This window comes from uncultured Barnesiella sp. (assembly GCF_946496565.1).
Classification (GTDB): Bacteria; Bacteroidota; Bacteroidia; order Bacteroidales; family Barnesiellaceae; genus Barnesiella; species Barnesiella merdigallinarum.
Genome location: NZ_CAMMHD010000007.1, coordinates 1 through 114,723 on the forward strand (window position 1 = coordinate 1; position 114,723 = coordinate 114,723).

Genomic DNA, 114,723 nt, shown 5'->3' on the forward strand with positions numbered 1-114,723 from the left:
GCTGGATCTGAGGAAACTCAAGGCCTATAACCAGTTTATCTATCCCTTGGCGATGATACTGAACAGGAAGCTGTAAATCCTGATATGTCCTGATAATAGCGGTAACAGTTGCATAGGATGGCTGTTACCGCTTTGGATTTTATTGGCTGATTTCATTTTCGGCAAGGAATGCAAGATAGTCTGTTACAGCCTTATGGCATCCGGTAAAGTCGGGAGTACGGCGGCCTTTGTATTTCCTGAAACTGACGGTTCCGTTCCGGTCGATTGCTGCCACATGTCGGTTGAATGTCCCTTTGGTTCTGATATGGATGTCAAAGCCGTCCCTTCCTGTGATTTCAAGAAACATTTCTGCCGTTATTTTCTCACCGTTCAGGAATTTCCGTTTGTTTTCGTCGAGTTGTTGATGCCATCGGGATTCTTTCTCCTTTCTTTCCTGTTCTTCTTTTCTTTTCCGTTCCAGACGCTTTTCTTCCTGCCTTTTTGCATACGTCTCACGGGCCTGTACCAAGGGAGTGGAGTCAAGACCGAGGGCATTGAATACATGGACAGACAAGAGGGGGATGATTTTTCCATCCTCCGCATCCTTCAGGATGTTTTCAATCCAGTTCTTGCAATAGGCTGCCGCTTCTTCCCGGTGACCCTCCTTGTCAAGGATTCTGCGTGAATACTGTCCGCAGGAAAAATGGACATCACCAATCTTGCAAATCACGTGGAAACAGTCTTCACTTTCGTTTCCGTATTCGTTTTTTCTTGCCAGCGAGATGAATACATTCTCCGCATACGGCTCAAGTTCCATGTATGGGGCAACGATAGTGTTGCCGTCAAACTTGTATTTCAATACTTTTGTTTTCATATTTCTATTCTGTTTTTCTGTCGGTACATATTTCATCTATTATCTCTTTCTCTTTTCTCTCACCTTTGAGGAAGGCGAACAGCCTTTGGAAAAAGAATGTGTCATGGTCTGTCCCCAGCTGTGAGCTTTCCCTGTTCCGAGTGGCGCATATTGCAAACCGTCCCAGTCCGAGACTGTCCTGTGGCGGTACGATATGGAATGACAGATCTTCCGTACCGTTGATATGAACCCCGCCACGGTAGGTGTAGAAAGCCTTTGCGGCTCTACTGTCCGTATCAATGTCCACCCGGCTGTAGCCGCGGCGTTTCAGTTCTCTGATGATTTCCCTGTTTGTCATAATTGTATCTGTCTGATTGGATTTGAAATGTCCGGGTGTATGCTTCCCGTATTTGAGGATACGCCGTGTTCTGACATCCACTTCCGGTATGCCGTGGCATATTCCTGCCTTTCCCGTTCCAGACTGCTTTCCGTTTCCGGAGTATATCCGAGCAGACGTATGTATCCGCCGTTGCAGCCTGTCAGTTCGCAGCGCATTCCGGCTGCCTCCAGTTTTCCGATGCGTTTCTGTGCCGTCTTCGCACTAGAATATTCCTTGGGCCAGAAATAATGTTCTCCCTGTGAGCCGTAAAAGTCTTCTCCGAGTATCATTTCTCCGATATGTCTCCGGCTCTCGATGAAGCCGAAACGGGCCTTGCCCAGTGCCTGGCGCATTGCCTTGTGTGCCGATCCTTCGGGATGGCGGAACACTTCAGGACTGTCTTTTCCCGTAATCTTCGGCAGTTCCATCCGGTACGGCTGTCTGTAGCTGCCGATTCCGAGCGTAAGGTAGAAGTTGGTGTGGAAATAGTCCGTCATAGGGTCGCTTTCATCGAAATTGTATGACATCACAAAATCCCTGACGTTTGTCATCACCTCCTTGGCCCGGTCTGTCAGACTGTCCGATGCCTGGATGTTGTAGTGGTTGATGTCTCCCTGTACCTTGCCGGATTCTTTTGTAAAAGCCTCGAAGTCCGCTTTCATCAGCCGGACAAGGATTGAGCTGTATCCGTCCCTGCGGACTGAGAAGGTGTATCTCGGATAGGTCTCCTTGAGCCATGCCCTGACCAGTTCCGTGATTTCCGGCGAGGACTGTCCGGTATAGTTACGCCCTTTCCAGCGGTATTCATTGTACACGTACTCGGTGTATTCCCTTGCGGTGGCATCCTGATAGTCGTGTTCATACCCTGTAGCGGCAGAGGAGACACCAGGCCGGTCTTTCCATATCTCGAAAAGTTTCTCAAACTCGGTGTTCAGCTTTTGCATGAGGACAGTGTCACCACCCTTGTCGGGGTGGTGAAGCATTGCCAGTCGGCGGTATTCCTTCTTCAGGTCCGCCAGTGAGTGTATGTTCTGAAAATAAGTCATGATCGTAGATGTTAAAGTCCCGCGAGACGGTTGATGAAATATATCTGCCAGTCCTGGTCGAGTCCGAGGTTGCTGCACGCGATCTCGAAGTCTTCGCTTCTCAGGTCGTTGTCCTCCTGAAGTTCCTGCAGGTTCCTTATCTCGTCGTCCAGGTATTCCTGTGCCTCTTCCTTGCCGCAACTGCATGAGTTGCAGATCAGGTCAATGATGTTCCGTGTCATATCCGTTGCCTTTAGTTGTTTGTCAGGTATATGTCCCGTTTCCCGTCATAGCTTTTGCCGTTCCACCACTCATCGGCGGCATCGGCGAATGTCTGCCCGGAATCGTCTGAAGGGAAGTCGGACGCCTTGAGTCCGGTCAGGTATTCAAGAGCTTCGGTATTGTTGGACTTCCACCATTCCTGCATCTTTTCAAGAAAGGATTGTCTGGAGCAGGTCTCCACATTGTCCGCGCACCGGGAGCACCAGATGTCGTCGTCCACATCACTGTGGTATTCGTTCGTGTTGACGTCCACCCATGCCTGTATCTCAATCTCTGCAGAACCGCAGTCGCTGCATACCCGAATTCTTGAATCGTCAGGGAGCTTGCGTCTGGCCTTGCCGTCATATAGACTGACGGCCCGTTCCACCAGTTTTTCCCGGTAATGGTCCGTCAGTTCCGCATAGAACCGTTCGGAGGCTCCGAATACACCCTTGTCCGTCATCAGACTCCATTTTTCCCAAAAATGTGGGTACATTTCCTTGAAGACTGTCCTGCACTCTTCCTCACTCCAGGCATTCCACATGTAGTAGAAGAAGCTGGACACTGCATTTTCCGCTTGATATTTCATACTTCCGATTTATTTGAGGTTATACATTCTTGCAAAATGGCTGTTCACTTCGGGAATCCTTTTCTTGTAATAGGGCTGGTTGTCCCTGCACCAGTCCGCCAGTTCCTGTTTGTTCCTGAAAGGTTCCCTCCAGCTTTGCCCGCTCATGATCATTTCCACCTGCGGGGTCAGCTCCCTGATGAACGCTCCGACAGTCCATCCTTCCCGGACGTGTCTGTCCATATTGACTTTTGTTGCCATATCGTCTTTCATTTCAAGAGTTCCCGTTTGTATTTTCAAGTTGAAGCCTGACCGCTTCGTACATCTGATTAAGCCAATCTATGTTGCTGGCTCCAAGTTCGAAGGGAGCCTGGCTGCAAACCTCTTCCAGGCTGTCCTTTATTGTTGCCGTTACGGTAAGATGTTTGTCAGTAACCTCAATTCCCGTAACATAACATTCGTATGGATCAGCATTATCGTCGAACCAGATAATCCATACGGGGTCTTCTCCGTTATCGGTAAGTTTGATTTCTTTCAGGCCGTGCGCATCAAGCAGTTGTCTGATGGCCTCGATTATGTCCTTCCGCAGTTCTTCAATCCTGTCTCTGAAACACATGGCCGTGTATCTTACCTTGCCTTTATTGTTCCGTTCCCTGACAGAGAGGATCTGCATGTCGGGGTGAGAGCCGAAATTCCAGTCTGTCACCTCGTCATCATCGCGGGTAGTGTGGATATTGCCTCCCAATACCAGACCGCAGTCTTCCTCTACCATTCTTTCCGCCTCGTCGCGGTCTTCCGCCACGACCTTGTAGGTACCCTCGAAGGCGTACCTTACTCTTACTTCGTACTTTGCCATAATTCTTATGATTTGATTGTTGTTAAATGAATTGTTTATGAAGCGACAAGAGCTATCCTTTCACCGAAGAAGGAGTCGCATACCCCGTACACATGCTTGATGGAGCATTCATATTCTGACCTTTCGTTATCAAGACGGAATCGGAATCCGTGATAGTCCCTGACTTCCAGTTTCAGCCTGACATCCTTTTTGAGTTCCATCTCCAGGAGGCTTCCGCCGCCGTACATGGAGCTAAAGATGCCGCAGCAGTTGCCTTTGGGGATAATGACTTCCCCAAGCGAGAATCCGGCATAATAAAGTTCCTGCAGGTTTACCTTGCCGATATAGGTCAGCAGGTTGGCACCGCAGCAGGAGTTGATGAGTTCCTGGTAGAATTGCTCATAGGATACCTGTTCCTTGCCGTCCCTGTATTTTTTGTCTGGGAAACGGCCGTACACCGAGTAGCCTTTCTCCACCAGCATCTTCTTCACCTTGGCGGGATTGAGGTTCAGCGCGTCTATCATATCCCCGAAATAGGATTCCTTGTACCGGTATCCTTCCTGCGATTCCAGCCAGTTGGAATTGATGCAGTCGTAGTTGGACAGCATCTCGACACGCACGGGGATGTCATCCGTGTTTTTGAGAAGTTCTTTCAGCGTGTCAGAGTTGTTTCTGTCATAGATTTCTTCCCTGATTTCGTCTTCGTGTTCTTCAAAGAACTTGTCCACTTCCTCTTCCTCAAAGCCGTGGAAGCCGGTGCACTCATCCTTCAGCTTTGAGATGATTTCACGGACGCTTTCCCATTCGGCGTCACCGTACCATTCGTCCACTTTCTCCCACAGACTTTCACAGCTCCTTTCTTCCAGACACTTCTGGATGGTGTCACGGCAGTTGTCGAGATTGTCGTTGTAGTCCACCCATACCAGCGTGTAGGACTTGTCCATGAGCGATTTCATGAATTCCATTGTCAGTCTTTCCTGTTCTTCCATTTCTGTTACCTGTGTACGGCAGGATTCTGTTTCCCGTACATGTCGTTTATAAATGAGAAGAGCGACCTTTCGGCCGCTCCCTTGTCATTCGTTCTCTTGCTTGAGCCTTTCATATTTCTCTGTTTCCATTTCCGTCTCGCCGTCGAAGTGGAAATGTGCCGTATGACCGTATCCGGTTTTAGGCTCACCGCCGCATTTGTGCAGGGCGGTATCTATTTCCCAGTCGGTATCACCGATGCCGAGGGATATGTATGTCCCTCTGAGCATACAACCGACCAGCCTCAGTGCGGCATCCTTCCTTTGTTCCCTGCGGAGCCTGTCAAATGCCGCGAGCGCGATTTCCCGGTTGGGTATTTTTACCGTAGTTTCCATATCGTTTCATTTTCAGTTTGCCGTTTCCATGTCTTTTCCGTTGTCTTTCGCTGCCAGGACACCGAAAGGCAGGTCGAGTATCCTGTGGTTGAAACACAGCGTTGAATTGTAGTCCGTGCGTTGCCAGAGCGTGAAGCGGTCTCCAGCGAACGACCATCTGAAATAGCCTGACAGCGAACCGAACAGCGGATTGACGTTCCTGCTTATGAGGAAGCGGTTCACGTCCACGATGTGTCCTGCCGTCAGAATGATGTTCATTATCTCTACGAATGCCAGCTGCGAATACGGGTCGATGGGCATTACAGGTCCTTTGAAGTTGATTTCCATATCTTTTGTCTTTTAGTCATAATTGTCATCAAATATTTCGTACCGGAAAAGAAGCGTATCGCAGTAGCAGCTCGATACACCCGTGTATATCAGGGCGTCTTCTCCTGTGTCTGCGTCTTCTTCCGTTTCCATGACGGTGTCCCCGTACAGGTCGTGGTAATGTGATACCATCATGTGCGGGTCGTCCGTAGTGATGTCATAGCCGTAATGCCTGCTCCAGTTTATGAAAAACTCCGTTTCTTCCTCTTCGAGCCTTTCAAGGGCGTCCCTGATCTCGAAGAAGTTGGGACAGAGCCATTCACGGCTGATCAGCGTGTCCGGGATGTTCTCCCATCTGGGATACCGGTATTCCGGTTCCTTTTCCCCGGGGAACAGGTCGGAACAGGCGCACAGGAACTCACCCATGTCGCTGTAGTCGGACAGGTGCAGCCAGTAGTCCCTGTAATCCTTTATGTCCATGAGATGCTGTGTGGTCACGGCAATCTCTGCATTGTTCAGATCCATATTATTTTTCTTTTTATGTATGTGGAGCCCGGGGGTTCCATTCCACCGACTCCCAAAAGGTGCCGTGTCCCGGCTGTGCAGGGTTTTTCGGGAAAATACCGCAGCCACCGGCGAGGATGATTTTCCCGAAACCCGCCTGCGGCATGACCTTGCTCAGCCGAGTGGGACGCGGACTACCTTTGTCGGTGGGAATGGGACTTCCGGGCATCTCCATACGGTTCATGTTCATTCTGTTATTCGCTGGCTTCCCCAGCTGATGTGTATCTTGCCTTCGCTGTCCTGCGTGCGGACAAGCAGGCTGTCTATGACGGACATCGTGATGTCGAACTCCTCGAAGATCTCGGACTGCTCCTTTACCTCACCCGTCTTGATGAACTCGTTCAGACGCTCCTTGGTCAGCACCAAGGCCATCAGGTTCTGTTCGACCGAGTCTTCATAGGTGACGTAATGGACGTTCTTCATCTCTCTGGAGTCCAGACGGATGAAACGGAAATAGAACTGCTCCATACGTGGGATGTTCCATTGCAGGGATTCCAGTATCACGTCATTGCAGGTAGGTATGTTCACCGAGCTGCTCAGGCTCTGCTGCGTGCATATCAGGATACCGTTGATGGTGGAGTCGAACTCCGTCACGATTTTCTGACGTTTCCTGAAGGCCACGTCTCCCTTGACCACGAATACCGGCCTGTCGGGGAAATGTGCCCGGATATAGCTCTCGTAGAGGTCGAAGGCCGCCAGCGTGGTGCACCCGATGGCCACTTTGCCCGGTATTGTCCTCACGAGCCTTTCGATATAGCGGGTCTTGGAGGGATATTCGTCGCCGTAATATCCCTCTATCAGGTGCGGGACCGAACAGGCCTTGATAAGCAGCTTGATCTGCCTCATGAGTCTCAGCCCCGCATCCTTTTTCGTGTCTCCCGTGCTGTTGTAGTACAGTTCGCAGATGCGGCAGAACTCCTCGATGATGACACGGTACACCTTGTGTTCTCCTTCCGAGGGGCGGACGGTATGCGTACGTACCCGGTATTTCTCTCCCGCAAAATCCCTGAATTTACGGGTGATGACCGTCTTGCCGATAAGTTCGGAAAGCTCGTCCTTGTTGTAGACATCCTGGTTCTGTTTCTCTATGCCGAAAACGGTGGCTTTCCCCGGGCAGTGACAGGCGCGGAAGAGGACGTGTCCCCTGAAGGCGGGAAACGGTGTCCCGTAATCCGGGTTGTTCTCTTCCTCTATTTCGTGGTCCCTGTTCTCGTGGTAGACCTGCGGGCTCCAGCATATCATGTTTACGGAGTTGTTGTAGAGCAGTTCGAACTGGCTGTACAGCTCCGCGATGTTGTTGCGGGTGGTTGTTCCGGTATCGAGGATCTTGTATCTGATTCTTCTGAAGATGCACAGGACGTTCCTTGTGCGCTGTGACGTGGGATTTGTGATTTCGTCCGACTCGTCGAAGACCAGGCACAGTTTCCCGCAAGTGCGTCTGACGAAACGCATCAGACCTTTTTTCAGCTTGCCGAGCATGGAAGTGGAAACGACAAGGAAGGTTCCTTCCGGTACATGGTCGAGGTCTCTGAGGTTTTGTATTGTGCGGAACCGTTCCTTGTTTACAGTCAGGAACGGCACCCAGGTCATATTGGTGGCGATGGCCGGTGCCAGTATGATGACATTCCTTGCTCTCCGGAACTTGAGCAGGTATTTCGCCCGGTGATAGACGGCGGCGGTCTTGCCCGAACCTTGCTGCCAGTTCAGCAGGGCATAGCGTTTCTGCAACACGAGGTTCAGGTCGTGTTTCTGCAAGTCCGTGAATTCGCAGACTTCACCGTCCTTGTTGATGAATGTGGTGCGGTCCAGGTATTCCTTCAGGCCGGCATCTTCCCGCATTTCCGCAAACTGGAGATTCTGGGTCTCGTATTGCCTCTGTTTGCGCCGTATCAGTTTACTGGCGGCACGGATCTGCCGCATGTTCTTTTCTGTGACGTTTTCCGGCATCGGGAGTTCGGCCCTTCCGAGTATGAGGTCGTTGATGCCTGCGGCCTTGTGCGTGACCTTGTCAAGCAGACGCGGGGCATATTGCTTCAGCTTGAAGCCGTAGGATGTCTTCACCAATGCCACTTCCTTGCGCGGCACCACGTTCTGCGAGGTGATGTACCTGCGGATGATGCCGAGAACCTTGCCGGTGGTCAGCTTCTTGCGTTCCCATTCCTTTATCTGTTCCCGGGTGGCATTTTCCGGCGGTTTCTGGTTGCGGAATTTGGACACCAGCGCCTCCGCCTTTTCGACATGCCTGTTCAGCACGGCATGGGCTTTCAGCTCGTACATGTATTTGGCGAGCCTGTACTCGAACTGTTCCAGCTCTTCTTTGTCTATATGGTTGCACTCCCGCATCAGCTGGAGGCGCAGCCGGTGTTTCATTTTCCGCACTTCGGCTATGCGTTTCTTCAGCTCATCCATGCTGACAAACTCTTCCGCGTTGTAGGGCTGCATTTCAATATGGAGGGAACGGCGGAGGAATACCATGATTTTTGTTGCGAAATTCTGCACACCCACCGTAGAGAAGGCTGAATGTTCCAGCCTGGTCTGGCCGATGAAGGAGAAATTCGAGTTGATTTTCGCCACGCGTGTCTTTTCCCAGAACTCGTTCTGCATGAAGGAGAGAGGGACGATGACCATCAGGATTCCGGCAGGGTTGAGCACGTCATAGGCCTTGTCCATGTAGAATTCCTGCGACAGCCTGTAATCAAATTTCAGGTTGAAGGGCGGATTTCCGACAATGATGTCGAAACGCTGTTCGGGATTGTACAGCTGTATGTCGCATTTCTCGATATGAGCTTCCGGGTAGAGGTATCTGGCAACGGCCACCGCCTTGCCGTCAATGTCGAATCCGTAGGCATTGTGCAGGTTGGGCAGATGGTTGAAGAAGTTGCCCATGCCGCAGCACATGTCAAGTACCATTTCCGCCGATGTCGGAGAAAGGGTCTCCACCATGCTCCGGCATATGTCGTGCGGGGTGAAGAACTGTCCCATCTCGAATTCCTTCTTGGCCTCGGCGTATTCATGGTAGCTGGTGAAATCCGACTGCCTGAGGTTGTGCAGTCCTCCGGTTCCCGTGTAGCAGTTGTAGATGCTTTCCTTCGGAACGAGGTCCTTGCCGGAGTCTATGGCGAAAAGGATTTTCTCGTTGATCTCGGCACGCCTGTCCTGAGGAATCTGTTGGGGTATGATGGCATACATGTCTTTTCTTTTTTAATGGTTGGAAACGAAGACACCCCGCAAGGATGTCTTACGGGGTGTCTGAATAAGTATTTCATGAATCACTCTTCTCTGAGTGTGATTTCATCCAGCCGCAGCCTTCTGTAGCAGTTCTCTGCGGCCTGGCTGTCCTTGAAGCGTACGTCGATGCGTCCGTTCTTGTAGAACTTGATCTGTTCTGCGTTGCTCAGGGTGAGGTTGTACCATTCGGTTATATCCACATCGCGTCTGTCAAGGCCGATGACCATACCGCTTGAACCGTTTATCACGTCATCCGCCCCGTATGCGATACCTTCGCAGAAAATGTCCAATTTCCTTCCGCAGTCATACGAGAACTCATATTCCCGGTGGTATTCCAGATGGATGCTGTCCCAGGACACGATGTCAGGGAAAGTTATCTTGTCCTTTTTCAGTTCGGGCTTCACCTTGCTCCAGCGGGAAGGCTGTACCGTTTTCAGGAAACGGGCCAGCAGTTCTTCCTCTGCGGTCTCACGGAAACTTTTTCCGCCGAGGTGTTCAATGACCATGTCCACGTAAGTCTGGTAGACCGGACGGAATCCCATGCGCATGGCCTTCTCGTCGATTACAGGAATGGGGACGTCTACATTGTAGGTCCTGTTGAAATAGGAAATGATGCGATTCGCGAAATTCGCGTTGGCATTGCAGTTGTTGTCCGCAAGCTCGTTGATGAGGTCAAACGGTTTGAATTCGTTGTGGGTATAGTCATCCTCCCCGCTGTTGTTGAAATAGAAATTCCGTATGGAGACCTTACCGTTATCCTCATACTTGAAGCTCTTGATTTCCCGGTACCGTTCCGCTTCTTCCTTGAAGATGGCATACCAACGGTCGATACGGTCAAGCGTCTTGTAGAGCTGGTCCTGCTGTAGCTGGCAATACTGCCTGTCCTGTTCTGTAATCTTGTCCTCGTTCCTTACTTGCACGTTCAGGATACCTGTGAGCAGGTCAGTGTGGCTGCCTGCTGTTCTTGTTGCTGTTGTCTGCATAACTGTATTGTTTTAGAGATTGTCAATTTCGGGTTTGATACGGTAACAGTAGGTGATGTGGCTGTCCATGTCCTTGACCAGCTTGACCTGTTCGGGATAAAAGTTGAGACGCCGTTCCACGGCCTGGACATCTATTTTGTCCCACTCGTGCTGCGGCAGGAACCGGTTCTCATGACGGAAACACCAGAGAACGATATGGTTTTCCTGGTTGCCCTTGAACACGGTCCCTTCATAGTCCTTCAGGAACTGTAGGAAGTCCTCTTCGGTCCTGAAAGCCTTGTCGAAGCCTTGGTACAGGTTACGTGCGTCCGGACCCGTGTTTTTTGTCAGATAATACTGTCTCCAAGTCTCAGTGGTGAAATCGCCGTAGAGAGGGTCAGGTTCGGAATAGGACCATAACGGCACTTTTGCCGTGAATGCGACGGCACCGTTGGCGCACGCACCGCAGTTGCCCCAGTCTTGGAATATCCCTTCCGTCCATCTGACGAACTTCAACTGGAGGGGGTCAATATGGTGGAAGGATCCTCCGCTGACACTTAAACCGATACCGTCATACTCTTCCCATATGAAAGGGATATAGGGGATTTCACAGATGGAAATCAGTCCGTCCGTATTTTTGCGTTTCTCGATGAGGGCGTTGCCGTAATATTTCCCGTATCTGTCCACATAGATGAGTCTGTCACCGACCTGTGGAATCTTTTCAGAGCGTGTCCTTTCTATCAGTTCCACATAACCGTTGGCCATATCCACGTCCTGCTGTGTCAGCCAGTGTTCATGATCGTACAGAATGTTCAGTGGTTTGAGTGTTTCCACCGTGTACTTGTTCTTTGTTGCCTGTAACATAACATTTGATTTTTTGTTAGTCCGGCTTCTGGGGCCGGAGTTCCCATAACTACAGGCTTAAAAAGGTCGTGTTCCGTACATGCAAGACTTCGGGAAAAAATACCGCAAGCCCTCCGGGGCGAGGATGATTTTTTCCACGAACCCGAAGGGCTTGGCCTTGCTTGTACGGGAAGAACACGAATTACCTTTGCCTGTGGTTATGGGGACTCGGCTACGGTATGCTCGTTTTTCCCGATATGTTTTTATTCCGTAAGATTGCAGCCGTTTATATGGCCTTTTCAGAAAGAAATGTTATCTTTGCAGGTGAGATAAAGAGTTATTTGAAAGCATGAGAAATATGGCGGTTCGGAACAGTCCGGCTTTTTCTTATCCATTGCCCGTTCTCGTGCGAGTTTTATCCAATCTGTTGATAGTCAAATAAAACCTACCTGATTACAACAAATATAGCGAAAGATGAGAGCAGAGGCAAATGGAAAACGCAGTTTTCAACATTTGACCATGCGGAGCCGCCTCCTGTATTCTGTAAATATAGTGAAAGGCGAGGAACGAATAAGATAGGAAACCTTATTTTTCTCCGTAATGCCCTTTGAGCGAAACCACAAATACGGTAACGATGTCGTCGTCGATTCGATAAATGAGTCGGGAACCTTTGTCGATGCGTCTGCTCTAAAACCCTTGCAGGTTACCTTTCAGAGCCTCGTCCTGCCCGGTACCGGTTGTGGGGTGCTGTTGCAACTCTTCGAAGAGGGAGACTATTTTCTGGAGTGTTTTCTTTTGCCCCGATTTTTTCCACGCAAGCAAATGTTGTTCGGCTTCGGGAGTAAGTATCAATCGGTAATTCATAACTCTAGGAGTTTCTTTATCTCCTCTGTCGTGCAGGTTCTACCTTTGCCGGCTTTCATTTCGTTTATTCCTCGCTTTACCGATTCCATGTTTTCGGGGTTGTCGAACCACGTGTCGCCCGAGGGTGATGGGTTTTCGCTCACCTCTATGTTTATGCTGTTGGCTTTTGAAATGAGCAGTTGTTCGATATAGGCTTTCAAACTCTTCCCTTGAGCTACGGCCATTATCGACAATTTTTTCAATGTATCCACGGGGAGGTCTATGTTTTTTCTCTTTAATGTAGTCTCCATGTCTTTTCTCCTTTCTGTATGTAGCAAAGATATATCATATATATCATATATACAATATATCGTAGTGTATACAAAAAAACCACCTTCGAGAAAGAAGGTGGTTTTTTGTTGTCCGGGAAGGATTCGAACCCTCACAGGCGGAACCAGAATCCGAAGTGCTACCATTACACCACCGGACAAGCTTTGTTTTTGTTTTGCGACTGCAAAGTTGCAATTTTATTTTTATATGGCCATCATTAGAGGCACAAATTTTCTCGTGTTTAATATTTTTTTACACTTCATCCTCTCAACGGGAGAGCCGATTCGATTACCTGATACGACTCTTTCATCAGCCGGTCGAGGTCATGTCCTTGATTCTTATCGGGATAGATGGGCGGATGTATGGTGAGGATGATTTTTCCCGGTTTGAAGTTGTAGGTGGTGCGGGGCATCACGGCGAAGGCTCCGTCGATGGTGAGGGGTACCACGGGGAGCGAAAACTCTACGGCCAGCTGGAAGGCTCCGCGTTTGAAGGGACGCATGGCACCGGTCCAGGTGCGGGCTCCCTCGGGGAATACGACGAGCGACATGCCGCCCTGCAGGGTGGCTTCGGCCTGTTGCAGGGTCTCTTTCACACCGCTGGGGGTGGAGTTGTCGACAAAGATATGGCCGGCGGCGGCGCAGGCGCTCCCCACGAAGGGGATGTGGCGCAGGCTCTTTTTCATCATCCACTTGAAATTGTGGTTGAGGTAGCCGTAGATGAGAAATATGTCGTAGGCTCCCTGGTGGTTGGCCACGAATACATAGGAGGTATTTTTGTCGATGTTTTCGCGCCCGCGTACTTCGATACGTACCAGCGAGAAGATGCAGAAGAGCCGCGACCAGATGTGGGCGGGGTAGTAGCCCCAGACGTTGCCTTTGCCCAGGCGGCACCCGATGAGGGTGATGATGGCGGTGAGCAGGGTGAGTACGAGCAGGATAGGCATGGCGATGAGCCACTGGTATAGGAATGTAAGGATACGTAACATGGACTGTTTCTTTTTCGTTTGATGTGGTTTGGTTGCAAAGATAGTGTACCCCCGAGGTAGAAACAAATTTTAAGACGATGAATTGATGGCCGGGGTGTGTCGTGTCGGCTCCGGACCAGGTTGTCGGACATAAGAAAAGGCGGCTTTGCGGGCCGCCTTTTCAGGAGTTTGTGCAGACGAGGTTTATTTCGTTTTGGCTTCTACATCGGGGGCAATGAGTTTGTAGCCCTTGCCGTGGATGTTGATGATTTCGATCGACGGGTCGTCTTTGAGGTGTTTACGCAGTTTGGTGATGTAAACATCCATGCTTCGTGCGTTGAAGTAGTTGTCGTCGATCCAGATGGTCTTGAGGGCGAAGTTCCGCTCGAGAATCTCGTTGACGTGAGCGCACAGGAGGCTGAGCAGCTCCGACTCCTTGGTGGTGAGTTTGGTGCTTTTGTCGTCGATGGCGAGAACCTGTTTCTGGGTATCGAAGGTGAAGCGTCCGATCTTGTACATGGTCACCTCTTTGCCCTTCTTGCCCTTTACGCGGCGCAGGATGGCTTCGATACGGAACACGAGCTCTTCCATGCTGAAGGGCTTGGTGATATAGTCGTCGGCACCGATTTTGAAACCTTCGAGGATGTCTTCTTTAAGCGACTTGGCAGTCAAGAATATGATGGGGACTTCGCTGTTTACGGTACGAATCTCTTGGGCCAGTGTGAATCCGTCTTTTTTAGGCATCATCACGTCGAGCACGCACAGGTCATATTTGCCTTTGAGGAATGCCTTGTATCCGCTTTCACCGTCGGAGAAGAGGTCGGCGGCATAGCCTTTGGCTTGCAGATACTCTCTTAACAGCATGCCCAGATTCTCATCATCTTCGCAGAGTAGAATACGCAATCTTTCTTCCATAATCATTTGTTTTTTATTAGTGGTAGTGTAATTATAAATGTCGAACCTTGGTTAATCTCGCTCTCTACGCGGATGTCGCCCTTGAGGTCGGTGATGATTTTGTGGACGTAGGCGAGGCCCAGTCCGAAACCTTTCACGTCGTGGCGGTTGCCGGTAGATACGCGATAGAACTTGTCGAATATCTTTTTCAGGTCTTCCCGTTTGATGCCTATACCGTTGTCGCGAATCGAAATCTCGACCTTGTCGCCGATGGTGCGGGTGCGGATGAAGAGCGAGAGGGGCTCCTCTTCGCGGCGGTATTTCACGGCGTTGTCGAGCAGGTTGAAGATGACGTTGGTAAAGTGCATCTCATCGACCGATACGATGGCATCTTCGGCTTCGAGGTCGGCGTCGATTACGCCGCCATACTTCTCGACCTTCAGTTTGAAGGTGCTCATTACGCTGGTCACGATGTCGTTCACGTCGACGTTGTGCAGTTTCATCAGCGTCTTCTGCCGGTCAAACATCGACATCTGCAGCACCTTCTCGACCTGGAAGCGCAGCCGCTTGGTCTCGTCGTTGATGACGCCCGAGATGTGCTGGAACAGGGCCGGGCTCTTGGCCACCGAGGGGTCGTTGAGCATCTGGGCCGCCAGCGATATGGTCGAGATAGGGGTCTTGAACTCGTGGGTCATGTTGTTGATAAAGTCGTTTTTCATCTCGGTGAGCTTCTTCTGGCGGAAGGCTACGATGATGGTAAACAGGAAGGTTACCAACAGGATGAAGGTGAAGGCAAACGAGGGTATCATGAACTTGACCGAGCTCGATATGTAGTTCCGCTTGGTGGGGAAGTAGACCTTCAGGTAGTTGATACGGGCCGGCGGATCGTTGGGGAAGATGGCCTGGGTGAAGAGGTTCCCTTCGATCTTGGGATCGTACTGGTTGGAACTGTAAAGAATCTTTTCGTTCTTGTTGTAGATGGCAAACTGGAACGGCAGGTTGAGCCCGTTGTTCTCAAACTCCGATTTCAGGTAGGTCTCGAGTTTCTTGATGTCGATACGCTCCATCACGGGCCGCGTGCTGGCCTTGCTGAGCATGTTGAGTATCACCTCGTTGAGCAGTCCCTTCTGGTAGAGGTATTGTCCCTTGCGGGCCTCTTGCATGTTGCGGTAGGTGCTGATGAGGGTGTTGTGGCCCTTGGGCTGCGGAGCTGCCGGGGTGATGATGGTGCTCGTCTGCTCGCGGAAAGAGAAGCTCGCCACCGAACCGTCGGGCGACACGATGGAGAACTGATGGTGCGTAGTGATGTCTTGCTGGTCGTTTCTCTGTTCGTAAGAGGAGAGCATTTTCTTTTCCTCTTCTTCCAGGTACTCGTCCAGATAGCGTTGCGTTTCGTCCAGTTCGAGGCTTGTCGATACCGCATACAGGCTCCGTTTAACGGCTTCGGTAAATTGCTCGTTCCTCATTTTTATCATGTTCTCCATATACATGATTTGTATATAGAGCAACCCGATAAACGTGAGTGCCATAATGATGGCCAGTAGCCAGATTGTTGACTTTTTCATTGCGTTTGCCTCTTTGTTTTTTCCGGTTGAACGGGTGCGGTGCTTGTGTTTTTTACATCATTTGCACAAATTTATTACATAAACACCGAATCCGCTATTTTTGTTTTATTTTATGAAAACCTATAAAAGCTTATTGTTTAACACTTTCCTGCAAATTTAACAAATAAGTGTTTATATGCAAAAAAGCCACTGGGAAAAACCAGTGGCTTTTTAATTATTTAACAAAACGGGGCTTTATTCGTCGGTTTGTTCAGCTTCGTAGGCCTTGAGCAGCTTCTCTTGAACGTCGGAAGGAACGAGTTCGTACGAGGCGAATTTCATCGAGAACGACGAGCGGCCGCCGGTAATCGAGCTGAGTGCGGTCGAGTAGGACGACATCTCTTTCAAGGGTACCTTGGCGGTAATCTTTTCGAAACCCTTTTCGCTGGCCATACCCATGATGATGGCGCGGCGCCCTTGCAGGTCGCTCATCACATCGCCCATGACATCCGACGGGGTGAGCACCTCTACGTCGTAAACGGGCTCGAGAATCTTGGGCCCGGCGTTGCGGAAGGCTTCGCTGAAGGCGTTGCGGCCGGCCAGGCGGAAGGAGATTTCGTTCGAGTCTACCGGGTGCATCTTACCGTCGTAGATACATACACGCACGTCGCGGGCATACGAGCCGGTGAGGGGGCCTTGCTCCATGCGGTCCATCAATCCCTTGACGATGGCCGGGATAAAGCGGGCATCGATGGCACCGCCCACGATACAGTTGCAAACCACCAGCTTGCCGCCCCACTCGAGGTCGATGGTCTGGGTGTCGCGCACGTTCATGCGGTACTCCTGGTTGTTGAACTTGTAGGTGTCGGGAGCCGGCATACCTTCGTAGTAGGGCTCGACGATGAGGTGAACCTCGCCGAACTGTCCGGCACCACCCGACTGTTTCTTGTGGCGGTAGTCGGCACGGGCAGCCTTGGTAATGGTTTCGCGATAGGGGATGCGCGGCTCGATGAATTCGACAGCGAGTTTGTCGTTGTTTTCGATACGCCATTTGAGGGTGCGCAGGTGGAATTCGCCCTGTCCCGAGACGATGGTCTGTTTCAGCTCTTTCGATTGCTCGATTTGCCAGGTGGGGTCCTCTTCGTGCATGCGGGTGAGGATTTCGCTCAGCTTCTCGGCATCGGCCTCGTTGACCGGCTTGATGGCCCGCTGGTATTTGGGAGCCGGGTATTTGATGAAGTCGAAGTGATATTCACAGCCTTTGGCATTGAGGGTGTTGCCCGTGCGCACGTCTTTGAGCTTGACCGAAGCGCCGATGTCGCCGGCCTGGAGTTCTTCGACCGGGGTGCGTATCTGGCCGCACACGCAGAAGAGCTGGGCCAACCGCTCGCGGCCGTCGCCACGATCTACGTTCACGAGGTCGTCGCCCTGATGTACCGTACCCGACATGACTTTGAAGTAGGAGACCTCGCCGATGTGGGGCTCGACTGTTGTCTTGAAGCAGAAGAGGCTCGTGGGGCCGTTGGCGTCGGGGGCTACCTCTTCGCCTGCAGTGTTCACGGGTTTGGGCATCTCCGATACGAAGGGAACCACGTTGCCGAGGAACTCCATCATACGACGCACACCCATGTCGCGCAGGGCGCTCACACAGAATACGGGGTAGATGCTGCGCGTTACCAATCCCTTGCGGATACCTTCGCGCATCTCGTCTTCGGTCAAGGAGCCTTGTTCGAAGAATTTCTCCATCAGGGTCTCGTCGTTTTCGGCAGCGGCTTCGACCAGTTTTTGATTCAGTTCCCGAGCTTTTTCCATTTCGCTTTCGGGAATGTCCGATATGGTGGGCTTGCCGCCTTCGGGCGACCAGCTATACATTTTCATAAGCAGTACGTCGATCATGGCGTTGAACGACGGTCCGCAACTGAGCGGGTATTGCACTTGAACGATTCGGTTGCCGAATGTCTCGCGCATCTGGTGGATTACGTTTTCGTAATCGGCCTTTTCGCCGTCGAGTTGGTTCATGGCGAAAAGAATGGGTTTATTCAGGCTTTCGGCTGTACGGAAGATGTTTTGAGTTCCTACCTCGACACCGTATTGCGAGTCGATGACGATGACTCCCGTATCCGTTACATTGAGGGCGGTGATGGCGCTACCCACGAAGTCGTCGGCTCCCGGGCAGTCGATCACGTTTAGTTTCTTTCCTAAAAATTCGGCATAAAAAACTGTGGAAAATACCGAGTATCCATACTCTTTTTCCACAGGGAAATAGTCCGATACGGTGTTCTTACCTTCGACGGTCCCGCGGCGTTTTATTACACCACACTCGTAGAGCATAGCTTCTGCGAGGGTGGTCTTACCCGAGCCTTTACTTCCCAAGAGGGAGATGTTTTTGATTTCGTGAGATTGGTAAACTTTCATGATATTAAAGTTTTTTGATAAAACAAGAACGCTTGTAGCGCGTTTGAAACAAAGCGTTCGCAAATTAGAAATTATATTCCGAAAAAGCAACGGTGCAAACTATGTTACAAAACATTGTTTGTGAATCGAAGTTTTGTACTTTTGCACCTTGATGGCTGGTATCTATATACATATTCCGTTTTGTACGAGTCGCTGTGTCTATTGCGACTTCTTTTCGTCGACCGACTCGTCGTGGCGCGGGCGCTATGTCGAGGCGGTGTGCCGCGAACTGCAGTTGCGTCGCGACGAGCTGGGGGGAGAGCCGGTGTCGACCGTCTATCTGGGCGGGGGGACACCCTCGACGCTCACGGTGGCCGAGCGGGCCCGACTGTTCGACGCCCTCTCGACGGTGGTCGACTGGGGGGCGTGCAGCGAGGTGACCCTCGAGGCGAATCCCGATGATGTGACTCCCGAGTTTGTCGCGTCGCTGGCCGATACGCCGGTCAACCGCTTGAGTATGGGTGTGCAGAGTTTCTCCGATGCCGACCTGGCCTTCCTGCGCCGGCGCCATACGGCCCGGGGGGCTGTCGAGGCGGTGGAGCTTTGCCAGGCGACCGGCTACGACAACCTCAGCATCGACCTCATCTATGGACTGCCGGGCCAGACCCCCGAGGGATGGCAGGCCAATCTGCAACAGGCGGTATCGCTGGGCGTGCCGCATATCTCGGCTTACAGTCTTATTTATGAGGTGGGCACGGCCCTGTGGCGCATGCGCGAGCGGGGCGAGGTGAAGGAGTGTGACGAGGAGTTGTCGCTGCGGATGTTCGACGAACTGATAGACCGGCTGGCCGCTGCCGGATATGAGCACTACGAGATTTCCAATTTTGCCCGCGACCGGCGGTATGCCCGGCACAATACCTCGTACTGGACCGGGGTGCCCTACCTGGGGCTTGGTGCGGCGGCTCACAGCTACGACGGTCGGGTGCGGCGCATCAATCCCGCTTCGTTGCGCAGGTATGTCGAGGCTGTCGAGTCGGGGCGAACGGCCTGCGACGAGGAGTGCGAGAGCCGCGACAGCCTCTACAACGAGCGTATCCTTACCTCGCTGCGCACCTGCTGGGGTCTCGATTTGGAACGGTTGCGGGCCGACTTCGGCGAGGAGCGTCTGCAATATTGTCTCGAGCAGGCACAGCCGCACTTGCGGGGCGGACGGCTCGCTATCGACAACGGTGTGATGCGTATTACCCGCCAGGGTATCTTCACCTCCGACGATGTGATGAGCGACCTCTTCTGGGTCGATTAAGGGGTGATGTCTCTTTCTCTCTGCTTACAGCTTCAGCTTATAGCCAAATGAAATAAAGGTGTTGAGTTGCTGGGGAGCCGTGCTGATGAGGTGCTCCTCACGCACCTTGCACTCGATGGCGTTTTTGCTGTCGATGCGGTATTCGACTCCGGCGTCGTACCATACCCGGTCGAACTCACCGGCGTGGCTGCCGTTGAGCATGAGGAATATGTCGGCGTGGAAGAAGGGGGTCCAGCGACTGTCGGGGATGGCGTAGCTGAAGAGCAACTTGTTCCGCCACTTGTTCACCGGTTTGCTGGTGCCCACCGTGTAGGTCGACTCAAATCGCGAGCTGAGCGACATGGACCACCGGTTCACCGGGTAGGAGAAGGTAGCCCCCAGGTGGTACCGGTTGCGGTTCTTGTAGGTGCCCGGGGGAGTCTGCTGGTTCATGTAATAGTAGAGCACGTTCAATTTCAAATACTTGGGTATGGCGGTATACGATACCGTGAAGATGGGCATGTAGCGCTCGTAGTATTTGCCCAGAGTCCATACGTTTTGCTGCAGTTGCAGGTTCACCCGGCCGAACTGTTTCGACACGGTGAAGTTCCACAACGAGCCCACCTGACTGTTGTATTCCCGGGCATGGGCCTCCGGGGCGGTGCAGGACAGCAACAGGGCTGCAGTGAGGATTGATTGGTAGAAAAACCGTTTCATGCTTATTCGTGATGATAAGGTTCGTTGTTGAGAATAGTCATGGCCCGGTAGAGTTGTTCGGTGAAGATGAGGCGAATCATCTGGTGCGAATAGGTCATCTTCGAGAGCGAAATCTTTTCGTGAGCCGTCTGGTAGATGCGGTCGGAAAATCCGTAGGGGCCCCCCACGACGAAGACCAGCCGTCTGGCCACGTTGGCCATCTTCTTTTCGAGATAGGCGGCAAACTGCATCGAGGTGAACTCCTTGCCGTGCTCGTCGAGCAGCACGATGTAGTCGCCGGGCTGCAGCGCCTTCAGGATGAGGTCGGCCTCCCGTTCCTTCTGCTGGTCGGTGCTGAGGCTTTTGGTGTTGCGCAGTTCGGGGATGACAATCGTCTCGAACGGCACATAGTGCGCAAGCCGTTTGCTGTACTCCTCGATGCCTGCGACAAAGTACGGTTCCACCGTTTTACCCACGACCAGTAGCGATATTTTCATGCTGTTTTGTAAATTTTCTGCAAAATTACTATAAACAAAGAGTAAAATCAAACTTGTTTTGCTCTTTCCCTTGTGTTATCTTTGCGGTTGTTTAAAAAATATAAAAACAGAAAGATATGAAAACTACCGAGCAGTTGGTCGACGAGTTGATCGACCTGGCATTTGCCGAGGATATAGGCGACGGTGACCACACGACCTTGTGTTGTATACCCGCAACGGCCATGGGAAAATCGAAATTGCTGATTAAGGAGCCCGGCGTATTGGCCGGTGTAGAGGTAGCCCGCGAGATATTCCACCGCTTCGACCCCGAGTTGAAGATGACCGTCTATATCGAGGATGGAGCCGAGGTGAAACCCGGCGATGTGGCTTTTGTAGTCGAGGGGCGTATCCAGTCGCTGTTGCAGACCGAGCGCCTCATGCTCAACGTGATGCAGCGCATGAGCGGTATCGCCACCATGACCCGCCGCTATGTGAAGCGGCTCGAGGGGCTGCACACCCGCATACTCGACACCCGCAAGACCACCCCGGGCATGCGCATGCTTGAGAAGGCTGCCGTGAAGATTGGCGGCGGGGTGAACCACCGCATCGGGCTCTTCGACATGATTCTGTTGAAAGACAACCACGTCGACTTTGCCGGCGGTATCGAGAACGCCATTACTCGTTGTCACGAGTATCTGAAGGAGAAAGGCAAAGACCTGAAGATCGAAATCGAGGTGCGCAATCTCGATGAGCTGCGCGAAGTGATGCGCGTGGGCGGCGTCGATCGCATCATGCTCGACAACTTCTCGCCCGAACTCACCCGCGAGGCGGTGAAAATCGTCGGCGGCAAATATGAAACCGAGTCGTCGGGCGGTATCACCTACGACACCATCCGCGACTATGCCGAGTGTGGCGTCGATTTCATCTCGGTGGGAGCACTCACCCACTCGGTCAAGGGGCTCGACATGAGCTTCAAGGCTTGTTAAGAGAACAATCGTTTTATCAATAGGCGAGGGTGACCCAAAAGTCAAAGACTTTAAAGGGTCATCCTTTTTTGTTTGGATTACGCCAGATGGTCACAATGAGAGAATGAATGCGTGAGAGTGAGTGTGGAGGGGAGAAAAAATTAAGAGGCCGACCCAAAAGAGATTTTGGGCGGTCTCTTTGTTTTCTGCCTTGTGCCGCGCGGTAGGGGATGCGTGGCTCTGCATCCAGGGGGAGGTCCTGCATGTTCCCGGGATAGGACTATGTATTTAGGTATATTTATTATTGAAAATGAGGTAGATATGATTCGTAGCCCTAAAAGTAGGCCCAAAAAGGGCTATGGTATTTTAAGGGTGAATATGGATATTTGCAGAAAAATCAACATTTATTAGTATTCACCTTAAATATTAAAAACTATGTATTGTCAAAAATGTGGAGCTAACCTTGAAGAAGGTTCGGTAGCTTGCCCCAAATGTGGAACACCTACAGGAATCAATAGCGATGTAAAGTCGGGAGCCAGTGAGAAGAGCCGTTTGGTTGCTTTCCTCTTCTGTTTCTTTTTAGGTAGTCTGGGTGCACACCGTTTCTATGTAGGGAAAACGGGAACGGCCATAGCGATGTTGTTCACGCTCGGTGGATTGGGTATCTGGACCTTCATCGACTGGATCATGATTTTGGCCGGTAAGTTCACCGACAAAGAGGGGCGTACCTTGCTGAATTGGTAAGACGAACAGAAATCTGCTTGAACCGTGAGATGTTTGATGGCGTGTCACGGGTAATTTATCCCCAATCTGTAATATAAAGGCAGTAAAGACAAAATCTAAATAACTATTTGTATTAAACAAAATTATCAAATTAAACAAAACTATTATGAAAAAGAGTCTTTTTGTATTTGGACTTGCCGCTATTGTGGCTATGATGGCATCCTGTTCGGGATCTGATGGTTCCAAAATTAAACCCACAGATACTAAATTCCTTTCGGGAACCGTGTCAAAATGTTTGGTTGTAGCAGATCAACCTGCCGAGCTGAGCATCGTAGAAGATGAAGATAGTACTAAGTACATCCGCCTCAAGGTTACCTTGCAGATGGTAAGAAGTGGTCTTAAGAATGTGGACCCCAATGATATTGACTTTGAGGATGTTTATAATGGAGCTGAGATTAATCTTTTAGATGAAAATGAAACAGCTCTTTTCAACTTGGGTGTAAGATACGACGATTGGCTAAAACTGAAGAACCTCCTTACAGGAGATGAGGGGAGTACAGCCGATATAATTTTTGGATGTTCATATAACGAAGCTGAGGACGCTAAAGACTTTGAAAAAGTTACTCAGTTTACTCCTTATGAAGCTGCCAATATAGTTATAGAAAACGAAGATGGCGAGGAGATTGAATGGGATGGCAGTTCTGACTTTTCCAGCGACGCAGCAGTTTCCAGCGATAGCGGTTCAGAAGACTGGGATGCTCTGTTGGATTCCTATGAAGAGTATGTCAATTCGTATGTTTCGATGTTGCAGAAAGCAAGTGCCGGTGATATGTCGGCCATGACCGAGTCTGCCAGCTTCTTACAGAAGTCGCAAGAACTTACCAAAAAGTTGTCGAGTGCTACCAGTGGAATGTCTGTATCTCAGGTAAACCGCTACAATCAGATTAACCAGAAGATGCTTCAGGCTGCACAAAATATGCACTAATCTTTTTGTCCTTCATTAGAGCAGCTAACTTCAACATACAATAACAGCTATTCTTATTCAGGGGGCTGTTGTTCCATGGGTGATATAATTCATGTCACACAAGTCAAGGCGAACTCCAAACTCGGGTTTGGGGTTCGTTTTGTTTGTATATCAGGGTTTCAACTGATTGATGACTCGTATAATCGAGTCGCGTTGTGCGGGAGGTAAGGTGTTGATGGAAGGCAGCGAGGAGCACAGCGAGTCGATGGTGCTATGTTGGCGGGTGTATACCGCAAATGCCACATCGGTCTCTTCGGCCACTGTGCCGTCGGGGTGTGGCGGATATTTCTGCACAATCGATTTCAGGTAGGGCATCGTGAATCTGTAATAGGGACCGGCGTACATGATAGCCATTTCCTTGTATTTCTGTTTTTTTATCTGGGCAATTGCCGGTTCGTAATAGGGGGCGAATTCTTTTTCGAAACGCTTGCGGAGCACTTCCCGGCGTTGCAGCTTTTGGGCGAGTCGGGCCTGCTCGGTCTCCTGGGTATAGGAGGCTACTTTTTCGACAATCTGCTTTTCGGTTTGGATAGAGTCCTGCAGGGTCTGTGCCTTGATTTTATTGGCCGTTTTCTGATATACCGAGTCGATGCCTTGGGTAATGCGTTGCTCGATTTGCATCGTTTCGTTGTGCCGATGGATAAGGGATGCCGTGACCGATGCGGCCACGATGAGCACGGCGGCGACCGATGCAATGATGAGCGGCTGGCGGTCCCGGCGTTTGATCAGGGCACGCAGGGCCTGTATGTTCCGGGGCCGTTCCGACGGGTCTGTCTGGCTGCACCGGCGGGCTATATGCACATATTTGCGGCCTCCGAAAATCAGGTTTATCAGGCGGCCGAGCGTGAAGATGTCGGAGCTCGTCCCGGCCGACCCGGTGCCGTTGAGAATCTCGGGGGCGGTGTATCCGTCGGAGCCGCCGATGTAGCCTTTGTAGGCGCTGTCGGCGCTGGCCGAGAACCCGAAGTCGATGATGTGGGCCGCCTTGTTGCCGTTGACAATGATGTTGTCGGGCTTCAGGTCGTTGTGTATGATGCCGCGGTGGTGCAGGTAGTCCATCCCATCGAGAATGTCGTTGAGCACCGACTTGCGCTCATCCAGAGTGGGATTGGTCGCCACAAATTCGTCGAGCGTCAGGCCGTCGATATACTCCATGACAATGGCCGGCCCCACGGGGGTACTGGGGTTGAACTCCAGGGTGTTGACAATGCAGGGGTGATTCAGGTTACAGGACAGCTCGTATTCCCGGCGAAGAATCTCGAGCAGCATCGAATCGTCGGCAACCGGTGTCTTGAGGATAATATACTTGGTCCCTTTCTGCGCCTTGTAGATGCGGAACATGCGCCCTTCGCTGATTACCCCGAGAATGGTTATGGATGTATCGGTTGGCTCCGTTTCCAGGTATGTAGGCTTGGAATATATCCTCATGATTCGCTATTTGTAGTTCGGGAGTAAATATAGCGATTATAATGAGAGTCTGAAAAATATGGTAATAGAAAATTGGCGGACAGGCAATAATCGGTGAGCGGTGCGATGCCGTTACCGGGTGGTAAACCCGGATTACAGTTTCTCGAGAATGGTCAGCCCGTTGTCGAGGCCCATGGCATATCGCTGGCACAGTTCGCCCCCATGTACCAGATTGTCGACAAAGAGCGGATAGTGTTTCATCAGTATGCTGCACTCGAAGCTGTCGCCGTTTTGCAAGGTGGAGTTTTTGCAGTCGATGGCCTTGAATGTGCGACCGCCCTGAAATTCGATGATGCACACGCGGTTGGGCAGCCACCCGATGCGTAGCCGGTCGCCCGGGGCGAGTTCCTCGACCCGGATGGAGTGATGGCTTTGCAGGATGTCCGATTCGGTTTTGGAGTCCTGTTTCAGATGGCTGCAGAATGCCTCCCAGTGGTTGAACCCGATGTAACGGCATAGCACGTCGAGCGTGCGGGTATAGGTGGTGCTATACCCTTTGATGCACCCCCAGAGGCGGCGCAGGGTGTTGTCGGCCAGATGTTCGTTGGTGACACGTTCAATCTCTGCACCGAAAAGGGTAAAGTCGGATCGGCTCTCTATCTTGTGACCGAAACGCTTTTCTGCAGCTATCTTCAGGGCTGCTATTTGAGGTAAATCTGTTTGTACTGCCATATCAATAGCGAAGATAGATAATAATCTTTACAGAAACCAAACAGATGCAAACAAAGAACCAAAAAGGACCGCGAATTTGCAAAGTTTCTCAAAATGTGGTGGCTGCAGCCGTTTTATTGGGGTGGATGTTTATTGTCTTGGTTATCTGGGTTATCCTTTTGGTCGTATGGCCGGATGGGAGTGGATATTCCCCTTTTTATTGGCCGGTGTGGGTCCTTCTATGTCCGGCTTCGATAGCCGGCCAAAAACGAGAGACTGATTTTGAATTGAGCCGGGGAGGAAGTAATATAAGGAGCGGCAGGGCCCATATACACTTCGAGGCCGCACTCGTTTGCCGGGTACAGCCTCGAAATGAGATTTATTTGTCTTTGTTTTACAGGATTCCTAATTGTTGAGCACCAGGCGGAATACCATATCCTCGGGGCGCTGTTGGGCAAAGTCGCTGTATTGCACATAGAAGGCCACGCTGCCCGGCATGTAGTCGTAGGTATAGGTCTCGGTCCAGAGCATCTCCTGGCCGCTCTGGGCGTCGGTGCTGCCCCGGTGTATGGTGTAGGGCAGGGGGGTGATGACCTCGTCGTTGGTGCCCGGCGATTGTACCAGGTAGCCCAGCACGTAGCCGTTGAGGTAGAGGTCGTCGGTGATGTCGGCATTTTGGAATACATACATGTAGTAGGTGTTGAGCCCGTCTTCGGTGGTGACGAGTTCCCAGTCTTGCGACTTCACGGTGTAGGTGTAGTATTTCCAGTACATGCCTTCGCCCGGTACCCCCTGCGGACCTTGCGGACCCATGGGACCCTCGCAGGAGAACAGAGCTAAACTTATGATAACCAATAATAAAAGCTTTTTCATTGTCTCTTTTCGAATTAACGGTTTGGATAACAGATTGGAACGGAGGCTCTTGCGGGTTGTCGCCGCGTGCCGTACGTGACCGAGACTCCCTGTTCCTTTCGCAAATATAACAAGGAGTTGCAAAAAACAGTTCTGTTTTCGGAGAATTTAATTTTTTTAATGAACCGCGATGGTGCGTGGGGTGTATGCGAGAGGGATAATGTCGTAGACGAGTGTGTCATGTGCGGTTTGCGAACAACTGTTGCACTCTGTGTGTTTTATTAAAAATACCGATTTGTTATAAAATACTTATGTTCATGCCAAGGGTGCCGAATAATTTGTACCTTTGTCGCGGAGAGACAAAGATAGAACGGGGCCTGCAACAGGGCTTTGCTCATCGGGTTCTGTTTTTGTTGGCATAATTGCGAAATTAGGAAAAACTATGACAGATCGTACTTCCCCATTGATTCTCGGTTCCGAGCCTATCGGTAAACTGTTGGTACAGTATTCGGTGCCGGCTATTATCGCGATGACTGTTACATCGCTCTACAACATCATCGACAGTATCTTTATCGGCCATGGAGTAGGGGCGTTGGCTATCGCCGGTCTGGCCATTACCTTCCCGTTGATGAACCTGGTGGTTGCCTTTTGTACGCTGGTGGGTATAGGCGGTGCCACCATCAGCTCCATCTTCCTGGGGCAGGGCGACCAGGTGCGGGCTACCGAGGTAGTGCACAATGTGTTGTTCATGTGCATTGTCAATGCCATCTGCTTCGGTGGGTTGACCTTCCTGTTTCTCGATCCCATTCTGCTCTTCTTCGGTGCCAGTCACGACACGTTGCCCTACGCCCGCGACTTCATGCAGGTGATTCTGCTGGGTACCCCCATTACCTATGTCTTTATCGGTCTCAACAACGTGATGCGGGCCACGGGTTATCCCCGCAAGGCCATGCTCTCGTCGCTGCTTACGGTGGGGTGCAACGTGATATTGGCCCCTATCTTCATCTTCTCGCTGGGTTGGGGCATCCGGGGGGCTGCACTGGCCACGGTAGCTTCGCAAACGGTAGCCATGGTGTGGGTGCTGGTGCACTTTTCCAATAAAAACAGTTTCGTTCACTTCGACCGCCGTTATGCCCGGCTGAAGGCCCGGGTGGTAGGCAAGATTTTCTCGATAGGCATGTCGCCCTTCCTGATGAACGTGTGTGCCTGCGTGGTGGTAATCTTCATCAACAACGCGTTGCAGCGTACGGGCGGCGACCTGGCCATCGGTGCCTACGGTATCGTGAACCGCACGCTCATGCTCTTTGTGATGATTGTGATGGGTATTACCCAGGGCATGCAGCCTATCGTGGGTTACAACTTCGGCGCCAAGCAGTACGACCGGGTGCGCAAGACGTTGCGCTACGGTATTGCGGCCGGCGTATTGGTCACGACGGTGGGGTTTGTGCTGAGCGAGCTTTTCCCTCATGCCATCGTGGCCCTCTTTACTACGAGCGAAGAGTTGGTAGACTTGTCGGTGGTGGGGTTGCGCATCTGTTGTGCGATGTTCCCCTTTGTGGGTTGTCAAATTGTGATTTCCAACTTCTTCCAGTCGATAGGGCGGGCGCCGGTGTCGATATTCCTCTCCCTGTCGCGGCAGTTGCTTTTCCTGCTGCCGTTGCTGCTGATATTGCCCGATTACTGGTCGACCAACGGGGTGTGGTGGAGCATGCCCATATCCGATTTCATTGCATTCGTGATAGCCGTCGTGGTGCTGATGATACACCAGCGGTCTATCCACAGAAAATATCAAAGTGTTCAATCTTAAAAGTAAGGAGCTATGAAAAAGAGATTAACCATTGCGCTGGTTGCGCATGATAACCGCAAAGCCGATATGGTGGAGTGGGTGAAACACAATGCCGAGTTGCTGTCGCACCATCATCTGGTGTGTACGGGTACGACGGGACATTTGGTTAAGGAGGCTTTTGATGAGTTGCATATCCCGGCCGATGTGACCTGCATGAACTCGGGTCCGTTGGGTGGCGATGCGGAAATAGCCGCATTGGTGGTGCGCCATCAGGTCGACTTGGCCATCTTCCTTATCGACGATCTCAACCCGCAACCGCACGAGGCCGATATACAGATGCTGTTGCGTCAGTGTCGGGTGCACAATGTGCCTATTGCCTGCAACCGGTACAGCGCCGATTTGATGATTACGAGCACGCTGTGGGACGATGATACTTATGTACCCAGCGAACCGAAATACATCTATTTCAAACGATAAGAGGTTCTTTGGATATATACGTCAAGCGGGCACGGCCGTTCTCCAGTGAGACGGTGCCGTGCCCGCTTCGTGTATGTGTAGGTGGTTATCCCTCGATTTCGCTCAGTTCGAGCCAGCGCAGGGTCTTCTCGTCGAGCAGGTCGTTGACCTCGGGCAGCCGTTTCGATTTTTCGGTCAGCTCGTCTACCCCGAGGGTGCCGCTGCAGAGGGCGGTCTCGATGCTCTTCTTCTCTTCCTCGAGTGTGGCAATCTCTGTTTCGAGTTGCTCGAGCTCCTTCTTCTCCTTGAACGAGAGCCGCCGCTTGCCGTTCTCGGCAGAGGTCCGTTTTTCGGGGGCCGCCTTTTTGCTCTCCTGGCGGGTGCGTTCGGCCTGTTCGTTGCGGGCCTTCTGCTCCTGGGCTTCGCGCCATTCGCGGTAGTCGGTATAGTTGCCGGGAAAATCCTTTAGTACGCCATTTCCCCGGAATACCAGCAGGTGGTCGACCACCTTGTCCATGAAATAGCGGTCGTGCGAGACGACAATCACACACCCCTTGAAGTTGCGCAGATAGTCTTCGAGCACGTTGAGGGTGACGATGTCGAGGTCGTTGGTGGGCTCGTCGAGCACCAGAAAGTTGGGGTTGCTGATGAGTACCGTGCAGAGGTAGAGTCGCCGCCGCTCGCCGCCGCTCAGTTTGTAGATGTAGTTGTGCTGGGTCTCGGGGGTGAAGAGGAAGTGTTGCAGGAACTGCGAGGCCGAGAGCTTGCGGCCGTCGCCCAGTGAAATCTCCTCGGCGATGTCGCGCACGGCGTCGATTACCTTCATCTGGTCGTTGAACTGCATGCCCTCCTGGCTGTAATAGCCGAACTTGACCGTCTCGCCGATGTCGAACCGCCCGCGGTCGGGCTTCACCTCGCCGATGAGCATCTTGATAAAGGTCGACTTGCCCGTACCGTTATTGCCCACGATACCCATCTTTTCGTAACGGGTGAAGGTGTAGTCGAAGTCCTCGATAATCTTCAGGTCGCCGAAGCTCTTGGTGATACCCTTGGCCTCGAAAATCTTGGAGCCGATGTACGACGATTTCACCTCGAGCCGCACCTGCCCGGCGGCTTTTTCGCGGCGGGCCTTCTCCTGCAGGTCGGCAAAGGCGTCGATGCGGTATTTGGCTTTGGTGCCCCGGGCCTGAGGCTGCCGGCGTATCCACTCCAGTTCGGTACGCATGAGGTTGCGGGCGCGGTCTATCTCGGCATTGTGTATCTCGATGCGCTCCTCGCGCTTTTCGAGGTAGTAGCTGTAATTGCCCTTGTAGCTGTACAGGGTGTGGTCGTCGATTTCGACAATCTGGTTGCACACCCGGTCGAGGAAATAACGGTCGTGAGTGACCATGAGCAGTGTGGTGTTGGAGCGTCGCAGAAACTCCTCGAGCCACTCGGTCATATCGATGTCGAGGTGGTTGGTAGGCTCGTCGAGAATCAGCAGGTCGGGTTCGGTAATAAGCACGTTGGCCAGCGCCAGGCGCTTCAACTGCCCGCCCGAAAGTTCCCGTATCGGTTGGTCGAAGTGGGTAATCTTGAGTTGCGAGAGTATCTGTTTGGCCCGTTGTTCATAGTCCCAGGCCTTGGCATGCTCCATGCGGTCGAGCAGCTCTTGCAGCCGGTCGGGGTCGTTGGCCTGCAGGGCCCGTTCGTAGTCGGCGATGAGGCGCACCGTTTCGTTATCGGATTGGAAGCAGGCTTCGATGACTGTCAGCTCGGGAGCGTACGAGGGCGACTGTTCCAGATAGCCTACCCGCAATCCGTTGCGGCAGGTGATTTGCCCGTTGTCGTAATCCTCCTTCCCGGCCAGTATATTGAGCAGAGTGGTTTTGCCCGCTCCGTTTTTGGCAATGAGTCCCACGCGGTCGCCCTCGCCGATACCCAACGATATGTTTTCGAACAAGATGCGGTCGCCAAACGATTTGGTAAGATTCTCTATCTGTAAGTAACTGATCATAGTCTGATGTTAAACGGACTCAAATTTACGACAAAAGTAGCGATTGGGCAAATGACTCTGTCGGTCGGTGGTGAAAAAGGGGAGGGTGGGGCATGGTCTCGTGTGTTTGGGTTGTGCGGTATGTTTGGTAAAATCGTCATGGAATCCATTCTGTCATTGAGTCTGAAGATAAAAACCGAATGAAAAATCTTTTTTTTGCAAAAAAAATAACGATAAAAATAGTTGCAATTAAGAATAAAGTCCTATCTTTGCAAAGTTTGATTGTGCTCAGTGACGCAATCGTCGTGAGTGCTACCAATCTTGTTATCCTATCTATCTACCTGAAACACAAAAAAAACACACACAACGCCGACATTATCCGTTATTGCAAGACTGTTAAGCATTTGGTCGGAAGTGCAAGGTCTTGCGGGAAATCCTTCTCGCCTTTATCTTTTTTCATGGGAACAGTAAAAATCAGCGGGGAAATAGACAAAAGAATATTTTTCCGTTCACTACCAGACTCTCATAAGAATAATAAATGGATAGTTTTAAGTTTCTCCTCTATGTCGCATCGGCAATAGAGGAGAGGTGCCACGCCGCGAGGGGGTGAAAAAAGGAATGAAAAAGGAGGCTGACAGGGAATACATTAAAACTCCTCCCCCTGTGTTCTCCGTAAGGAGAATATAGGGGAGGTGTCACGCAGTGACGGAGGGGTTGAATACACTCATATAAAAACTTTATTTCCACTTTTTCAACCCCTCTCCTCGGGGCTATCCCCTCGGTTTCTCCCCTATATCACTGTCGTGCCACAGGGGAGAAATGAAGATAGTTCTCCTGCCCTTTGGATTGCCGGTAGTAGTGGATAGATTCCTCTTCCTCTGCTTGGCGATAGCCGAGAAAGGGGAGGTGTCACGTAGTGACGGAGGGGTTGAAAATCTCTCGGTCACAGTATCTCTCAACCCCCTCGCCTACGGCACTCCCCCTATATTCCCCTTGCGGGAAACACAGGGGGAGAGTTTAAATGTAACTTCTTGGCATTTACAGGAAGCGCAGAAGAGGCTCCCCCTCGCCTGCGGCGCTCCCCCTATATTCCCCTTGTGGAGAACACAGGGGGAGAGTTTAAATGTAACTCCTTGGCATTTGCAGGAAGCGCAGAAGAGGAAACCCTACGTCACTGCCTACGGCACTCCTCTATATTTTCTTGCAGAAAACACAGGGGGAGAGGTGAATTTTCCTTTACATCACCCGCACAGGAACTATTCCGGGTTAAATTTTTTTAATAATAATTTTGTCGTGTTTGCTTGTCGAAATGTAAAATATACTTTACATTTGTAGCGAGAGAGAAATCCATCTATTTACAAACCGAAATCAGTCATGCTTATGAAAAAGATTTTTCTGTTGCCCCACAGCTTTAAGAAAGTCGGTTGGGCTATTCTCATTCCCACCTTTATTATCGGGCTTATGATGTTTGTCGACGGTTGCAACGGTTTCCCCACCTATTTGCTGAAGGGGATAGACCCCGCCAGCGGGTTGTATCGGGTGTTGACATCGAATGTGATGATCGGTCTCCTCAACAACATAGCCATCATAGGCATCAGCGTGGGCAGTCTGTTTGTGGTCTGTTCGCGCGAGCCGATTGAGGACGAGCTCATCACTCAGGTGCGGCTCAACTCGTTGCTGGTTGCGCTTTATTTGAATACGGCCTTTGTGGTCGTGTCGGCTCTCTGTTTCTATGAACTCGACTATCTGTATGTCATGATCGGGAATATATTCACGGTCTTGCTGGTCTTTTTGGTTGTGTATGAGGTGAAGTTGTGGCGCCTTAAAAAATCGTTGAGCCATGAAGAATAGGATACGGGCCGAACGGGCCGAGCTTCGCATGACCCAGCAGGCACTGGCCGAAGCTACCGGTGTGAGCCGGCAGACCATCAATGCCATCGAGACGGGGCGGTTTGTCCCCTCGACCATCTTGGCTTTGAAGATTGCCCAGGTATTCCAGAAACCGGTCGAGCAGATTTTCCAGCTGGAACCGGGCGACTGAACGGCGGGGGAATACCCCGAGAGATTGAATTTGAATAAACGGCAAAAGGCTGCTGCCTCGCGAGGGGCAACAGCCTTTTTATGCAGTGTGGGGCAGAGTGGGGAGCCCCGGTTGTTATGACCGTCTGTCGCTTTTTACAGCGGGTCGTATCCGGCCTCGGCAATCAGGGCCTTGTCGTCGTTGACGCCCGACCCCAGAGTGGTGAGCATGTCGCCCATGAGCAGACCGTTGAGTCCGGCCAGCAGGGCCTGTTTCTGAGTGTCGTGCGAGAGGCGTGCCCGGCCACCGGCAAAGCGGATGAAGGCGCGGGGCAGCACGAAGCGGAAGATGGCGATGGTCACCAGTATGTCTTCGTCACTGATGGGGGCCGTGTGTTCGAGCGGGGTTCCCGGTATGGGGCTGAGGATATTCATGGGTACGGAGCAGACGCCCAGCTCCTTCAGTTCGAAGGCCAGCTCGATGCGTTGCTGCAGAGTCTCGCCCATGCCGATGATACCGCCCGAGCAGATTTCGAGCCCCACCTCCTGGGCTGCGCGGATGGTCTCCTTTTTCTGTTCCGAGGTGTGCGTGGTGCAGAGTTCGGGGAAGTAGGACGAGGCGGTCTCGAGGTTGCAGTGGTAGCGCTTCACGCCGGCCTCTTTCAGCTTTTGCAGCTCCTCCCGCTTGAGCAGACCCATCGAGGCACACAGCTGCAGGTGGGTTTCGCGACCCATGCGGCGGTACAGGTTGCAGAAGTAGTCGAGGTCGGAGCCCTGCACGCTGCGGCCGCTGGTCACGAGCGAGAGCCGCTTGATGCCCTGCGACTCGTGGAGCCGGGCCATCGTCATGGCCTCCTCTTCGGGTATGGCGTCGTAGGTCTCGATGCGGGTGTTGTAGTGAGCCGACTGGGCACACCACTTGCAGTTTTCGGGGCAGTGACCCGAGCGGGCATTGATAATGGAGCAACTGTCGAGAGTGCGGTTGCAGAACTTCCGGCGGATTTCGTCGGCCGCGGCGTAGAGTTCGGTGCGGTCGGCATGCAGAGCCAGGTCGATGGCCTCGTCGGGAGTAATCTCCCCACCGGCCAATATGCGGTTTTTAATCTCTTGTAGCATGGTTTTTCGGTTTTATGTCCCGAACCATCGTCGGGTTTCGGGAGTACAAATGTAGATTTTTTTGTTGAACAATCGGAGTAAATGTCCTCGATAAAATGGACTGTGGAAAAATGTGAGAGACTTAGGCCTAAGTTAAATGTTTTGTTCTTAGGAAGATACGAGAAAGTGGTAAATTTTTTTGTACAATACTATTGCTATCTGCGAAAAAATATCTACTTTTGTGCCCGGGTAAGTCCTATACGGCCAGCTCCTTGTGAATCCCCCAGGGCTTGACCGCAGCAAGGGTAGCCGGTTGTAGCGGCGCGATGTAGATAGCTTACCCACCTGCCTCTTTAGCTCAGTTGGCCAGAGCACGTGATTTGTAATCTCGGGGTCGTTGGTTCGAATCCGACAAGAGGCTCAAAAGATAAGGCACCAGAAACGGGTGCCTTTTTCTTTTATAGGGTATTTTTTAAGGTAGAGTATACGATGGAGGCTATAATCACACAGATGATTATCCTGTTCATTCTGGTAATCGTCGGTTATGCTTTGAGCAAGATGAATATGATGGATGCGGATTTTGACCGCAAGTTGTCCAACTTGGTAATCAATGTCACTTGTCCCTGTCTGATACTCTCGTCGGTGATGGGCGACACGCTTCCCGACAAGACCCTGATTCTGCCTCTGCTCGTTGTCGGTTTTGCCACCTATATTCTCTTGATTGGGGCGGCGTTTCTGTTGCCGCACTATATGCCGGTCAAGCCTATGGAACGGGGCATATACAGTTTCATGCTGGCCTTTGGCAATGTGGGTTTCATCGGGTACCCCATCGTGGCCTCGATTTTTGGTCCCAGTGCCGTATTTTATGCCTGTATACTCAATTTCCCCAGTACGTTGCTGATTTTTGTTTTCGGAACCCTTTTCATCTCGGGCGACCAGGGAAAGATGCGCTTCGACTGGAGTACGCTGTACAGTCCGGCCATGATTGCGTCGTATCTTTCGATTCTGATAGTGGTGACCGGCTGGATTCCTTCGTGGGTCATTACCACACCTTGTCTTCTGTTGGGCAATATCACGGTCCCGGCTGCGCTGCTCATTATCGGTTCGTCGATTGCGCAAGTCCCCATCCGCCGGATGTTCGGCAACCCCTCGATTTATCTGATGTCGGCTTTGCGTCTGATGTTGATACCGTTGCTCATCCTGTGCCTCTCGCGTGTATTCCGTGTCGATGAAACCATAGCCGACATCAATGTGGTACTGTCGGCTATGCCTGTAGCCTCGTATGGCACGCTGTTCTGCATCAAATACAAGCGGGGCGAGGTGATTATGGCCGAAGGCACCTTCATCACCACGCTGCTCTCGGTGGTGAGCATTCCGCTGCTGACGATGTTTCTGTAACCAAACTTTACGCCCGCCGGTTTGTTGAAGAGATAAACTCTTTAACAACAAGCAAAGATGAAAAGAATCGTCTATTATCTGCTCCCGGTACTGGTGTGTCTGGGGGTAGGATTTGCGGGCAGTCTGTTTCAGGCCCGGTCGATGGTCGAGTGGTATCCGTGGCTCGACAAGTCGGTGCTTACCCCTCCCGGTGTGGCCTTTCCCATAGCCTGGACGTTGCTGTATGTGTGTATGGGCGTCTCGTTGGGACGCTTGATCGATCGGGCCCGCGACCGCATGCTCTTCACGATATGGGGTGTGCAGTTGGTGCTCAACTTCTTGTGGAGTCTCTGTTTCTTTACCTTCAGGTATCCGTTGCTGGGGCTGGTCGATATTCTGCTGCTCGATGTGCTCGCGCTAATCTATATCGTGGGGGCCTATCCGCGCGACAAGGCGGCATCGTGGCTCTTTGTCCCCTATTTTTTGTGGCTCTTGTTTGCGACTTATCTCAACGGGTATATATATTTGTATAACTAAACAGACAGAGCTATGGAGATTGTACATGATGTACCGAAATGTCTTTTCGAGACTACGGTCGACGGCGTCAGAGCCTATGTGTCGTATGTGATTACCGACGGTTGCCTCGATATAGAGCACACCATCGTTCCCCCCGAGATTGGAGGCAGAGGCATTGCTGCTGTCCTGGTAAAGGCAGCGTATGACTATGCCCTGTCGCAAAACCTCACACCGCGGGCCTCGTGCGAGTATGCCGCCATGTGGCTGAAGCGTAACCCCTTGTATCTGAACCGATAGCTCTGCCCGTCAACAGAATCCTATGGTGTGGCGGGGAGGCACTCCGTCGATGTCGAAGCAAGCCACGTCGACAGGCAGAACGGTGGCCCGGGCCGGAGCCTCGTGCATGTTGCTGAGTCGAAGGTAGGTATTCTGTATGATGGTGCGCGATATGATTTTCATCGTGCGGGCGTTGGCATAGCACGAGCGGCGATCGGCTGCCAGATGCTTGATGTAGCGTCGCATGACGGCCTCGGCCTCCGGGTCGATGGCAAATTCCTTGTCGGAGAGCATCTGCTTCAGAATCTCGAACAGTTCGTCCTGGGTGTAATCCTCGAAGATGAGGGTGTGGTCGACCTCGGGAGCTCCGTTGTCAATCAGTTGCTCTACAAGCTCTTGGCGGGGTGCCCGATTTTCGGCAATGATGAGGGCGTGGGCACCGGGCAGGGTCGAGGTATACTCGGCCAGTTTGATGCGCAACTGTTCGCTGTCGAAGGTGTTGGCGGCATTTTTGAATTTGGGAGAGTCGCCGTCGATGAATAGCAGCCCCTGTTGCGATCGTTTCATGGCCTCTTGCAGCACTTCGTCGACCTTGTAGTCGGGCACGTTGTAGAGCTGTTCGCCCTTGATTTCGGTAAAATTGCCGTTGTCGAGGATATTCATCGCTTTCAGCAAATCGGTCATAATCTGGGCCACGGTACTCTTTCCGGTGCCGGTATTGCCGGCAAAACTCCATTTGAGCGGAATCTCTCCGAAGAAGTTCTTTCCGTTCCGGTGCAACAGCCGCGCTACCGTAACAAAGTTGTGAATGGCAGCCTTGACCTGAGTGAGCCCGATCATGCGGTCGAGCCGGGCCAGAGCCTCGTCGATGGCCGTTTCGTCGAACGGTTCGGTGACGACGAGCGATTTCTCGTCGACATGTTTGGGTATATCGTCTCGCTCGATGGTGATGAGTGCCTGCCGGTTGTCGCCGGGAGAATCGTAAATTCCGCTTTTGTTGAGCCGGGTAGCCATGGCCGGCAAAATCTCCGACTGGATAATCCGATTGACGAAACGGGCATTGCCGAAGTGGCGGTCGCGTTTCTTGCTTTCGGCTTTGATGAGCTGGGAGAGGGCTTCGCGAGCTTCGTCGGTGAGGGTGTATCCCTCGCGGCGTATGGTGAGCTCGGCAATCTCGAGCAGCTCTTTGGGCGAATAATCTTCGAAATGGAAGGTGAAGGGGAATCGCGATTTCAGGCCGGGATTCGATTCCATCAACTGCTCCATCTCGGCCGGATAGCCGGCCAGAATGACGATGGTGCCGAAGTTGCTGTCCGAGAGTTTGGGCAGCAGCGTTTCGATTACCCGGTTACCATAGTCTCGCCGGTCGCCATCCTTGTCGTTGGTGTAGAGGCTGTAAGCCTCGTCGATGAAGAGCACGCCGCCCTTGGCCGCTTCGATGGCCGCCTCGGTCTTCTGCTCGGTGTCGCCAATCCATTTTCCTACCAGTTTGCTGCGGTTGGTGCAGACGACATGCCCCTTCTCGAGCAGCCCCATCTTGTGGAATATCTCGCCCATAAAGTCGGCCACGGTCGTTTTGCCGGTACCCGGGTTCCCGGTAAAAATCATGTGCAGGGGCGGGATGGTCGCTTTCAGTCCCGCCTTTTTGCGGGCGGTCAGCAGCTTCACGTAGTTGATGTGGTCGGCTATACTCTGCTTGAGCGAGCGGAGGCCGACCATCTCTTGGAGGGCATCCATTGCATCGCGTTCTCCCGGTTTGGATTCCGACGCCTCTTTGATATTGCCCACAGGGGGGCGGGTCTGTATGGTGTAGAGGTTGTATTCGCCGGTCTGCTCCTTGCCTATATGCAGAGGGGCATCGATGATTTTGTCGCCGAAAGCCCAAATCTCCACGGTATAGTCGCCCGGTTCGTACTGGTCGAAGTCGACCGACTCTTGCATGATGTAGAGCAGGTTGTTTTCGTTGTCGGGCTGACTGGTAAAGAACCCGGTCGTATAGTAGGTGGTGATGCCCGTGGAGTTCTTGATTTTCAGTTCATACTCGTAGGAGGCGGGTTCCTTGTCCTTCCCTATGCAACACAGCCCTATGGTGTAGCTTTCGTCCTCTTTCGGGGCGATGCCGATGTAGTTGGCAGGGGGTGTACTCTCCGGGTCGACTATCTCGCTTGGTTTGAAAACCAGGTAGTTGTTTATCTCGAAAACTTCGTCGTATTGGTGGGGCAGATTTACAAACGAGAGCGACAACTCCTCTTCGCAGGTGGGCGAAAAGGCTCTGATTTTCCACTCTCCGGTAGGGTCTTCGTTCAGTTCTACGGAGAATCGAGAGAGGAGCGGGGTATCCAATTCGGTCCAGAAGGTGCACGACAGGTGGTTCTTGGCATAGGTTCTTCCCTCGGGCGAGAGCAGCTCGAACGTGATGGTGTCGTCCCACCTGATTTCCTCGTCATCGTCGTAGTTGATGGCAACGACGTTGGTCGAGATATTTATCACTTTCACCCGGTCTATGGCATATTGGGTACGTTGCGTTTCGAACGAAACGGGGGTGTCCAGCGAGTCGCATATCTGTGCATGCAACGGGCTGACGTGAGTCTCCTTTCCCTTTTTGGGATCCCAATCGAAGTCGAAAAAATCGTCCAATGCCGACTCTATGGGTTCTTTGTCTTCATCTCCCTTGAATACGATAGTCTCTTTCTGGTGAGGGGTATCCGAGGTAGTCCTCTTCTTTTTCATGGTATCGAGTACAGTAATAATATTCTTATCACGAAGATAGGAATTTATTACCGAAGCGACAAATAAAAAGGGTAGAGATTACTCCTTGCCGAAGTCGAACATTTTGCTGCGGGCCAGCATGCAGGCTCCCACGACACCCGCCTTCTCCTGCAGTTTGGAGAGGACGATGGCCGAGTCTTTGTTGACCAGGTTGAGCGAGTATTTGCGTACTGCGCTTTTGATGGGTTGCAATATGTAGTCGCCGGTCTGGGCGAGTACGCCTCCGATAACCACGAGCTCGGGGTTGAGCAGGTTGATGAGCCCGGCCAGGTACCGGCCCAGTTTCTGACCTATCTCTTCGGTGAGCTCGATGCACAGCAGGTCTTCCCGGTTGGTTGCCTCGACAATGTCGGGCAGAGTGAGCGACGCCTCGTCGTGCTCGATTCGTTCGGAGAGAATCGACTGTTTGCCTTCGTGCACGCAGTGCAGCAACTCCCGATACAGCGCTTCGCCCGAGACTTCGGTCTCGAGGCATCCCCGTTTGCCACAGTGGCACAGCCGTTCGTTGTCGAAGACTCCGAAGTGGCCGAACTCGCCGCTGAATCCCGATTTGCCTTTGTACAGCTTGCCGTCGAATACGAGTCCGCTGCCCAGTCCCCAACTGAGGTTGATGAAGATGATGTCTTTCTCACCTTTGACTACCCCTTTGACCATCTCGCCATAAGTCATGGCTCGGGTATCGTTGTCGATGCTTACGGCCACACCTACTCGTTCGGTCATAATCTCGGCCAGGGGACGCTCCTCGAAATTGAATTGCGAGAAGCTGTATCCCGACTCGGGATTGACCCGGCCCGAGATGTTGATGCCAATGTTGAGTATCTTTTTCTGGTCTATGTTGATGGCTTGCAAAAAGTCGCGTATATGGTCGCATAGGAGTTCGAGTCCTTCGGGGGTATTCTCCAACTGACATTTCACATCCATGCGGGTTTCGATAATTCCGCCGATGAGGTTCATCAGCGCAAAGTTGATAGAGAACTTTTTGATGTCGACACCGATGAAATAACCCGAATCGGGGTTCAGTCCGTAGAGCGTAGGAGGACGCCCCTCGGCAGTCTCCATCTTGCCGTAGCTGATGATGTAGCCGTCGTCGAGCATATCGGAGACAAACTTGGTAGCCGTGGGTACGCTTATGTTCAACTCCTTGGCCAGGTCGGGCAGGGTAGACGACTGGTTATAAAGATAGTATCCTATGATTTTTTTCTTCATGGCGGCACTGCGGGTGCCTTTTTCGATTTCGGAGAGCAGGTTCATGGTTTCAACAAAGGGATTATCATTTATGCAAATGTAGGATTTAAATCTTAAGTAACTAAACTTTTTTTAGGAATAAGTGGCAAAAATTGATGCTTAAGTGTATATTTGGGAAAATATAAGATACGGCCGACAGGGTCGAAGGGTGGGAGGATGGAGTTTCCGGTTGTTCCTTTCCTTTGATTATAGATGAGAGTAATCGGTCGAAAATTTGGCTTGTTTATGAAAACGATACAATGTGGAGTAGTGCTGGGATTGTGGCTCGTATTGGCGAGCTGCGGCGGCTCGACTGGCGGCAGTCGTGAATCTGTAGGTTTGCCTGACTATCCTGTGCCGGGAGGCGTTTCGGCCCCCTTTGCCGGGATGGTGGGCAACTATATGGTGGTAGGTGGCGGCTGCAATTTCCCCGATGTGCCGGCAGCCGATGGGGGTGTGAAACGGTTTTACAGCAGCCTCTATGCCTTGGATATGGCTCGGCCCGACAGCGGTTGGCGGGTGTTGCCCGATTTGCCTCAGGCATTGGCCTACGGGGCCGCGGCCGAGACCGACGAGGGGTTGGTATGCGTAGGTGGTATGGATGCCGACTCGGCGGTGACGCGGGCTTTCCTCATCGAGTCACAACCGGGGCCCGATAGCGTGGCCGCGTGGGGCTTTCGTGATTTGCCGTCGTTGCCTGTGGCTATCGACAACGGAGCTGCCGCATCGGTCGACGGGGTAGTCTATGTAACGGGCGGAAACCAGTCCGATGGCGGTCGTGCCCTCTATGCCCTCGACCTGAAGAGTCGGGTCTGGACCCGGCTTCCCGACTATCCGGCTCCGAATCGGGTGCAACCCGTTCTGCTGGCTGCGGGCGGCAAGCTCTATCTGGCCGGAGGTTTCAGTTACGACCCGTCGACGCGCACCTGTACGATTCCTGCCGATATGGTGCCCTACGATGTGGCGACCCGGCAGTGGGGCAATCCTGTGCCTTTCCCTGTCGCGCCCGACGGTGGACGGTATGCCATCTCGGGAGGGAGCGGGGCTGTTGTCGGTAATTGCCTGCTGTTGACGGGAGGTGTAGATTATAAAATATTTAAAGAAGCCATGGAAGGCAGGGCTCCCGCCGACTACATGAAGAAACCAATTGAATGGTATCGATTTAATAACGAGGTGCTTATCTATAATACGACCCGTGGCGACTGGTCGGTCTCGCCCTCAGTCGAGGGGCTGAACCGAGCCGGAGGGGTGCTGTTGCTTGACGATTCGCTCTTGATAATGGTATGTGGCGAGGTGAAACCTGGTGTAAGGAGTTCACAAATAGGCGCTTTTGAGTGGCGCGATACCGATGGCGCTACGTCTGTCGTACTGGCGGGAAAGGTATACTCCTCTGAGCAGAAGGAGCAAATTTGAAATGAAAGATATTTTTTCTTCGTTCTACTTGTTTTAATAAATATAAAATCCTAAATTTGCCAGTAGTTAATAAAATAATTTACTAATAAAAGATATGGAAAAGATAGTAGGATTGATCGATGCTCCGTTTACGCCGTTTGACGAACAAGGAGAGGTGAATTTAGAGCCCATCGAGGCTTATGCCCGCATGTTGGTGAAGAACGGCCTGAAAGGTGTATTTATCAACGGTTCGTCGGGCGAAGGCTACATGCTCACCGAAGAGGAGCGCATGCGACTGGCCGAAGAGTGGGTGAGAGTCGCCCCCGCCGGATTCAAGGTGATTGTACATGTAGGCAGTTGCTGTGTGAAAGAGAGTAAACGGTTGGCCGAGCATGCCCAGAAACTTGGGGCTTGGGGTATTGGAGCCATGGCGCCTCCCTTCCCGAAAATCGGTCGCATCGAAGAGTTGGTGAAATATTGCGAGGAGATTGCTGCCGGAGCACCTCAACTTCCCTTCTACTATTACCACATACCGGCCTTTAACGGTGCTTATCTGCCCATGACCTCGTTTCTCGAGGCCGTTGACGGCCGCATTCCCAACTTCGCCGGTATCAAATATACCTACGAAAGTATCTACGAATACAACCAGTGCCGCCTCTACAAAAACGGCAAATACGACATGCTGCACGGGCAGGACGAAACCATACTCCCCTCGCTGGCTATGGGCGGCGCACAGGGCGGTATAGGCGGTACGACCAACTACAACGGCATCAATCTGGTAGGAATTATCGACGCCTGGAACGCCGGCGACATCGAGAAAGCCCGCGAGCTCCAGAACTTTGCACAGGACGTCATCAACGTGATTTGTCACTACCGGGGCAACATCGTGGCCGGTAAGCGCATTATGAAACTGATCGGGCTCGACCTGGGCAAGAACCGCACGCCGTTCCAGAATATGACCGACGAAGAAGAGGCTCGCATGAAGGCCGAACTGGAGGCTATCGGATTCTTCGAGCGTTGCAACAAGTTTTGATAGGAGGCGATGACAATGGATACTCGAATTTATCTGAGCTATTGGGCCGAGCGGTATAAAAACGACATGTTGAACAACATCATGCCGTTCTGGCTCAAGTATGGCCTCGACCGGAAAAACGGCGGGGTGTACACTTGTGTCGACCGCGACGGCAGCCTCATCGACACCACCAAGTCGGTGTGGTTTCAAGGTCGCTTTGCCTTTACGTGCAGTTATGCCTACAATCATATAGAGAAACGCCAGGAGTGGCTCGATGCCGCCAAGAGTACGCTCGACTTTATCGAGGCCCACTGTTTCGACAGCGACGGCCGCATGTACTTCGAGGTGGCCGCCGACGGTACTCCGTTGCGGAAACGCCGCTACGTCTTCAGCGAAAGTTTCGCCGCCATAGCCATGGCCGAGTATGCCCTGGCTACCGGTAACCGGGAGTATGCCGAGAAGGCTCTCGCCCTCTTCAAGGCCATGCGCCGTTTCCTTTCGACTCCCGGCATACTCGAGCCCAAATACCTGCCCACGGTCGAGGCGCAAGGGCACTCTATCACGATGATTATGATCAACGTGGCTTCGCGCATCAAGAAGGTAATCGACGATCCCGAACTCGACGAGCAGATTGCCACCTCGCTTTATGCGCTGGAGCACTACTTCATGCACCCCGAGTTCAAGGCTCTGCTCGAGACGGTAGGTCCCCGTGGCGAATTTATCGATACCATCAACGGCCGGGTAATCAATCCCGGGCACTGCATCGAGACCTCGTGGTTCCTGCTCGACGTGGCAGCCGACCGGGGTGGCGACGAGGCAATCGCCCGTCTGGCCCTCACCATACTCGAATGGTCGTGGGAGTGGGGTTGGGACAAGCAGTTCGGCGGTATCATCAACTTCCGCGACTGCAAGAACTATCCGCCGCAAGATTACTCGCAGGACATGAAGTTCTGGTGGCCCCAGACCGAGGCTATCATCGCCACGCTCTATGCCTACAAGGTGACCGGCGATGAAAAATATTTGAAGTTACACACGCAGATAAGCGACTGGACATACGCCCATTTCCCCGACGCGCTGTATGGTGAGTGGTTTGGATACCTGCATCGCGATGGCAGTGTGGCCCAGCCCGCTAAGGGGAATCTCTTCAAAGGCCCGTTCCATATCCCCCGCATGATGACCAAGGGGTATGAACTGTGCCAGGAAATGCTGAATAGATAATTGAGCACGACCGGGAGCACAAGAGGGGACTACTTGTCCTTCCCGGTCGTAGCTTTTTTTTAATAGTTTGTTTATAAATCTTTATCGTGAAGACCTCAAAAATTTATCCTTGGATTGTTGTTGCTCTTTTGTGGGGTGTCGCTCTGCTCAACTATATGGACCGGCAGATGCTGAGTACCATGAAAGATGCCATGCAGGTCGATATTGTCGAGCTGCAGTCGGCCACCAACTTCGGTTGGCTTATGGCCATCTTCCTCTATATTTACGGATTCATGAGCCCCGTGTCGGGCATTATCGCCGACCGGCTGAACCGCAAATGGCTCATTGTGGGCAGCCTGTTCGTGTGGTCGGCAGTGACCTACCTCATGGGTATTGCCACTACCTTCAATCAGATTTTCTGGCTTCGGGCCCTCATGGGGGTGAGCGAGGCTCTCTATATTCCGGCGGGGCTTTCGCTCATAGCCGATTATCACACGGGTAAATCGCGCTCGCTGGCAGTGGGCATTCACATGACGGGTCTCTATACCGGCCAGGCTATCGGCGGTTTCGGTGCTACGGTGGCCGCAGCCTATTCGTGGCACACGACTTTCCACTGGTTCGGTATCATCGGCATCGCCTATGCCGTGGTGTTGACTCTCTTTCTGCGGGATAAAAAGCCCGATGTGAATCTGGAGAAGCCGGTGCCCGAGACGGCAGCACCGGCCAAAGAACCGGTGTGGGTGAGTCTGAAGTCGCTCTTCAGCAGCGTCGCCTTTTGGGTGATTCTGCTCTATTTCGCCGCTCCCAGTCTCCCGGGATGGGCTACCAAGAACTGGCTGCCCACGCTCTTCGAGGAGAATCTCGATATGCCCATGTCGCAGGCCGGTCCGCTCTCGACCATCACCATAGCCGTGTCGTCGTTTCTGGGTGTCATTATCGGTGGAACACTCTCCGACCGCTGGGTACAGAAGAATCTGCGGGGTCGGGTCTACACCGGAGCCATCGGTTTGGGCCTCACCATACCGTCGCTGCTCCTGCTGGGCTATGGCCACAGCATCGTGGCCGTGGTGGGCGCCGGACTCCTCTTCGGCATCGGGTATGGCATGTTCGATACCAACAACATGCCCATCCTCTGCCAGTTCGTCTCGGCCAAGCAGAAGGCCACGGCCTACGGTATTATGAATATGGTGGGCGTTTTTGCCGGAGCCTTCATTACCAGCCTGCTGGGCCGATGGACCGACGGCGGTAACCTGGGTAGCGGCTTTGCCATGCTGGCCATTGTGGTAGCCGTGGCACTGGCCTTGCAGCTCTACTTCCTCCGGCCCAAGACCGACAACATGGAGTAGCCGGTCTCGAAACTTGAAACTCAAATTAAAACAAAAAGCTATGATACTTACCAATTTACAGAATACCGCCCGTATCGAGGCGCTTCATCCGCGGTTCAAGATGCTGTTCGACTACGTCAAGAGCCACGACATCCTGCACACACCGTGCGGCCGCATCGAACTCGACGGCGACAACCTCTTCATCAACAACGTCAACCCCGAGTGCATGCCGGCCGAAAAGCAGGTGCTGGAGGTACACCGCGACTACATCGATGTGCAGATTCTGCTCGAGGGTCGTGAAACCATGGGGTGGAAGGCGCTCGAAGATGTGATCGACGAGGTGAAACCCTACGACCCCGAGGGCGATTGCGCACTCTATGCCGACCGCCCCACCTCGTGGCTGCACCTCGTGCCCGGACAGGTGGCCGTCTTCTTTCCCGAAGATGCTCATGCCCCGGTTATCGGCGAGGGTAAGATTCGCAAGATGATTGCCAAGGTGAAGATAGAGAAGTAACGGGAAAAATTCTGTCGATGATAATCTAATGAACGCTAAGGAAAATTCCCGAATTTCGTTTAACCATCAGGCTGCCGTTTACGATACGACTCGATATGGAGCCCATGCGAGGAGACTGTATCGCTCGATATTGGAACGAGTAGTCTCGTTACAGGGAATAAGTAGTTTGTTGGATGTAGGGTGTGGAACTGGAGAGATGCTCTATTTAATTCGCTCCAGATGTCCGGCCATGAATTTGTATGGTATTGATATATCGGAAAAGATGCTCGATACAGCCCGTTCGAATTTGGGAGAAAAGGCCAGCTTGTTTTGGGGCGATGCTGAATATCTTCCATTTGATGATGGCGTTTTTGACCTGTTGATATGCAACGATTCATTTCATCACTATCCTGCTCCGGCAAAAGCCCTTTCGGAGTTCCGTCGGGTGCTGAGGCCTGAAGGCCGTCTGTTGATAAGCGACTATCACGTCGGTTTCCCATTGAGGCAGTTGATGAACCTGTTTATTCGCTTTGGACGTGATGGAGACGTTCGCATATATTCCAGAAAAGAGATTGTTCATCTGTTGAGCGAAGCTTCGTTTGGAGACATATCGTACGAATCGGTCCATACTACGGGTTGTATTGTTATGGGGAGGAAGACGGAATAGTGAGTTTTACATGCTTGCCCATTGTGCAACGTTACATGCTTGAAATAATGCCGGACAATGATCTATATTTCGAAACCTTGCGGCTGGTGCTTCGCCGTTGGAGCGAATCCGATGCTCCGTCGCTCTATCGCTATGCCAGCGATCCGGAGGTGGGGCCTGTGGCCGGATGGCCTCCTCATACTTCGGTGGAGAACAGTCAGGAGATTATCCGTAGTGTGCTCTCGGCTCCAGAGACCTATGCCGTAGTGCTTAAGACGACAGGTGAGCCGGTGGGGAGTGTGGGCATCATGTTTGGCGATGGAGTGCACAGTGCCGCCATGGAGGCTGCTGATGCCGAAATCGGCTACTGGATAGGTCGCCCCTATTGGGGACAAGGACTTATCCCCGAGGCTGTATGCTTTCTGTTGCGCCGCTGTTTCGCAACCCTGGGGATACGGCGGGTGTGGTGTGGCTATTACGAGGGTAATGTGAAATCGAGCCGGGTGATGGAGAAGTGTGGGTTTACTTACCACCATACCGAGACGGGAAAAGTCTCTCCGTTGGGCGATGTGCGTACTGAACATTTTATGCTAATCACTTCGGACGAGTGGAATAGACGGATAGAATAAAAATAGACAGTTATGACCGAATTGCGTCAGATACCCAATGTAGGGAAACGGACCGAGCAAGACCTCTTGGCCATGGGATATACCTCGATAGAGTCGTTGCGCGGGAAGAGCGGAGAGGAGTTGTATGTCGAGGAGTGCCGCTTGCGAGGTTGCACCATCGACCGTTGTCAGCTTTATCTCTACCGGGCCGTATCTTATTTTGTCAATACCGAGCACCCTGATAGGAGCAAATGCAAATGGTGGCTGTGGAAAGATGAGGTGGCCAACTCTTCGCCCTGTGGTGCGGTATGTGCCGAGTGTGGCAATTATCCGGCATCGTGCCGGGGATGCCGGGTTATCGAGGGACAGGTCTTTTGGTTGTCGTATACCGGCGACGACGAGTGCCCCGTCTATCGCTGTTGCCGGGAGCAGGGGCGGACAAATTGTGGTGGTTGTCCCGAATTGCCTTGCCGACGTTTCACCAAAGATCCCACGATTAGTGACGAAGAGAACGAAGCCCACCTGAAGTGCATGGTCGAACGGTTGCACAGAACGGTACGGAACGACCGGCCGGTTTCGAAATAGCATTTGTTTTGAGAGAGGTAGTTATATAAAGGAGACGGCCCCGACGCACGATTGGCGTCGGGGCCGCTTGTTTAGGATTATAGTTGAAATTTAGAATATCTCGGTGACGATGCGGATGTCGCTGCGATCGGCAAATTGCAGGGTGAACCAGATTTTGCCCTCGCTGTTCACCTTTTCGATGGTGGCGGTGCAGCTCTCGTATTGCACCGGGTCGTTGCGGCTTTCGCGGGTAGCGATGATGGCGTTGTTCAGCGTGCCCTTCTGGGTGAAGTCGCCCTCGGCCGAGAAGCGCAGCAGTTTACCCGTCTCGGGGTAGAGGAAGGCATAGGAGCAGGTGGTGGCGCTGGCTGCCGAGCCGGTGATGTCGAGGCCCGGTTCGCAGCTCACCTGCAGGCCGGCGGTCTTTTCGGTCTCGAGAGAGGCGCCCGTCCACGACTCCACGCGAGGGGTGGAGTCGATGGTGAAGCCTATCTGGTAGGCATTGGCCGTGATGGTAAAGGTGTAGTTGCGGCTTTCGCCCGAGTCGAGTACCACCGTGAGCAGGGCCTTGCCCTCCTTGAGTGCGGTGACCGTGAGCACATTGCCCGACCGGGTGTAGTCGATAATGGGGTTGTCGGTCGTCAGGGTATAGGTGGTCGACTTGGGCAGTTTGAAGGCTACCGACTCATCTACCCGCAGGTTGAACGCGGTTTGTTGACTCTCTTCTTTCTCCTCCTTGCAGCCGCAGAGCAGCGACAGGGCTATCAGGGAGGCTACGATATAACGGATATATTGCTCTATTTTCATAATCGGTTCCATTTAGGGTTATTCGACAATTTGTACACGCATCTTGCCTCGCGAGGCCGAGGTGGAGAACTGGACCGTATGGAGCCCCGGCGTAAGGTTGGCGGGGTTGAATTGGGTGGCCTTTTGTCCGTCGATGGTCCATTCGACCGCCACATCGGTGTTCAGTTGCAGGGTCACGGGGCTGTCGCTCTTTTTGTAGGACGATTTCAACCCCACAATCTCGAGATAGGTGATTTGCGACGAGAGTACCGAGCCCGAGAGGGCGATGTCGGTAGCCGACTCGAGGTCGTCGCTCGTGAGGCGCAGCGTGGCGTTGTGTGCCCCGGTAGTCTGGGGCGAGAAGGTGACGGTGAGGTTGATGCCCGTCGTGTTGAGCGCATCGGCTGCAAACGAGGTCGAGGCTATGGTAAATTCGCCGCGATCGTCGTTGAGAATCTGGGCTGTGACGGGCGAGGTAAGGTTGCGCCCCTTGAGGTAAACCTCGGCATGTTTCGAGGTGCCGTCGGCAATGTAGCCAAAGTCGATGCGGTTGCTCGATACGGTGATGGCCGGGGTTGAGGTCTGTCCGCCCGAGAAGCTGAACTCATAGCCGATTGAGTCGCCCCAGATGTACTCCACCAGATTGGGGTAGTCGATGTAGGGGTTGCGGTTGCCCTGGAAACTGTAGACGGCGTTGTTGCGGTCGATCTCCTTCTGGCTCACGGGGTCCTGTCGGTGCCACTTCAGCAGCAGGGTTTGGCCGTAGGCATTGAGGGTGGGGTAGGCGTTCTGGGCAAACATGGTGTTGGCCAGGGATTGCCAGGTGTAGTTTTGGTAGCAGGTGACAAAGTAGAGATACATGCGGGCGAAATCGCCTTTGTACTCGTCGGCCGGCTCGAACAGGTTGGTGGCCTTGCCGTTGGCATAGCCGGTGCCTATCTTGCTCACCCCGTTGTCGAACGAGGGGGTAATCACCTCGCCCAGAGCGTAGTTGCTTTTGGCCATATTGGCGCTGGCATCGGCCGGCGTGAGGTGGTGCAGGTCGTAGCTGGCGTCGTACTGGTAGGGATAGCCCGGCGTTGTATCGTCGTAGTTGCTGTCGCCCCACCAGCTTTTGGGCACACTGTGCTCGATGTTCATCCCTTTGGCGGCTCCGCTCGAGAAGCTGTAGGTGTTGTTGGAATACATGTCCCACACTTTACCGTTGGGCCTTACGTCGCTCTGCTTGAATACGGTCCAGGTGCAGGCCCCGTTGTAGTTGCGCGAGCCATAGGCGATGCGGGTGTGGTTCTTGAGCAGGTTGTACAGCTCGGTCTTCAGTTTGGCACCGCTCTTCCCCTCGAGGGTATTGGGGTAGTAGTCCCGGGGCATGTCGGCCATCAGCGAGAAGCAGGCGGTGCATAGGGCGGTGATAATCATTACATATCGTCTCTTCATACTCTCTTTATAAAAGGGCCACAAAGGTAGTGAGAATGGCTCGATTTGCCAAGTCATTCGCCGCTTTTAGGTTTTCTTATGGTTTCGGGGGAGCGGTCGGGGCCGGCTATTTTGAATGCGGTGCAACGATTTTTGGCACTGTCGTCTATGAATATTGTCGCAAAAGTGATACCTTTGTACGCTAACGAATATTCGAAAAAAGAGTTTCTGATGGTAAAAAACGAAGAGCCGAAAAGTATCGTGCAGTTTGCCATGGAGTGGGGCGTGTATATGGGGCTCTACTTTGTGGTCAAGTTTGTTTTCGAGGTGTGTAGCATGGACTCCTTTTTCTGTAATGCAGTCTCTCTGCTCATGCTGTTGTGTATCCCCGTAGTGGTTTATTATGCCATGCGCAAGTACGACGTGATGAGCGGGACGAAGGCCTATTTCGCCCAACTGTGGATGATGGGTATCATGCTCTTTTTCTTCACGTCGCTCATCAGCAGTCTGGCCCAGTATATCTATTATGTCTATATCAACCCCGAGTACATCAAGATTCAGTTCCAGTCGGCTGTCGAGCTGATGGAGGCTCTGAATCTGATGGCCAAGGACCCCTCGTTGCTCGACGCCATGAAGGAGGGGCTCGAGAAGGGCAACGTGCCCACGCCGATGTCGGTGGTGGTAGAGCGCATGTGGGTGAATCTGTTTTTCGGGTCGTTGCTGTCGGCTGCGATAGCGTGGCTCGTGAAACTGCGTGCAAAGTCAAATCATACAAAACAATAGGAATATGGATATTTCGGTAATCGTACCTTTGTATAACGAGGCCGAATCGCTGCCCGAGCTGACAGCGTGGATCGAGCGGGTAATGGCCGCCAACAAGTTTTCATACGAAATCTGGTTTATCAACGACGGCAGTACCGACAATTCGTGGCAGGTCATCGAGTCGCTGCGCGAGAAGAACCCCTGCATCAAGGGGGTGAAGTTCCGTCGCAACTACGGCAAGTCGCCGGCTCTCTATACCGGTTTCCTGCGGGCCGAGGGCGATGTGGTCATCACCATGGATGCCGACTTGCAGGACAGCCCCGACGAGATACCCGAACTCTACCGCATGATTACGGTCGACGGTTACGACCTGGTGTCGGGGTGGAAAAAGAAACGCTACGACCCGCTCTCCAAAACCATACCCACCAAACTCTTCAACGCCACGGCCCGCAAGGTGTCGGGCATCAGGAATCTGCACGACTTCAACTGCGGATTGAAGGCCTACAAGAAGGAGGTGGTGAAGAATATCGAGGTCTACGGCGACATGCACCGCTATATACCCTACCTAGCCAAGAATGCCGGGTATGACAAGATAGGCGAGAAGGTGGTTCATCACCAGGCCCGCAAGTATGGCAAGACCAAGTTCGGGCTCGACCGGTTTGTAAACGGTTATCTCGACCTCATTACCCTGTGGTTCTTCTCTCGCTTCGGGGTGAAACCCATGCACTTCTTCGGGTTGCTGGGCAGCCTGATGTTTGTGTTGGGCTTTATCGCCGTGATTGTGGTGGGGGCCAACAAGCTCTATTGCCTGTACAGCGGGTTGCCCTATCGGTTGGTGACCGACTCGCCCTATTTCTATCTGGCTCTCACGGCCATGATTCTGGGCACCCAGTTGTTCCTGGCCGGTTTTGTGGGCGAATTGATTTCGCGCAACTCGAGCGAACGCAACAACTACCAGATAGAGAGCGAGTTGAAATAAAATCGAATCTGTCGAAACTCTTTGAATAGTATGAACGAAAATAAATATCCCGATTTGCTTGCGTTGGTGAAGGCCCGCAAGTCGGTGCGCGCCTTTGCTCCGGCCAAGGTCGAACGTGCCAAACTCGAATATATGCTCGAAGTCGCCCGGCTGGCACCGTCGGCCGTGAATTTTCAACCGTGGTGCTTTGTGGTGGTGCGCGAGGCCGAGCAGCTGAAGGCGCTGTACGAGTGCTACCCGCGCGAATGGTTTGCGGCGGCTCCGGCCTGCATCGTGGTGTGCGGCAATCACGAGGCTTCGTGGAAACGGGCCTCCGACGGCAAGGACTTCTGCGATGTCGACGTCGCCATTGCTACCGAGCATCTGGCCCTGGCTGCCGTTGAGCAGGGGCTGGGTACCTGCTGGGTGTGCAACTTCGACGTAGCCCGTTGCCGCGAGGTGCTGAATCTGCCCCCTACGTGGGAACCCGTTGTGCTCCTGCCCGTAGGCTATCCGGCCGATGCTGCCGAAACGGAGCGGAAGCGTAAACCGTTTAACGATGTGGTGAAATGGGAGCGCTTCTGAGAAGATCCCGGGCCGCCTGGTGCCTGTGGCTGTGTGGCTGCGCGCTGCTGTTGGGCAGTTGCGGTAGCGACGGTTGTGTGGAAAACCGCAACAGCATACCGCGGGCTCAGTTCTATGCCTACAATATCAACGAGCAGGCCCTGGCCATCGACTCGATTTCGATATACGGGATTGGGCAGCCCAACGATTCGATGCTGCTCGACTCGGCCGTCGCGGTCAGTCAGGTCTATCTGCCGTTGCGCTTTACCCAGGACTCCACGCAATATGTCATTCGCTATTTGCAACAGTCGCTCGCGTCGCCCCGCAACAACGACACGCTCACGTTTGTCTATCGGGCCTATCCCTATTTTGCTTCGATCGACTGCGGTGCCATGTATAACTTCAGCATCGAGACTTGTCGCTATACCCGCCATGTGCTCGATTCGGTAGCCGTAATCGTGCACGAGATAACCAACGACGACGTAGAGAGCGTGCGCCTGTATTATACCGTTCAAACCCCCGAACCCGATGAGGAGTAAACTGTTCATATTGTTCCTGCTGGTGGCCCTGACGTCGGTGGCCCAACGTCGCATTACGCCGGTAGACCCTACGGCCCAGCGCGATACGGTGACCACACAACCCGACAGTGTGGTGGCCCCCGAGCCCGAGGAGCCCAAAATCAAAGGGTATATCTATCCTCTCTTCAACGGCTTGACGGTGAATGTAAATATACTCGACGGGGTGACCAAACTCTTCGGTCAGAGTTACGGCAACTACGAGATAGCGGCCGAGCTCGACCTGCATAATCGATTCTTCCCGGTGTGGGAGATTGGGTTGGGCTATGCCGACAATACCCCCGAGGAGCTGAATTTCACCTATCGCACCAAGCCATCGCTCTACAACCGCATAGGCATGAACTACAACTTCGGTTACAACAAGGAGGAGATGAGCTTCTTCTACATCGGTGTGCGATATGGATTTTCGTTCTTTACCTACGACATCGACAACATCACGATGGAGTCGTCGTACTGGGAAGAGACCGAGCAACTGAGCATGACCGGGCAGAAGTCGTGGGCCCATTGGGGCGAACTGTTGGGCGGTTTGCGTGTTCAGGTCTATAAGAACTTCTATATGGGTTGGACCGTGCGCTACCGCATGATGTTCAGCTACAAGAAGAATGCCGATTCTCAGCCTTGGTTTATCCCGGGCTTCGGTCCCGAGGGTTCGCCCTTTGGGTTTACCTATACGGTAGGGTATCGCTTCTCGTTCGGTAAGAAGGATAAGAGCAAGAAGAGTGAAGCCCAGCCGGTTGTAGAATGAAAAAGTGATTGTTATGTTGGAGTCTGTCGAAAATTCGTTGCATGCCGTAGCCGGTCTCATGTTCGATACCACCGAGATAGGGTATACCTTGATTTATGTGATTTTGATCGTACTCATTGCCGTGGTGTGCGATGTGGTTTGCAAGCTGCTCATCAACAAACTGTTGTTGCCGGTTATTCGCCGTACCAAGTTCGAATGGGACGACCATCTGTACGACAAGAAGGTGGTGGCCCGGTTGGCAGCCTTGGCGCCGGCCTTTATCCTCTATGCCTTTTTGCCTTCGGCATTCGAGCCGGAGGGTAGCTGGTATGTATTGACCGAACGCATCTGCAAGGTCTATATCATTGCGCTGATACTCCGTTTCCTGAACGGCATGCTCAATGCCTTTCTCGACATCTTCAACGAGAAGGAGGAGCTGCGCCACTACCCCATCAAGGGCGGTATTCAGACGTTGCAAGTGATACTCTTCTCAATTGGATTTATCAGTATCGTGGGTACCATCATCGACGAGTCGCCTGCCCGGTTGTTTGCCGGATTGGGAGCCTCGGCAGCCGTACTCATGTTGATATTCAAAGATACGATTCTGGGCTTTGTGGCCGGTATACAGCTGTCGGCCAACAACATGCTGCACAAGGGCGACTGGATTACCGCCCCGGCGCATAATGCCAACGGTATCGTGCAGGACGTTACCCTCAACACGGTGAAGGTGAGAAACTTCGACAACACGACCACGACCATACCCCCTTATGCGTTGGTTTCGGGTTCGTTCACCAACTGGCGCAGCATGTTCGAGAGTGGCGGCCGCCGCATCACGCGGCAGATTCTGCTCGATGTGAACAGTATTACCTTTCTCGATGAGGAGGAGCTGCACCAGTTCGAGTCCAATTTCCTCATTGGCGAGTTCGTATCGCAGCGGTTGCAGGCCATTGCCGATGCCCGTGCGGCCGGTAACCGGTTTCTGGTCGAGGAGTTGCGGGTCACCAATACCCTGCTCTTCAGGGTCTATCTCGAGAACTATATCCGGCAGATGGGAAAGTCGAACCCCGATATGCTCTACATGGTGCGCTATCTGCCCATGGCCGAGAAGGGATTGCCCGTAGAGCTCTATCTCTTTTCGTCGGAAAAGGTGTGGAAAATCTACGAAGGCATAGCCGCCGACCTTATGGACCATACCCTGGGCATCACTCGTGAGTTCGGGCTGCGTATCTATCAGTCGCCCGGCAGTTACGATTTTCAGTCGCTCAAAGATCGGTTGTCGTGACCGAATATTTTTGCTCTTCGTTTTGGGTGCGGAATAAATAGTCATCCGCACGCTTCCTTTTTTGTCGATCGAAAGGTGTACGATCAACTGTGACCAATCTGTTTTCGTAGTGCAGGTCCTATTTATTTGGTCTTGTGCTGGTGCTATGCCGCTTGGCGAGTCAAGAAGTGAAGGGAGAATGAGCATTTATTAACGCTTGAATGGCTAATATTTGTTTTGTTATGTATCTATATGTTAATTAGAAGAAGAATTCTTAATGGGAATTGGGGCGTATACCTATTCTTTCTTATATTTATCCAAGGAAAAAGTGCTTATATTCATATTCTTGTGGTGCTATGATTTCTAAACGTGTCATTAAGGCTTTGTATAAGAAGTATTCGAGCCCGCCTAAAACCTTATCCGATTTGAATCTCGATGAGTTTATGACTCTTTGCGGGACGCTGTATGGCGTTACGTTGACCGACGATTCCCTTACGTTTGCACAGATGAGCGACGACAACCCCTTTCGCACGATTCTGTTGCGGAATGTCTATGGAATCGAAAAGTTTGAATATCATGTAGCATTGGTGTCGTCGACCTATATTCTGTTTTTCAATCGCGACGAGGTAGATGTAACCGTCCATTTCAAACCCGAGCCTTCGAACGTATTCAAGCGTTTCTACTATTGGATTAAGTATCGGTTTTTCCACGAGACGGGCCGCTGAGGGGTGTCGCGTCTCTTTCCTGTTTGTTCTCCTGTTTTTGCTCTCTCATGCGGTAGGGGGCGGTTTCTCTCTCTCTTCTTTTCATTACCTTTGTAAAAAATTGTATTATGGTTCGAACAATAGAGATTACATTGCCTCACTACGGGCGAGGCTATCACCTGGTAACGCGAGAGATTTTTACCCGCTTGCCCGAGTTGCCGCAAGCCGGTGTGCTCCATCTGTTTATCAAGCATACTTCGGCGGCATTGACCATCAACGAGAATGCCGACCCCGACGTGCGTCGCGATTTCGCTTCGTTTTTCGACAGGGCAGTCCCCGACGGTGCTCCTTACTTCCGCCACATTTGTGAGGGCGACGACGACATGTCGGCCCATATCAAGGCCTCGCTGTTGGGTCCGTCGCTGACGATACCCATTCGCAACGGCCGCCCCGACCTGGGAACCTGGCAGGGTATCTATCTGTGTGAGTTCCGTAACGACGGCGGGGTGCGCCACATTGCCGCCACTATCGTCGAGTAACGGGAGCTGAGCAGAATGTCTCGCCTCTTGTTGTATAAAAAAAGGGCCGCCTCGCGCGATAGCGAAGCAGCCCTGCAATGCGTTTATACGGTTGCCCTCGGGGGCGAATCGGTTACAGCGTGTAATCGTCGTCCATGTTCAGGTCGGCAAAGCCTTCGTCGTCGAGTTCCGACGGGTCGTAGGTTTCGTCGCCATAGAAATCTTCGTCGAGTTCCGATGTGTTGTTGGCGGAATTCTTCTTCTCCAGTTCCTCGAAGTCCATGGTCTGTTGCGGGGGATTTCCCTCTTTGCGGGTGCAGATGGGGGCATCGAGGTCTTTGCCCGGCTCAATCTCTTTCAACTCCATGAAGAACATGCGGTCGGTCATGTAGTCGAATACGAAAACCAGACGTTGGCCCTCGTCTTCGATCAGCTCGCTCAGCCGGGTCGAGGACATAATCCAGGTATCTTCGTCGGAATCTTTGCCCATGTCTACGAGCGTGATTTCGGTCTTTTTCTCCCAATCGTCGTCACAAATGAAAAACGAGGTCATTTGATCTTTGGTGAAGCCCACCGAGTCGAGTATGGCATCGTGCAAATCGAGAAAGGTGGCATCGGAGTCTATGCAGATTTCCCGTCTGAAATTGTCAACTTCGTCCGAAACAATTCTGAATTTATAGATCATGATGTTGTGTAATTAGGTTCTTTTTTTGGATATGTAAAAGTAGTAAAAAACTTTCGCTTACCAAATAATGGCTGTAAAAATATAGGGGCAACACTTATATTTCGGCAGCTGTCGGCCGTCGAGGGTAGGGCGATACCTATATTTAAAAGAGGCGAGGCATATCGTGGTGATATGCCTCGCTGTTGATATACAAGCCGATAAGCTCTTTATGGTCGATTAGAAGCACCAGCCTACGCGCAGCGACGGGGTAGCGTGGAAGCCGAACGAGGTTTGCAGTATAGCTTGGTTTCCCTTGTCTTCGGTGGTCCCGTTCTCTGATATGGTAGTAGTTAGGGTACGTTTGGTATCCAGCGATTCATACCCCAGACCAAGCTCGAAACCCAGGTAGAGGCCTTTGCACAGGTACACATCGACACCGGTGAATACGTTGATGCCGAATCCCAGTCCCGGATTCTTGATTATGGTCTTATTTTCGCTGATTGAGCTGCTGGTCGTCTCTTTAGTTGTAGAGGACAGTAATCCGATTTCGCCTCCGACATAAGGCGATATTCTTTCATATTTGGTAAAGTGATACTCAAAGCCGGGCATAATAGAGAATATCGTTTGCGTGTTGCGGTGGTAGGTCTCTATGTCGTCGTTTGTGCCGTTGGGGGTAAAGTCGGTTGTCTTTTGCGACGATGTGTTCAATCCCAGTTTCAAGCGCACGGCCATCTTTTCGTTGAGGTGCAAACGCACTTTGGCACCATACTCGGGCAGGCTGAAGCCACCATCGGTAGCACCGCCGGGCGAGTAGCTCAACTCGGTGGATACGGTCATGGCATCGGGCTTGAACTTTTCTTGTGCTTGTACGTTGGTGAGTACCAAAGCCGCTGCAGCGGCTGCGAAGAGAATCTTTTTCATAATTCCATTTTTTTCGTTTTTCCTACTCTGTCTATGGTTTTCGGAGGCGCCATTACATGATTATGGTGTGCAAATATATTTGAAAGTTTCGAACCTCAAAATTTTTAGTCGGGAATATGTCTCGCAAAGCCCGTTTAATAGACTTTTCAAGCCTGTTTGTCTATCCGATGGCGATAAAACGCGAAGCGGAAGTCTCTTGCTCAGAGGCTCCCGCTTCGTAATCGGTATTATCGAAAAAGTGTATCTTAGAGATATCCTTTGATAATTCCCCGTTTGGAGTTGCGCACGAACATGACGATTTCGTCACGCTCTTTGGTGGCAGGCAGTTCGGCCTCGATGCGTTCGATAGCGTCGCTGTTGTTCATGTCCGACAGGTAGAGGTACCGGTAAATCTCCTGGATGTTGCAGATGGTCTCGTTGCTGAAGTTGCGACGGCGCAGACCGATGGAGTTGATGCCGGCGTAGGAGATGGGGTTGCGTCCTACCTTGATGTAGGGGGGGATGTCTTTGTTGACGTGCGAGCCGCCCTGTATCATCACGTGTGCACCGATGTGGCTGAACTGGTGGATGAGGGTGCCCCCGCCGATGACGGCATAGTTGTCGATAACCACTTCGCCGGCTACCTGGGTAGCGTTCGAGATGATGACGTTGTCGCCTACGACGCAGTCGTGGGCGATGTGCGAATAGGCCATGATGAGGCAGTTGCTGCCGACTACGGTTTTGCCTTTGGCGGCGGTACCGCGGTTTACCGTCACACATTCACGCAGGGTAGTGTTGTCGCCAATCTCTACAATGGTATCTTCGCCGTTGAATTTCAGGTCTTGGGGAATGGCCGCAATGACTGCTCCCGGGAATATCTTGCAGTTCTTGCCGATACGTGCGCCTTCCAGAATGGTTACATTGGAGCCTATCTGAGTCCCTTCGCCGATGACTACGTTTTTATCGATCGTAACAAACGGCTCGATTACCACATTATTGGCAATCTTGGCATCGGGATGGACGTATGCTAACGGTTGTTTCATGTTTTTTCGTTTTAGTATTTATTTGTTCTTGATAATCTGTGCCATAAATTCGGCTTCGGTTACAATGCGTTCACCTACGAAGGCATAGCCTTTCATGTAGGCACATCCCCGGCGTATCTCCGACATGAGCGACAGGTGGAAGATGATGGTGTCGCCCGGAACTACTTTTTGACGGAATTTGACATTGTCGATTTTCATAAAGTAGGTCGAGTAGCGCTCGGGCTCTTCGACGGTACTCAATACCAGCAGACCACCGGTCTGAGCCATGGCCTCGACTTGCAGAACGCCCGGCATGATGGGCTCGGCGGGGAAGTGGCCCTGGAAGAAGGGTTCGTTGCCCGATACGTTTTTCACACCTACGATGTGGCGTGTACCCATCTCGATAATCTTGTCGACGAGCAGGAAGGGGTAGCGGTGGGGCAGCAACTGGCGAATGCGGTTGATGTCCATGAGCGGAGCCTTGTTGGGGTTGTAGACCGGGCATTGGATGTCTTGACGGCGTACCTCCTTGCGGATGAGGCGGGCAAACTGGTTGTTGATTTTATGCCCCGGACGGGTAGCGATGATGCGGCCCTTGATGGGTTTGCCCACCAGAGCGATGTCGCCCAGGATGTCGAGCAGTTTGTGGCGGGCCGGCTCGTTGTCAAACTCGAGCGGCTTGTTGTTGATGTAGCCGAGTTCGTCTACATGCTTGTGGGGCACGCCCAGCAGGTCGGCCAGACGGTCGAGCTCGGTCTGCGAGGTCTTTTGGTCGTAGATGACGATGGCGTTGTCGAGGTCTCCACCCTTGATGAGGTTGTGCTTTACGAGGGGCTCTACCTCTCTCACAAAGACAAAGGTGCGTGCACCGGCAATCTCTTTCTTGAAGTCGTGCAGGTCGTCGAGGCTGGCAAACTGGTTGCTCAGTATGGGCGAGTCGAACGAGATGAGGGTATTGATGCTGAACTCATCGTCGGGCAGAACGACAATCGACGAACCGCTCTCTTCGTCGTGCAACTCGATTTTCGATTTAATCAGGTAGTATTCCCGTTCGGCATTCTGCTCTACGAGGCCACAGCGTTCTATCTCTTCGGCATACACGGCGGCACTGCCGTCGAGAATAGGCAGCTCGGGGGCATTTACCTGAATGAGGCAGTTGTCAATTTCGGCGGCATACAGGGCAGCCATAGCGTGTTCGATAGTGCCTACACGGGCATCGCCTTCGGCAATCACCGTGCCCCGGCTGGTCTCTACTACGTTTTCGGCCAGCGCTTCGATAATGGGTTGCCCTTCGAGGTCGATACGCTGTATCTTATATCCATGATGTTCGGGGGCGGGGAGGAAGGTTGCGGTGATTTCCAAACCGGTGTGTAATCCTTTTCCGCTCACCGAGAAACTGTTTTTGAGGGTTTTTTGTTTCATCGATATTGAGTTTTATTTGTTTTTCAGTTGTTCTTTCAACGACTCTATCTCTTTGGAGAGCTCCTTGACCGTGCGAGTCAGTTCGGGCAGACGCTTGATGTAGACCACCTGCCGGGCAAACTCTTTGGAGGGGACGGCGGGGTAACCCATGATGACGGCATCGTCGTCGACGTGGTTGGGGATACCCGACTGAGCTCCCACCTGAATGCGGTCGCCCAGTCTGATGTGGCCGGCCACACCCACCTGGCCGCCTATCATGGCGTGGCTGCCCACCTTGGCCGACCCGGCTATACCGGCCTGGGCGGCAATAACGGTGTGTTCGCCCACCTCTACGTTGTGGGCAATCTGTATGAGGTTGTCGAGTTTCACCCCTTTGCGGATGATGGTCGAGCCCATGGTGGCGCGGTCGATGGTGGTGTTGGCACCTACCTCGACATTGTCTTCAAGAATCACGTTGCCTATCTGGGCAATCTTGGCATATTCGCCGTTGGCCTGCGGAGCGAACCCGAAACCGTCGGCTCCGATGACAACGCCTGCGTGCAGGGTGCAGTTGTTGCCGATTACGCAGCTGTGATAGATTTTCACACCCGGGTAGAGGGTGACGTTGTCGCCGATGGTGACGTCGTTGCCCACATATACCTGCGGGTATATCTTGACATTCTTTCCCAGTTTTACCCGCTCGCCAATGTAGGCAAAGGCTCCCAGATAAATGTCGTCGGGGAGTGTAACCGATGCGGCTACATAGTTGGGCTGTTCGATTCCCTGCTTGGCCGTGAGCGAGGCATTCACCAGGTTGAGCAGCATGGCCAGGCAGGCATAGGGGTCGTCTACCTTGATGAGCGTGGCCTCGATGGGATGCTCGGGCTCGAACTCGCGATGTACCAACACAATGCTGGCATGAGTCTGGTAGATATAATGCGTGTATTTGGGATTGGCCAGGAAGGTGAGTGTCCCCGGGGTGCCTTCTTCGATTTTGGAGAGGTTGCTCACCTCGACCGAGGCATCGCCCACCAGCTCACCATGCAGAAAATCTGCTATTTGTTGTGCTGAGAATTTCATATTTGTTCTCTGTCATAAGGGTTATACAATCGGCAAATTTCGCAATTTTTTTCAAATTCTGGGTAATAACCCGACGAATTTATTACAAAACAATTACAAGCAGGGTTTGCGGTTGGGTATATTCACCTGATATCCCTGATTCCATAATAGATGGAGCAGGAAGTTGTAACCGATTGTAATATATTGGATATTATCTTTTTACATAGGCTTTGCTCTACGGGTTGCAGTTTGTCGGTTTATATCTTTTCCCAACCGTAAGGTTTGGGCAAAGACAAGGGGGGACGGTTTGTAGTTGGTCGTGACCCTAACCAGCGTTTGTACCAGGGGCGATTGTCTTCGAGAGAGGAGGCATATAGGCGATAAGCATGGAGCAGCAGTTGCGCCTGTTCCCGTTGTTTCTCGACCTCGGTGAGCTCTTTGAACAGCGTTTGAAACTCGTCCATTTTGCCGTTCAACAAGAGGCATGTGCCTAAATTGAGGGTAGCCAGCAACCGGACATCCCGCTCGGTGGCCTGTTGGCGGATGTCGTTGAATATGAGCTCGGCCTTCTTTTTCAGGTTGGCTCTCAACAGGCAGAGGGCATAGACCATTTGCTCGTGGACAGACGGGTTTTGTATCTCGTCATAGCGGGCAATCGCTTCGACATAGTCGCCTTTTTCGTAGGCCGAGGAGAAGAGTGATTGCAAGGGTGTTGCCTTTTTTTTCTGCAACATGGAGAGCACTCGTTCGATTCTTGTAACGATTGTTTGTCCCAATGGAATGTCGGCAGATACCTCCGGGCTTTGATAGGTATAATAGGAGTTGATCAACAGCTCGAGTACCTCTTTCTGGTCAAAGCCGTATTTGACGGCAATCTCCAACCGGTAGTACAAGCAGAAGAGGCCGAGCACGATGAAGCGGGGTATCTGGGTTTGGATAAAAGATTTTTCGAGAAGGGCCCAACCGTCCAGCAGGGCGGTGAACATATCCTGCGGGGTATACAGTTGCTCTTCGGGCGATTGTTTTTCCCAGATCTGGTATAAGAAGAAATAGGCCTGGCCGACGTGTTGCAGTTCATAGGGCTCCCATATCGTAGAGTCGGTGGTGATACCTAATTGTACGAGGGTGTTGTTCAGCTCTTCCCACTTTTCGTCAGGCTCGTCCGATACCTCTTTATGTATATCCCACAAGTGGCAGGCGGCAATCAACAAGAAGTGCCGGCATTCCATGTTTTGAGGGTCTGCAATCAGAACTTTCTGGAACAGGTCGAATTGTTTTTGGTAGCAGGTCAAGGCCCGATTGTTTTCGTTGCGGTCTTCGTAGTAGGTGCCCAATGTTTCATAGGCAATGCCCAATTCGATGGTGTAGTGGTCGTTTTGCAAGTTCTGTTCGTGCAGGGCGGTACGCATCTCGATGGCTTGGGTAAGGAATGGCAAAGCTTTTTTGCTGTCGTCCATATCGACGTAGGCTTGTCCGGCCAGGTGACAGAAAGCGGCTATGGTGTCAAGGAACTCGGTGCGGGCCGAAATCTGAGGTATATAGGTTTGAGCCTCTTCAATCAGTCTCCGTTGCTTGTCTCGGTTGGACGTGCGGCGATATAGGTCGAGCAAGTGCAGGCAGCTGGAGAATATATTGTATGCGAGTTGAATGTCGTGGGGTGAGGCTTGGTAATTCTGCTTGTCTTTCGAGTAGGAACGTGTAAACAGTTTTTCGGCGAGTGCGTAGTCTTTTTCGTTCAGGGCCGCCCGGCCTTTCATTTGGTCGCCTATACTGTCCGGTATCTCTTTTTTATCAGCCTCCAGCGAATCGATAAGCTGGGCGTACTTTTTGGTCGTTTGGAAATCTCCCATGGCTTCGGCCGAATCGAGTATCTTGTAATAAAGCTCTTTGAGCAGTTTCCAGGCATCGCTGTTTTCGGGGTGGCGGTCTGCATACGCTTTGACGCTGCTATCGATGCCTTGGGCAAACTGCAAGGCAATCTCCTTTCTCCACCAGTTCAGTTGCGGATACAGGTACTCTATGGCTATCTGGTATAATCGGGTGTAACCGTACGATTCCATCATTTCCCAAAAATCATCGTTGTTAACCCGTTCTCGATTGTATTGATGGGCTTGATCCCGTGATAGGCAGAACATGTTGATAACCCAGGGCAGCATTGCCGGAGCATCTGATTTGATGTTTTCGGTTATTTCGGTAACCGTCGTTTCCAGATTTTCGTTACTCAGGTCGGGGTCGATGCAAGTGTATGCGGCGGTTAAGGGCAGATCGGCCATCAGACAGTAATAGACCTCTTTTTGAGATGCGTGGGGGCGGCTCTTGCCTGCGGTGCGGTAGTATAGGGACAGATTGAAAAACAGGGCTTGCTTGGTCCTTTGAGAGGGCAGTTTGCTGAGCATTTGTGATATGTGCTGGTAGGTGAAATACCAGGCTCCCGATTCGTAGTCTTGGACGAGTATGTCTTTGAGATAGTGGTGTATGTTGGAGAATGCAAGTGAATCCCACGACGATCCCAACAACTCTTTAAGGTCGGTTTCGCTCATGCCCCGGTAGGAGAATGCGAGCAGAAACAGGGCGCTCCATAAGAAATTTTCGTCCACGTCGTGCAGCAGGCGGGGAATGATGGATTGGACGACGAGGTGGGAGGGGAAGACCGGAGCTTCCTGCACACACTGGAGCAGGTAGTTCTCCAGTCTTTTTTCGTTGTCGGTCTCGCTGCCGGTGTATCGGGCCTTGGCATAGTCGGCCTCGTCGAGCGAAACCAGATACCAGACCAGGAGTTTTATCCATAGGGGGTTGTAATAGGCATAATATCCGTCGGGACTCCATTCGAGAGGTTCGTCCCCGGTGTATTTTTTGGATAGAATCAGGTCGATTAAGGAGTCGGGTATGCTCTTGTGATACAATCGACATTGCTCCTGAAGAAGCAATAGCGCCTCTTGCCGGGTTAAAAAGGGAAGAGACATCACCTGAGCCTCTGGTTTATAGATTGTAATCTCCTTTTCGTATCCCTCTTCGGCTGTTTTTTTGCAAGTGAGTATGCAGCAGGCTTCGTCGGGGAGCCAACTGTAATTGGATGCGTCGTCCGATGGGCGGAATGCGTCGGTCGAATCGATGAGAAGTATAACCTTACGCTTGTTTACCGTAGCCTGATGTACCAAATCCAGAAAATATAAACGGGCTTTGTTCCCGACTTTGTCGGGTTCGGCATACGGGATATTCAGTTCGGTACATAGCCGTGATGCGAATCGGCAAAACATACGGTAGGTATAGTCGGCATAGAGCGAAACCTTGGTGCAGTGCAGCAGCACGATGAACTCCGGTCGTTTCACCAGCCGGGTGTACAGTTGACACAGCAGGGCGCTTTTCCCCATCAGGGGGTAGCTTGGGATGACTATGACCCCTTGTCGGGTGAGGGCAAAATGTTCCAACGTGTCGAGCTCTTTCTGCCGCCCGACAAACAGGCGAGTCTGTGTATGCCGGAAAATCTCTTGTTGGAGCTCTTCTGCCTCAATCCAGGTTTGGGGTGCGGTGTTGGCCGTGTCGGCCAGTTCGGTCTCTATCTCGTGGCGTAACTGCCGTTTCAGCTGTTCGCCCCATTCTTCCAGTCGGGTGAAGCGGTCGTCTTTCCATTCCAAACGATAGGTGTGTACGTTGTCTAACCGCTCGGCTTCGCAGCGTGAACGGATATGCTGTTTGAGGTGTTCCAGTTTGTCGGAATTTACCGGGTCGATGTACTGCGGTAGTTTTTCGGCAGGCATATTGTCGTAAGACTCTTTGTCGCGGAAGTAGAACAGACTGTGGGGCAGAAGGTCCTTGCGTCCCAGAGCCCCGAACAGAATTTCCATGGCCGTAACGCTGTACCCTTCGGCTCCTTGCAGCAGAGAACGGTCTTCGTCGTCCATCTGGTTGAGAATCCGTTGGAAGCACTCTTGAGAGGGTACCCATCCATAGCGATGGCCGAGCAGGGCCACAAAGAAGGGGCGGCTTCTCTTTATCTCTTCCATACATACATTGAGAACCGAGAGTTCTCGCTCGTCTTGTCGTTTCTCCTTATCGGTGTGCACCCCCCAGCGCAGGTCGACAAAGGTCAGCGACACACGCCGTTTCTCAAATTCGCGTTCTAAATCACGGGCGATGATGTTGTTCAGGTAGTCCCGCTCGGCGTCCATGTCGGTAAATGTGCTGCTTATGAAGATGGTAAACGATTGCCAGGGCCTTGAATTTGTGGTCATGTTTCGGGTCTTTTGGTTGGATAACTGTCGTTTTTTGTGAGTAATCGAGACGTGTAACTCTACATCCTTTATGAAAGAATGAGAAAAATAACAAAAAGCATATTTACAAATATAATGATTTGTTCGATAACAGGGGAGTATGAAATACGAATTTAGAGATAAAGCGGAGTTTTTTTTAGTAAAAATGGTTTTTATTCGGATATTTGTGTTACCTTTGCACCCTGTATTTTCAAAGGCACTTTACGAAACGTCGTGGTTGTGCAAATAGTTTATAACAAAATAGATACAGCAATAAACTATGAAATTGATGCAAGAGAAACTGTCGAAGTATGATGCTCCGCAGAAAGCCAAGGCACTGGGTGTTTATCCTTATTTCCGCAAGATAGAAAGCGATCAGGACACCGAGGTCTTAATCAATGGTAAAAAAGTTTTGATGTTCGGTTCGAACAGCTATTTAGGCCTTACCAATCACCCCAAAATCAAGGAAGCCGCTATCGCTGCCATCCGTAAATATGGTACGGGTTGTGCCGGTTCGCGATTCCTGAACGGTACACTCGATATTCACGAAGAGTTGGAACATCGGTTGGCCAAGTTTGTGGGTAAGGAAGAGGCTATCATTTACTCAACTGGATTTCAGGTCAATCTGGGTGTCGTATCCTGTGTGACCGGCCGTGGCGATTATATTTTGTGGGACGAGCTCGACCATGCTTCGATTATCGAAGGCCGCCGTTTGTCTTTCTCGACTCCGGTAAAATATCGTCACAACGATATGGAGTCGCTCGAGGAGCAGCTGCGTAACTGCGATCCCGACAAGGTGAAGCTGATTGTGACCGACGGTGTTTTCTCGATGGAGGGCGACGTAGCCAACCTGCCCGAGATTGTACGTCTGGCCAAGAAATACAATGCCGCCGTGATGGTCGACGAGGCTCACGGTATCGGCGTCTTCGGCCGCAACGGTCGTGGTACCTGCGACCACTTCGGGGTAGCCGACGATGTAGACCTGATTATGGGTACCTTCAGCAAGTCGCTGGCTTCGCTGGGCGGATTCATCGCTACCGACAAGGTGACGGCCAACTACCTGCGTCACAACTCTCGCTCCTATATCTTCAGCGCCAGCATCACGCCGGCTTCGACGGCTGCCGTAGGTGCCGCCCTCGACATTATGGAGAGTGAGCCCGAGCGTATCGCCAACCTGTGGGATGTGACCAACTACGCTCTCGAAGGTTTCCGTCGCATCGGTTGCGAGATAGGCAACACCTGCACGCCTATTATCCCGCTCTTTATCCGCGACAACGAGAAGACCTTCCGGGTAACCCGCGACCTCTTCGACGAGGGTATCTTCGTCAACCCGGTTGTGGCTCCGGCCGTAGCTCCCAAAGATACGCTGATTCGCTTCTCGCTGATGGCTACGCACACACGTGCTCAAGTAGACATTGCTCTCGATAAGATCGAGAAGTGTTTCAAACGCCTCGAAATTATCAAGTAAGATATAAGTATAGGTTGAAAAAATACCGCCGGAGACTCTTCTCTTCGGCGGTATTTTTTTTGCCGGTACGCGGGGATTGTTGCGGTGCCGTGTGGATGCAGACCGGGTAAAAGGAAAAACCCGTTCTCGCAATCTCTGCGAGAACGGGCCCCATAAACCAACGATGTGGTGCGGTTAATCGTCTATGTCTATCAGATTAAATTGTTTGTCGAATGTCAGTTCCAGACCGTTGGTGATCTTTACCTCGTAGTCCCGTTTGTCCCGGTCGATTTTTACGATTTGGGTGTCGGGATAGTTCTGCGATACATATTGAGCGATTTGGGTGGGGATGAGTTTCGTGGGAACGACCGAGTATTTGCAGTCGATCTCTTTCCACTCGCCATCTTTCCAGAACTCTACCTTCGAGCTGTTGGTGAATACCACTTCGTAGCGGGTCTCCAGGAATTCCCGCTCGACTTTGGCCAGAGCCACTTTTTCGTTGGGGAAATAGCTCTTGATGAATTGTTGGGCCTTGGCGGGCAACTGGGTTACGGCAATGGGTTTGTCGTTGTCGGCGCAAGCGGTGGTAATGCCGAAGATCATCAGAATGGTCGAGAGAATCAATAACTTTTTCATAATGTTCAAAATTTTATGGGTTATACATTTGTTTTGTTTTCTTTTGATGGTACAAAGATTGAGTACAATTTTGAAGCGAATTTGAAATTTCGGGAAATTTCTCGAAAAAAATCACTTTTTTCTCACTTCGGGGGCCAGGTGACGGCAAAACAGTGCCGCCCGTCGGTATATCGGTACTCGATGTCGAGGTTGTAGTAGCGGCATACGGCCTTGACCAGCGCCAGCCCCAGACCGGTAGAACCTTCTTTCTTGTTCCCCTGGTAGAAGCGGTCGAATATGTGGTCGGCATCGAGCGGAGTGTTGCCGTCGTTGGCGATGGTGAGCGTGCGGTTGTGCAGCGCGATGTCGATGCCGTGGCCGGACTCGGTGTGCACATAGGCATTCTTGAGCAGGTTGGTGATGAGGGTCGAGGCCAGCGAGTCGTTCATCGAGACGACGAAGCGGTCGGGGAGGTCGATGCGGCAATCGATGTGCCGTGACTCGTAAATCTCGTTGTAGAGCGGGGCCTGCTCCCGGATGAGGGCGGCTACATCTACCTCGGTGCTCTCGGGGAATTGCCCGTTCTCTATCTTGGTGAGCAACAGCAATGTCTTGTTAAGGCGGACGATGTGACCGAGCGAGCGTTGCATCTTGAAGAGCTCTTCGACCTGTTTCTCGTTCAACTCGGTGTTGTCGAGCAGCCACTCGATGCGGTTGCCCAGGATGGCCAGTGGGGTTTGCAGTTCGTGCGAGGCGTTGCCGATGAACTGTTTCTGCCGTTCGAAAAGCATTGCCGAGCGGTTGGCTGCCTCTTGGGCTGCTACGTTGAGCTTGTGAAATTCGGAGATGTGTGTGTCGTCGGGGACCGGCGTATTGGTTTTTCCCAGCGTAAAGTTGTCGAGCCAGTGCAGCAAGGCGTATAGCGGGCGCATGCTGCGGTGGAATATCCAGGTGGTTACCCCGATGAGGGTAAGGAGTAGAACCAGGTAGAGCAGGGCAATCCAGAAGAGGATGGTGCGCACGAGGTCCTCCTTTTCGAAGGTAGGCATGGCCACCTTCAGTTCGTAGTAGTTGTCGTCGTTGTCGCAAAAGATGGTCGAGAGGATACGGGCCGGCTCGGTCTCCTCCTTTTCGGGGATGTAGACCTCGGCGTCGTAATACTCGATATGCGATTTCGAGTCGGCATACTCGCGCGGGACCGGGGTAATTGAGTAGCTGTTGTTCGAGCCGCTGTTCAGCGGGGGAAGCTCCCGACCGGCCAGCATGCGCACGATAATCAGTTCGGAGTAGTCGGCGAGGGCGTCGTCGGCCTCGTCGTTGATTTCGTCGACCGTCATAAAATAGAACAGCGTGGCCCACAAAGCCATGAGCGGGATGAGTACGGCCGAGAGGCGCAACGCTATGCGATAAATCAGTTTCATGCGGCGATAGAGGTTTTATTCGGTCGGGGGGATAAGTTTGTAGCCGAACCCGTAGACCGATTTTATCTCGATGTCGGCACCGGCATCGGCCAGCTTGCGGCGCAGGTTCTTCATCTGGGCATAAACGAAGTGGAAGTTATCGGCCTGGTCGGCGTGGTCGCCCCACACGGCTTCGGCCAGGACCGACTTGTCGACCAGGTGGTTGGGGCGTTGCATGAAGTAGAACAAGATGTCGAACTCCTTTTTCAGCAACGGTAGCTCGTGACCGGCCACCAGCACCCGCGAACTCTCGGGCTCGAGCGATACGTTGCCCAGGCACAGCGCCATTTCGCCGCCGCTCTTGCCCCGCCGCAGTACGCTCTTGATGCGGGCCAGCAGTTCGGCCGTGTGGAAGGGCTTGGGCAGGTAGTCGTCGGCCCCCATGTCGAGCCCCAGAATCTTGTCGTCGAGCGAGTCGCGGGCCGAGATGATGATTACGTTTTCGCGCTTGCGCTGCTGCTTCAGATGCTCGAGCAGTTGCAGCCCGTTGCCGTCGGGCAGCATGATGTCGAGCAGAATGCAGTCGTAGGTATAGGCCGCCAGTTTGGCATCGGCCTCGGCATAGTTTGTAGCCGTTTCGACCACATAGCGCTCCTGTGCCAATGCCCGTTGCATAATCTCCCGCAGGGAGGGTTCGTCTTCTACAATCAGTATTTTCATGTTTCAAATTTATACATTTGATTTTGTAGAGAATCTGAAATGGACGAAAATTTTTTGTGGATCTTGTCATTCCGTGCTGTTTCTGTCATTCTGCACCCCGATGCGGAATCCATGAGTGCCCGGGTAGGGAAATTCCCGTAAAGGTGAATCCTCACAAACGCTCACTTCTGGGTCCCGTATTGAGTGCAGGGTGACCTGCACGTCATCATCGAGTGGGGCAATAAAAAAAGTCTGTACCGCCGGGTGGGCGATACAGACTCTCTATGGTGTAAGGTGTGGCGCGAATTATTCGCTTACCTCTTCGAATGCGTCTTTACCAAGGCCGCAAACCGGGCAAACCCAATCTTCCGGAATATCTTCAAACGGAGTGCCGGGAGCGATGCCACCATCGGGGTCACCTACTGCGGGGTCGTAAACCCATTCACATGCTGTGCAAATGTACTTTTTCATATCAGTCTTTTTTTATAAAAATAGGTTTTTATTAGGTTTTGTCCTGAATAAGGACTTATCTCGGGGATAAAAATACAATCTTTGGGTATACAAACCAAATTACCTCCCTCTTTTTGGGTATTGTTTGGATATTCTAACATTTGGGGAAGCACGCGGCTTGAGATGTCATACCCCTCATGTGGCTTTGTCTCGGGCTTTGATTTATTGCTTTTTATGCGTTTGTATATAGTGGTCTATATACTGCTGCTTTAGGGGTTGTTCGTCGAATTTTTTGCGAGAGAAATAGTCGAACAAAGAGATTGAAATTATGCAAAAAAATATCCAAGAGGGGGATATTATAATCAATACTCTTAAGAGCCAATTGAAGTTGGTAGAGTAAAAACTAAATAGGATAATTAGGAATGTAAATACTGAAGAAATTAAAATCGCCAAATCAATGGTGAGTCGTATGTATTTTTTGTACTTGATGTATCCTTTGTTGTTCCCCAATATAGAATCTTTATCTTTCTCCCATTCTTTTTCAGCTTCTGTTCTTAATGCTTCGATTTGTTTTCGGTGGGTATTTTCTTGTTCCAAAAGGAGTCGTTTTTGTTGTTCCTGTATTTTCTGGCGTTCTTTTTCTTCGAAGTAGGCAGCAAGCTCTGTCAGAGTTTTGGGGAGAAACCGATTGGCTTGATTCTCATCAATCATGAAGGCAAATTTATTAGTGCCATCTTGCTGCAAAGCGAATATTTTCTCGTCGATAAATGCCGGGTGCAGCATGTAAGCCTCATCCTTTGTGCTGATAATTAGAGATTTGTTGACGGGAATATATTGCCATGTCGCATTGGTCACTTTCCCTCCATAAGAGATAATCAAAGTGCCGTCGCCTTGGAAAATATAAATCTCTTTTTCGTCGCTATTGTTGAAAATCCACCACGACTTATTGCACAATATGGCCTTTACATCTAAAGTTTCACTGAACTGTTTGTATCTGTTTAATGTGTCGAGTAAATAAGTTTTCATATATCTTTTAGATTTCGGCTAAAGGTTTTGTGGTAATATCTTCTTTGTTCTCACAAATATAATGATTTATTGAGATATAGAATCAAGTCCTAATGGAATTAAAATTGTTCTCTGTACATAAAGTTGAATATATTAAAAGAACTACTCTTTCTCTCTCTCTGAGCCCCCCTTTCGGGTAGGCACAAAAAAAATTGATTGTCTCACGACAACCAATCTTTGTTAACCTTAAATCTAATACCATGAAAAACACAGTGCAAATATAGGGGTAAATATGTTTTCAAACATAATATTTGAGCAGAAATTTTCTTGCGTTTAATCTATTTTAATCAATGTGAATCGAAAATGGCTGTTTTATATATAGTCTTTAACAGTTGAAGCAGAAAGGAGTAGGCGGTTTTCTCTTTTTCGGGATTTTATTGTACATTTGTCTTTCGTAAAAAAGATGTGTCAACAGGAGGTGACCTGTCGGGGTGAGACAATTCCCGGCGAGGACCTCGCAGAAAAAGAGTTATGAAGGTTGCCGATTTACTGAAGAATAACGGGAGTACCGGTTTTTCGTTTGAAATATTACCCCCGCTGAAGGGGAGCAGCATCGAGAAGTCGTTCAAGACTATCGACACGCTGCGTGAATTTGATCCTCTCTATATCAATATTACGACACATCGCAGCGAGTTGGTTTACAAGGATACGCCCGACGGATTGTTCCGCCGGGTATCGGAGCGCAGCCGTCCCGGTACGGTAGCGGTGGCCGCCGCCATCAAGAACAAATACCAGATACCTACGGTGCCTCACATGATATGCAGCGGCTTCTCGGCCCACGAGACCGAGTATGCCTTGATCGACCTCAACTTTCTGGGGATATGTGACCTGCTTATCCTGCGGGGCGATAAGGCCAAACACGAGAGCCGCTACACGGCGGTGCCGGGCGGGTATGAGCATGCCATCGAGCTGGAGCAGCAGGTGAACCGTTTCAACGAGGGTTTCTTCATCGACGGCACCCCCATGGATGTAGTCAGCTCGCGCCCCTTCTCCTATGGGGTGGCCGGCTATCCTGAGAAGCACGACGAGTCGCCCAACCCCGACGAGGACATGAAGTGGTTGAAGGCGAAGGTCGACACGGGGGCCGACTACATCGTGACGCAGATGTTTTTCGACAACAGCAAGTTCTTCAACTTCGTGGACCGCTGCCGGGCTGCCGGCATTACCGTGCCTATCGTGCCGGGGCTGAAACCCATCTCGAAGGCCTCGCAGCTCACCCTGTTGCCGCGGGTATTCCATGTAGACATACCCGATGCGCTGGTGCGCGAGGTGGTCAAGTGCAAGGACGACTCGCAGGTGAAGCAGGTGGGCATCGAGTGGTGCACGGCCCAGTCGCGCGAGTTGAAGGCGAGGGGAGTGCCCAGCATACACTTCTATTCGCTCATGGCTGTCGACAGTGTCTACCAGATAGCCAAGCAGGTTTATTAAAAGAGAAGAGGGGAGAGAACGCGATATGTTTTTCAAAGATGTAATCGGGCAAGACGAGGTGAAACAGCGGTTGCTGCGTTCGGTCGACAGCGGCCACATAGCCCATGCCCAACTGTTGTGCGGTCCCGAGGGGATAGGCAAGTTTGCCATGGCCATGGCCTATGCCCGCTATATACACTGTACCAACCGTCAGCAGGGCGATGCCTGCGGGGTGTGCCCGTCGTGCAAGCAGTATGCGGCCTTCACGCATCCCGACTTGCATTTTGTCTTTCCCATTGTCAAGGTCGAGAAGAAGAAACGCATCTGCGACGACTATCTGCCCGAGTGGTGCGAGTTCTTGAAAGAACATACCTATTTCGGCATCGACTCGTGGCTGAGCTACATCAATGCCGAGAACAAGCAGGCCATGATTTATGGCGAGGAGAGCGAGAGCATCTTGCGCAAGATGTCGCTGAAGAGCTACGAGTCGCCTTATAAAATCATGATTATCTGGTTGCCCGAGCGCATGAACGATACCTGTGCCAACAAGCTGCTCAAGCTGCTCGAGGAGCCCTATCCCGGCAGTGTCTTCCTGCTGGTGAGCAACAACCCCGAGCGGGTGCTGGGTACCATACGGTCGCGGTCGCAACTCATCGAGATGCGTTCGCTCCCCACGCCGGTCATTGCCGAGGCTTTGCAGAGCCGTTACGGCATTGCCGCGCAGGATGCCCTGGCTGTAGCCCATGTGGCCGAGGGCAGCTATCTGCGGGCGTGCGAGTCGCTCCAGTTGAACGAGGAGAGCCGCCTGTTCTTCAACTACTTTGTGCAGGTGATGCGCCTGGCCTACGGGCGCAAGATAAAAGACCTGAAGGCGTGGAGCGAAGAGGTGGCCGACCTGGGTCGCGAGCGCCTGCGCCGTTTCCTGGCCTATGCCCAGCGCATGGTGCGCGAGAACTATATCTACAACCTGCACATGCCCGAACTGTCGTATATGAATCGCGAGGAGGAGCAGTTCTCGACCCGCTTTGCCCCCTTCATTCACGAGCGCAACGTACAGGCCATAATGAAGCACCTGAGCGATGCCCAGAACGACATCGGGCAGAACGCCAATGCCAAAATCGTGCTCTTCGACCTGGCCATCAAACTCATTCTGCTGTTGAAGAGTTGAGACCTGTAATTCATTTTTTTTCGGGGAAGCCGGTAGAATCTGCCGGAAAAGCATTATCTTTGTTGTCCCTCATCGAAAGCGTTCGAGGGGGAGAACGAAGTTTACCACTGGGGCTGACCGGTTTTGACAGCGGGTAGAAGTGGTGGGTAAGCATGCAGAGCGTTTGTTGCCCCGCTCTATAATCTCAGACAGCAAAAATTTAACTGGCGAAAATAACTACGCTCTTGCTGCTTAATCGAAGTACAGTAGATTAGCTTAATCTCTGCAACAGTTGCGGAGACAAGACATCACCCGGTTGCTGTGGTTCCGAAGCGTACCGAATCGGTGGTGCAATAATATCGGAAATAGTCGGAGGCAGGTTTCGGGCCGACGATGAAATTTTAGAAACTAAGGTACAGATTGGTGGCTTCGGTCTTGTCTGTACCCGACAATCAAAGCGAAGATAAGCATGTAGAAAGCTCATTAGTTCCTCGTTTGGACGAGGGTTCGAATCCCTCCAGCTCCACAAGAATTTAATTATCCGGGGTTGCGTCTGAAAACAAGATGTGACCCCGTTTCCGTAATTGTGCCATACCCTCTTTCCGTCACGTGGTTGGCTGTGGCCTAAAAGTTAGGACAGATATGAAAAACAGGATTGTTTCCCTATGTGCCGTTTTGCTGTTGAGCATTCCTTCGGTCGGGGCGCAGAAGTATTACGATGCCGTTGTCGAGGATGCCTATGGCCATGTGAAAATGATAAAAAGTGGAGACGAGGTATATACTTATGATTTCGACGGCCGCTTGATTTCGGTCAACAATCAAGCCGTACAGGATACAGGCAAATACAGTCCCGACGGCTATCTTCTGGAGCGTTGTGATCAGTTGTGTACAGAGTATCAATATGATGAGCTAAACGGGCTGCTCGTTTTTGAAAACGATGTGGCTTTGCTGGGCGAAATGACCACCATGTATAAATACAACTCGGCCGCTGAGCGTATCGAGAAGTCGGTGTTCTATAATAATTCCACCCTGCTGAGCGTGGATAACTACCGGATACTCCGCTATGACGATAAGGGCAACTGGGTTGAGCGGGAGGTGCGGCATCGCAGCGTGAACAGTAAAACCGGCCTGCTGGAAGAGGACGGTGTGGAGAAGGAGACCCGGGTGATTCTGTATTACGGCGAGTCGGATGACCGTGAGGCTTTGGTTGTGGACTATACGAAATACATCGATAAGTCTTTCCCGCTCACCGTGGCGATGATGCTGGAGCGTCCTTTGGGGGTGGTGAATACTCGCCAGATTTCCTTCTCTGTATTGCAAGGCGTGGCTCTGACGACCCCGTCCTTATTTACCAACGTCCGTACCGATAAGAACTTTTCTGGCCAGCCGACCCTGTTTGCCAACGTGCAGTTCCCTTACGCGGATTATGTGGTAGACTATGTATCGGTTAGCTGCGTAGATGAGAAGAGCGACTCTGTCAAGTCGGTTCAGTTTCATGTGAAGACCGAGGCGAAAAACGTGAAAAACGTAGCCGAACAGATGTGCCGCGAATTGAATATGTTGGGTATAGAAATGAAGAAGCACAAATGGGGTATGTCTGCCGGATACCAGGGCTACTGGGAAGGCCATACAATCGGCATCATGTACTCCAAAAAAGAGGCCAGTGGCGTGACGCTGCTTGTTACGTTCGATGCACATTTGAAATAGCTTTGCCTTTGTATGAGGTGGAGTCGGGCGTTTTGTCGAGACCGCTGGCAGGTATGAGCAGAAAAGCGGTTGTGGCAGTGTTGTCAAGGGGATAAGACTTTCTCCAAAGGGTGCTGCGAGAAATGATTTGATAGAATATTCGATTCCCGATTTATGATATACAACAGGGATTATATCGCGACGAAGATATGGCCCTTGTTTTTTCTTCCCCCCGTTGTATCGTTTTCGGGGACTATCGATGCCGGCAGGAAGGGGTGTAAAGAATCGGGGCCGCTTCGCGATGCGAGGCGGCCCCGATTGGTTGGCTATTGACCGCAACGGATTACCGTCGGTCGGTCGAAATGCAAAGGCTTATCGTTTGATAAATTTTACCACCTTCTCGGCGTTGTTCATCGCTACCTTCACGATGTAGCAGCCGTTGTACAGGTCGCTTACATTGACGGGAGCTTCGTGAGCCACTTTCACCAGTTTGCCGGTGATGTCGTAGATTTCAATCGTAGCGTTCTCGCCCAGGCCGTTTACATAGAGCATGCCGGCGTTGCAGTAGATCGAGAGGGCGTCGATGGTTTCTTCGATGCCGCTGATAGCACTGAACTTCACGTTGTAGATGTGGTTGCCGGTGAGGCGGCCGATATTGTATACATTCGATTGAATCTGAGTCAGCAACGAAGTGGTTTCGCCTTCGGCTTCGGTTTCGTAGAAGTCAACGATTTCGTATCCTTCGGCCGGCTCGAATTCCAGTCTCATGTCTACATTCGACGGAATCTGGCTGTAACCGCTGGGGTATTGCGTGCCCTCTTCGTCGTAGATGGTAACCGTACCGTTACCTTCAACCATGCAGGTGATTTGCCAGTAGAGAACCTTTTCGCTGAAGGCAGCTTCGACAGTCACGTCTCCGTCGAGCGAAGCGATGGTGTAGGTGTTGTCGGCTACTTCGTCAATCTTCTCTTCGCCGTTGATCAGGAGCGAGAGGATTTCGTAACCCGAGTTGGGAGTAGCGGTGATGGTCAGGGTAGTACCCTCTTCGATTTGGGTATTCTCGCCGGGGTTGAGGGCTACGTCGCCGTTCATGACGGAGAGCGTTCCGTTCTCTACCGTTTCGGGCAGTGTTACCGTATAGTAGGCAATGTCGGCCAACGTAACGGTGAGGGTAGCGTCGGCAGTTACCGTGAAGGTGTAGGTGCCGTCTTCATTAGCCTCGAGAGGTTCGTCGCCAAGGGTTACCGATACGAGTTTCTTGCCTTGGGGCAGAGCGTTGATGGTCAGCGTCAGTTCGCTGCCGGCAACTATCGACGTGAGGTCTTCGACCGGTTCGCCGTTCATGGCGATTTGATAATCTACGCTTTCGTCGATGGCAACCGATACGTTGTGCTTTTCGATTTCGACAAACGAAACGGCAATCGTAGCATTTTCGTTTACTACATAAGTGGCACCGCTTTCAATGGGAGTATCGTTTACGGTAAGCGACTCCAGACGATAGTCCGCGGCAGGAGTAGCCGTGATGGTCAATTCGGTACCGGCCTCTACCTGGTTTTCACCGGCGTTGAGGGCCGTTTCGCCGCTCATGACCGAGAGTGTTCCGTTCTCTACGGTCTCGGGCACGGTTACGGTGTACATCGTGGTGGTCTCAATCGTGCGGCCTTCGGCCAAGGTAGGAGCAGTTTCGGTAAAGGCCTTAATAGAGGTATAGCCACCGTCGCTGCTCAGCGTGGCGTTGGTGAGGTTATAGAATACAGCCTTGGTGTCGGCATGAGCCGAGCCGGTAGCCTTGTTGGCAAACGTACCGGTTGTTCCGCTCTCGATTTCGTTGAAGTCGTACCAGGCAGTCAGACCCGAGACGCCCTGAGGATTGTTGTTGTAGGCTTGGGCTACTTCGTCGGCCGTAAGAGCTTTGTTATAGAACTGCATTTCGTCGCAGAGGCCCGAGAAACCGGCACCACCCACGAAGAAGATACAGGGGTCGTCGCCAAAGAGAGTCAATTGCGAGCCGTTGTTGCGAGAGTCGACCAGTGTACCGTCTTTGTAGACCTTTACCGAAAAGTCGCTGTTGTCATAAACCAGAGTCAGATAGGTCCAGGTATTCAAGGCGACGGTTGCATCGATATTGCCCGACACGGTGTTGCCACCCCCCGAAATGATTTTGAGGGTACCGTCGGTTGTTGTAGCCAATACCAGGCTGCCGTTGTAGTTGAAGTGAAAGCGGGCGCCGTGACCCATAATTACATTTCCCTTGTTGTTGTAGCTACCATTGGTAAACTGGTCCATGTTGATCCAGGCCGACAGGGTAAACGATTTTCCTGTGCGGTCGGTTTCACCACCGTTACGGTCGCCCAAGATTGTTTCGGGTACTTCCAGTCGGTAGGCCGAGGTGCTCCAGTTGATGTTGAGTTGTGGAATGTTGATCGCTTTATTCTCCTGTGCCTGTGTCGTGAAGAATGGCAAGAGAACAAACAATAGAGAGAATAGTAAAAAATGTTTTCTCATGATATAAAAGTTTAGTGAAAAAAATGTGTTCTTATTGGATGTTTCTCGATTATCTGTTTTTTTTCGATCATCTGTTTTTCATGGTTACCCCCCCGTAAAATAGGCTTGCAAATCTGTTTTTTGCAAAAAAAAATTTTTATCATATATAATAACTCTATATCGAGTAGGGTCCCTAGTAGGAAAAGGAATTTATTTTATCCTTTTTTATAAAAAAAGTCGCGAATGGGCTTTAATGGAATCAATCGATGTGTTAAATACTCCTTGGCGGCAGGGGTGCGAGAGGGTAGGGTGCGGAGTAGAGAGGTGTTTATAAAAAGAGAACGGAGTATCCTGGTGTGGATACTCCGTCTCGATATGCTGTCTAAGTTTTGGATTATTCAGCATTTTCGGCAGCGGGAGCTGCTTCTTCGGCGGGAGCTTCTGCAGCAGCGGCAGCTTCGGCTTCTGCTTTGGCAGCGGCTTCAGCCTCGGCCTTGGCGGCAGCTTCGGCAGCTTTCTTAGCAGCAACAGCTTCGGCTTTCACTTTGTTCTTCTCTACTTCGTCTTCGAGACGTTTCTTGGCAGCAGCGTCTTTAGCGGCAGAGATTTTAGCCTTTTCAGCATCGGTAGCCGATTTCTTGTTTTTCAACCAGGCTTCGAAGCGTTGTTCTGCAACTTCTTCGGTAAAAGCACCTTTCTTTACACCGCCCAGCAAGTGTTTTTTCAGCAATACACCTTCACGAGAGAGGATGTTGCGCACGGTGTCGGTGGGTTGAGCACCCGTTGTCAGCCAATACAAAGCCCGTTCGAAATTCAAATTTATTGTAGCAGGATTAGTGTTCGGATTATAAGAACCTATCCTTTCAATAAACTTACCATCACGTGGTGCCCTGCTATCGGCGATTACAATTTGATAGAACGCATAGTCTTTGTGACCAAAGCGCTGTAATCTGATTTTTGTTGCCATTTGAAATTTTTTAATTGGTTAGTATTTGCATTAGCGGCGCAAAGGTAGTGTTTCTTTGCGAATCGTGCAAGTAAAACTCTTTAATTTTCTTTTTGTTTGCTTCGGTTTGTCCGCTTCGGGGGTGGCGGTGTACCGTTATTTCGACTGGGGGCATAGAGCCTCTTCCCATTGGGCGGGGTTAAAGCCGACGAGCACCCGGTCGCCGGAGACCAGCAACGGTCGTTTGATGAGCATGCCGTCCGAGGCCAGCAGCTCGATCAGCTCCTGGGGCTGGGCGGTGGGGATGCGCTCCTTCACCCGCAGCTCGCGGTATCGCTGGCCGCTGGTGTTGAAAAACTTTTGCAGAGGCAACCCGCTGCGGGCAATCCATTGGACGAGCTCTTGAGCCGTGGGCGGAGTCTCTACGATGTGCCGGGTTGTTACCTCGATGTGATGGTCGCGCAGCCATTGGGCCGCTTTGCGGCAGGTGCTGCATGGAGGGTATTGGTAAAACAAAATTTCCATAGGTGTCGGTAATGATTGTTGTACTTCGGTTTATGCTTGGTTGCGATATTTTTGAGGCGATAAGCCTGTTTGCTTGCGGAAAAATGTGCCGAAACTCGATGGGGTAGGGAAATTGAGTTCGTCGGAAATTTCGGCTACGGTCTTGTGGGTGCTGTCGAGCAGCGACATGGCTTTGCGTGTTATGTTTTTGAATACCAGTTCTTGAACGGTATATCCGCAAACCGATTTTGATAGTTCTGACAGATATTTGGGCGAGAGGCATAGCTTGTCGGCATAGAATGCCACACCCCGCTCGTGCATGAAGTGGCGGTCGATGAGTCGTATCAGTTTCAGAAATATCTCGGTGCGCCGGGCATGGGTCGGGCTGTTCGACAGGAATTTCTGGCTGAACACGGAGCAAAGCCGGTAGGTGAGTGATAGCAGCAGCAACTTGTGCTCGTTGATCGAAAAGAAATCTTCGGACGAAATATCTTTGGCCTTTATCAGGGAGATGTACCGGGCGATGTCGTTTTCGCAGCCGGTACTCCACACACAGGGTATGTTGGACGACATGAGGGTATAGAGGTGTACCGATTGTACCATGGCCCCCATGATGTCGCGGATGGATTCGGTGTGGTAGATGATGAGGCTCAGGAGCACGTCGGCCGATTGCCGTGTAACGCGGAAGAGACCCCCCTCGGGCATAAAGACGGTTTCGTTGCGGCTGGCCTTGTAGGAGCGGCCCGACAAGGTGAACTCGAACTCGCCTTCGTGGCACACGATGAGGCCTATACCGAAACTGATAAACCCCTCTTTCATACATGCCGGGAAATCAGAAACGGTACCCCCCGACGAGCATACATCGGCCTGGCCCGACATCATTTCTTGCAGCGTGTCAAGCCGGGCCGTAGCCTTTTCATAAAGTGTTTTTTCCATAGGGGCAAATATTTATCGCCACTAAGGTAATAAAAATTATCTGACTTGGCGGGTTGTTATTCCCGCCAAGCAGATAATTCCCTCTTCTTGTATGGATAAATGAGTACGAAGAGCATTGAAATGATACAACCGTAGAAGGTCCACCCCGACATCTCCTTGACGGCCGAGAGGGTGGCCTGCACTTGTATTTTGCCTTTAGTAGACGTGGCAGCCATGTGTTCGGCCTCGGTCTCGCTGCGGCCTTGCCAGCGCATCCCGTTTACCGTCTGGTCGTAGTCGGCGGCCGACTGGGGGTTGATGCGGTCTACATCTTGAGCAAACATTGTGATGTAGTGCTGCTGGCGGTGCTGGAGCACGTTGGAATAGAGGGCCGAACCGATACCCGGGCCAATAACCATACGCACACTGAGCATGATACATATCCAGGTCGACAGATACTTGTAGGGCATGCGTTGGTTGGCATACACGGCCGTGAGGGAGTAGATGAGCATCATGCCGGTCGAGCGTATGATTACCGGGTACTTCATCCTCTCGTACAGACCGTCGGTCTGCACTTCGAAATACATGAACAGGGACGACAGGCCGATGAGCAAGAAACCTAAAGCGAAAAGATATTTCAGCTTTACGTTGCGGGAGCCCAGGAAGATGGCTATCACGGCCCCGATGAAATAGCCCAGCATGCTCCAGTTGCCCAAGGCGGCATTCTGCCAGTTGTCTATTTTCATGCTCATGCCGGTAAACACGTTGACAAACATCGAACTGGTATTGAACACCATGAGCAGGAGGAACAGGACGATACCCATGTTGATGGTGCGCAGGCGGAATACCCCCATGAGGAAGTAGGGCGACTGGTGAGACCACTCCATGTAGAAGAACACGAGGGCAAAGACTACCGTAAGTATCGTGGAGCGTACGATGGTGGGGTCGGAGAACCAGTCGAGCGTTTTGCCATACACGAGAACGTAGATGCCGCAGGTCATCATGGCGCTGAAAACGGCCACATTGCCAAACTTGCGGAACGTAATGGGGAAACGCCGGTTGTTGTAGGTGTGGTAAGGCATGGTGACGAGGACGATGAGTATAGCTACGAGCGTCATACACATCATGTAGTAGTACACGTCTTGCCACTGGTATTCATAAGCCAGCCATGCCGTGAGCGATGTGCCCAACTGTCCCAGGATCATGAAGAACAGATATATTATCGGCATGCTCTTGCTCTTCTCCGAGTCGAGTCGGTCCCATCCCTCTTCATCGACAGGTTCGTTGCCCGGTGTGATGTTTTGCGTAGCTTCCATGCCGAAAGCGTAGCGTATGAGCGAGAACAGATTGACCATCATGAGTACCATGCGCAAGAACCCCATGATGAGGCTGCACAGGGCCAGCACAAATATGCTGTCGGTGATGGCGCAGACATGGCTGAGAAGATACATCAGGGAGAACCCTACGACACACATCATCTTTTCGCGGCGTATGCACACCAACTGGTAGAAGAAGGGCGAGAAGGCCGCCATGCCCACGGAGGTGACGAACCCCACGAACTGTATGTGTTCCGACTGTATGCCCAGTCCGCTTGTCATTTCGCCGCTGTTGGCTGTATAAACGCCACCTACGGTGAGGATGGGGATAAACAGCAGTATCAGCAGTATGATGCCCAGCGGCTTGGGTACCCAGTTGTAGAACGGGTAGTTCTTATATTTTGCCCCATAGGTGAGGCTTATCGTATTTTGTTTCATGACTCTAAGCTTTTTGTGAGAGATGCTTCACGAGCCAGCTTGCTTAATCGATTTTAGCTTTTACGATTACCATCATGCCGGCAGCCAGGCGTTCGTTGTCGGCTTCGGACAGATCGGTGAAGTCGATTCTGACCGGGATTCGCTGGCGTATTTTCACGAAGTTACCGGCCGAATTGTCGGTAGGAACGAGCGAGTATTTGGAACCGGTGGCTCCCGAGATGGCCGAGATGCGTCCCTTGAACTCATGTCCGTCAAGAGCATCTACCGTAATGGCTACCTCCTGGCCTACATACAGGTTTTCGACCTGGGTCTCCTTGTAGTTGGCAATCACCCACTTCTGGGTGTCGGGTATGATGTAGGTGAGAGTCTGTCCGGCCGAAACATACTGCCCGTCCTCGACGGCACGGCGTCCGAGTTTGCCGTCGCAAGGAGCCACGACTACGGTGTAGGAGAGGTTGAGGCGGGCCATCTCGAGTGCGGCGCGGGCTCTTTCGACAGCAGCCTCGGTGCTTTGGCGGCGGGTAGATACCTCGTTCACGCCCGATATGGCAGCCTTTTGCTGGCTTATCAGTCCGGCCAGTTTTTTCTGGGTAGCCTCGTATTCGGTCTCGATTTGCTCCAGTTGTATCGGTGTTGTGGCATTGCGTTCAAGCAGGTTCTGGTAGCGGGTGCGGTCTTTCTCGAGTTTGGCCAGGCGTATCTTAACCTCGGCAATCGATGACTCGTAGACCGAGGCCGAAGCCTGTGTCGTCTGCAGTGTCTGTCCTATGACCGATGCGCCGGCTAAAGCATCCTTCAGCGCAGCTTCGGCTTCCATCACGCGAATGCGGTATTCGCGGTCGTCGAGGATCAAGAGGGTGTCACCCTTTCTTACGTTCTGGTGTTCAGTGAAACATACTCGCTTGATGTAGCCCGAGGCACGAAGGTTGACCGGCGAGATATATTGTTCTATCTGGGCATCGTTGCTGGTTTCGGTATTTTTGTAGTCGAGAAAAATCATCGATATTTTCACAATGCCGCATACGAGGATTATAATGCCGAAGATGCTGGCTACGATTTGGCGGGAGCGCTGTTTCCGTAATCTTTTGGCTTGTTGTTCCAGGGTGTTGGTTTTCTGTATGTTGTTGTTCGGAGTTTTCATTGAAGTAAATTCTAAAATGGTTGATTATGAGTGTGTTTGTGCGCTGTGCGGTTGCTCTGTGAAAAGGTCTATTCCAGCAGAGAGTCGAGTTTGCCGGTCAGTTTCAAGAGCGACAAGGCCGTCACGCGATAGTTGTAGTGAGCGGTCACATAGCTGTTTTGAGCTTCGCTCATCTGCATCTCGTCTTGGAGCACTTCGGTCATCGAGGCTATGCCTTCGCGGTAGCGGTCGGCCGTAACGGCGTAGACCTCCTCGGCAAGCCGGTAGTTGTCGAGTTGCTTGGTGAAGTTGCGCCTGCTGTTCATGAGGTCGCAGGTTGCATTGAGGTATTGGGTGTGCAACCCTTTGAGGGCGTCGTTGTAGGCCAGGCGGGCGTTCTCGGCATCGAGTTTGGCCTTGCGTATCTTGGAGCGTTTCTCGAGTCCGTCGAATATTGGGATACGCAGCGTGATGCCCAGACCCGATGAGTTGTACCAGTGGTTGGAGGGGCCGGAGTGAAACCAGTTGCAGAACTTGTCGGTGAAAGCCGAGTAGGTGAAGTTGCCTGTGAGCGAGAGTGAAGGCAGGTAGCCTTGCCGAATCATCGTCTCTTGCTTGTTGGCCAGTTCGCTCTGTTGTTGCAACAGCTGTAGCTCGGGCAACGACTCGTAAAGTCCGGTGAGTTCAATATCCTCGACGCTTGCCGCATTGACTGCGGTAAGGGCTATGGGCTTTTCGGCCGGATAGTCGATTACATACTTCAGCATGTTGGTCTGTTGCGTGAGCATGGCCTCGGCGTTGTCGCATTGTACTTGCAGATTTTCCAGGTTGATGTTCACTCGCTTCACGTCGACATCCATGGCCATACCGTTGTCAAAAAAGGCTACGGTAATATCTCGCAGCTCTTCCAGTCGGGCGATGTTGTCCTTGATGATGGCAATCTGCTCTGCCGTGCTCTGGGCGAGATAGTACATGCGGGTTATCTGCTCTATGAGGTCGTTGCGGGCCTTGTCGTAAGAGAGGCGGTTGATGCGGTCCATCATCTTCGTGATGTCGAGCGCTGTGAGCAGTGTCTGGTTATAGAGAGGCATCTGCAACTGGAGCCCGGCCGAAGCATTGTACTGCAAGGTCTTGGTCACGTTGTAGGGGTTGCCGTAGGCCGAGCCGTCGGTTACGGATACGGGCGGATTGAAGTTGTCGTTGAACGACCCTACGGCGTTGATTTGAGGCAGCAGTTTGGCACGGTTTTCGGTAACATTGTGTTTGCCTTTCGTGATGTCGTTGCGCCTCGTCTGTAGCTGGAGGTTGTTTTCGATGCCCATGAGCAGACACTGCTCGAGCGTGAGTGTCTCCTGCGCTTTAAGAGGAAAAAGCGTAGAGAGAACAGCAAATGTAAATAAAAGTCTCTTCATAACGTTTGTTTCATTTATCCACTGCAAAAATAGGTAGTTATATATGCTTTATCGCGATGAGATTTCCCTACTGTATGTTCATATTTTCCGTTTCTGTATGAGTGGGGTATAAAAAACGGGATATATCGCTGTAAAGCTGTGAAACGGATCCGGTCCGGACCGTTTTTGGGGAGGGGGATGGGTAGGGTAAGCAGGCGGCAGAAGTGAACGGGAAACCTGTGGCAGGCCGTGGTGCGTTTTGAGCCGTGGACAGGAGCTGTTTTTCGTCCCTCCTTATTAAAAAGGTGTGATGCCCCCGAGTGTATGTCATGAATGGCGGCCGATGCTGATGGCCGGCATGTAGTTGGGGGGCAGGCGTGGGGCCGTTTCGGGTAGGGAGGAAGAGGTGGAATGAAAAATAGCGGGGGGAGGAGGGGATGGTTTTTGTGGAAATTTTTTTATCTTCACCGCCAAATCGTGAACTATGGCTTCCTATTCCCGAAAAGCTACCCGCAACAAGGCGTTGTGGGGATATTTGCTGCTCGTTGTCGTGCTGCTCTCCTCCTCGTGGTTTGTCTATCACGAGATAGGGCTGTTGGTATCGGTGCGTGAGGTTGAGGAGGATATGACGGCCAAGCGCCATCGAGTATCCGATGCGCTGTCGCTGCTCTATCGTACCGAGACGCTGGGGCAATCGCTGGTGTGGGGACGCTATTCCGATTATCCGGTGTACCGGCGTTTGATGAACGATGCCGTGTCGTGCGTCGATTCGTTGTGTAACATCACTGCCGACTCGGTGCAGTTGTCGCGTATCGACAGCATTGTCTATCTGTTGAACCGGAAAAATTCGGTCATCCGTCGGTTGATGAGTACGTCGATCGATGTGGCCGAGGAACAAAATCGCAAGTTCGACGACATCATGCGTCAGCAAGACTCCTTGCTCCTTATTCATGCCCATCAGCAAAAGTTGGCCCAGAAGAGCGATTCGCTCATGGAGAAGCGCAAGCGGCGCAATCTGTTTGGTCGCATAGCCGATGCCATATCGGGCAAGTCGCCGGGCGGACTCGACAGCATTCGGTCGGAGTCGCGGCGGATTGGGGCTTTGAGCGATTCGCTGGCTCTGGACCTGAAGGCCATGGAGAGCGGTTTTCACGAGAGTCGCGAGCTCTCGAAGCAGGCCCTCGAGCGGGAACGCTGGCGACTGCGGTTTGACAACCAGCGGTTGAGCGGGCAGATAGGCCGGCTGATGAGTAGCTTCGAGCAGGAGCAACTGTTGGTCTCGGAGCGGATTCTCGACCGCAACGAGGCTATCCGCCAGGAGTCGATGAATGCTCTGGTGGGGGTGGCCTCGGGGGCTATCGTGCTGGCGTTGATATTCGGCATCATGGTGTGGCGGGGCTGGATGCGCGACGACCGCTGGCGTCGCGAACTGGAGGAGGCCCGCCGTCGGGCCGAAGAGCTGCTGGAGGCTCGCGAGAAGCTGATGCTGACAATTACGCACGACTTCAAGGCTCCGCTCAGTTCGATTATCGGATATGTAGAACTGATGATGAGGCTCGACAACAGCGAGCGGCAGCGGTTCTATCTGCAAAATATGAAGGCCTCGTCCGACCATCTGTTGTCGCTGGTGAGCGACCTGCTCGACTTTTATCGGCTGGAGTCGCATAAACTCGATGTCAATCACCTTACCTTCAATCCGCGGGTGTTGTTCGAGAAGATTGTCTCGGCCATGCAGCCGGTGGCCGAGAAGAAGCAGTTGACGCTGGAGTTGAAGGCCGAACCGTCGGCCAATGCCACCTTTGCGGGCGACCCGTTGCGCATCCAGCAGATTGTCGACAACCTGCTCTCCAATGCGTTGAAGTTTACCGCCCGGGGACGGGTCACCGTGCATCTATTCGTGCGGGGACAATACCTGGTCTTCTCGGTGAGCGATACGGGGCGGGGCATTGCCCGTGACGATTTGGAACAGATATTCCAGGCCTTTACCCGCTTGTCGTCGGCTCAGGGCATCGAAGGCTTCGGGTTGGGCTTGACGATTACCCGGCAGTTGGTCGACCTGCTCGGCGGCCGGCTCGATGTGCGCAGCCAGGAGGGGGTGGGCAGTACCTTCACCGTAGAGATTCCGCTCGACAAGGTCGACGGCGAGGCCGAGCCCGAAGCTCCCGCCTTTGCCGGGCGCCGCTGCCTGTTGCTCGACGACGACAAGATACAGTTGACCCTCTTTGAAAACCAGTTGAAACAACTCGGCGTGGAGGCGGTCGCCTGTGTGCGGCCCGAAGAGGTGGTCAGCTATCTGGAGCACGAACCCTTCGACGCCGTCTTTACCGATATGCAGATGCCCGAGATGGATGGCGTGCAGTTCTTGAAATCGTTGCGCGATTCGTCGGTGCCTCGGGCCCGGGATATTCCCGTGGTCGTAGTCACGGCCCGCAGCGATTCGGACCGTCTGTTGTCCGAAGGCTTTTCGCGTGTGTTGCGCAAACCCTTCTCGTTGACGCAGCTGTCCGACTGCCTGTCGGCCATTTGGCGCGAGGCCCCTCGTGCCGTAGCCGAGCCGCAACCCGCGACCTCCGAAGGTGAAGAGTCGCAGGGCCGATATGACTTTTCGCCGCTCACCGTGTTTGCCGGTGACGACCGGGCTGCCCGTGTGAAGATACTGGAGACCCTCTTGCACGAACTCACTGCCCAGATCGAAGAATTGGAGCAGGCTCGCGAGACGCGCAACGGGGTAGTCGTTACCCGTATGGCTCACAAATGGCAGCCGCTTTTTGCCATGCTGAAGCTCTCGGACATGCTGCCGTTGCTTTCGCGACTGGAAGAGGAGGGGGCTGCCCCGTGGAGCGATAGCCTGTCGGAACACTTGACCCCTCTGCTCGCCTGTGCCGGGCAGATACGGGACGAGTTGCAAGCTATTTTAAGAAAGGAGGAACAACAACCATGAACCATATTCTTATCGTCGAGGACGATACTACATTTGCCCTCATGCTGCAGACGTGGCTTACCAAAAAGGGCTTTGCCATCACCTCGGTTTCGGGGGTGGGAGCGGCCCGGCGTGCACTGCAGGACGAAGCCGTCGACCTGGTGCTGTGCGACTTGCGGCTGCCCGATGGCGAAGGCATCGACCTGCTGGAGTGGCTCAATGCCCGGCGGCAACCGGTGCCGGTTATCGTGATGACCAGTTATGCAGCCATCCCCTCGGCCGTCCAGGCCATGAAACTGGGGGCCAAGGATTATATAGCCAAGCCGGTCAATCCCGAAGATCTGTTGCAAAAAATCAACGAGGTACTCGGGGCCGCCGCCCGTGCCGTCGAACCGAAGCAGCCCAAGCCAAAGGCTGTACCCGAAGAGCCCGGCTATCTCGAGGGGCAGAGCGAAGCTGCCCGGCAGCTCTATTCGTATGTACGGTTGGTAGCCCCTACCAGCATGTCGGTCTTAATCAACGGGGCGAGTGGTACAGGTAAAGAGTATGTGGCCAAGCGGATACACCAGTTGAGCAAGCGAGCCGACCGTCCGTTTGTGGCCATCGATTGCGGAGCCATCCCCAGGGAGTTGGCCGCCTCCGAGTTCTTCGGTCATAAGAAGGGGTCGTTTACGGGGGCTATCGAAGACAAGGTGGGAGCCTTTGTCGAGGCCGACGGCGGTACGATATTTCTCGACGAGATAGGCAACCTCAGTTACGACGTGCAGATACAACTGCTCCGGGTGTTGCAGGAGCGGAGAGTCAAGCCGATAGGTACAACGACCGATATTAAGGTAGATGTGCGGCTGATTGCCGCTACCAACGAAGACTTGAAGGCTGCCATAGCCGCGGGTACCTTCCGCGAAGATCTGTATCACCGCATCAATGAGTTTACCATCCATATGCCTCGCCTGTGTGAGCGGGGCGAAGATATTCCACTCTTTGCCAACTTCTTTCTGGACCAGGCCAATCGCGAGTTGGAGAAGCCCGTCCCGGGATTCCGGCCCGATGCCATGGAGCAGATTTGTCGCTATCGCTGGCCCGGTAACTTGCGCGAGATGCGCAATACCGTAATGCGGGCCGCCCTGCTGTCGCAAGGAGCTCCCGTCGGGGTGGAACATCTGGGGCTGGAGGTTGCCGAGTCTGCGAAACGGACGGCCGCATTGCACGACCCCGAGAGCGAACGCACCAAGATTGTGGCCGCTCTGCAACACTGTGCAGGCAACAAGAGCCGGGCGGCCGAAATGCTGGGCATCGATCGCAAGACACTCTACAACAAACTCAAACTGTATCACATCGAGTGAAGCCGGGCGGGTGGGGGTGATTGTCGCCTTTCGATCTCGGTTCCCGTACATCTATATCGGGGCACTCCAATTGGGGTGTCCCGATGCTTTTTGGGTGTGTGGTGTGGAAAAATTCCACACCACTCCACATCTGTTCCACACTATTCCACACTATGCTACAAGTGGTATTATTTTTTAATATCTTAATAAATAGAGCTTTATGTGCATATTGGCGCCATTGGCACGGCGATTGTATTTTCATTAGGCGAAGAATGGAATAATAGAGTGTATAACTTAAAAATGTGGAATTATGAAAAAGTTAATGTTATCAGTCGCAGTATTTATGATGTCGGTTAGCGTTTCATCTTTTGTATCGTATGCACAGAGCCCGAGCGAAGAACCGGCACAAACCGATAGTGTCCCTGCACAGGACCCCCAAGGAGAGGCAAGTCTGTTCGGTCTGAATGAAGAGCCGGCTCCCGCTGACAGTGTCCCCTCTCAAGAACCCCAGAGCAAAATGTCTCTGTTCTGTTTGAATGAGGAGCCGGCTCCTACCGACAGCGTCCCCACGCAGGAGCCGCAGACAGATGAGCCTCAAGCCAACCTCTATCTGCTCGGCCTGGCCGAAGAACCTACCGACAGTGTTCCCACGCAGGAGCCGCAGAAGGATGAGCCTCAAGCCAACCTCTATCTGCTCGGTCTGACCGAAGAGCCTACCGACAGCGTTCCCACGCAGGAGCCGCAGAAGGATGAGCCTCAATCCAACCTCTATCTGCTCGGCCTGGCCGAAGAGCCCACCGACAGTGTTCCCACGCAGGAGCCGCAGAAAGACGAGCCTCAAGCCCAAAACTCTATCGCATAACTTTTGCATCGGATAAGTGAGTTAATCCTTAGAAAAAGCGTTCTTATTTTTATCTGTTTTAGTGAAGATGATAGAGCCGCCATTCTCCTCGGTATGAGGGGGATGGCGGTGTTTTTTGCATCCCCTCTTTAAAAGGCCTTGCAGAAAGGCATTCAAATTCTTTTATCTATTGGGAATAATAGCGTAAATAATATTAAAATGTAACTATTTCTCGTTATATTTGCATAGTTAAATTGTATTTACAACTCTGTTTAAGAGGTTAAAATGCAAGAGATAGCAGGAGTGCCTGATGTAGTCGAGGACGACGTTTTGTCGCCTGGAGGCTTAGGCTTTGTCAAAACCGAACCGAATATGCCGGAGACCGAAGAAGAAGGGTGGTACGTGGCGAAAACCTATCGCCAGGAACGCAAGATCAAAGAGCTGCTTACCCGCATGGGGGTGAAGCACTTTGTCCCTTTTCACGAGACGGTCAAAGAGATCGGCGGGAAACGCAAGAAGGTCGAAGTCCCCTTCATCAGCGGGCTGATATTCGTGCATGGTCGTAAAAAAGAGTGCATTTCGCTCATCAACGACTATGGTTACCCCATGCGGTATGTTCGCGACTTTTCCAGCCGCTCGCTGTTGCGAGTGCCCGACAAGCAGATGGAGGACTTCATCTATCTGGTAGAACACCACGAGAACGAAATCGAGGTGCTGCCCCACGACCTGCGTCGGGGCGACCGCGTGCGGGTTGTCGCCGGCAGCTTTGCCGGCATCGAAGGCGAACTGGTGCGCATAGCCGGCCATCGCCGCGTGGTGGTACGCATAGACAACCTCTTTACCGTAGCCACGGTCTATATACCGGGCAGTTATTTGGAGAAGATAGATGGCTGACGGCTTTTTACTGCAGTTGTATAAACCCATATGATAAGCTATAATACCATAAAGCAGAAATATACAGGTAATCGCAATCTGGTCGACAATGTACTGGGTGCATTTGTCGTACGAGGGTTGGGCTTTCTCATCTCGTTTGTACTGTTCCCGCTCTATCTGCGTTATTTCAACAACAATGCGGTTTTGGGTTGTTGGTTTACCATGTATTCGGTTTTGACCTGGATCAATATGTTCGATTTGGGTATCGGTCATGGTCTACGCAACCATTTGACCGCCGATTTGAGTTTGGGAAATTACGAGAGTGCCCGTAGTCATATTTCGTCGGCTTATATCTTGATGGGAGGTATTACCCTGCTGGTTACTCTGATTACACTCGTTGTGAGCCGGTATATCGACTGGAACCGCATCTTTAATATTTCTACCGAAGCATTGTCGGCCGAGGAGTTATATCAGGGGGTAATCGTAACGCTCTGCGGTGTATTCTCCTTTTTCTTTTTCAAGTTGATTCTATCGGTGTTATATGCGTTGCAGAAGTCGGCATGGCCCAATTTGCTCAATCTGATTTCGACGGTGCTGATGTTGCTTTTTTTGTGGGTATATACCCCTACAGGCGAGATAGGGAAAGATTTCATAACCCTGTCGTGGGTACAAGCCATCTCGGGAACTTTGCCCCTATTGGTGGTGACGGCTCTTGTCTTTGGCAAGGAGCTGAAAAGTTGTTTGCCCTCTTTCCACTGCTTCAGATGGAACAAGGCGAACGATGTCTTGTCGCTCGGGTTCCTCTTCCTGTTGGTGCAGGTCGTTTACATGGTCATTACGGTTACCAACGAGTTTATCATCTCCTACTTTTTTGCCCCTGCGTTTGTAGTTGAATATCAAATCTATTTCAAGCTCTTTTCGATTGTAAGCTCATTGGTGGCCTTGGCTTTGATACCGGTATGGTCGGCCGTCACGAAGGCATTTGTAGAGAAACGCTATGGTTGGATACTCAAGTTGATACGTTTTCTGTACGGCATAGCCGCGCTTTCGGTGTTGTTGCAGCTGGCCATTATTCCCTTTCTCGACCCGATATTGAAACTCTGGTTGGGTAGCAAGGCCATTGAAGTAGATGTTTCGGTGGCCTTGTTGTTTGCTCTGATGAGCTGTGAGATGATATGGGTATCGGTATTGACCAGCATCTCCAACGGATTGGGTAAGCTCAAATGTCAGTTGTACGGATTTCTGTTTGCAACTGTCTTTAAGATAGGAGCCATTGTTGCTTTGGCTTCGCACGCATCGTGGACGATTGTGGTTACTGCGACCATTATCGGTTTGCTGCCCTACTGTATTGTGCAGCCGATTGTGATGAACCGCCAGTTGAAAGTGTTGAACAAGGAGGTATCCACACATGACTAAGAGATTGTTGATTGTTAATACCTACGGCAACCTGTGGTCTACGGGTCGTATTGCTGCCGAGATAGGCGACATAGCCGAGAAGCACGGCTGGCAATATACCTTTGCCTATGCTTGTGAAGCTCGTCTCGAGGCCGGGAGAGGGATACGGATTACTCGCAGCCGATTGTCCTATTTGCTGCACACCTATCTGTTTTCACGCATCCTCAATCTGAAGGGCTTCGGGTCGTTGGTCGATACCTGGCTTTTTATCAGGAAGATAAAAAAGCTCTCCCCCGACTTGATACACCTGCACAATATTCATCAGAATTATCTGAACTTCCCGTTGTTCTTTTCGTATCTGAAGAGGGCTGGTATCCCGGTTGTGTGGACCCTGCACGACTGTTGGGTGGCTACGGGAGGTTGTACTCACTTTGCCTATTACGGGTGTAAGCAGTGGCACGACGGTTGTCGCCGGTGTCCCCGTTGTGGGAATAGCGATGTGGGCGGTGAGTTGAAGGGTGTCTTCCGCACGATGCCCTGGGTATTGAAGCAGAAAGTTTCGTATTTTACGGCGGTACCTCGATTGACCTTTGTCGCAGTTTCGGAGTGGCTGGCGGCGGTCGTGAGAAGTTCGGCCGTGGGTACAGTTCCGGTTCGAGTGATTACAAACGGGGTAGATACATCGGTTTTCTATCCGCGAGAAGAGAGCCGCCGGTTGGGCGAACGCTACGGCTGGGGCAATCGCTTTGTGGTTGTGGGGGTTGCTTCGCATTGGAGCGCAGCCAAGGGATTGTCCGATTACTATAAGTTGAGAGCCGCGTTGCCTGCCGACCGTTTTGCAATTGTATTGGTAGGTCTCACTCCGCAGCAGGTGGCTGAGTTGCCCGAGGGTATTATCGGTATCGAACGCACCGGGAGTGTCGACGAACTGGCTTCGATATACTCGGCTGCCGATGTGGTAGTGAGTCTGTCGTATCAGGAGTCGTTTGGGTTGACAATTGCCGAAGGATTTGCCTGTGGAACTCCGGCCGTAGTGTATGCCGATACGGCTTTGCCCGAACTGATAACCCCGGCTACAGGGAGGGTTGTGGAGCTCGGAAATATGGAGCAGTTGGCCGAGGCTGTTATCCAAGTGTGTGAAAAGGGAAAAACGTTTTATGCAAAGGCCTGCAGGGCTGAAGCCTGTGCGCGGTATGATAAAAATCGACAGTTCGAGCACTATATCGAGTTGTATGAACAACAGCTCGACTATCGAAAAGAAAATTGTAAGGCATGATTGAAACGATTGTTATAGGACTGTTGTGTGTCGTGTTGGCTTTCCTGGCCCGCTACAAGCGGCTGTCGTGGACCTTCCCCTTGGCGATGGTGATTCTGTTTGTCTTTTTGTCCATACGCTACTATTGGGGAAATGACTATGAACAGTATATCGACAAGTTCACAATATATAATGCGATAGACCGGTTCGACTACTCCGACCCCGACGAGCGTTGGGAGGTAGGGTGGATACTCTTGTATCGTCTGTTCAAACCGTTTGGATTCTTCTCGTTGGTGATTGTTCTCTCTGCCTTCGAGATAGGGGTCTATTATTGGTTTATCAAGAAGTATGTACCACGTGAATGGTATTGGTTTGCCATCTTCCTGTATGTGTTCAATCCCTATTTCATGCTGGTGCATGCCTCGATGTTTCGTCAGGCGTTGGCCATGGGCTTGGTATTGCTTTCGGTACCCTACATTTTCAAGAAGCGGTTTATCGTGGCGGCATTGATTATCGTATTTGCTTCGCTGTTTCACAGCAGTGCCAAAATATTGTTGCCCATCGTATTTCTGGGCTATCTCAACTGGAAGATGGGTAACAAGGGGGTGATTATAGGAGGCGTTCTCTTCTTTACCATTCTCTTATTGCAGAATATCGTATTGCACATGGTCGAGGAGACCCTCTCGTCGTTGGGATTGAGTAAATATGCCTATTACCTGGAGGAGGGCAAAGAGACCTCGGAACTGGCGACGGGAATAGGATTTGTCTACCAGATTCTGATGATGTGCATGGTGCTCTATTACGAGAAGAAGCAAGACCGGGAGATCGGGTTGTTGTTTAAGCTGACCGCACTCTCGTTCCTGTTTATCCCGCTGGGGTTTGTGGCACAGTTGTTTTCCCGCTTGGGCATGTATCTGCAGGTGCCTATGATAGCTACCTATCCGCACATGGTGCGCAGTATCGACAATAAAATTGTTCGGGTGGGTACCTTGTTGCTGATTATGGCATTTACCGTGTATGATTTTCATGTATTCTTCAACTCCGAGATATATGGCGATTTTTACATCGAGTATCGCACCATTTTCGAATCGTTTGTTTGGCGATGATACCGATGAGTTTTTACGATGAAACAGAAACAGAACGATGAGAGCTGCTTTTTTAATGGGATTGTTCCCTAAGAGTAACCGGGACGAAATCATTCGTAACAGTCGAGGCCCGATTCAGTTTGCAGCCGATGCCTTGCAATGGGGATATGTGTGTGGACTGAGTGCTCGGCATGTCGAGGTTCAGGTGTTCAACGCGCCCTTTATCGGCTCTTATCCGAAACGGTATGCTACTCCATTTTATACGTTGCGGTCGACCGATTCGATGCCGGCGGGGGTGACCTTGACCGATGTCGGGTTCTGTAATCTCACCGGCTATAAGTTGATAAGCCGCTGGTTACACATGAGACGGGCCTTGAAACGATGGGTCGACGAGGCCCCTCGAGAGACAACCGTGCTGATGGTGTATAGCATCCATACGCCTTTCCTAAAAGCGGCCGTCGATGTGAAGCGGAAAAGAAAGAATGTAAGGATTGTTCTTGTCGTTCCCGATTTACCCGAATATATGGACTCCGACAGGTCGGGCATAAAATCGGTATTTCATGCCATCAACCGGCAGGTGCAACAACGGTTGTACCGGCAGGTCGACGGCTACGTGCTTTTGAGCGAATACATGCGGGAGCGGTTACCGGTCGGTGAGAAAGCGTCTACGGTCATCGAGGGTATGTATTATGCCGACGAGTCGTCGACGACTGTCGACGATGTGAATAGTTGTGGAGTAACCGATAGCACGAAGATTGTGCTTTACACGGGTACTTTGGATTCGCGATATGGCATACTGACTTTGTTGAAGAGCTTCATGTCGTTGAAGAATCCCGATTATCGGTTGGTGATTTGTGGCGATGGCAATTCACGGGAGTTTTTGCAAAAGTGTGCTGCCGAGGACCGTCGCATTGTATATCAGGGACAGCTGCCTCGCGAGTCGATTCTGGCCTGGCAGCGCAAGGCGACGTTACTGATCAATCCCCGTACGCCACAAGGGGAATTTACCAAATATTCGTTCCCTTCGAAGACAATCGAGTATTTGGCTTCCGGCACGCCTGCTTTGCTGTATAAGTTGCCGGGTATTCCGCAGGAGTATTACGACTATTGCTTTACCGTCGACGAGCTTTCGGAAGAGGCTTTGGCCCGGAAAATCGACGAGATATTGAGTCGGGACGAAGCGTCGTTGCAGGCATTGGGACAAAAGGCCCGACACTATATATTGACCTATAAGTCGCCCGAGCATCAATGCCGGAGACTGGTCGACCTGATAAACCAAGTGACAAAACAGTAAATCTAATATATAACATTATGTCTATTTTTAAAGATAAGGTATTGCTCATTACCGGGGGGACCGGGTCGTTTGGCAATGCGGTTTTGCGCCGTTTCCTCGATAGCGACGTGCGCGAGATTCGCATATTCAGTCGCGATGAGAAGAAGCAGGACGATATGCGCCATCGGCTGCAAAATCCCAAGGTAAAATTCTATATTGGCGATGTGCGCGACAAGCGCAGTATCGACGGGGCCATGACCGGGGTCGATTATGTATTTTCGGCTGCGGCTTTGAAGCAGGTGCCTTCGTGCGAGTTTTTCCCCATGCAGGCGGTGCGTACCAATGTGTTGGGGACCGAGAATGTTCTCGACTCGGCTATCGAACACGGGGTGAAGAATGTGGTGGTGCTCTCGACCGACAAGGCGGCTTATCCCATCAATGCCATGGGCATCAGCAAGGCGATGATGGAGAAGGTGGCTATCGCCAAGGGGCGTCAGTTGGGCGACTCGGCGACGACTACGATTTGCTGCACGCGCTACGGTAACGTGATGGCGAGCCGCGGTTCGGTCATCCCCTTGTGGATCGACCAGATGAAGAATAATGCCGTGATTACGATGACCGACCCCAATATGACGCGCTTTATGATGACGCTCGACGATGCGGTAGACTTGGTGGTATATACTTTTGAGCATGGTCACAACGGCGACCTGTTCGTGCAGAAGGCGCCGGCAGCTACGCTGGAGACTCTGGCCACGGCCTTGAAGCAGCTCTATGGCAAGGATACGCCGGTGAAGGTTATCGGCACCCGTCATGGCGAGAAGTTGTACGAGACGCTGGTGACTCGCGAGGAGATGGCGCGTGCCGTGGATATGGGCAACTACTTCCGTATCCCGTGCGACAGCCGCGACTTGAACTACGACAAATATTTTGTCGAGGGCAACAAGGTGGTTTCGCAAATCGAAGACTATCATTCTCACAACACGCATCGCCTCGACGTGGAGGAGATGAAGCAATTGCTGCTCAAGCTCAATCTGGTGCGTGACGATTTGAACCTGAAAGCATAGGAGGGGGTATGATACGAGTAGGAATTACCGGGCAGGCTGGTTTCGTGGGTACACATCTGTACCATACGCTGGGGCTCTGGCCCGAAGTGTTCGAGCGGATACCTTTCGAGGATTCCTTTTTTGCCGACCGGGAACGGCTGGAGGCGTTTGTGCGGCAGTGCGATGTCATTGTGCATCTGGCGGCAATTAACCGTCACCCCGATGCGCAGGTGCTGTATGAGACCAACGTGAAGCTGGTGCGACAGCTCATCGAGGCGATGGAGTCGACCGGGGTGCGCCCCTATGTGCTCTTTTCGTCGAGTACGCAGGAGGAGCGCGGCAACGAGTACGGTCGCAGCAAGCGCGAGGGGCGTCGCCTGTTCGAGGAGTGGGCCCGCCGTCAGGGGGCCTCGTTCACCGGGCTGGTGGTACCCAATGTCTTCGGACCCTTCGGCCGCCCCAACTATAACTCGTTTATCGCTACGTTTGCCTATAAGTTGACCCACGGCGAGGAGCCGGTAGTGATGCAGGACAGCGAGGTGCACCTCATCTATGTGGGTTCGTTGTGCGAATACATCTGCAAGCGGATACGCCGTCAGTCCGAGATTGACGAGGTCGTGGTCGAACGCGACGAAGTGCCCTTCGACTTTGCCATGAAGGTGAGCGAGGTGCTCGACCGCTTCGGCCAGTTCAAGAGCCTCTACCTCGAGCAGGGCATTATCCCGCCGCTCTGTAACCGGAACGAGTGGAATCTGTTCAACACCTTCCGCAGCTACATCGACATGAAGCAGCACTTCCCGGTGCAGCTGGTGCAGCACACCGATGCACGCGGCAGTTTTGTCGAGACGGTGAAGATAGGGGTAGGGGGGCAGGTGAGCTTCTCGACCACGGTGCCCGGCGTCACTCGGGGCAACCACTATCACACGCGCAAGATGGAGCGCTTTGTCGTCATCAAGGGCAAGGCCCGCATACAGCTGCGCCGGGTGGGTACCGACGAGGTGCTCGATTATTACCTCGACGGCGAGCGTCCGGCCTATGTCGATATGCCCGTGTGGTATACGCATAATATATCGAATATCGGCGATGAAATACTGTATGCCCAGTTCTGGATCAACGAGTGGTACGATCCCGACGACGGCGATACCTATTTCGAACCCGTAGAACAAGAACCATGAAACAACTCAATATAAGATTATGAAACCTTTGAAAGTGCTTACTGTGGTGGGCACACGACCCGAAATCATCCGACTTTCGTGCGTGTTGCAGAAACTGGACGCCAGTCCAGCCATAGACCATGTGCTGGTACATACCGGCCAGAACTACGACTATGAGTTGAACGAGATATTTTTCCAGGACCTGGGATTGCGCAAGCCCGACTACTTCCTCAATGCGGCGGGCAACAACGCTACCTCTACGGCCGGGCAGATATTGATCAACATCGACCCCGTGCTCGAGCAGGTCAAGCCCGAGGCCTTCCTGGTGCTGGGCGATACCAATTCGTGCCTCTGTGCCATTGCGGCCAAGAAGCGGCACATCCCCATCTTCCACATGGAGGCCGGTAATCGCTGTTTCGACCAACGGGTCCCCGAGGAGAGCAACCGCAAGATTGTAGACCATATCTCCGACATCAACATGACATACAGCAGCATCGCCCGTGAATACCTGCTGCACGAGGGCATCCCGGCCGACCGCGTAATCAAGACCGGCAGCCCCATGTACGAGGTGCTGAACCGCTACCTGCCCAAGATCGAGGCGTCGACCATACTCGAGACATTGGGGCTCGAGCGCGACCGTTACTTCGTGGTCTCGGCTCATCGCGAGGAGAATATCTCGAGCGACCGCAACTTCGGCAATCTGGTGACGATTCTGAACGGCATTGCCCGGGAGTACGGCTATCCGGTTATCGTGTCGACCCACCCCCGCACCCGCAAGCGAATCGAGCAGACCGGGGTCGAATTCGACCCCTTGATGCGGTTGATGAAACCGATGGGATTGAGCGATTACAACAAGCTGCAACTCAATGCCCGGGCGGTCATCTCCGATAGCGGCACCATCAGCGAAGAGTCGTCGATTCTCAACTTCCGGGCCCTGAATATCCGCGAGGCGCACGAGCGTCCCGAAGCGATGGAGGAGGCCTCGGTGATGATGGTGGGTCTCAATCCCGAGCGGGTGATGCAAGGGTTGGCCGAGTTGCAGGACCAGAATCTCGAGCACCGCAACTTCCGCCCGGTAGCCGATTACTCGATACCCAACGTGAGCGACAAGGTAGTACGAATCATCTTATCCTATACCGATTATGTCAAGCGAGTCGTCTGGAGTGAAAGGTAAGCGCTGTCTGCTTTTGACCAACTATTTTTACCCCGAGACCTTCAGGGGTAACGACGTAGCCTTCGAGATGGTGAAGCGGGGCTACGAGGTTACGGTCATCACCTGTATCCCCAACTACCCGCAGGGCCGTTTCTACGACGGGTATGGCATGTGGCGCCGCCGGCGCGAGGTAGTCAACGGGGTGAACGTGATACGCGTGCCGGTGATACCGCGCGGCAACGGCCGGGCCATACGCATGGTGCTCAACTACGTGTCGAGCCTCTTCTTCACCTTTATCTATACGTTGAGCATTGTGCTCCGCAAGAAGTTCGATTTCATCTTCGTGCAGGAACTTTCGCCGGCCTTTATCGGCATTCCCGCCGTGCTGGCCAAGAAGATACAGCACATACCCATCTACTTCTGGCTGCTCGATGTGTGGCCCGAGAGTCTGGCAGCCGGTGGCATCACCAACAAATACATCATTGGCATCGTCGACAAAATCATGCGCCGCATATATCGCAACTGTCACAAGATCTTTATCGCGGCCCCCGGCGTGCGGTCGCTGTTGCAGCAGCGCGGCGTGCGCAACGACTGCATCGAGGACTTGCCCAACTGGGGTGAAGATGCCTTGCAGGGCGATGAGGTGAGCGAAGATCAGCTGCCCCCGTTGCCCGATGGGTTCCGCATCATGTTTGCCGGGAATCTGGGCGAGGCCCAGAACCTCGAGAACGTGATGCGTGTGGCCGAGCGGTTGAAGGACGACAAACGCATCCAGTGGATTTTCATCGGCGACGGCCGCAAGAAGAAGTGGGTGCAGCAGTTTGTGCAGAGCCGCGAAATGGAAGATACGGTCCATCTCTACAAACGCTATCCGATAGAGTACATGTCGGCCTTTTTCAAGAAAGCCGACATCATGTTGCTCTCGCTCTGCAACAACAACGCATTCAATGTGACCCTGCCGGCCAAGCTGCCGGCCTATATGCTCAATGCCAAGCCCGTGCTGGTGATGGCCAACGGCGAGGCCCAGTCGGTGGTCCGCGAGGCGCGGTGCGGCTATGGTGCCAATGCCGACTCTATCGACAAGATGGTGCGCCTCGTGCTCTCCATTTCGCGGGTCCCCAAGCAGGAGCTCGAGCAGAAGGGGCGCAACGGATACCACTACTACCAGCGCCATTTCAGAAGAGACAAGTGTATGAACGACCTCTTCGGAACCATCGAAAACTACAAAAAGAAAGGAGCTAAAAAATGATTATCGACGAGAAACTGCTCGACCAGGTGACGGCCGAAGCCCAGGCCAGCCCCCGGTTGCGCATGAACTACAACTTTCACGAGACGCTCGACGCCCCTGCGCAACGTCTGCTCAATGCGCTCGAGCCGGGCACGGTGTTGCCCATACACCGCCACATGCACACGGCCGAGACCTATGTCGTGTTGCGGGGCCGGCTCAATGTCGACTTCTACAACGAGGACCGTCAGGTGACGGCCCATTACGAACTCGATCCCACGAGGGGAGCCTATGGCGTGAACATTCCCCGCGGGCAGTGGCACACCATCGAGGTGTTGTGCAGCGGTACCGTCATCTTCGAGGTGAAAGACGGTCCCTACATGCCTCTGGCTCCGGCCGACATACTGGAGTAGGTACCTGGTTACCTATCCCGTTTTCTCCGAGGGCGACTCATCGGTCTATCTGGCCGACGGGTCGCCCTCGGTGCGTACAGGGGTTGCTGGTAGAAGAGTCGTGTGAATATGAAAAATTTTTGCATCTCTCCAAACCTATGCTATATTTTGGCATAGGTCCATATGTAACTTTGTGGCATAAATTTAGAAAAGTATGGAAAGAACGATGATTCAACTGCTTAAACTGACGGCTTCGAAATTGCACAATCGGAAACTCAAGGGACTTACCGGGGAAGAGCTTTCGGGGTTGTTGGGCGAGGTGCAGGCTCGCCTTCATTTGGATAATGTGGATGAGGCTGTTGTCTTTACGGCTCTTTTTGATCGTGGATGCGGAGGGCGGAAGAACGACTTGAACGACCTGGTCGCTTACTTCGATTGTACGCTGTTGCAGATGATGGAGTATGTAGTGGCTATCCGATCGTTGATTCGAAAGCATCTGGTGATACAGACCAACAAGAGTGAATCTCGAGTGGTAGAACAGATGTTCATGATACCCGATTATGTGATTGAGTCTATCCTGGAAAACAAGATGCCCCATCCGAAAGAGTATATGCAGAGAAATGCGTTTAATCAATATGACTTTTGCAAGGCAATTGACAAGATTCTGCGAAATAGAAGTTCTTCTGAAGCTGATTCTCTGAGCCGCATCGAGTTTTTGGAGCGGGAGAATGCCGAAATGTCGCTGGTGAAAGAGTTGAAGGGTGTAGTGCCTCAACTGGATAATCGAATGATCTTTTATCAACGGTGTTTCGATTTTACCGAGAATAGCAATTCGAATGTGGATGATATTCTGGAAGATATCTATATGAACTATGGGGTACGCTTACAGGCAAAGCATGCTTTACTCACCAGAGAACATCCGCTGGTTGTCGCCGGATTGATAGAGCTGGTAGACAAGAAGTATCTGGAACTTACAACCGCAGGGGAGCGCCTTTTCCTGGGTGAAGATTTTGAGCGGCTCAAGACGAATGTAGAGACCGATTGCTACGGCTTTGCAAAAATGGTCGAGGAGTATATCGACCGCTCCAGGCACGGAACCAAAACCGCGAGGGATACCTATAGAATAGAAGCAAAACTGGTTGCGATGGAGAGGGACAACCATCACATCTCCAGCCTGGCCAAAGTGCAGAACCTGATTGAAGAGCCCGGTTACAGAATCTTATTCTATCTGGCGTGCGAAGGTTGCATCAATGGCTCGGGTGTTGAGCTCGTAATATTAAACCGTATCTATTCCCCGAAAGATTGCAGTGCCAATTTGAGCCTCTTCAAGAATGGATTGCATAAGTTGCAGCAACTCGATCTGGTCGAGATGGTAACCGAGAGCAGTTCATTTGGGAAACAGACGAAACTGATACTTACCGACCAGGGGAAAGAACTCTATTTCGGAGAGGATGCCCTTTTTTTTATGGAGAAGGTCGATAGCAAGGGGGTGATTCAAGCTTCCGATATTCGGGGAAAACGGCTCTTCTTTTCGCCAGAAGAGCAGGAGCAACTGTCGCTGGTAGGCAACGTGTTGAACGAAGAGAACTATCGGACATTGGTCGCCCGGCTCGAGGCCAAATCGCTCCCCCGGGGAATAGCCGTCTTGCTGTATGGGGAACCGGGTACGGGCAAAACCGAGTCGGTCATGCAGTGGGCCCGCCAGTCGGGACGCGATATTGTGCAGGTCGATATAAGTGCCTCCAAGAGCATGTGGTATGGCGAGAGCGAGAAGATTGTCAAGCAGATATTTACCCGTTATCGCAGTATATGCAAGCACTCGGCATTGAAACCTATCCTGTTGTTCAACGAGGCCGACACCCTCTTTTCTACCCGCCAGAACCTGGCGGGTAGGGGTAGCATCGATCAGACCGAGAATGCCATCCAAAACATTATTCTCGAAGAGATGGAGACGCTCGACGGGATTCTGATTGCGACGACCAATCTGGTCGACAATCTCGACAAGGCTTTTGAGCGGCGCTTCCTCTTCAAGATACGTTTCAACAAGCCTTCGGTCGAGGCCAAGCGAAACATCTGGCTCGACAAACTGCCCGTGCTCACCGACGAGCAGGCTACCCGGCTGGCCGCGACCTACAACTTCAGCGGTGGCGAGATAGACAACATCGTGCGCAAGGTGACCCTGACCGAGGTGGTCGACGGCACTGCCCCCTCGTGGGAGAATCTTATCCGAATCTGTAACGAGGAGAAGATAGGCCGGGGCGGGTCGAGCGGAAAGATTGGCTTCAATCGATAAAGGCTATGCTTGATTTTTTCATAACAAAACCGTAACTTCACCCAATATAATTCATTAACCTCTATGGCAGCTAACAAATTCGGCCGATATATATGGCTTGTCGATCTCATTAAGAATCACCCCCGCATCACCTTCCGGCAGATAAGCGAAGCCTGGGCCGACTCGGGCCTGGGCGACGGCAAGTGCCTCCCGTGGCGTACCTTTATGAACCACAAGGAGGCCATCGAGACCATCTTCGATGTGATTGTCGAGTGCGACCCCAAGGCCGGCTATGGCTACTACATAGCCGACGACGAGCTGCAGGGCAACAACCTGCGCTCGTGGCTCATCGACTCGTATGCCACCCTCAACCAGGTGCAGGCCGACAGCCATTTGCAGAGCCGCATCTCGTTCGAGCAGATACCCTCGGGCAGCCGTTACCTGCAAACCCTCCTGCAGGCGATGCGCAAGAATCGGGTGGTCAAGTTGGAATATCAGTCCTTCAGCAAGCCGAAAGCCTATACTTTCGAGGTTGAGCCCTATCACCTCAAAGTGGTTCGTCGTCGCTGGTATCTCATCGGGTATAGTCCCAAACGCAACGTCATTTACACCTATGCACTCGACCGCATGTTGAGCGTCGGGATTACCGACAAGCCTTTCGAGCTTCCCGCCGATTTCGACATCGACCACTATTTCGAGGGGTGTGTAGGCATTATGGCCGATGACGATATAGGGATAGACCGGGTAGTCATCAAGACCTACGACTGGGCCCGCTGGTATATCAAGACTCTGCCGCTGCATGCGTCGCAGCGCGAAATAGCCCGCGACGACAAGTCGATTACCTTCGAGTTGCAGGTACGCCCTACCTTCGACTTCATGCAACTGCTGTTGCAGCAGGCGGGGCAGATAGAGGTGGTCGAGCCCGAGTGGGTCAAAAAGCGAATGTGCGAGTTGGCCCGGGAGGTATGGCAACGATACCACCCGACACTCCCGATAGAGGAGGGGATATCTTTGTTGAAACAAGGAAATAAGCCCTTGGAATAAATTTGGTAAAATGCTTTCACCTGTGCTTCGTTCCGGCATATCGGTGGGGTTACCTTTGTCATATCGTTAATCAAAAATGTTTCACTTAAAACGAAAAACCGATATGTCAAGGGTATTTAAAGTAACGCCGAAAAAAATCAAACGGGTAAACGGCACCGTATTGACTCCCGAAATGGAGGTAACCGTAACCACTCAGCTACACACCGCCGATCCGTTCTACAACGGGGCCAAAGAGATCAAAGAGGCGTACATGCGTCTCTATGGATTTGACTATCAAAAGGCCTGTTGCAATAAGTCCGATTTCAACTTTCGGGCTTTGGATTGAGACAGAGGGGATACTCTTTTCAAGCTGGGCGGGAGAACTTACTGCCCCGCCTCGGCGAGAATAATAGGGGACTTTTAAAAAGCGACACTCCGGTAATCGGTCGATTATCGGAGTGTCTGGCTTTTCGGTGATCCGCCTGGGGCTCGAACCCAGGACCCCAACATTAAAAGTGTTGTGCTCTACCAGCTGAGCTAGCGAATCTAACCTTGGTGCTTTTTGTAAAAGCGTTGCAAAGATAGTGCCTTTTATTGGAATATACAAGGGTTAGCCCCAAAATATTCTATTTATTTTTCGCTCTGGGGCCCATGACTCACGGTCGTGGGATTGATTGTCAGCGCATGAGGGTCTCGAACACCGGGATGAGGAGCGAGGTGATGACACCCATCAGACCGATGGCCAAGCCACTGATGGCTCCCTCGACGGCTCCCAGCTCGATGGCGCGGGCGGTACCCAGTCCGTGGGCAGCCGAACCCAGAGCCAGACCGCGGGCTACGCGGCTGTTGACGTGGCAGCGGTCGAGTACGGCCGGGCCGATGATGCCGCCCAGCAATCCGCAACCAAATACGATGACGGCCGTGAGCGAGGGGATGCCGTGCGAATGCTCCGAGAGAGAGATGGCGATGGGTATCGTAACCGACTTGGGTTGCAGCGACGAGGTGATGGCTTCGTCGACTCCCATTATGCGGCAGATGGCGATGACACTCACGATGCCCACGATGCCTCCGGCAAAGACGGCCGTGAGCACGGGAATCTCTTTGCCCCGTATCTGCTCAATCTGTTCGTAGAGGGCGTATCCCAGGGCAACGACCGAGGGGCCCAGCAGAAAGCTGATGAAGCTGCTGCCGGCGCAGAAGGTGTCGTAGTCGATGTCGAGCAGCGAGAGCAGCGCGATGATGAGCACCATGGCTACCAGCAGGGGATGAAAGAGGGCGATATGTTTCTTCTGATGCAGTTTGCAACCGGCCAGATAGCTGCCCAGAACCAGCAGCAGGATGAAGGGCGTGGAGGAGAATATGGCGTTCATTGCTCAACCCCTCCTTTCTTGCGCGACAGTTTGCGGTCGAAATGCTCTTCGGTGACTCCCACCACGATGATGACCAGCAGTGTAGTCACTACCGAGACGGTGAGCAGGACCACCCAGTTGCTCATGAGTATCTTGTACTCGTGCATGAGTCCGATGCTGGCGGGGACGAAGAAGAGGGCCATGTTGCGGGTGAGGGCCGAGGCGGCCTTGTCGACGTCGCGCGGACGTACCCACTTGAGGGTGAGTGCCAGGAACAGCAGTATCATGCCGCACACGCTGCCGGGAATGAGTTTCCCGATGAGCAGGCTTACCATCTCTCCCAGTACATAGAAGAGCATGATGTAGCAAAAACCTTTAATCATTTTCTTAAAACCTTACTTGTTAATACCTAAATACCTAAATCTTTTTTTTCTCTTTTTATTCCTTGTTTCTATAATGAATTTCGTCTTCGCAGACGACGAATCCTTCATCTCGCAGGAAGCGCAGGGCTTCGATCACTTCGTCCTCGGGATAGGGGAGCGAGTCGACTATCCGGTTGCGGCTTACGGTGCCGGTGCCGATTACCTGCTGCACGGCCCGGGCTATTTGCGCAGGGCGCTGTATCGAGGGGCGCTCGTGTTTGCGCCGTTCGATGCAGTTGTCGCAACAGCCACACTCGTAGTCGCTTTTCTCTCCGAAGTATTCGAGCAGCATCTGTTGCCGGCAGCGGGTCGAGGTGGCATAGGTAATCATGCTCTCGATGCGGTCGGCCATGCGTTTGCGTCGCTCTTCGTAGGCCTCGCGGGTGATGTGCACGTAGCGGGGTTCCATGCGTTCGCGGGTGTAGACGATGTAGGGGGTGCGCCGCCGGGGCACGTAGTGGAGCACATGCAGACGGTTCAGCTTGAGCAGTGCTTCGTAGACGGCATGCTGGTCGATGCCGAGCCGCTGGGCCAGCAGATCTTCGTGAATGTATATGTAGTCGGCAAAGAGCCCGGTGTAGGAGCGCAACAGGCATTGCAGCACACGGTCGGTCTGCGGGTCGCAGTCGCGCAGGTTGTAGAGCTCCTCCCGGTGCACCAGAATCATCACGCGTGAGAGGGTGTCGGTCTCTTCGATAAACTCGATGTAGCCCGATATGGTGAGTATTTTCAAGGCGTTGAGCACCGGCGTGGCGGTGTAGTTGAAGGTGGTGCAGAAGCGCTTCAGGTTGAACTCGAATATCGAATCCATGCCGCAGCCGAGGGCAATCTCGAGGAAGTTGCTCACCCGCTCGTAGACCTTCAGCACAAACTTCTTGTCGGGAAACTCCTCGGTGAGCCGCTTGTGCAGGTTGGCCTTGTCGCGCCGGGCATAGAGCAGCACGGCGTAGGCGCGGGCCCCGTCACGACCGGCGCGGCCTGCCTCCTGGAAATACTCTTCGGGAGCGTTGGGCATGTCGAGATGCACCACCACCCGCACATCGGGCTTGTCTATACCCATGCCGAAGGCGTTGGTCGATACCATTACCCGCGTTTCGTTCTCTTTCCACCGGCGCTGCTTCTCGTTCTTCTCCTCCTGTCCCAGACCGGCGTGGTAGTAGTCGGCCGAGATGCCGGCCCGCGTCAACGCCTCGGCCACCTCTTTGGTGCGCTTGCGGTTGCGCACATAGACGATGGCGCTGCCGGGCACCCGGGTGAGGATGCGCAGCAGTTGCTGCATCTTGTCCTCGCCCTGCCGCACGACATACGAGATGTTGGGGCGGGTGAAGGGGGTGCGGAATACGCGCCCGTCGTGAAAGTCGAGTTTCTGTTGTATATCCTCGGCCACGCGCGGAGTAGCCGTGGCGGTGAGTGCCAGCACGGGAACGTGAGGCAGGGTGTGGCGTATCTGGGCAATCTTCAGGTAGGCGGGGCGGAAGTCGTAGCCCCATTGCGAAATGCAGTGTGCCTCGTCAACGACGATAAACGAGACCGGCAACCCCTTGATGCGGGCCGTGAAGAGCTCGGTGTCGATGCGTTCGGGTGAGATGTAGAGAAACTTGAATCGTCCGTAGAGGCAGTTGTCGAAGGTGACCACCATCTCGCGGCGCGACATGCCCGCGTGGATACAGGCGGCTCGTATGCCCCGGGCGCGCAGGTTGTCGACCTGGTCTTTCATCAGGGCCACGAGGGGAGTGATGACAAGGCAGAGCCCTTCGCGACAGAGGGTGGGTACCTGGAAGGTGAGCGACTTGCCCCCGCCGGTAGGCATGAGTCCCAGCGTGTCGTGTCCGTCGAGCAGCGAGGTGATAATCTCCTCTTGCATAGGGCGGAAACGGTCGTATCCCCAATACTTCTTCAATATTTCGTAGATAAGCTCTTGCATGCCTTTCCTTGAAAATCGACTGCAAAAATACAATTTTATCTATTACGATATAGAAATCGGGTGACGAAAATTGGAGCAAAGCCGCAAATCGGTAGGGGTCCTGGCATGATAGCGGAAGCCGATAAAAACAGCAGAGGCACGGTATCCGGGTCGATTGCCGTGCCTCTGCCGTGATGCGGTTTAGCCTCCGCTCGGTTATTCCGAGGGACGTATGTCTTTGATAAAGAGTTGTATCGATCCGCTGTTGTGGGTATTCTCTTCGATGGTGTAGCAGATGTCGAACGGTTTGCCTGCCTTGATGTGGTCGAAGTGACGGCTCATGTTGAAGGCGATGCCGTTCATGATATTCTTTGACTTGCTATCGACCAACTCCAGTTTCACGTGTTCGTTTTTCTTGCCCACGAGCCGGCTCGTGCCATAGTCGGTCACGTGCCGGGTGCTGAAAATGGGCTTCTGGTTACCGGGTCCGAAGGGGTTGAATTGCTTGAGCAGCGCGAAGAACTCGGGGGTGATTTCGTTGAAGTCGATTTCGGTGTCGATGTCGATTTGGGGTTCCATCTGTTCGGGCAGGATGTGTTTGGCCACATGCTCCTCGAAGCGGGCGGTAAACTCCTTGATGTGCTCCTCCTTCATCGAGAGCCCCACGGCGTAGGTGTGGCCGCCGAAGTTCTCGAGCAGGTCGCGGCACGACTCCACCGCCTTGTAGATGTCGAATCCCTGTACCGAGCGGGCCGAGCCGGTAGCCAGTCCGTCGGAGAGGGTGAGCACCACGGCCGGGCGGTAGTAGAGTTCGGTCAGGCGCGAGGCCACGATGCCGATGATGCCTTTGTGCCAATCCTTGTTGTAGATGACAATCGATTTGCGGTGGTTGATGTCGACATGCTCTTCGAGTATCTTGCTGGCCTCTTCGGTGATGCGCTTGTCGAGCTCCTTGCGGTTCTCGTTGTACTGGTCTATGTTCTGGCTCTTTTCGAGGGCGCCGGCCATATCTTTGGCCACCAGCAGGTCTACCGCCTCTTTGCCCGACTGCATGCGACCCGAGGCGTTGATGCGGGGCCCGATTTTGAAGACGATGTCGCTGATGGTGATGTTTTTGTTGTTCAGTCCGCACACCTTCAGGATGCCGCGCAGTCCCATGCTGGGGTTGGAGTTGAGCCGCTTGAGGCCGTGATAGGCCAGGATGCGGTTCTCGCCGGTGATGGGCACGATGTCTGAGGCGATGCTCACGGCCACTAGGTCGAGCAGCGGTTCCAGGTCGGCGGCTATGTCGATGCCGTTGTTCAGGGCAAAACCCTGCATGAACTTGTACCCCACGCCGCAGCCCGACAGATGTTTGTAGGGGTAAGTCTCTCCCTCGAGTTTGGGGTTGAGGATAGCCACGGCGTCGGGCAACTGGTCGTCGGGCATGTGGTGGTCGCAGATGATGAAGTCGATGCCTTTGCTCTTGGCGTATGCAATCTTCTCCACGGCCTTGATGCCGCAATCGAGGGCGATGATGAGCGTGATGCCGTTCTGGGCGGCATAGTCGATACTCTTGTCGGAGATGCCGTAACCCTCGTCGTAGCGGTCGGGGATGTAGTAGTCGAGCCCCGAGTAGAAATTCTGCAAAAACTTGTATACCAGCGATACGGCCGTCGTTCCGTCCACGTCGTAATCGCCATAAATCATAATTTTTTCTTTACTCCCTAATGCGCGGTTGAGCCGAACTACCGCTTTCTCCATATCTCGCATGAGGAACGGGTCATGCAGATCGGACAGTTGGGGTTTGAAAAACTTCTCCGCTTCGGCGACAGAAGTTACCCCTCGTTGAGTCAGTAGTTTACAGAGCGCAGGGACCCGTGGGTATCGGGCCTCTAATCTCTGGGCTATCTGTTGTTGGTTGGATGTTAGGGGTAAGTAATTCCATTTACTTATCATTTATATTTTTTTTATTTTTTATCGCTCTCGGTTCCCGCAGCGATCGGCTGTTAAAAGTCCGACAGCCCGATGGTGTCCAGCGGGAAAAATGGACCTCGGCCAAGCTATTATCTGCCTTGTCCACATTTATATAGCAATGAGCAGGAGATGTAATTGCTTACAGACAGTCCTTTTTCACCTCATTATTGGCGTAAAGTTATAAAAAGACATTCAATGTTGAACCGCTTTTGCGTATTAAAATTGTAAATCTTCAAAATTTTAACGTCCTTTATTCGGTTCGGTCGGGGGCGGCTTGTGGAGCCAGCAGCAACTCGTAATCGACCACGTCGAGCCATTGGCCGAATTTGTAGCCTACCTCTTTGAAGAGCGATACCTGTTCGAACCCGAGCCGCAGGTGGAAGGCGCGGCTGGCCTCGTTGTTGCCGGTGATGCAGGCAATCAAGGCCCGGAAGCCCCGGCGGCGGCACTCCTCGATGAGGCGGAGCATGAGTTGCCGGCCCAGTCCCTTGTTTTGGCCGAGCGGCGACAGGTATACGGTAGTTTCGAGCGTGTGGCCGTAGGCGGCCCGCTCTTTCCAGGGGTGGGCATAACAGTATCCGACTACGGTGCCCGCCTCTTCGGCTACGAAGTAGGGGTAGTGGTCGGCGATGTGGACGATGCGGTCGCGCATGGTTTCGGGGGTGAGCGGTTCGGTCTCGAACGAGATGGTGCTGTGCAGTATATATTCGTTGTAGATGGCCGTAATGGCGTCGGCATCGTGTGGGGTAACCTCGCGTATCATCGTATCGTCTCTTTTTTAGGGCACGAATATACGAATAAACGGCCGACCGTTGTATACGAGTGGGGGCTATTTCCTTGAAAAAAAACGGGAGGCAACCATCTTGCAGGTTGCCTCCCGGGGATAATGTGTTTGTGTCGTACCGGTTACTGGTCGATCATGTGCACATCGACTTGCGGGTAGGGGAAGTGCAGGTTGTACTTCTCGAACTGTTTGTATACCTGCTCGTTGAAATCGTAATAGACACCCCAGTAATCGCTGGCGGCAGCCCAGGCGCGAACGGTCACCTCGACGGCGCTGTCGGCCAGGCTGCTCAGAGCCACGAACGGGGCCGGTTCGGTCAGTACCCGTTTGTCGGCCGCGAGCAGTTGCAGGATGACCGTGCGGGCCGTGTCGAAGTCGTCGCCATAGGCGATGCCTATCTTCCAGTCTACGCGGCGGCGCCCCTCTTTCGAGTAGTTGTTGAGGCTGCCGGTCGAGAGCCCGCCGTTGGGTATGATGATGGTTTTGTTGTCGGGTGTGTTGAGTATGGTGTTGAATATCTGTATCTCCTTGACGGTGCCCGAGTAGCCTTGCGCCTCGATGAAGTCGCCCACCTTGTAGGGCTTGAAGAGGAGAATCATCACCCCGCCGGCAAAGTTTTGCAGCGTGCCGCTCAACGCCATACCTACGGCAAGACCGGCCGAGGCAAAGATGGCCAGGAACGAGCTGGTGTTGATGCCCAGGATACCGATGACGATGACGATGAGGATAAGCATGAGTATGATGCGGATGAGGCTCAGCAGGAAGGTGCGCAGCGAGAGCTCCACGTTGCGGCGGACGAAGGCTTTGGCCACGAAGCTGTGGATGCGGTTGATAATCCACTTGCCGATAAAGAAGACGGCCAGAGCGATGGCTACCTTCACCAGACCGTGCAAAATGGCCGAGATGGCTTGCTCCATGAATTGCTCGAACGAAAGCGACGAAAGCGACGAGAGCTTTTGTTGCCAGGTTTGGGCTACCTCTTCGGGAGCCGGCAGGTCGGGCGTTTGTGCCCACAAGGTCAATAGCGAATTGAGAATAGACATACGTAAAATATAGGGTTAATGGTTTTTATTGGTTTCTTAATTGGCAATCGGGTAGACCTGTTGGTACCAGTCGAGGGTGGTGTAGTAGCTGTCGAGGGTTGCGTCGCCGCTTCCCAAGGCATAGGTGCTCAAGCCACAGTGCGTGTTGACGGGCACTGTTCCCAGAATCGAGGGGGTAGCCGCCCGGTAGATTACGGTAGCGGCCAGGGCCTGGTCGAGCAGGCTCATCTCGTCGGCCGTAGCAATTTTCGACAGGTAGTCGCGCAGGTCGAAACAGATGTAGGGCCGTTGGCGGTCGAAGTGCTGCACCTGGGTGAGGTCGGGGGCGGCCTCCTCGCTGTGGGCTGCGAAGATGGTGCGTGTGGCGTCGGCCAGCACCTCGAGTTTGCTGCAGTCAATCAGGCTGGTGGTAGCTGTCCGATAGGCCCCCGAGAGTCCGTCGTAGTAGGTATAGATGGCGTGGCACACGCTGCTCAGGTCGAGCCGGTAGTCAAAGAGCAGGGGGATGGTGAGCGTATAGGGCATGCCGGTCCCCATCACCTCGGCAGCCGAGCCTATGTAGTAGTCGGTCTTGTTGCGCAACTGGTAGGCGCACTCGACGCTGCCCATAAAGCAGACGTCGGTGAGGATGAACCGGAACCGATGGTCGGGCAGGGCCCTGGCCAGTTCGTCGAGCTCCATGTAGTTTGAGCCGTCTTGCCCGAACGAGCGGGTAAGGGGGCCTGTCCACCGTTTGCGCGAGAGGGCCAACGATGAGTTGCCCGGCACCCATCCGGTGCTGTGCGACCAGAGTATCAGGCCATACTCCGAGGCGGGGAACAGCTCGATGGTCTCGTCGACGATTGCGCTCAACACTTCGCCGGTGGCCGAGTTGCGGTTGGGGTACTCCCTCACAATCACCTTTTGGGCCTGCCCCGAGGCATCGCGCTTTATCTGAATCAGTTGCGGATTGGTGTCGCCACCGTCGCGATAGATAATCAGATTGCCGCCGTTCAGTTCGCCGGCCTGGGCCACCTGCAGCATTTCTTTGATGTTTTGCGTGTCATACCCGTAGTAGCCCAGGTTGTTGTCGGAGAGCATGTAGACCAGCACCGTGCGGTCTACGGGGACAGGCTCGGGCTCGTCGTCTTTGCAGCATGCGGTCAGAAGCGAGGCGACGGCTACCAGCAAAAACAGATCCCAAAGGCTCGGGCGGAAAAGGAATATTGTATCGAATCTCTTCATAATTCGCAAAAATAACAGAAATTTTTTCAAGGACTGTTTTTTTTGAGTACTTTTTAGAATCCCGGAGTGGGAGAATAAGGTCTAAACCTGTACCTTTGTTAGGTAAAATATCGGGTATGAAAAAACTTGGATTTCTGTTTTTGATTCTACTCTTGCCTTTGGGGCTGTGGGCGCAAAGCTATTACCAGTGGGTCGAGAAGGCCGACAGTTGCATCAAGGCCAAGGATTGGGCCGGGGCCGAGCATGCCCTGCTGAGTGCGTTGCGTACCGAACCGGCCAACGGCCAGAACTCGCTGCTGATGTCGAATCTGGGCACCGTGCAGCGCTATGCCGGCAAATACGACGAGGCGCTCAGAAGCTACTCCAACGGTCTGCTGATGACCCCCAACTCGGTCACGCTGCTGCGCAACCGGGCGGCCCTCTATTCCGAAATCGACAGCATCGACCTGGCCTATAACGATTACAGTCAGATATTGATGATTGACGACTCCGACGAGGATGCCCTCTACCAGCGGGGACTTATCGAGCTGGGGCGGGGCGATACGATTTCGAGCCGGGCCGACTTTGAGCGGCTGCTCAAAATCAATCCCGCCAGTGCCAACGGTCGCATCGGCTTTGCTTCGCTGCTGAAGGTGATGGGCTACTACCCCGAGGCCATCGAGGTCTATTCGCAGGTCATCAAGTTCAACCCCGAGAAGGAGATTCTCTATGTGGGGCGGGCCGAAGCCTACCTCTTTGCCGGGCAGTATGCCAAGGCCGACAAGGATATAGAGAAGGCCATGGAGCTCGACCCCGACGACCCGGTGGTCTATGTGTTGCGGGCGTTGGGCAAGTTGGCCCGGTATGAACGGGAATCGGCCAAGGCCGATTTGAAGCGGGCTGTCGAGCTGGGGTACGACCGGGAGTCGGCCGAGCAGTTGCTCCGGCAAGAGGAGTAGCGGGTAGGTTCGTCTGTTTCGTGCAGGAGGCAGACCCTGATTGCCGCCGAAAGAATGTAAAGATTTTTTCCCCACCTATTGCGCCGACGAAAGAAAATGCGTACCTTTGTTGTATGATTGAACTGGCGCGTCATATTGAATATTTGTTGCTGCACAACGACCGGGTTTCGGTGCCCGGGTTGGGTGTGTTTACGGTTACTTACCGCGAAGCTCGACTGCTGCCCGACGGGAGTTCGTTTTTGCCCCCGGTGCGGAGTATCGGGTTTCTCCCCGGCGAGACAGGCGACGACGAGCGGTTGCTCCGCTCGGTGATGCGTGCCGGTTTTCTGTCGTACGACGAGGCTCGCGAAGCCCTCGACGGCGAGGTCGGCTCCATTCGCCGGGCCATCGAGGCCGATGGCGAATATCGGTTGGGTCGGCTGGGCCGTTTCGTACAGCGCGACGGCGGGTTGAGTTTCTGTGCCGATGAGGCCAATTTTGTCGAATATCCCCGGTTTGGGTTTGCCCCGGTCGAGGTGAATCTGCTGGAAGAGCCCGAGGTCGAAAACGAAGTGGCCGTGGTCGAAGAGGCGAAGACTCCCGACCGCATCTACATTTCGTTCCCGCGTCGCACGTTGCGGGCCGTGGCTGTAGCTGCGGCGGTCATCGTTTTTCTGCTGATGTTGTCGAAGCCCGTCCATACACCCGATACCACCGTCAACTACGCCGGTTTGCTCTCGGCCGAACTTTTCGGCACGGCAAACGATACGGCCCAACTTCTCGACGAAGGCGACGTGCCCGACACTCGGGCCGAGTCGCAGCAAACTGCTCCTGCCGCCAAGGAGACGACGGTCATCACAGCCGATGCACCCGCTACTGCCGATACCTATTACATCATAGTTTCGTCGCTTCCCTCCAAACGATTGGCCGAGAAACAGATTGAGTGTTTCCGCCAGCAGGGCGTTGCGTGCGACCTGCACATCTATGAGACGGCGCGGAAGTCGCGGCTCTATGTGGCCTCGTTCAACGATTTCGAAGAGGCTCGTCAATACCTCTCGCAACTGGTCAAGGAGCAGCCCCTTTTTGAAAATGCCTGGATTATGAACGCCCGGGATTGAGGGGCGTGACGCGTGGCTGGGCTCGGTCGGGGGGCTCTATTGTTATCGAATTATCGGATAAGCGATGCTTAGTAAAAATCAAATCAAACGCATACAATCGCTCGCCCGTAAGAAAGGACGGCGCGACGAAGGCTGTTTCATAGCCGAGGGTCACAAACTGGTCGAGGATACCTGGGCGGCCTTCGAGTGTGACACGCTGCTGGCTACCCGCCGGTGGATCGATGCGCATGCCCGCGCGTTCGACCGGCCGGCGCAGGAGGTGACCGAGCAGGAGATGGCGAAGGTGTCGCAGCTCACGACCCCCACCGACGTGATGGCCATCTACCGCATACCCCGCTATCGGCTCGATGTGGAGGCCCTGCGCCAGGAGCTGGTGCTGGCTCTCGACACCGTGCAGGACCCTGGCAATCTGGGTACAATCGTGCGCCTGGCCGACTGGTTCGGCATCCGGCACATTGTCTGCTCGCCCGAGACGGCCGACCTCTACAACCCCAAGGTGGTACAGGCCACGATGGGGGCCTTGGCCCGGGTGCGCCTCTACTATACCCCGTTGGCCGATTTTCTCGGTTCGATGGACCGCACTACGGTCTACGGCACCTTTCTCGACGGGGCCGACCTCTATCGTTCAACCCTGACTCCCCGGGGTGTCATCGTCATGGGCAACGAGGGCAACGGCATATCGCCCGAGCTCGAGCCCTACATCGGGAGCCGTCTCTATATCCCCAGCTATCCGGCTGGACAACCCACCTCCGAATCGCTCAACGTCGCCATGGCGGCAGCCATTACCTGTGCCGAGTTTCGCCGGAGGCAAATCGTTTCGTAAAATATGGCAAAGACAAAATCGGTTTACTATTGCAATAATTGCGGGGCCGAGTCGGCCAAATGGATAGGCCGTTGTCCCGTGTGTGGCGAATGGAATACCTACGTCGAGGAGGTGGTGAGCACGAAGCCTGCCGCCTCGTCGGGTAGCGGATACAGCCTCTCGGGTGAGAATCGGGTGCGTCCGCAACGCATCGACGACATACAGGTGACCGAGGAGTCGCGCATCGACCTGGGAAACGGCGAACTCAACCGGGTGCTGGGCGGCGGTCTCGTGCGCGGGTCGCTGGTGCTTATCGGTGGCGAGCCGGGCATAGGCAAGTCGACCCTTATCCTGCAAACCGTCCTGGGGCTGAAAGGCTATAA

Annotated in this window: 108 protein-coding genes, 3 tRNA genes and 1 other RNA gene (1 of these 112 only partly in view); 54 read left to right on the forward strand and 58 right to left on the reverse strand. The window is 52.7% G+C overall.

Annotated features, from left to right (window positions below):
* Positions 1–139 precede the first annotated feature (139 nt).
* The 21 genes from Q1K76_RS04940 to Q1K76_RS05040 form a co-directional block, all read right to left on the reverse strand.
* Complete coding sequence (locus tag Q1K76_RS04940; protein WP_300131491.1) at positions 140–853, reverse strand: hypothetical protein; 714 nt, start codon at positions 851–853, stop codon at positions 140–142.
* Between the two features lie 4 nt (positions 854–857).
* The gene (locus Q1K76_RS04945) at positions 858–1,190 is read right to left on the reverse strand and encodes a hypothetical protein (protein ID WP_300131494.1); all 333 of its coding nucleotides are present in this window, start codon (positions 1,188–1,190) and stop codon (positions 858–860) included.
* On the reverse strand, positions 1,187–2,257 hold the full coding sequence (locus Q1K76_RS04950) for an LPD29 domain-containing protein (RefSeq protein WP_300131498.1): 1,071 nt from the start codon (positions 2,255–2,257) through the stop codon (positions 1,187–1,189). The genes Q1K76_RS04945 and Q1K76_RS04950 overlap by 4 nt, the downstream gene beginning before the upstream one ends.
* 11 nt (positions 2,258–2,268) lie before the next feature.
* Positions 2,269–2,478, reverse strand: a complete 210-nt coding sequence (locus Q1K76_RS04955) for a hypothetical protein (RefSeq protein WP_300131501.1) — start codon at positions 2,476–2,478, stop codon at positions 2,269–2,271.
* 11 nt (positions 2,479–2,489) lie between these two features.
* Complete coding sequence (locus tag Q1K76_RS04960) at positions 2,490–3,086, reverse strand: hypothetical protein (protein ID WP_300131503.1); 597 nt, start codon at positions 3,084–3,086, stop codon at positions 2,490–2,492.
* Positions 3,087–3,095: 9 nt separating this feature from the next.
* The gene (locus Q1K76_RS04965) at positions 3,096–3,326 is read right to left on the reverse strand and encodes a hypothetical protein (RefSeq protein ID WP_122121518.1); all 231 of its coding nucleotides are present in this window, start codon (positions 3,324–3,326) and stop codon (positions 3,096–3,098) included.
* 13 nt (positions 3,327–3,339) lie between these two features.
* Entirely contained in the window at positions 3,340–3,921 is a 582-nt protein-coding gene (locus tag Q1K76_RS04970) for a hypothetical protein (RefSeq protein ID WP_300131506.1), read from the reverse strand.
* 35 nt (positions 3,922–3,956) lie between these two features.
* Positions 3,957–4,889, reverse strand: coding sequence for a hypothetical protein (locus Q1K76_RS04975; protein ID WP_300131508.1), 933 nt, complete (start codon positions 4,887–4,889; stop codon positions 3,957–3,959).
* An 84-nt stretch (positions 4,890–4,973) separates the two neighbouring features.
* Positions 4,974–5,261: a hypothetical protein gene (locus tag Q1K76_RS04980; protein WP_300131510.1), complete on the reverse strand. Its 288-nt coding sequence runs from the start codon at positions 5,259–5,261 to the stop codon at positions 4,974–4,976.
* Between the two features lie 12 nt (positions 5,262–5,273).
* Positions 5,274–5,588, reverse strand: a complete 315-nt coding sequence (locus tag Q1K76_RS04985) for a hypothetical protein (RefSeq protein ID WP_300131512.1) — start codon at positions 5,586–5,588, stop codon at positions 5,274–5,276.
* 12 nt (positions 5,589–5,600) lie between these two features.
* Positions 5,601–6,092, reverse strand: a complete 492-nt coding sequence (locus tag Q1K76_RS04990) for a hypothetical protein (RefSeq protein ID WP_300131514.1) — start codon at positions 6,090–6,092, stop codon at positions 5,601–5,603.
* A 225-nt stretch (positions 6,093–6,317) separates the two neighbouring features.
* Positions 6,318–9,320: an N-6 DNA methylase gene (locus Q1K76_RS04995; RefSeq protein WP_300131517.1), complete on the reverse strand. Its 3,003-nt coding sequence runs from the start codon at positions 9,318–9,320 to the stop codon at positions 6,318–6,320.
* An 80-nt stretch (positions 9,321–9,400) separates the two neighbouring features.
* Positions 9,401–10,342, reverse strand: a complete 942-nt coding sequence (locus tag Q1K76_RS05000; protein WP_300131520.1) for a hypothetical protein — start codon at positions 10,340–10,342, stop codon at positions 9,401–9,403.
* A 12-nt stretch (positions 10,343–10,354) separates the two neighbouring features.
* Positions 10,355–11,185 (reverse strand): DUF4121 family protein, encoded by an 831-nt coding sequence (locus Q1K76_RS05005; protein WP_300131523.1) that lies wholly within the window; start codon positions 11,183–11,185, stop codon positions 10,355–10,357.
* Between the two features lie 666 nt (positions 11,186–11,851).
* On the reverse strand, positions 11,852–12,028 hold the full coding sequence (locus tag Q1K76_RS11880) for a type II toxin-antitoxin system YoeB family toxin (protein ID WP_346701973.1): 177 nt from the start codon (positions 12,026–12,028) through the stop codon (positions 11,852–11,854).
* Positions 12,025–12,279, reverse strand: coding sequence for a hypothetical protein (locus Q1K76_RS05015; protein ID WP_300131525.1), 255 nt, complete (start codon positions 12,277–12,279; stop codon positions 12,025–12,027). The genes Q1K76_RS11880 and Q1K76_RS05015 overlap by 4 nt, the downstream gene beginning before the upstream one ends.
* A gap of 147 nt (positions 12,280–12,426) precedes the next feature.
* Positions 12,427–12,497: transfer RNA gene (locus Q1K76_RS05020), tRNA-Gln, on the reverse strand.
* 99 nt (positions 12,498–12,596) lie between these two features.
* Entirely contained in the window at positions 12,597–13,325 is a 729-nt protein-coding gene (locus tag Q1K76_RS05025; protein WP_087408548.1) for a 1-acyl-sn-glycerol-3-phosphate acyltransferase, read from the reverse strand.
* A 183-nt stretch (positions 13,326–13,508) separates the two neighbouring features.
* Positions 13,509–14,219 carry a response regulator transcription factor gene (locus Q1K76_RS05030; protein WP_087408547.1) on the reverse strand — a complete coding sequence of 237 codons (711 nt, stop codon included), beginning with the start codon at positions 14,217–14,219 and terminating at the stop codon, positions 13,509–13,511.
* A 2-nt stretch (positions 14,220–14,221) separates the two neighbouring features.
* Positions 14,222–15,763, reverse strand: a complete 1,542-nt coding sequence (locus Q1K76_RS05035; protein ID WP_300131529.1) for a HAMP domain-containing sensor histidine kinase — start codon at positions 15,761–15,763, stop codon at positions 14,222–14,224.
* 234 nt (positions 15,764–15,997) lie between these two features.
* Positions 15,998–18,157 carry a translation factor GTPase family protein gene (locus tag Q1K76_RS05040; RefSeq protein WP_087408545.1) on the reverse strand — a complete coding sequence of 720 codons (2,160 nt, stop codon included), beginning with the start codon at positions 18,155–18,157 and terminating at the stop codon, positions 15,998–16,000.
* A 151-nt stretch (positions 18,158–18,308) separates the two neighbouring features.
* Here Q1K76_RS05040 and hemW point away from each other — a divergent pair, with 151 nt between their 5' ends.
* A complete protein-coding gene (gene hemW, locus Q1K76_RS05045) occupies positions 18,309–19,439 on the forward strand; it encodes a radical SAM family heme chaperone HemW (RefSeq protein ID WP_298663869.1) in 1,131 nt (376 codons plus the stop codon).
* A 24-nt stretch (positions 19,440–19,463) separates the two neighbouring features.
* Here hemW and Q1K76_RS05050 read toward each other — a convergent pair whose 3' ends face one another.
* Entirely contained in the window at positions 19,464–20,135 is a 672-nt protein-coding gene (locus tag Q1K76_RS05050) for a DUF2490 domain-containing protein (protein WP_300131532.1), read from the reverse strand.
* Positions 20,136–20,137: 2 nt separating this feature from the next.
* Entirely contained in the window at positions 20,138–20,611 is a 474-nt protein-coding gene (rlmH, locus tag Q1K76_RS05055) for a 23S rRNA (pseudouridine(1915)-N(3))-methyltransferase RlmH (RefSeq protein WP_087408543.1), read from the reverse strand.
* Between the two features lie 116 nt (positions 20,612–20,727).
* On the opposite strand from rlmH, the gene nadC reads away from it, so the two are divergent.
* The 3 genes from nadC (at position 20,728) to Q1K76_RS05070 (ending at position 23,263) form a co-directional block, all read left to right on the forward strand.
* On the forward strand, positions 20,728–21,576 hold the full coding sequence (nadC, locus tag Q1K76_RS05060) for a carboxylating nicotinate-nucleotide diphosphorylase (RefSeq protein WP_300131534.1): 849 nt from the start codon (positions 20,728–20,730) through the stop codon (positions 21,574–21,576).
* Between the two features lie 414 nt (positions 21,577–21,990).
* Entirely contained in the window at positions 21,991–22,299 is a 309-nt protein-coding gene (locus tag Q1K76_RS05065; RefSeq protein ID WP_087408541.1) for a TM2 domain-containing protein, read from the forward strand.
* A 145-nt stretch (positions 22,300–22,444) separates the two neighbouring features.
* Positions 22,445–23,263 (forward strand): hypothetical protein, encoded by an 819-nt coding sequence (locus Q1K76_RS05070; RefSeq protein WP_300131536.1) that lies wholly within the window; start codon positions 22,445–22,447, stop codon positions 23,261–23,263.
* Positions 23,264–23,413: 150 nt separating this feature from the next.
* Here the strand turns inward: Q1K76_RS05070 and Q1K76_RS05075 are convergent, their stop codons facing one another.
* The 3 genes from Q1K76_RS05075 to Q1K76_RS05085 form a co-directional block, all read right to left on the reverse strand.
* Complete coding sequence (locus Q1K76_RS05075) at positions 23,414–24,730, reverse strand: protein kinase (protein ID WP_300131538.1); 1,317 nt, start codon at positions 24,728–24,730, stop codon at positions 23,414–23,416.
* A 132-nt stretch (positions 24,731–24,862) separates the two neighbouring features.
* The gene (locus Q1K76_RS05080) at positions 24,863–25,441 is read right to left on the reverse strand and encodes a hypothetical protein (protein WP_300131541.1); all 579 of its coding nucleotides are present in this window, start codon (positions 25,439–25,441) and stop codon (positions 24,863–24,865) included.
* A 384-nt stretch (positions 25,442–25,825) separates the two neighbouring features.
* On the reverse strand, positions 25,826–26,293 hold the full coding sequence (locus Q1K76_RS05085) for a hypothetical protein (RefSeq protein WP_258327380.1): 468 nt from the start codon (positions 26,291–26,293) through the stop codon (positions 25,826–25,828).
* Positions 26,294–26,714: 421 nt separating this feature from the next.
* Between Q1K76_RS05085 and Q1K76_RS05090 the strand changes: the two genes are divergently transcribed.
* Both Q1K76_RS05090 and Q1K76_RS05095 read left to right on the forward strand, forming a co-directional pair.
* Complete coding sequence (locus tag Q1K76_RS05090) at positions 26,715–28,079, forward strand: MATE family efflux transporter (protein WP_300131543.1); 1,365 nt, start codon at positions 26,715–26,717, stop codon at positions 28,077–28,079.
* A 12-nt stretch (positions 28,080–28,091) separates the two neighbouring features.
* Positions 28,092–28,535, forward strand: a complete 444-nt coding sequence (locus Q1K76_RS05095) for a methylglyoxal synthase (RefSeq protein ID WP_300131546.1) — start codon at positions 28,092–28,094, stop codon at positions 28,533–28,535.
* An 85-nt stretch (positions 28,536–28,620) separates the two neighbouring features.
* Here the strand turns inward: Q1K76_RS05095 and Q1K76_RS05100 are convergent, their stop codons facing one another.
* Positions 28,621–30,510, reverse strand: coding sequence for an ABC-F family ATP-binding cassette domain-containing protein (locus tag Q1K76_RS05100; protein WP_300131548.1), 1,890 nt, complete (start codon positions 30,508–30,510; stop codon positions 28,621–28,623).
* A gap of 798 nt (positions 30,511–31,308) precedes the next feature.
* Here Q1K76_RS05100 and Q1K76_RS05105 point away from each other — a divergent pair.
* The 3 genes from Q1K76_RS05105 to Q1K76_RS05115 are packed head-to-tail and all read left to right on the forward strand — an operon-like array spanning position 31,309 to position 32,530.
* Positions 31,309–31,824: a hypothetical protein gene (locus Q1K76_RS05105; protein ID WP_300131550.1), complete on the forward strand. Its 516-nt coding sequence runs from the start codon at positions 31,309–31,311 to the stop codon at positions 31,822–31,824.
* Between the two features lie 45 nt (positions 31,825–31,869).
* A complete protein-coding gene (locus Q1K76_RS05110; RefSeq protein ID WP_087408531.1) occupies positions 31,870–32,340 on the forward strand; it encodes a hypothetical protein in 471 nt (156 codons plus the stop codon).
* Positions 32,330–32,530: a helix-turn-helix transcriptional regulator gene (locus Q1K76_RS05115; RefSeq protein ID WP_087408530.1), complete on the forward strand. Its 201-nt coding sequence runs from the start codon at positions 32,330–32,332 to the stop codon at positions 32,528–32,530. The genes Q1K76_RS05110 and Q1K76_RS05115 overlap by 11 nt, the downstream gene beginning before the upstream one ends.
* A 134-nt stretch (positions 32,531–32,664) precedes the next feature.
* Here the strand turns inward: Q1K76_RS05115 and bioB are convergent, their stop codons facing one another.
* A complete protein-coding gene (gene bioB, locus Q1K76_RS05120; RefSeq protein ID WP_300131555.1) occupies positions 32,665–33,624 on the reverse strand; it encodes a biotin synthase BioB in 960 nt (319 codons plus the stop codon).
* A gap of 326 nt (positions 33,625–33,950) precedes the next feature.
* On the opposite strand from bioB, the gene Q1K76_RS05125 reads away from it, so the two are divergent.
* The 4 genes from Q1K76_RS05125 to Q1K76_RS05140 all read left to right on the forward strand — a co-directional run bounded on the left by Q1K76_RS05125 (position 33,951) and on the right by Q1K76_RS05140 (position 35,793).
* Positions 33,951–34,024, forward strand: a tRNA-Thr gene (locus Q1K76_RS05125).
* A gap of 68 nt (positions 34,025–34,092) precedes the next feature.
* The gene (locus tag Q1K76_RS05130) at positions 34,093–35,001 is read left to right on the forward strand and encodes an AEC family transporter (protein ID WP_300131557.1); all 909 of its coding nucleotides are present in this window, start codon (positions 34,093–34,095) and stop codon (positions 34,999–35,001) included.
* 57 nt (positions 35,002–35,058) lie between these two features.
* Complete coding sequence (locus tag Q1K76_RS05135) at positions 35,059–35,517, forward strand: TspO/MBR family protein (RefSeq protein ID WP_258327386.1); 459 nt, start codon at positions 35,059–35,061, stop codon at positions 35,515–35,517.
* A gap of 12 nt (positions 35,518–35,529) precedes the next feature.
* Complete coding sequence (locus tag Q1K76_RS05140) at positions 35,530–35,793, forward strand: GNAT family N-acetyltransferase (protein WP_300131559.1); 264 nt, start codon at positions 35,530–35,532, stop codon at positions 35,791–35,793.
* 9 nt (positions 35,794–35,802) lie between these two features.
* On the opposite strand, the gene Q1K76_RS05145 is transcribed toward Q1K76_RS05140, so the two are convergent.
* Both Q1K76_RS05145 and Q1K76_RS05150 read right to left on the reverse strand, forming a co-directional pair.
* Positions 35,803–38,502, reverse strand: a complete 2,700-nt coding sequence (locus Q1K76_RS05145) for an AAA family ATPase (RefSeq protein ID WP_300131562.1) — start codon at positions 38,500–38,502, stop codon at positions 35,803–35,805.
* Between the two features lie 78 nt (positions 38,503–38,580).
* Positions 38,581–39,792: an ROK family transcriptional regulator gene (locus Q1K76_RS05150; protein WP_258327389.1), complete on the reverse strand. Its 1,212-nt coding sequence runs from the start codon at positions 39,790–39,792 to the stop codon at positions 38,581–38,583.
* Positions 39,793–40,011: 219 nt separating this feature from the next.
* Between Q1K76_RS05150 and Q1K76_RS05155 the strand changes: the two genes are divergently transcribed.
* The 8 genes from Q1K76_RS05155 to Q1K76_RS05190 all read left to right on the forward strand — a co-directional run bounded on the left by Q1K76_RS05155 (position 40,012) and on the right by Q1K76_RS05190 (position 47,023).
* Entirely contained in the window at positions 40,012–41,178 is a 1,167-nt protein-coding gene (locus Q1K76_RS05155; RefSeq protein ID WP_300131564.1) for a cyclically-permuted mutarotase family protein, read from the forward strand.
* 94 nt (positions 41,179–41,272) lie between these two features.
* Positions 41,273–42,190, forward strand: coding sequence for a dihydrodipicolinate synthase family protein (locus Q1K76_RS05160; protein ID WP_258327390.1), 918 nt, complete (start codon positions 41,273–41,275; stop codon positions 42,188–42,190).
* A 15-nt stretch (positions 42,191–42,205) separates the two neighbouring features.
* Positions 42,206–43,387, forward strand: coding sequence for an AGE family epimerase/isomerase (locus tag Q1K76_RS05165; RefSeq protein WP_087409209.1), 1,182 nt, complete (start codon positions 42,206–42,208; stop codon positions 43,385–43,387).
* 86 nt (positions 43,388–43,473) lie between these two features.
* Positions 43,474–44,712 carry an MFS transporter gene (locus tag Q1K76_RS05170; protein WP_087409208.1) on the forward strand — a complete coding sequence of 413 codons (1,239 nt, stop codon included), beginning with the start codon at positions 43,474–43,476 and terminating at the stop codon, positions 44,710–44,712.
* Positions 44,713–44,752: 40 nt separating this feature from the next.
* Positions 44,753–45,205 (forward strand): YhcH/YjgK/YiaL family protein, encoded by a 453-nt coding sequence (locus Q1K76_RS05175; RefSeq protein WP_087409207.1) that lies wholly within the window; start codon positions 44,753–44,755, stop codon positions 45,203–45,205.
* 28 nt (positions 45,206–45,233) lie between these two features.
* Positions 45,234–45,851 (forward strand): class I SAM-dependent methyltransferase, encoded by a 618-nt coding sequence (locus Q1K76_RS05180; protein WP_300131569.1) that lies wholly within the window; start codon positions 45,234–45,236, stop codon positions 45,849–45,851.
* Positions 45,852–45,898: 47 nt separating this feature from the next.
* Positions 45,899–46,459 (forward strand): GNAT family N-acetyltransferase, encoded by a 561-nt coding sequence (locus Q1K76_RS05185; RefSeq protein WP_300131571.1) that lies wholly within the window; start codon positions 45,899–45,901, stop codon positions 46,457–46,459.
* 12 nt (positions 46,460–46,471) lie between these two features.
* Complete coding sequence (locus tag Q1K76_RS05190) at positions 46,472–47,023, forward strand: helix-hairpin-helix domain-containing protein (protein ID WP_300131572.1); 552 nt, start codon at positions 46,472–46,474, stop codon at positions 47,021–47,023.
* A gap of 90 nt (positions 47,024–47,113) precedes the next feature.
* Here the strand turns inward: Q1K76_RS05190 and Q1K76_RS05195 are convergent, their stop codons facing one another.
* Together Q1K76_RS05195 and Q1K76_RS05200 are read right to left on the reverse strand one after the other, a co-directional pair.
* Complete coding sequence (locus Q1K76_RS05195; RefSeq protein ID WP_300131575.1) at positions 47,114–47,809, reverse strand: hypothetical protein; 696 nt, start codon at positions 47,807–47,809, stop codon at positions 47,114–47,116.
* 18 nt (positions 47,810–47,827) lie between these two features.
* Positions 47,828–49,225: an endonuclease gene (locus tag Q1K76_RS05200; RefSeq protein WP_300131578.1), complete on the reverse strand. Its 1,398-nt coding sequence runs from the start codon at positions 49,223–49,225 to the stop codon at positions 47,828–47,830.
* 210 nt (positions 49,226–49,435) lie between these two features.
* Here Q1K76_RS05200 and Q1K76_RS05205 point away from each other — a divergent pair, with 210 nt between their 5' ends.
* The 8 genes from Q1K76_RS05205 (at position 49,436) to Q1K76_RS05240 (ending at position 55,291) form a co-directional block, all read left to right on the forward strand.
* A complete protein-coding gene (locus Q1K76_RS05205; protein WP_087409222.1) occupies positions 49,436–49,987 on the forward strand; it encodes a DUF4199 domain-containing protein in 552 nt (183 codons plus the stop codon).
* 4 nt (positions 49,988–49,991) lie between these two features.
* Complete coding sequence (locus Q1K76_RS05210; protein WP_087409202.1) at positions 49,992–50,945, forward strand: glycosyltransferase family 2 protein; 954 nt, start codon at positions 49,992–49,994, stop codon at positions 50,943–50,945.
* A 30-nt stretch (positions 50,946–50,975) separates the two neighbouring features.
* Positions 50,976–51,509: a nitroreductase family protein gene (locus tag Q1K76_RS05215; protein WP_087409201.1), complete on the forward strand. Its 534-nt coding sequence runs from the start codon at positions 50,976–50,978 to the stop codon at positions 51,507–51,509.
* A complete protein-coding gene (locus Q1K76_RS05220; RefSeq protein WP_300131608.1) occupies positions 51,494–52,027 on the forward strand; it encodes a DUF6452 family protein in 534 nt (177 codons plus the stop codon). The genes Q1K76_RS05215 and Q1K76_RS05220 overlap by 16 nt, the downstream gene beginning before the upstream one ends.
* The gene (locus tag Q1K76_RS05225; protein WP_300131610.1) at positions 52,017–52,808 is read left to right on the forward strand and encodes a DUF6048 family protein; all 792 of its coding nucleotides are present in this window, start codon (positions 52,017–52,019) and stop codon (positions 52,806–52,808) included. The genes Q1K76_RS05220 and Q1K76_RS05225 overlap by 11 nt, the downstream gene beginning before the upstream one ends.
* 13 nt (positions 52,809–52,821) lie before the next feature.
* Positions 52,822–54,069 (forward strand): mechanosensitive ion channel domain-containing protein, encoded by a 1,248-nt coding sequence (locus Q1K76_RS05230; protein WP_087409198.1) that lies wholly within the window; start codon positions 52,822–52,824, stop codon positions 54,067–54,069.
* 404 nt (positions 54,070–54,473) lie between these two features.
* Positions 54,474–54,773 carry a hypothetical protein gene (locus tag Q1K76_RS05235; protein WP_298663826.1) on the forward strand — a complete coding sequence of 100 codons (300 nt, stop codon included), beginning with the start codon at positions 54,474–54,476 and terminating at the stop codon, positions 54,771–54,773.
* A gap of 107 nt (positions 54,774–54,880) precedes the next feature.
* Positions 54,881–55,291, forward strand: coding sequence for a secondary thiamine-phosphate synthase enzyme YjbQ (locus tag Q1K76_RS05240; protein WP_087409195.1), 411 nt, complete (start codon positions 54,881–54,883; stop codon positions 55,289–55,291).
* A 112-nt stretch (positions 55,292–55,403) separates the two neighbouring features.
* Here Q1K76_RS05240 and Q1K76_RS05245 read toward each other — a convergent pair whose 3' ends face one another.
* From Q1K76_RS05245 to Q1K76_RS05270, 6 genes are all read right to left on the reverse strand, one after another.
* Positions 55,404–55,955 carry a hypothetical protein gene (locus Q1K76_RS05245; protein ID WP_300131612.1) on the reverse strand — a complete coding sequence of 184 codons (552 nt, stop codon included), beginning with the start codon at positions 55,953–55,955 and terminating at the stop codon, positions 55,404–55,406.
* Between the two features lie 216 nt (positions 55,956–56,171).
* Positions 56,172–56,855 carry an outer membrane beta-barrel protein gene (locus Q1K76_RS05250; protein ID WP_087409193.1) on the reverse strand — a complete coding sequence of 228 codons (684 nt, stop codon included), beginning with the start codon at positions 56,853–56,855 and terminating at the stop codon, positions 56,172–56,174.
* Between the two features lie 245 nt (positions 56,856–57,100).
* Positions 57,101–57,877 carry an acyl-ACP--UDP-N-acetylglucosamine O-acyltransferase gene (lpxA, locus tag Q1K76_RS05255; RefSeq protein ID WP_087409192.1) on the reverse strand — a complete coding sequence of 259 codons (777 nt, stop codon included), beginning with the start codon at positions 57,875–57,877 and terminating at the stop codon, positions 57,101–57,103.
* A gap of 18 nt (positions 57,878–57,895) precedes the next feature.
* The gene (locus tag Q1K76_RS05260) at positions 57,896–59,278 is read right to left on the reverse strand and encodes a bifunctional UDP-3-O-[3-hydroxymyristoyl] N-acetylglucosamine deacetylase/3-hydroxyacyl-ACP dehydratase (RefSeq protein ID WP_087409191.1); all 1,383 of its coding nucleotides are present in this window, start codon (positions 59,276–59,278) and stop codon (positions 57,896–57,898) included.
* Positions 59,279–59,290: 12 nt separating this feature from the next.
* Positions 59,291–60,337, reverse strand: a complete 1,047-nt coding sequence (gene lpxD, locus Q1K76_RS05265) for a UDP-3-O-(3-hydroxymyristoyl)glucosamine N-acyltransferase (protein WP_087409190.1) — start codon at positions 60,335–60,337, stop codon at positions 59,291–59,293.
* A 236-nt stretch (positions 60,338–60,573) separates the two neighbouring features.
* Positions 60,574–64,548: a DUF4062 domain-containing protein gene (locus Q1K76_RS05270; RefSeq protein WP_300131615.1), complete on the reverse strand. Its 3,975-nt coding sequence runs from the start codon at positions 64,546–64,548 to the stop codon at positions 60,574–60,576.
* A gap of 298 nt (positions 64,549–64,846) precedes the next feature.
* Here Q1K76_RS05270 and Q1K76_RS05275 point away from each other — a divergent pair, with 298 nt between their 5' ends.
* Positions 64,847–66,034, forward strand: a complete 1,188-nt coding sequence (locus tag Q1K76_RS05275; RefSeq protein WP_087409188.1) for a pyridoxal phosphate-dependent aminotransferase family protein — start codon at positions 64,847–64,849, stop codon at positions 66,032–66,034.
* Between the two features lie 174 nt (positions 66,035–66,208).
* Here Q1K76_RS05275 and Q1K76_RS05280 read toward each other — a convergent pair whose 3' ends face one another.
* From Q1K76_RS05280 to Q1K76_RS05300, 5 genes are all read right to left on the reverse strand, one after another.
* Complete coding sequence (locus Q1K76_RS05280; RefSeq protein ID WP_087409221.1) at positions 66,209–66,649, reverse strand: PepSY-like domain-containing protein; 441 nt, start codon at positions 66,647–66,649, stop codon at positions 66,209–66,211.
* 122 nt (positions 66,650–66,771) lie between these two features.
* Positions 66,772–68,049, reverse strand: a complete 1,278-nt coding sequence (locus Q1K76_RS05285; RefSeq protein WP_300131618.1) for a HAMP domain-containing sensor histidine kinase — start codon at positions 68,047–68,049, stop codon at positions 66,772–66,774.
* Between the two features lie 15 nt (positions 68,050–68,064).
* Positions 68,065–68,748 carry a response regulator transcription factor gene (locus tag Q1K76_RS05290; protein ID WP_087409186.1) on the reverse strand — a complete coding sequence of 228 codons (684 nt, stop codon included), beginning with the start codon at positions 68,746–68,748 and terminating at the stop codon, positions 68,065–68,067.
* Between the two features lie 285 nt (positions 68,749–69,033).
* Positions 69,034–69,198, reverse strand: coding sequence for a rubredoxin (gene rd / locus Q1K76_RS05295; protein WP_087409185.1), 165 nt, complete (start codon positions 69,196–69,198; stop codon positions 69,034–69,036).
* A 201-nt stretch (positions 69,199–69,399) separates the two neighbouring features.
* On the reverse strand, positions 69,400–70,203 hold the full coding sequence (locus tag Q1K76_RS05300; protein ID WP_300131621.1) for a hypothetical protein: 804 nt from the start codon (positions 70,201–70,203) through the stop codon (positions 69,400–69,402).
* A gap of 510 nt (positions 70,204–70,713) precedes the next feature.
* Between Q1K76_RS05300 and metF the strand changes: the two genes are divergently transcribed.
* The 4 genes from metF to Q1K76_RS05320 all read left to right on the forward strand — a co-directional run bounded on the left by metF (position 70,714) and on the right by Q1K76_RS05320 (position 74,503).
* A complete protein-coding gene (gene metF, locus Q1K76_RS05305; RefSeq protein WP_300131623.1) occupies positions 70,714–71,670 on the forward strand; it encodes a methylenetetrahydrofolate reductase [NAD(P)H] in 957 nt (318 codons plus the stop codon).
* 25 nt (positions 71,671–71,695) lie between these two features.
* Complete coding sequence (locus tag Q1K76_RS05310) at positions 71,696–72,817, forward strand: DNA polymerase III subunit (protein ID WP_087409183.1); 1,122 nt, start codon at positions 71,696–71,698, stop codon at positions 72,815–72,817.
* Positions 72,818–72,926: 109 nt separating this feature from the next.
* Positions 72,927–73,325: a transfer-messenger RNA gene (ssrA, locus tag Q1K76_RS05315) on the forward strand.
* Positions 73,326–73,438: 113 nt separating this feature from the next.
* Positions 73,439–74,503, forward strand: coding sequence for a hypothetical protein (locus tag Q1K76_RS05320; protein WP_300131627.1), 1,065 nt, complete (start codon positions 73,439–73,441; stop codon positions 74,501–74,503).
* A 351-nt stretch (positions 74,504–74,854) separates the two neighbouring features.
* Here Q1K76_RS05320 and Q1K76_RS05325 read toward each other — a convergent pair whose 3' ends face one another.
* The 7 genes from Q1K76_RS05325 to Q1K76_RS05355 all read right to left on the reverse strand — a co-directional run bounded on the left by Q1K76_RS05325 (position 74,855) and on the right by Q1K76_RS05355 (position 83,617).
* The gene (locus tag Q1K76_RS05325) at positions 74,855–76,987 is read right to left on the reverse strand and encodes a LamG-like jellyroll fold domain-containing protein (protein ID WP_300131630.1); all 2,133 of its coding nucleotides are present in this window, start codon (positions 76,985–76,987) and stop codon (positions 74,855–74,857) included.
* Positions 76,988–77,360: 373 nt separating this feature from the next.
* Positions 77,361–77,933 carry a 30S ribosomal protein S16 gene (locus Q1K76_RS05330; protein ID WP_087409180.1) on the reverse strand — a complete coding sequence of 191 codons (573 nt, stop codon included), beginning with the start codon at positions 77,931–77,933 and terminating at the stop codon, positions 77,361–77,363.
* 135 nt (positions 77,934–78,068) lie between these two features.
* On the reverse strand, positions 78,069–78,437 hold the full coding sequence (locus Q1K76_RS05335; protein ID WP_300131633.1) for an arsenate reductase family protein: 369 nt from the start codon (positions 78,435–78,437) through the stop codon (positions 78,069–78,071).
* A gap of 30 nt (positions 78,438–78,467) precedes the next feature.
* Entirely contained in the window at positions 78,468–79,352 is an 885-nt protein-coding gene (locus Q1K76_RS05340) for an AraC family transcriptional regulator (RefSeq protein WP_241147849.1), read from the reverse strand.
* A gap of 56 nt (positions 79,353–79,408) precedes the next feature.
* Positions 79,409–81,085, reverse strand: coding sequence for an MFS transporter (locus Q1K76_RS05345; RefSeq protein WP_258327944.1), 1,677 nt, complete (start codon positions 81,083–81,085; stop codon positions 79,409–79,411).
* A 43-nt stretch (positions 81,086–81,128) separates the two neighbouring features.
* Positions 81,129–82,226, reverse strand: coding sequence for an HlyD family secretion protein (locus Q1K76_RS05350; protein WP_087409177.1), 1,098 nt, complete (start codon positions 82,224–82,226; stop codon positions 81,129–81,131).
* Between the two features lie 68 nt (positions 82,227–82,294).
* Positions 82,295–83,617 (reverse strand): TolC family protein, encoded by a 1,323-nt coding sequence (locus Q1K76_RS05355; RefSeq protein WP_300131635.1) that lies wholly within the window; start codon positions 83,615–83,617, stop codon positions 82,295–82,297.
* A gap of 463 nt (positions 83,618–84,080) precedes the next feature.
* Here Q1K76_RS05355 and Q1K76_RS05360 point away from each other — a divergent pair, with 463 nt between their 5' ends.
* The 16 genes from Q1K76_RS05360 to Q1K76_RS05435 all read left to right on the forward strand — a co-directional run bounded on the left by Q1K76_RS05360 (position 84,081) and on the right by Q1K76_RS05435 (position 103,168).
* Complete coding sequence (locus tag Q1K76_RS05360; RefSeq protein WP_300131638.1) at positions 84,081–86,537, forward strand: ATP-binding protein; 2,457 nt, start codon at positions 84,081–84,083, stop codon at positions 86,535–86,537.
* Entirely contained in the window at positions 86,534–87,859 is a 1,326-nt protein-coding gene (locus Q1K76_RS05365; protein ID WP_300131641.1) for a sigma-54 dependent transcriptional regulator, read from the forward strand. The genes Q1K76_RS05360 and Q1K76_RS05365 overlap by 4 nt, the downstream gene beginning before the upstream one ends.
* Positions 87,860–88,355: 496 nt before the next feature.
* Positions 88,356–88,700, forward strand: a complete 345-nt coding sequence (locus tag Q1K76_RS05370; RefSeq protein WP_300131644.1) for a hypothetical protein — start codon at positions 88,356–88,358, stop codon at positions 88,698–88,700.
* A gap of 351 nt (positions 88,701–89,051) precedes the next feature.
* Positions 89,052–89,573: a UpxY family transcription antiterminator gene (locus Q1K76_RS05375; RefSeq protein ID WP_300131646.1), complete on the forward strand. Its 522-nt coding sequence runs from the start codon at positions 89,052–89,054 to the stop codon at positions 89,571–89,573.
* 30 nt (positions 89,574–89,603) lie between these two features.
* On the forward strand, positions 89,604–90,968 hold the full coding sequence (locus Q1K76_RS05380) for a hypothetical protein (protein ID WP_300131648.1): 1,365 nt from the start codon (positions 89,604–89,606) through the stop codon (positions 90,966–90,968).
* Positions 90,961–92,223, forward strand: coding sequence for a glycosyltransferase (locus Q1K76_RS05385; RefSeq protein WP_300131650.1), 1,263 nt, complete (start codon positions 90,961–90,963; stop codon positions 92,221–92,223). The genes Q1K76_RS05380 and Q1K76_RS05385 overlap by 8 nt, the downstream gene beginning before the upstream one ends.
* Entirely contained in the window at positions 92,220–93,308 is a 1,089-nt protein-coding gene (locus Q1K76_RS05390) for an EpsG family protein (protein ID WP_300131653.1), read from the forward strand. The genes Q1K76_RS05385 and Q1K76_RS05390 overlap by 4 nt, the downstream gene beginning before the upstream one ends.
* Positions 93,309–93,363: 55 nt before the next feature.
* On the forward strand, positions 93,364–94,581 hold the full coding sequence (locus Q1K76_RS05395) for a glycosyltransferase (RefSeq protein WP_300131656.1): 1,218 nt from the start codon (positions 93,364–93,366) through the stop codon (positions 94,579–94,581).
* A 17-nt stretch (positions 94,582–94,598) separates the two neighbouring features.
* A complete protein-coding gene (locus Q1K76_RS05400) occupies positions 94,599–95,624 on the forward strand; it encodes a polysaccharide biosynthesis protein (RefSeq protein ID WP_300131660.1) in 1,026 nt (341 codons plus the stop codon).
* A gap of 8 nt (positions 95,625–95,632) precedes the next feature.
* On the forward strand, positions 95,633–96,778 hold the full coding sequence (locus tag Q1K76_RS05405; RefSeq protein WP_300131662.1) for an NAD-dependent epimerase/dehydratase family protein: 1,146 nt from the start codon (positions 95,633–95,635) through the stop codon (positions 96,776–96,778).
* Between the two features lie 19 nt (positions 96,779–96,797).
* Entirely contained in the window at positions 96,798–97,931 is a 1,134-nt protein-coding gene (gene wecB / locus Q1K76_RS05410; protein WP_300131664.1) for a non-hydrolyzing UDP-N-acetylglucosamine 2-epimerase, read from the forward strand.
* A gap of 13 nt (positions 97,932–97,944) precedes the next feature.
* Positions 97,945–99,159 carry a glycosyltransferase family 4 protein gene (locus Q1K76_RS05415; RefSeq protein ID WP_300131667.1) on the forward strand — a complete coding sequence of 405 codons (1,215 nt, stop codon included), beginning with the start codon at positions 97,945–97,947 and terminating at the stop codon, positions 99,157–99,159.
* Positions 99,156–99,548, forward strand: a complete 393-nt coding sequence (locus tag Q1K76_RS05420; protein ID WP_300131670.1) for a WbuC family cupin fold metalloprotein — start codon at positions 99,156–99,158, stop codon at positions 99,546–99,548. The genes Q1K76_RS05415 and Q1K76_RS05420 overlap by 4 nt, the downstream gene beginning before the upstream one ends.
* Positions 99,549–99,741: 193 nt before the next feature.
* Positions 99,742–101,820 (forward strand): ATP-binding protein, encoded by a 2,079-nt coding sequence (locus Q1K76_RS05425; protein WP_300131671.1) that lies wholly within the window; start codon positions 99,742–99,744, stop codon positions 101,818–101,820.
* A 63-nt stretch (positions 101,821–101,883) separates the two neighbouring features.
* The gene (locus Q1K76_RS05430; RefSeq protein WP_300131672.1) at positions 101,884–102,843 is read left to right on the forward strand and encodes a WYL domain-containing protein; all 960 of its coding nucleotides are present in this window, start codon (positions 101,884–101,886) and stop codon (positions 102,841–102,843) included.
* Between the two features lie 103 nt (positions 102,844–102,946).
* Positions 102,947–103,168, forward strand: coding sequence for a DUF6140 family protein (locus Q1K76_RS05435; RefSeq protein ID WP_258327955.1), 222 nt, complete (start codon positions 102,947–102,949; stop codon positions 103,166–103,168).
* A 128-nt stretch (positions 103,169–103,296) separates the two neighbouring features.
* Here Q1K76_RS05435 and Q1K76_RS05440 read toward each other — a convergent pair.
* From Q1K76_RS05440 to Q1K76_RS05475, 8 genes are all read right to left on the reverse strand, one after another.
* A tRNA-Lys gene (locus Q1K76_RS05440) sits at positions 103,297–103,369 on the reverse strand.
* 130 nt (positions 103,370–103,499) lie between these two features.
* Positions 103,500–104,192, reverse strand: coding sequence for an LrgB family protein (locus Q1K76_RS05445; RefSeq protein WP_298663074.1), 693 nt, complete (start codon positions 104,190–104,192; stop codon positions 103,500–103,502).
* Positions 104,189–104,554 (reverse strand): CidA/LrgA family protein, encoded by a 366-nt coding sequence (locus tag Q1K76_RS05450; RefSeq protein WP_300131674.1) that lies wholly within the window; start codon positions 104,552–104,554, stop codon positions 104,189–104,191. Before Q1K76_RS05450 ends, Q1K76_RS05445 begins: the two co-directional genes overlap by 4 nt.
* A gap of 55 nt (positions 104,555–104,609) precedes the next feature.
* On the reverse strand, positions 104,610–106,517 hold the full coding sequence (locus Q1K76_RS05455) for an ATP-dependent DNA helicase RecQ (protein ID WP_300131676.1): 1,908 nt from the start codon (positions 106,515–106,517) through the stop codon (positions 104,610–104,612).
* 195 nt (positions 106,518–106,712) lie between these two features.
* Positions 106,713–108,434 (reverse strand): single-stranded-DNA-specific exonuclease RecJ, encoded by a 1,722-nt coding sequence (gene recJ / locus Q1K76_RS05460; RefSeq protein ID WP_087409154.1) that lies wholly within the window; start codon positions 108,432–108,434, stop codon positions 106,713–106,715.
* 268 nt (positions 108,435–108,702) lie between these two features.
* On the reverse strand, positions 108,703–109,215 hold the full coding sequence (locus tag Q1K76_RS05465) for a GNAT family N-acetyltransferase (protein WP_298663077.1): 513 nt from the start codon (positions 109,213–109,215) through the stop codon (positions 108,703–108,705).
* Between the two features lie 143 nt (positions 109,216–109,358).
* Positions 109,359–110,279, reverse strand: a complete 921-nt coding sequence (locus tag Q1K76_RS05470; protein ID WP_087409152.1) for a mechanosensitive ion channel domain-containing protein — start codon at positions 110,277–110,279, stop codon at positions 109,359–109,361.
* Between the two features lie 36 nt (positions 110,280–110,315).
* Positions 110,316–111,503 carry a clostripain-related cysteine peptidase gene (locus tag Q1K76_RS05475; RefSeq protein WP_300131679.1) on the reverse strand — a complete coding sequence of 396 codons (1,188 nt, stop codon included), beginning with the start codon at positions 111,501–111,503 and terminating at the stop codon, positions 110,316–110,318.
* A 116-nt stretch (positions 111,504–111,619) separates the two neighbouring features.
* Here Q1K76_RS05475 and Q1K76_RS05480 point away from each other — a divergent pair, with 116 nt between their 5' ends.
* From Q1K76_RS05480 to radA, 4 genes are all read left to right on the forward strand, one after another.
* Positions 111,620–112,441, forward strand: a complete 822-nt coding sequence (locus Q1K76_RS05480) for a tetratricopeptide repeat protein (protein ID WP_087409150.1) — start codon at positions 111,620–111,622, stop codon at positions 112,439–112,441.
* A 113-nt stretch (positions 112,442–112,554) separates the two neighbouring features.
* The gene (locus Q1K76_RS05485; RefSeq protein WP_300131681.1) at positions 112,555–113,538 is read left to right on the forward strand and encodes a hypothetical protein; all 984 of its coding nucleotides are present in this window, start codon (positions 112,555–112,557) and stop codon (positions 113,536–113,538) included.
* Between the two features lie 64 nt (positions 113,539–113,602).
* Positions 113,603–114,361: an RNA methyltransferase gene (locus tag Q1K76_RS05490; RefSeq protein WP_300131684.1), complete on the forward strand. Its 759-nt coding sequence runs from the start codon at positions 113,603–113,605 to the stop codon at positions 114,359–114,361.
* 3 nt (positions 114,362–114,364) lie between these two features.
* Positions 114,365–114,723 carry the beginning of a DNA repair protein RadA gene (gene radA, locus Q1K76_RS05495; protein ID WP_087409147.1) on the forward strand. 1,015 nt of this gene lie beyond the right edge of the window, so only the first 359 of its 1,374 coding nucleotides appear in the window; its start codon is at positions 114,365–114,367; its stop codon lies beyond the right edge, outside the window.

Bases quoted from the DNA above. Each gene is read 5' to 3' on its own strand.
- Q1K76_RS05240 (WP_087409195.1), top strand. From the start codon at position 54,881: ATGGTTCGAACAATAGAGATTACATTGCCTCACTACGGGCGAGGCTAT.
- Q1K76_RS05070 (WP_300131536.1), top strand. From the start codon at position 22,445: ATGAAAAAGAGTCTTTTTGTATTTGGACTTGCCGCTATTGTGGCTATG.
- Q1K76_RS05490 (WP_300131684.1), top strand. From the start codon at position 113,603: ATGCTTAGTAAAAATCAAATCAAACGCATACAATCGCTCGCCCGTAAG.
- Q1K76_RS05030 (WP_087408547.1), bottom strand. From the start codon at position 14,219: ATGGAAGAAAGATTGCGTATTCTACTCTGCGAAGATGATGAGAATCTG.
- Q1K76_RS05260 (WP_087409191.1), bottom strand. From the start codon at position 59,278: ATGAAACAAAAAACCCTCAAAAACAGTTTCTCGGTGAGCGGAAAAGGA.
- Q1K76_RS04995 (WP_300131517.1), bottom strand. From the start codon at position 9,320: ATGTATGCCATCATACCCCAACAGATTCCTCAGGACAGGCGTGCCGAG.
- Q1K76_RS04965 (WP_122121518.1), bottom strand. From the start codon at position 3,326: ATGGCAACAAAAGTCAATATGGACAGACACGTCCGGGAAGGATGGACT.
- Q1K76_RS05355 (WP_300131635.1), bottom strand. From the start codon at position 83,617: ATGAAGAGACTTTTATTTACATTTGCTGTTCTCTCTACGCTTTTTCCT.
- Q1K76_RS05455 (WP_300131676.1), bottom strand. From the start codon at position 106,517: ATGCAAGAGCTTATCTACGAAATATTGAAGAAGTATTGGGGATACGAC.
- rlmH (WP_087408543.1), bottom strand. From the start codon at position 20,611: ATGAAAATATCGCTACTGGTCGTGGGTAAAACGGTGGAACCGTACTTT.
- Q1K76_RS04960 (WP_300131503.1), bottom strand. From the start codon at position 3,086: ATGAAATATCAAGCGGAAAATGCAGTGTCCAGCTTCTTCTACTACATG.
- Q1K76_RS04945 (WP_300131494.1), bottom strand. From the start codon at position 1,190: ATGACAAACAGGGAAATCATCAGAGAACTGAAACGCCGCGGCTACAGC.
- Q1K76_RS05160 (WP_258327390.1), top strand. From the start codon at position 41,273: ATGGAAAAGATAGTAGGATTGATCGATGCTCCGTTTACGCCGTTTGAC.
- Q1K76_RS05340 (WP_241147849.1), bottom strand. From the start codon at position 79,352: ATGGAAAAAACACTTTATGAAAAGGCTACGGCCCGGCTTGACACGCTG.
- Q1K76_RS05085 (WP_258327380.1), bottom strand. From the start codon at position 26,293: ATGAAAAAGCTTTTATTATTGGTTATCATAAGTTTAGCTCTGTTCTCC.
- lpxD (WP_087409190.1), bottom strand. From the start codon at position 60,337: ATGAAATTCTCAGCACAACAAATAGCAGATTTTCTGCATGGTGAGCTG.
- Q1K76_RS05005 (WP_300131523.1), bottom strand. From the start codon at position 11,185: ATGTTACAGGCAACAAAGAACAAGTACACGGTGGAAACACTCAAACCA.
- Q1K76_RS05190 (WP_300131572.1), top strand. From the start codon at position 46,472: ATGACCGAATTGCGTCAGATACCCAATGTAGGGAAACGGACCGAGCAA.
- Q1K76_RS05180 (WP_300131569.1), top strand. From the start codon at position 45,234: ATGAACGCTAAGGAAAATTCCCGAATTTCGTTTAACCATCAGGCTGCC.
- Q1K76_RS05215 (WP_087409201.1), top strand. From the start codon at position 50,976: ATGAACGAAAATAAATATCCCGATTTGCTTGCGTTGGTGAAGGCCCGC.
- Q1K76_RS05280 (WP_087409221.1), bottom strand. From the start codon at position 66,649: ATGAAAAAGTTATTGATTCTCTCGACCATTCTGATGATCTTCGGCATT.
- Q1K76_RS04980 (WP_300131510.1), bottom strand. From the start codon at position 5,261: ATGGAAACTACGGTAAAAATACCCAACCGGGAAATCGCGCTCGCGGCA.
- Q1K76_RS05205 (WP_087409222.1), top strand. From the start codon at position 49,436: ATGGTAAAAAACGAAGAGCCGAAAAGTATCGTGCAGTTTGCCATGGAG.
- recJ (WP_087409154.1), bottom strand. From the start codon at position 108,434: ATGATAAGTAAATGGAATTACTTACCCCTAACATCCAACCAACAACAG.
- Q1K76_RS05330 (WP_087409180.1), bottom strand. From the start codon at position 77,933: ATGGCAACAAAAATCAGATTACAGCGCTTTGGTCACAAAGACTATGCG.
- Q1K76_RS05370 (WP_300131644.1), top strand. From the start codon at position 88,356: ATGTCTCTGTTCTGTTTGAATGAGGAGCCGGCTCCTACCGACAGCGTC.
- Q1K76_RS05040 (WP_087408545.1), bottom strand. From the start codon at position 18,157: ATGAAAGTTTACCAATCTCACGAAATCAAAAACATCTCCCTCTTGGGA.
- Q1K76_RS05480 (WP_087409150.1), top strand. From the start codon at position 111,620: ATGAAAAAACTTGGATTTCTGTTTTTGATTCTACTCTTGCCTTTGGGG.
- Q1K76_RS05135 (WP_258327386.1), top strand. From the start codon at position 35,059: ATGAAAAGAATCGTCTATTATCTGCTCCCGGTACTGGTGTGTCTGGGG.
- Q1K76_RS05435 (WP_258327955.1), top strand. From the start codon at position 102,947: ATGTCAAGGGTATTTAAAGTAACGCCGAAAAAAATCAAACGGGTAAAC.
- Q1K76_RS05230 (WP_087409198.1), top strand. From the start codon at position 52,822: ATGTTGGAGTCTGTCGAAAATTCGTTGCATGCCGTAGCCGGTCTCATG.
- Q1K76_RS05400 (WP_300131660.1), top strand. From the start codon at position 94,599: ATGTCTATTTTTAAAGATAAGGTATTGCTCATTACCGGGGGGACCGGG.
- Q1K76_RS05110 (WP_087408531.1), top strand. From the start codon at position 31,870: ATGAAAAAGATTTTTCTGTTGCCCCACAGCTTTAAGAAAGTCGGTTGG.
- bioB (WP_300131555.1), bottom strand. From the start codon at position 33,624: ATGCTACAAGAGATTAAAAACCGCATATTGGCCGGTGGGGAGATTACT.
- Q1K76_RS05445 (WP_298663074.1), bottom strand. From the start codon at position 104,192: ATGAACGCCATATTCTCCTCCACGCCCTTCATCCTGCTGCTGGTTCTG.
- Q1K76_RS05365 (WP_300131641.1), top strand. From the start codon at position 86,534: ATGAACCATATTCTTATCGTCGAGGACGATACTACATTTGCCCTCATG.
- Q1K76_RS05360 (WP_300131638.1), top strand. From the start codon at position 84,081: ATGGCTTCCTATTCCCGAAAAGCTACCCGCAACAAGGCGTTGTGGGGA.
- wecB (WP_300131664.1), top strand. From the start codon at position 96,798: ATGAAACCTTTGAAAGTGCTTACTGTGGTGGGCACACGACCCGAAATC.
- Q1K76_RS05350 (WP_087409177.1), bottom strand. From the start codon at position 82,226: ATGAAAACTCCGAACAACAACATACAGAAAACCAACACCCTGGAACAA.
- Q1K76_RS05290 (WP_087409186.1), bottom strand. From the start codon at position 68,748: ATGAAAATACTGATTGTAGAAGACGAACCCTCCCTGCGGGAGATTATG.
- Q1K76_RS05220 (WP_300131608.1), top strand. From the start codon at position 51,494: ATGGGAGCGCTTCTGAGAAGATCCCGGGCCGCCTGGTGCCTGTGGCTG.
- Q1K76_RS05065 (WP_087408541.1), top strand. From the start codon at position 21,991: ATGTATTGTCAAAAATGTGGAGCTAACCTTGAAGAAGGTTCGGTAGCT.
- Q1K76_RS05075 (WP_300131538.1), bottom strand. From the start codon at position 24,730: ATGAGGATATATTCCAAGCCTACATACCTGGAAACGGAGCCAACCGAT.
- Q1K76_RS05270 (WP_300131615.1), bottom strand. From the start codon at position 64,548: ATGACCACAAATTCAAGGCCCTGGCAATCGTTTACCATCTTCATAAGC.
- Q1K76_RS05375 (WP_300131646.1), top strand. From the start codon at position 89,052: ATGCCGGAGACCGAAGAAGAAGGGTGGTACGTGGCGAAAACCTATCGC.
- Q1K76_RS05140 (WP_300131559.1), top strand. From the start codon at position 35,530: ATGGAGATTGTACATGATGTACCGAAATGTCTTTTCGAGACTACGGTC.
- Q1K76_RS04950 (WP_300131498.1), bottom strand. From the start codon at position 2,257: ATGACTTATTTTCAGAACATACACTCACTGGCGGACCTGAAGAAGGAA.
- Q1K76_RS04975 (WP_300131508.1), bottom strand. From the start codon at position 4,889: ATGGAAGAACAGGAAAGACTGACAATGGAATTCATGAAATCGCTCATG.
- Q1K76_RS05195 (WP_300131575.1), bottom strand. From the start codon at position 47,809: ATGAAAATAGAGCAATATATCCGTTATATCGTAGCCTCCCTGATAGCC.
- Q1K76_RS05470 (WP_087409152.1), bottom strand. From the start codon at position 110,279: ATGTCTATTCTCAATTCGCTATTGACCTTGTGGGCACAAACGCCCGAC.
- Q1K76_RS05090 (WP_300131543.1), top strand. From the start codon at position 26,715: ATGACAGATCGTACTTCCCCATTGATTCTCGGTTCCGAGCCTATCGGT.
- nadC (WP_300131534.1), top strand. From the start codon at position 20,728: ATGAAAACTACCGAGCAGTTGGTCGACGAGTTGATCGACCTGGCATTT.
- Q1K76_RS05050 (WP_300131532.1), bottom strand. From the start codon at position 20,135: ATGAAACGGTTTTTCTACCAATCAATCCTCACTGCAGCCCTGTTGCTG.
- Q1K76_RS05245 (WP_300131612.1), bottom strand. From the start codon at position 55,955: ATGATCTATAAATTCAGAATTGTTTCGGACGAAGTTGACAATTTCAGA.
- Q1K76_RS04985 (WP_300131512.1), bottom strand. From the start codon at position 5,588: ATGGAAATCAACTTCAAAGGACCTGTAATGCCCATCGACCCGTATTCG.
- Q1K76_RS05390 (WP_300131653.1), top strand. From the start codon at position 92,220: ATGATTGAAACGATTGTTATAGGACTGTTGTGTGTCGTGTTGGCTTTC.
- Q1K76_RS05225 (WP_300131610.1), top strand. From the start codon at position 52,017: ATGAGGAGTAAACTGTTCATATTGTTCCTGCTGGTGGCCCTGACGTCG.
- Q1K76_RS05345 (WP_258327944.1), bottom strand. From the start codon at position 81,085: ATGAAACAAAATACGATAAGCCTCACCTATGGGGCAAAATATAAGAAC.
- Q1K76_RS05285 (WP_300131618.1), bottom strand. From the start codon at position 68,049: ATGAAACTGATTTATCGCATAGCGTTGCGCCTCTCGGCCGTACTCATC.
- Q1K76_RS05095 (WP_300131546.1), top strand. From the start codon at position 28,092: ATGAAAAAGAGATTAACCATTGCGCTGGTTGCGCATGATAACCGCAAA.
- Q1K76_RS04955 (WP_300131501.1), bottom strand. From the start codon at position 2,478: ATGACACGGAACATCATTGACCTGATCTGCAACTCATGCAGTTGCGGC.
- Q1K76_RS04970 (WP_300131506.1), bottom strand. From the start codon at position 3,921: ATGGCAAAGTACGAAGTAAGAGTAAGGTACGCCTTCGAGGGTACCTAC.
- Q1K76_RS05175 (WP_087409207.1), top strand. From the start codon at position 44,753: ATGATACTTACCAATTTACAGAATACCGCCCGTATCGAGGCGCTTCAT.
- Q1K76_RS05450 (WP_300131674.1), bottom strand. From the start codon at position 104,554: ATGATTAAAGGTTTTTGCTACATCATGCTCTTCTATGTACTGGGAGAG.
- Q1K76_RS05405 (WP_300131662.1), top strand. From the start codon at position 95,633: ATGATACGAGTAGGAATTACCGGGCAGGCTGGTTTCGTGGGTACACAT.
- hemW (WP_298663869.1), top strand. From the start codon at position 18,309: ATGGCTGGTATCTATATACATATTCCGTTTTGTACGAGTCGCTGTGTC.
- Q1K76_RS05425 (WP_300131671.1), top strand. From the start codon at position 99,742: ATGGAAAGAACGATGATTCAACTGCTTAAACTGACGGCTTCGAAATTG.
- Q1K76_RS05105 (WP_300131550.1), top strand. From the start codon at position 31,309: ATGAAGATAGTTCTCCTGCCCTTTGGATTGCCGGTAGTAGTGGATAGA.
- metF (WP_300131623.1), top strand. From the start codon at position 70,714: ATGAAGGTTGCCGATTTACTGAAGAATAACGGGAGTACCGGTTTTTCG.
- Q1K76_RS05310 (WP_087409183.1), top strand. From the start codon at position 71,696: ATGTTTTTCAAAGATGTAATCGGGCAAGACGAGGTGAAACAGCGGTTG.
- Q1K76_RS05080 (WP_300131541.1), bottom strand. From the start codon at position 25,441: ATGGCAGTACAAACAGATTTACCTCAAATAGCAGCCCTGAAGATAGCT.
- Q1K76_RS05155 (WP_300131564.1), top strand. From the start codon at position 40,012: ATGAAAACGATACAATGTGGAGTAGTGCTGGGATTGTGGCTCGTATTG.
- Q1K76_RS05130 (WP_300131557.1), top strand. From the start codon at position 34,093: ATGGAGGCTATAATCACACAGATGATTATCCTGTTCATTCTGGTAATC.
- Q1K76_RS05325 (WP_300131630.1), bottom strand. From the start codon at position 76,987: ATGAGAAAACATTTTTTACTATTCTCTCTATTGTTTGTTCTCTTGCCA.
- Q1K76_RS04940 (WP_300131491.1), bottom strand. From the start codon at position 853: ATGAAAACAAAAGTATTGAAATACAAGTTTGACGGCAACACTATCGTT.
- Q1K76_RS05485 (WP_300131681.1), top strand. From the start codon at position 112,555: ATGATTGAACTGGCGCGTCATATTGAATATTTGTTGCTGCACAACGAC.
- Q1K76_RS04990 (WP_300131514.1), bottom strand. From the start codon at position 6,092: ATGGATCTGAACAATGCAGAGATTGCCGTGACCACACAGCATCTCATG.
- rd (WP_087409185.1), bottom strand. From the start codon at position 69,198: ATGAAAAAGTACATTTGCACAGCATGTGAATGGGTTTACGACCCCGCA.
- Q1K76_RS11880 (WP_346701973.1), bottom strand. From the start codon at position 12,028: ATGAATTACCGATTGATACTTACTCCCGAAGCCGAACAACATTTGCTT.
- Q1K76_RS05475 (WP_300131679.1), bottom strand. From the start codon at position 111,503: ATGAAGAGATTCGATACAATATTCCTTTTCCGCCCGAGCCTTTGGGAT.
- Q1K76_RS05275 (WP_087409188.1), top strand. From the start codon at position 64,847: ATGAAATTGATGCAAGAGAAACTGTCGAAGTATGATGCTCCGCAGAAA.
- Q1K76_RS05395 (WP_300131656.1), top strand. From the start codon at position 93,364: ATGGGATTGTTCCCTAAGAGTAACCGGGACGAAATCATTCGTAACAGT.
- Q1K76_RS05420 (WP_300131670.1), top strand. From the start codon at position 99,156: ATGATTATCGACGAGAAACTGCTCGACCAGGTGACGGCCGAAGCCCAG.
- Q1K76_RS05385 (WP_300131650.1), top strand. From the start codon at position 90,961: ATGACTAAGAGATTGTTGATTGTTAATACCTACGGCAACCTGTGGTCT.
- Q1K76_RS05250 (WP_087409193.1), bottom strand. From the start codon at position 56,855: ATGAAAAAGATTCTCTTCGCAGCCGCTGCAGCGGCTTTGGTACTCACC.
- Q1K76_RS05145 (WP_300131562.1), bottom strand. From the start codon at position 38,502: ATGAAAAAGAAGAGGACTACCTCGGATACCCCTCACCAGAAAGAGACT.
- Q1K76_RS05185 (WP_300131571.1), top strand. From the start codon at position 45,899: ATGCCGGACAATGATCTATATTTCGAAACCTTGCGGCTGGTGCTTCGC.
- Q1K76_RS05000 (WP_300131520.1), bottom strand. From the start codon at position 10,342: ATGCAGACAACAGCAACAAGAACAGCAGGCAGCCACACTGACCTGCTC.
- Q1K76_RS05150 (WP_258327389.1), bottom strand. From the start codon at position 39,792: ATGAACCTGCTCTCCGAAATCGAAAAAGGCACCCGCAGTGCCGCCATG.
- Q1K76_RS05115 (WP_087408530.1), top strand. From the start codon at position 32,330: ATGAAGAATAGGATACGGGCCGAACGGGCCGAGCTTCGCATGACCCAG.
- Q1K76_RS05025 (WP_087408548.1), bottom strand. From the start codon at position 13,325: ATGTTACGTATCCTTACATTCCTATACCAGTGGCTCATCGCCATGCCT.
- Q1K76_RS05430 (WP_300131672.1), top strand. From the start codon at position 101,884: ATGGCAGCTAACAAATTCGGCCGATATATATGGCTTGTCGATCTCATT.
- lpxA (WP_087409192.1), bottom strand. From the start codon at position 57,877: ATGAAACAACCGTTAGCATACGTCCATCCCGATGCCAAGATTGCCAAT.
- Q1K76_RS05300 (WP_300131621.1), bottom strand. From the start codon at position 70,203: ATGAAAACTTATTTACTCGACACATTAAACAGATACAAACAGTTCAGT.
- Q1K76_RS05210 (WP_087409202.1), top strand. From the start codon at position 49,992: ATGGATATTTCGGTAATCGTACCTTTGTATAACGAGGCCGAATCGCTG.
- Q1K76_RS05100 (WP_300131548.1), bottom strand. From the start codon at position 30,510: ATGATCAGTTACTTACAGATAGAGAATCTTACCAAATCGTTTGGCGAC.
- Q1K76_RS05200 (WP_300131578.1), bottom strand. From the start codon at position 49,225: ATGAAGAGACGATATGTAATGATTATCACCGCCCTATGCACCGCCTGC.
- Q1K76_RS05165 (WP_087409209.1), top strand. From the start codon at position 42,206: ATGGATACTCGAATTTATCTGAGCTATTGGGCCGAGCGGTATAAAAAC.
- Q1K76_RS05035 (WP_300131529.1), bottom strand. From the start codon at position 15,763: ATGAAAAAGTCAACAATCTGGCTACTGGCCATCATTATGGCACTCACG.
- Q1K76_RS05320 (WP_300131627.1), top strand. From the start codon at position 73,439: ATGAAAAACAGGATTGTTTCCCTATGTGCCGTTTTGCTGTTGAGCATT.
- Q1K76_RS05380 (WP_300131648.1), top strand. From the start codon at position 89,604: ATGATAAGCTATAATACCATAAAGCAGAAATATACAGGTAATCGCAAT.
- Q1K76_RS05465 (WP_298663077.1), bottom strand. From the start codon at position 109,215: ATGATACGCGAGGTTACCCCACACGATGCCGACGCCATTACGGCCATC.
- Q1K76_RS05335 (WP_300131633.1), bottom strand. From the start codon at position 78,437: ATGGAAATTTTGTTTTACCAATACCCTCCATGCAGCACCTGCCGCAAA.